Annotated in this window: 104 protein-coding genes, 7 tRNA genes and 1 riboswitch (2 of these 112 running past the window's edge); of the genes, 24 read left to right on the forward strand and 87 right to left on the reverse strand. The window is 72.3% G+C overall.

Annotation, left to right across the window (positions count from 1 at the left end):
• From ABZ565_RS14675 to ribD, 8 genes are all read right to left on the reverse strand, one after another.
• Positions 1 to 415, reverse strand: partial view of a PH domain-containing protein gene (locus tag ABZ565_RS14675; RefSeq protein ID WP_361025440.1) — the 5' portion only. Its footprint begins 50 nt before the window's first position; the window shows 415 of its 465 coding nt (coding positions 1-415); the start codon lies at positions 413 to 415; its stop codon lies beyond the left edge, outside the window.
• Positions 416 to 440: 25 nt separating this feature from the next.
• Entirely contained in the window at positions 441 to 1,289 is an 849-nt protein-coding gene (gene hisG / locus ABZ565_RS14680) for an ATP phosphoribosyltransferase (protein ID WP_361025443.1), read from the reverse strand.
• Positions 1,290 to 1,361: 72 nt separating this feature from the next.
• Complete coding sequence (locus tag ABZ565_RS14685; protein WP_018103937.1) at positions 1,362 to 1,634, reverse strand: phosphoribosyl-ATP diphosphatase; 273 nt, start codon at positions 1,632 to 1,634, stop codon at positions 1,362 to 1,364.
• Between the two features lie 34 nt (positions 1,635 to 1,668).
• Entirely contained in the window at positions 1,669 to 2,154 is a 486-nt protein-coding gene (ribH, locus tag ABZ565_RS14690; RefSeq protein ID WP_361025447.1) for a 6,7-dimethyl-8-ribityllumazine synthase, read from the reverse strand.
• A gap of 29 nt (positions 2,155 to 2,183) precedes the next feature.
• Positions 2,184 to 3,482 carry a bifunctional 3,4-dihydroxy-2-butanone-4-phosphate synthase/GTP cyclohydrolase II gene (locus ABZ565_RS14695; protein WP_361025450.1) on the reverse strand — a complete coding sequence of 433 codons (1,299 nt, stop codon included), beginning with the start codon at positions 3,480 to 3,482 and terminating at the stop codon, positions 2,184 to 2,186.
• The gene (locus ABZ565_RS14700; RefSeq protein WP_361025453.1) at positions 3,479 to 4,123 is read right to left on the reverse strand and encodes a nicotinamide mononucleotide transporter family protein; all 645 of its coding nucleotides are present in this window, start codon (positions 4,121 to 4,123) and stop codon (positions 3,479 to 3,481) included. Before ABZ565_RS14700 ends, ABZ565_RS14695 begins: the two co-directional genes overlap by 4 nt.
• Entirely contained in the window at positions 4,120 to 4,737 is a 618-nt protein-coding gene (locus ABZ565_RS14705) for a riboflavin synthase (RefSeq protein ID WP_361025456.1), read from the reverse strand. Before ABZ565_RS14705 ends, ABZ565_RS14700 begins: the two co-directional genes overlap by 4 nt.
• A complete protein-coding gene (ribD, locus tag ABZ565_RS14710; RefSeq protein ID WP_361025459.1) occupies positions 4,738 to 5,838 on the reverse strand; it encodes a bifunctional diaminohydroxyphosphoribosylaminopyrimidine deaminase/5-amino-6-(5-phosphoribosylamino)uracil reductase RibD in 1,101 nt (366 codons plus the stop codon).
• 155 nt (positions 5,839 to 5,993) lie between these two features.
• A riboswitch (FMN riboswitch) is annotated at positions 5,994 to 6,124 on the reverse strand.
• A gap of 277 nt (positions 6,125 to 6,401) precedes the next feature.
• On the opposite strand from ribD, the gene ABZ565_RS14715 reads away from it, so the two are divergent.
• Complete coding sequence (locus ABZ565_RS14715) at positions 6,402 to 8,747, forward strand: chitinase C-terminal domain-containing protein (protein ID WP_361025462.1); 2,346 nt, start codon at positions 6,402 to 6,404, stop codon at positions 8,745 to 8,747.
• Positions 8,748 to 8,788: 41 nt separating this feature from the next.
• Here ABZ565_RS14715 and ABZ565_RS14720 read toward each other — a convergent pair whose 3' ends face one another.
• Positions 8,789 to 9,979 (reverse strand): ROK family transcriptional regulator, encoded by a 1,191-nt coding sequence (locus ABZ565_RS14720; RefSeq protein WP_361025465.1) that lies wholly within the window; start codon positions 9,977 to 9,979, stop codon positions 8,789 to 8,791.
• 122 nt (positions 9,980 to 10,101) lie between these two features.
• On the opposite strand from ABZ565_RS14720, the gene ABZ565_RS14725 reads away from it, so the two are divergent.
• Together ABZ565_RS14725 and ABZ565_RS14730 are read left to right on the forward strand one after the other, a co-directional pair.
• The gene (locus tag ABZ565_RS14725) at positions 10,102 to 11,328 is read left to right on the forward strand and encodes an MFS transporter (RefSeq protein WP_361025468.1); all 1,227 of its coding nucleotides are present in this window, start codon (positions 10,102 to 10,104) and stop codon (positions 11,326 to 11,328) included.
• A 154-nt stretch (positions 11,329 to 11,482) separates the two neighbouring features.
• Complete coding sequence (locus ABZ565_RS14730) at positions 11,483 to 12,874, forward strand: solute carrier family 23 protein (RefSeq protein WP_361025471.1); 1,392 nt, start codon at positions 11,483 to 11,485, stop codon at positions 12,872 to 12,874.
• Positions 12,875 to 12,887: 13 nt separating this feature from the next.
• Here the strand turns inward: ABZ565_RS14730 and ABZ565_RS14735 are convergent, their stop codons facing one another.
• From ABZ565_RS14735 to ABZ565_RS14750, 4 genes are all read right to left on the reverse strand, one after another.
• On the reverse strand, positions 12,888 to 14,588 hold the full coding sequence (locus ABZ565_RS14735) for an NAD(P)/FAD-dependent oxidoreductase (protein WP_361025474.1): 1,701 nt from the start codon (positions 14,586 to 14,588) through the stop codon (positions 12,888 to 12,890).
• A gap of 52 nt (positions 14,589 to 14,640) precedes the next feature.
• Complete coding sequence (locus tag ABZ565_RS14740; RefSeq protein ID WP_361025477.1) at positions 14,641 to 15,438, reverse strand: carbon-nitrogen hydrolase family protein; 798 nt, start codon at positions 15,436 to 15,438, stop codon at positions 14,641 to 14,643.
• A gap of 221 nt (positions 15,439 to 15,659) precedes the next feature.
• A complete protein-coding gene (locus ABZ565_RS14745; protein ID WP_018103925.1) occupies positions 15,660 to 16,115 on the reverse strand; it encodes an Lrp/AsnC family transcriptional regulator in 456 nt (151 codons plus the stop codon).
• 129 nt (positions 16,116 to 16,244) lie between these two features.
• Positions 16,245 to 17,711, reverse strand: coding sequence for a GuaB1 family IMP dehydrogenase-related protein (locus ABZ565_RS14750; RefSeq protein WP_361025481.1), 1,467 nt, complete (start codon positions 17,709 to 17,711; stop codon positions 16,245 to 16,247).
• Between the two features lie 306 nt (positions 17,712 to 18,017).
• Between ABZ565_RS14750 and ABZ565_RS14755 the strand changes: the two genes are divergently transcribed.
• A complete protein-coding gene (locus ABZ565_RS14755) occupies positions 18,018 to 19,040 on the forward strand; it encodes a terpene cyclase (protein WP_361025484.1) in 1,023 nt (340 codons plus the stop codon).
• A 66-nt stretch (positions 19,041 to 19,106) separates the two neighbouring features.
• Here the strand turns inward: ABZ565_RS14755 and ABZ565_RS14760 are convergent, their stop codons facing one another.
• The 4 genes from ABZ565_RS14760 to fmt all read right to left on the reverse strand — a co-directional run bounded on the left by ABZ565_RS14760 (position 19,107) and on the right by fmt (position 23,515).
• Positions 19,107 to 20,123 carry a sugar-binding domain-containing protein gene (locus ABZ565_RS14760; protein ID WP_161208503.1) on the reverse strand — a complete coding sequence of 339 codons (1,017 nt, stop codon included), beginning with the start codon at positions 20,121 to 20,123 and terminating at the stop codon, positions 19,107 to 19,109.
• 138 nt (positions 20,124 to 20,261) lie between these two features.
• Entirely contained in the window at positions 20,262 to 20,945 is a 684-nt protein-coding gene (gene rpe / locus ABZ565_RS14765; RefSeq protein WP_361025487.1) for a ribulose-phosphate 3-epimerase, read from the reverse strand.
• Positions 20,946 to 21,058: 113 nt separating this feature from the next.
• Positions 21,059 to 22,492 carry a transcription antitermination factor NusB gene (locus ABZ565_RS14770; protein WP_361025490.1) on the reverse strand — a complete coding sequence of 478 codons (1,434 nt, stop codon included), beginning with the start codon at positions 22,490 to 22,492 and terminating at the stop codon, positions 21,059 to 21,061.
• Between the two features lie 90 nt (positions 22,493 to 22,582).
• A complete protein-coding gene (fmt, locus tag ABZ565_RS14775) occupies positions 22,583 to 23,515 on the reverse strand; it encodes a methionyl-tRNA formyltransferase (RefSeq protein WP_361025493.1) in 933 nt (310 codons plus the stop codon).
• 243 nt (positions 23,516 to 23,758) lie between these two features.
• Here fmt and ABZ565_RS14780 point away from each other — a divergent pair, with 243 nt between their 5' ends.
• Positions 23,759 to 24,235: a hypothetical protein gene (locus ABZ565_RS14780; RefSeq protein ID WP_361025496.1), complete on the forward strand. Its 477-nt coding sequence runs from the start codon at positions 23,759 to 23,761 to the stop codon at positions 24,233 to 24,235.
• Positions 24,236 to 24,547: 312 nt separating this feature from the next.
• On the opposite strand, the gene ABZ565_RS14785 is transcribed toward ABZ565_RS14780, so the two are convergent.
• From ABZ565_RS14785 to pyrR, 14 genes are all read right to left on the reverse strand, one after another.
• On the reverse strand, positions 24,548 to 26,686 hold the full coding sequence (locus tag ABZ565_RS14785; RefSeq protein WP_361025499.1) for a primosomal protein N': 2,139 nt from the start codon (positions 26,684 to 26,686) through the stop codon (positions 24,548 to 24,550).
• Positions 26,687 to 26,814: 128 nt separating this feature from the next.
• Entirely contained in the window at positions 26,815 to 28,023 is a 1,209-nt protein-coding gene (gene metK, locus ABZ565_RS14790) for a methionine adenosyltransferase (RefSeq protein WP_164640913.1), read from the reverse strand.
• A gap of 239 nt (positions 28,024 to 28,262) precedes the next feature.
• Positions 28,263 to 29,465, reverse strand: coding sequence for a bifunctional phosphopantothenoylcysteine decarboxylase/phosphopantothenate--cysteine ligase CoaBC (gene coaBC, locus ABZ565_RS14795; RefSeq protein ID WP_361025503.1), 1,203 nt, complete (start codon positions 29,463 to 29,465; stop codon positions 28,263 to 28,265).
• Positions 29,466 to 29,611: 146 nt separating this feature from the next.
• The gene (gene rpoZ / locus ABZ565_RS14800; protein ID WP_003970369.1) at positions 29,612 to 29,884 is read right to left on the reverse strand and encodes a DNA-directed RNA polymerase subunit omega; all 273 of its coding nucleotides are present in this window, start codon (positions 29,882 to 29,884) and stop codon (positions 29,612 to 29,614) included.
• An 82-nt stretch (positions 29,885 to 29,966) separates the two neighbouring features.
• Complete coding sequence (gene gmk, locus ABZ565_RS14805; protein ID WP_132904137.1) at positions 29,967 to 30,584, reverse strand: guanylate kinase; 618 nt, start codon at positions 30,582 to 30,584, stop codon at positions 29,967 to 29,969.
• Positions 30,585 to 30,622: 38 nt separating this feature from the next.
• Positions 30,623 to 30,946 (reverse strand): integration host factor, encoded by a 324-nt coding sequence (locus ABZ565_RS14810; RefSeq protein ID WP_018103912.1) that lies wholly within the window; start codon positions 30,944 to 30,946, stop codon positions 30,623 to 30,625.
• Positions 30,947 to 31,191: 245 nt separating this feature from the next.
• Positions 31,192 to 32,031, reverse strand: a complete 840-nt coding sequence (gene pyrF / locus ABZ565_RS14815) for an orotidine-5'-phosphate decarboxylase (protein WP_361025508.1) — start codon at positions 32,029 to 32,031, stop codon at positions 31,192 to 31,194.
• The gene (locus ABZ565_RS14820) at positions 32,028 to 33,137 is read right to left on the reverse strand and encodes a quinone-dependent dihydroorotate dehydrogenase (protein WP_361025511.1); all 1,110 of its coding nucleotides are present in this window, start codon (positions 33,135 to 33,137) and stop codon (positions 32,028 to 32,030) included. Before ABZ565_RS14820 ends, pyrF begins: the two co-directional genes overlap by 4 nt.
• 56 nt (positions 33,138 to 33,193) lie before the next feature.
• Positions 33,194 to 36,502, reverse strand: coding sequence for a carbamoyl-phosphate synthase large subunit (gene carB / locus ABZ565_RS14825; RefSeq protein ID WP_361025514.1), 3,309 nt, complete (start codon positions 36,500 to 36,502; stop codon positions 33,194 to 33,196).
• Entirely contained in the window at positions 36,495 to 37,634 is a 1,140-nt protein-coding gene (carA, locus tag ABZ565_RS14830) for a glutamine-hydrolyzing carbamoyl-phosphate synthase small subunit (protein WP_361025517.1), read from the reverse strand. The genes carB and carA overlap by 8 nt, the downstream gene beginning before the upstream one ends.
• Positions 37,631 to 38,206, reverse strand: a complete 576-nt coding sequence (locus ABZ565_RS14835; RefSeq protein WP_361025520.1) for a hypothetical protein — start codon at positions 38,204 to 38,206, stop codon at positions 37,631 to 37,633. The genes carA and ABZ565_RS14835 overlap by 4 nt, the downstream gene beginning before the upstream one ends.
• Positions 38,203 to 39,489, reverse strand: coding sequence for a dihydroorotase (locus ABZ565_RS14840; protein WP_361025523.1), 1,287 nt, complete (start codon positions 39,487 to 39,489; stop codon positions 38,203 to 38,205). Before ABZ565_RS14840 ends, ABZ565_RS14835 begins: the two co-directional genes overlap by 4 nt.
• A gap of 2 nt (positions 39,490 to 39,491) precedes the next feature.
• The gene (locus ABZ565_RS14845) at positions 39,492 to 40,475 is read right to left on the reverse strand and encodes an aspartate carbamoyltransferase catalytic subunit (protein WP_361025893.1); all 984 of its coding nucleotides are present in this window, start codon (positions 40,473 to 40,475) and stop codon (positions 39,492 to 39,494) included.
• A gap of 86 nt (positions 40,476 to 40,561) precedes the next feature.
• Positions 40,562 to 41,146, reverse strand: a complete 585-nt coding sequence (gene pyrR, locus ABZ565_RS14850) for a bifunctional pyr operon transcriptional regulator/uracil phosphoribosyltransferase PyrR (RefSeq protein ID WP_361025526.1) — start codon at positions 41,144 to 41,146, stop codon at positions 40,562 to 40,564.
• Between the two features lie 221 nt (positions 41,147 to 41,367).
• On the opposite strand from pyrR, the gene bldD reads away from it, so the two are divergent.
• Entirely contained in the window at positions 41,368 to 41,868 is a 501-nt protein-coding gene (gene bldD / locus ABZ565_RS14855; protein WP_018103903.1) for a transcriptional regulator BldD, read from the forward strand.
• 156 nt (positions 41,869 to 42,024) lie between these two features.
• Here the strand turns inward: bldD and nusB are convergent, their stop codons facing one another.
• From nusB to ABZ565_RS14925, 14 genes are all read right to left on the reverse strand, one after another.
• Positions 42,025 to 42,456 (reverse strand): transcription antitermination factor NusB, encoded by a 432-nt coding sequence (gene nusB / locus ABZ565_RS14860; RefSeq protein ID WP_147973393.1) that lies wholly within the window; start codon positions 42,454 to 42,456, stop codon positions 42,025 to 42,027.
• Between the two features lie 2 nt (positions 42,457 to 42,458).
• Complete coding sequence (gene efp, locus ABZ565_RS14865) at positions 42,459 to 43,025, reverse strand: elongation factor P (protein ID WP_018103901.1); 567 nt, start codon at positions 43,023 to 43,025, stop codon at positions 42,459 to 42,461.
• Positions 43,026 to 43,076: 51 nt separating this feature from the next.
• Positions 43,077 to 44,183, reverse strand: coding sequence for an aminopeptidase P family protein (locus ABZ565_RS14870; RefSeq protein ID WP_361025531.1), 1,107 nt, complete (start codon positions 44,181 to 44,183; stop codon positions 43,077 to 43,079).
• 90 nt (positions 44,184 to 44,273) lie between these two features.
• A complete protein-coding gene (locus ABZ565_RS14875; RefSeq protein ID WP_361025535.1) occupies positions 44,274 to 45,119 on the reverse strand; it encodes a Pro-rich N-terminal domain-containing protein in 846 nt (281 codons plus the stop codon).
• 125 nt (positions 45,120 to 45,244) lie between these two features.
• Positions 45,245 to 45,685, reverse strand: coding sequence for a type II 3-dehydroquinate dehydratase (gene aroQ, locus ABZ565_RS14880; protein WP_164404156.1), 441 nt, complete (start codon positions 45,683 to 45,685; stop codon positions 45,245 to 45,247).
• Positions 45,682 to 46,776: a 3-dehydroquinate synthase gene (aroB, locus tag ABZ565_RS14885; protein WP_361025539.1), complete on the reverse strand. Its 1,095-nt coding sequence runs from the start codon at positions 46,774 to 46,776 to the stop codon at positions 45,682 to 45,684. The genes aroQ and aroB overlap by 4 nt, the downstream gene beginning before the upstream one ends.
• Complete coding sequence (locus tag ABZ565_RS14890; protein WP_361025542.1) at positions 46,773 to 47,315, reverse strand: shikimate kinase; 543 nt, start codon at positions 47,313 to 47,315, stop codon at positions 46,773 to 46,775. The genes aroB and ABZ565_RS14890 overlap by 4 nt, the downstream gene beginning before the upstream one ends.
• A complete protein-coding gene (gene aroC, locus ABZ565_RS14895; protein WP_361025545.1) occupies positions 47,312 to 48,496 on the reverse strand; it encodes a chorismate synthase in 1,185 nt (394 codons plus the stop codon). Before aroC ends, ABZ565_RS14890 begins: the two co-directional genes overlap by 4 nt.
• 145 nt (positions 48,497 to 48,641) lie before the next feature.
• Positions 48,642 to 49,469, reverse strand: coding sequence for a shikimate dehydrogenase (locus ABZ565_RS14900; RefSeq protein ID WP_361025548.1), 828 nt, complete (start codon positions 49,467 to 49,469; stop codon positions 48,642 to 48,644).
• A complete protein-coding gene (mltG, locus tag ABZ565_RS14905; RefSeq protein WP_361025551.1) occupies positions 49,466 to 51,283 on the reverse strand; it encodes an endolytic transglycosylase MltG in 1,818 nt (605 codons plus the stop codon). Before mltG ends, ABZ565_RS14900 begins: the two co-directional genes overlap by 4 nt.
• A gap of 96 nt (positions 51,284 to 51,379) precedes the next feature.
• Positions 51,380 to 51,865 (reverse strand): Holliday junction resolvase RuvX, encoded by a 486-nt coding sequence (ruvX, locus tag ABZ565_RS14910; RefSeq protein WP_361025554.1) that lies wholly within the window; start codon positions 51,863 to 51,865, stop codon positions 51,380 to 51,382.
• Positions 51,862 to 54,531, reverse strand: a complete 2,670-nt coding sequence (gene alaS / locus ABZ565_RS14915; protein ID WP_361025557.1) for an alanine--tRNA ligase — start codon at positions 54,529 to 54,531, stop codon at positions 51,862 to 51,864. Before alaS ends, ruvX begins: the two co-directional genes overlap by 4 nt.
• A complete protein-coding gene (locus ABZ565_RS14920; RefSeq protein ID WP_361025560.1) occupies positions 54,531 to 54,884 on the reverse strand; it encodes a DUF6167 family protein in 354 nt (117 codons plus the stop codon). Before ABZ565_RS14920 ends, alaS begins: the two co-directional genes overlap by 1 nt.
• Positions 54,885 to 54,891: 7 nt before the next feature.
• Positions 54,892 to 55,332 (reverse strand): DUF948 domain-containing protein, encoded by a 441-nt coding sequence (locus tag ABZ565_RS14925; RefSeq protein ID WP_361025563.1) that lies wholly within the window; start codon positions 55,330 to 55,332, stop codon positions 54,892 to 54,894.
• 216 nt (positions 55,333 to 55,548) lie between these two features.
• Between ABZ565_RS14925 and ABZ565_RS14930 the strand changes: the two genes are divergently transcribed.
• Positions 55,549 to 57,753 (forward strand): AAA family ATPase, encoded by a 2,205-nt coding sequence (locus ABZ565_RS14930; protein ID WP_361025566.1) that lies wholly within the window; start codon positions 55,549 to 55,551, stop codon positions 57,751 to 57,753.
• On the opposite strand, the gene rpsD is transcribed toward ABZ565_RS14930, so the two are convergent.
• The gene (gene rpsD / locus ABZ565_RS14935) at positions 57,741 to 58,355 is read right to left on the reverse strand and encodes a 30S ribosomal protein S4 (protein ID WP_018524225.1); all 615 of its coding nucleotides are present in this window, start codon (positions 58,353 to 58,355) and stop codon (positions 57,741 to 57,743) included. The genes ABZ565_RS14930 and rpsD overlap by 13 nt on opposite strands.
• Before the next feature lie 188 nt (positions 58,356 to 58,543).
• Here rpsD and ABZ565_RS14940 point away from each other — a divergent pair, with 188 nt between their 5' ends.
• Positions 58,544 to 59,245: a DUF2470 domain-containing protein gene (locus ABZ565_RS14940; RefSeq protein WP_361025571.1), complete on the forward strand. Its 702-nt coding sequence runs from the start codon at positions 58,544 to 58,546 to the stop codon at positions 59,243 to 59,245.
• Between the two features lie 18 nt (positions 59,246 to 59,263).
• On the opposite strand, the gene ABZ565_RS14945 is transcribed toward ABZ565_RS14940, so the two are convergent.
• From ABZ565_RS14945 to ABZ565_RS14960, 4 genes are all read right to left on the reverse strand, one after another.
• Positions 59,264 to 60,643, reverse strand: coding sequence for a replication-associated recombination protein A (locus ABZ565_RS14945; RefSeq protein WP_361025574.1), 1,380 nt, complete (start codon positions 60,641 to 60,643; stop codon positions 59,264 to 59,266).
• Between the two features lie 76 nt (positions 60,644 to 60,719).
• Positions 60,720 to 61,355 (reverse strand): vitamin K epoxide reductase family protein, encoded by a 636-nt coding sequence (locus ABZ565_RS14950; RefSeq protein WP_361025577.1) that lies wholly within the window; start codon positions 61,353 to 61,355, stop codon positions 60,720 to 60,722.
• Positions 61,356 to 61,632: 277 nt separating this feature from the next.
• Positions 61,633 to 62,895, reverse strand: a complete 1,263-nt coding sequence (hisS, locus tag ABZ565_RS14955; protein WP_361025580.1) for a histidine--tRNA ligase — start codon at positions 62,893 to 62,895, stop codon at positions 61,633 to 61,635.
• Positions 62,896 to 62,908: 13 nt separating this feature from the next.
• Positions 62,909 to 63,604 (reverse strand): MBL fold metallo-hydrolase, encoded by a 696-nt coding sequence (locus ABZ565_RS14960; RefSeq protein ID WP_361025583.1) that lies wholly within the window; start codon positions 63,602 to 63,604, stop codon positions 62,909 to 62,911.
• A 149-nt stretch (positions 63,605 to 63,753) separates the two neighbouring features.
• Here ABZ565_RS14960 and ABZ565_RS14965 point away from each other — a divergent pair, with 149 nt between their 5' ends.
• Positions 63,754 to 64,554, forward strand: coding sequence for a peptidylprolyl isomerase (locus ABZ565_RS14965; RefSeq protein WP_361025586.1), 801 nt, complete (start codon positions 63,754 to 63,756; stop codon positions 64,552 to 64,554).
• Between the two features lie 173 nt (positions 64,555 to 64,727).
• The gene (locus tag ABZ565_RS14970) at positions 64,728 to 65,957 is read left to right on the forward strand and encodes a DUF349 domain-containing protein (RefSeq protein ID WP_361025589.1); all 1,230 of its coding nucleotides are present in this window, start codon (positions 64,728 to 64,730) and stop codon (positions 65,955 to 65,957) included.
• 69 nt (positions 65,958 to 66,026) lie between these two features.
• Here the strand turns inward: ABZ565_RS14970 and ABZ565_RS14975 are convergent, their stop codons facing one another.
• From ABZ565_RS14975 to pgsA, 15 genes are all read right to left on the reverse strand, one after another.
• On the reverse strand, positions 66,027 to 68,585 hold the full coding sequence (locus ABZ565_RS14975; protein ID WP_361025592.1) for a bifunctional (p)ppGpp synthetase/guanosine-3',5'-bis(diphosphate) 3'-pyrophosphohydrolase: 2,559 nt from the start codon (positions 68,583 to 68,585) through the stop codon (positions 66,027 to 66,029).
• Positions 68,586 to 68,735: 150 nt separating this feature from the next.
• Complete coding sequence (locus ABZ565_RS14980) at positions 68,736 to 69,287, reverse strand: adenine phosphoribosyltransferase (RefSeq protein ID WP_361025595.1); 552 nt, start codon at positions 69,285 to 69,287, stop codon at positions 68,736 to 68,738.
• Positions 69,287 to 70,399 carry a protein translocase subunit SecF gene (secF, locus tag ABZ565_RS14985; RefSeq protein ID WP_361025598.1) on the reverse strand — a complete coding sequence of 371 codons (1,113 nt, stop codon included), beginning with the start codon at positions 70,397 to 70,399 and terminating at the stop codon, positions 69,287 to 69,289. Before secF ends, ABZ565_RS14980 begins: the two co-directional genes overlap by 1 nt.
• A gap of 1 nt (position 70,400) precedes the next feature.
• Complete coding sequence (secD, locus tag ABZ565_RS14990; protein ID WP_361025601.1) at positions 70,401 to 72,155, reverse strand: protein translocase subunit SecD; 1,755 nt, start codon at positions 72,153 to 72,155, stop codon at positions 70,401 to 70,403.
• 147 nt (positions 72,156 to 72,302) lie between these two features.
• Positions 72,303 to 72,758 (reverse strand): preprotein translocase subunit YajC, encoded by a 456-nt coding sequence (gene yajC / locus ABZ565_RS14995; protein WP_361025604.1) that lies wholly within the window; start codon positions 72,756 to 72,758, stop codon positions 72,303 to 72,305.
• A gap of 165 nt (positions 72,759 to 72,923) precedes the next feature.
• Positions 72,924 to 73,997: a Holliday junction branch migration DNA helicase RuvB gene (gene ruvB, locus ABZ565_RS15000; RefSeq protein ID WP_361025607.1), complete on the reverse strand. Its 1,074-nt coding sequence runs from the start codon at positions 73,995 to 73,997 to the stop codon at positions 72,924 to 72,926.
• Between the two features lie 77 nt (positions 73,998 to 74,074).
• Positions 74,075 to 74,701, reverse strand: a complete 627-nt coding sequence (ruvA, locus tag ABZ565_RS15005; RefSeq protein ID WP_361025610.1) for a Holliday junction branch migration protein RuvA — start codon at positions 74,699 to 74,701, stop codon at positions 74,075 to 74,077.
• Positions 74,698 to 75,267: a crossover junction endodeoxyribonuclease RuvC gene (gene ruvC / locus ABZ565_RS15010; RefSeq protein ID WP_361025896.1), complete on the reverse strand. Its 570-nt coding sequence runs from the start codon at positions 75,265 to 75,267 to the stop codon at positions 74,698 to 74,700. Before ruvC ends, ruvA begins: the two co-directional genes overlap by 4 nt.
• 131 nt (positions 75,268 to 75,398) lie before the next feature.
• Entirely contained in the window at positions 75,399 to 76,151 is a 753-nt protein-coding gene (locus tag ABZ565_RS15015) for a YebC/PmpR family DNA-binding transcriptional regulator (protein WP_361025613.1), read from the reverse strand.
• A 61-nt stretch (positions 76,152 to 76,212) separates the two neighbouring features.
• Positions 76,213 to 76,806, reverse strand: coding sequence for a pyridoxal 5'-phosphate synthase glutaminase subunit PdxT (pdxT, locus tag ABZ565_RS15020; protein ID WP_361025616.1), 594 nt, complete (start codon positions 76,804 to 76,806; stop codon positions 76,213 to 76,215).
• 6 nt (positions 76,807 to 76,812) lie between these two features.
• A complete protein-coding gene (gene pdxS, locus ABZ565_RS15025; RefSeq protein ID WP_018103870.1) occupies positions 76,813 to 77,733 on the reverse strand; it encodes a pyridoxal 5'-phosphate synthase lyase subunit PdxS in 921 nt (306 codons plus the stop codon).
• A 149-nt stretch (positions 77,734 to 77,882) separates the two neighbouring features.
• A complete protein-coding gene (locus ABZ565_RS15030; RefSeq protein ID WP_361025620.1) occupies positions 77,883 to 78,431 on the reverse strand; it encodes a hypothetical protein in 549 nt (182 codons plus the stop codon).
• Positions 78,432 to 78,467: 36 nt separating this feature from the next.
• Complete coding sequence (locus tag ABZ565_RS15035) at positions 78,468 to 79,628, reverse strand: glycosyltransferase family 4 protein (RefSeq protein WP_361025623.1); 1,161 nt, start codon at positions 79,626 to 79,628, stop codon at positions 78,468 to 78,470.
• A complete protein-coding gene (locus ABZ565_RS15040) occupies positions 79,625 to 80,566 on the reverse strand; it encodes a phosphatidylinositol mannoside acyltransferase (RefSeq protein WP_361025625.1) in 942 nt (313 codons plus the stop codon). The genes ABZ565_RS15035 and ABZ565_RS15040 overlap by 4 nt, the downstream gene beginning before the upstream one ends.
• Positions 80,563 to 81,213 carry a phosphatidylinositol phosphate synthase gene (pgsA, locus tag ABZ565_RS15045; RefSeq protein WP_361025628.1) on the reverse strand — a complete coding sequence of 217 codons (651 nt, stop codon included), beginning with the start codon at positions 81,211 to 81,213 and terminating at the stop codon, positions 80,563 to 80,565. Before pgsA ends, ABZ565_RS15040 begins: the two co-directional genes overlap by 4 nt.
• A gap of 224 nt (positions 81,214 to 81,437) precedes the next feature.
• Between pgsA and ABZ565_RS15050 the strand changes: the two genes are divergently transcribed.
• Positions 81,438 to 83,648, forward strand: a complete 2,211-nt coding sequence (locus ABZ565_RS15050) for an elongation factor G-like protein EF-G2 (RefSeq protein WP_361025631.1) — start codon at positions 81,438 to 81,440, stop codon at positions 83,646 to 83,648.
• A gap of 154 nt (positions 83,649 to 83,802) precedes the next feature.
• Positions 83,803 to 85,473, forward strand: a complete 1,671-nt coding sequence (locus ABZ565_RS15055) for a hypothetical protein (protein WP_361025634.1) — start codon at positions 83,803 to 83,805, stop codon at positions 85,471 to 85,473.
• Positions 85,474 to 85,538: 65 nt separating this feature from the next.
• On the opposite strand, the gene ABZ565_RS15060 is transcribed toward ABZ565_RS15055, so the two are convergent.
• Positions 85,539 to 86,099, reverse strand: coding sequence for an HIT domain-containing protein (locus ABZ565_RS15060; RefSeq protein ID WP_361025637.1), 561 nt, complete (start codon positions 86,097 to 86,099; stop codon positions 85,539 to 85,541).
• 66 nt (positions 86,100 to 86,165) lie between these two features.
• Here ABZ565_RS15060 and ABZ565_RS15065 point away from each other — a divergent pair, with 66 nt between their 5' ends.
• Entirely contained in the window at positions 86,166 to 86,843 is a 678-nt protein-coding gene (locus tag ABZ565_RS15065) for a potassium channel family protein (protein WP_361025640.1), read from the forward strand.
• 100 nt (positions 86,844 to 86,943) lie between these two features.
• On the opposite strand, the gene thrS is transcribed toward ABZ565_RS15065, so the two are convergent.
• The 3 genes from thrS to ABZ565_RS15080 form a co-directional block, all read right to left on the reverse strand.
• Positions 86,944 to 88,920: a threonine--tRNA ligase gene (thrS, locus tag ABZ565_RS15070; protein WP_361025643.1), complete on the reverse strand. Its 1,977-nt coding sequence runs from the start codon at positions 88,918 to 88,920 to the stop codon at positions 86,944 to 86,946.
• Between the two features lie 90 nt (positions 88,921 to 89,010).
• Entirely contained in the window at positions 89,011 to 90,198 is a 1,188-nt protein-coding gene (locus ABZ565_RS15075; RefSeq protein WP_361025646.1) for a hypothetical protein, read from the reverse strand.
• Positions 90,198 to 90,764 (reverse strand): DUF4365 domain-containing protein, encoded by a 567-nt coding sequence (locus ABZ565_RS15080; RefSeq protein ID WP_361025649.1) that lies wholly within the window; start codon positions 90,762 to 90,764, stop codon positions 90,198 to 90,200. The genes ABZ565_RS15075 and ABZ565_RS15080 overlap by 1 nt, the downstream gene beginning before the upstream one ends.
• Positions 90,765 to 90,953: 189 nt before the next feature.
• Here ABZ565_RS15080 and ABZ565_RS15085 point away from each other — a divergent pair, with 189 nt between their 5' ends.
• A complete protein-coding gene (locus ABZ565_RS15085; RefSeq protein WP_361025652.1) occupies positions 90,954 to 91,679 on the forward strand; it encodes a 3'-5' exonuclease in 726 nt (241 codons plus the stop codon).
• Positions 91,680 to 91,746: 67 nt separating this feature from the next.
• Here ABZ565_RS15085 and ABZ565_RS15090 read toward each other — a convergent pair.
• Positions 91,747 to 91,818: transfer RNA gene (locus ABZ565_RS15090), tRNA-Val, on the reverse strand.
• A gap of 39 nt (positions 91,819 to 91,857) precedes the next feature.
• Positions 91,858 to 92,304, reverse strand: coding sequence for an SRPBCC family protein (locus ABZ565_RS15095; protein ID WP_361025655.1), 447 nt, complete (start codon positions 92,302 to 92,304; stop codon positions 91,858 to 91,860).
• Between the two features lie 95 nt (positions 92,305 to 92,399).
• On the opposite strand from ABZ565_RS15095, the gene ABZ565_RS15100 reads away from it, so the two are divergent.
• Positions 92,400 to 94,877: a hypothetical protein gene (locus tag ABZ565_RS15100; RefSeq protein ID WP_361025658.1), complete on the forward strand. Its 2,478-nt coding sequence runs from the start codon at positions 92,400 to 92,402 to the stop codon at positions 94,875 to 94,877.
• Positions 94,878 to 94,938: 61 nt separating this feature from the next.
• On the opposite strand, the gene ABZ565_RS15105 is transcribed toward ABZ565_RS15100, so the two are convergent.
• Both ABZ565_RS15105 and ABZ565_RS15110 read right to left on the reverse strand, forming a co-directional pair.
• Positions 94,939 to 95,010 (reverse strand) — tRNA-Val (locus tag ABZ565_RS15105).
• A 66-nt stretch (positions 95,011 to 95,076) separates the two neighbouring features.
• Positions 95,077 to 95,568: a TIGR02611 family protein gene (locus ABZ565_RS15110; RefSeq protein ID WP_361025661.1), complete on the reverse strand. Its 492-nt coding sequence runs from the start codon at positions 95,566 to 95,568 to the stop codon at positions 95,077 to 95,079.
• A 189-nt stretch (positions 95,569 to 95,757) separates the two neighbouring features.
• On the opposite strand from ABZ565_RS15110, the gene ABZ565_RS15115 reads away from it, so the two are divergent.
• Both ABZ565_RS15115 and ABZ565_RS15120 read left to right on the forward strand, forming a co-directional pair.
• Complete coding sequence (locus ABZ565_RS15115) at positions 95,758 to 96,171, forward strand: SsgA family sporulation/cell division regulator (protein ID WP_003959770.1); 414 nt, start codon at positions 95,758 to 95,760, stop codon at positions 96,169 to 96,171.
• A gap of 194 nt (positions 96,172 to 96,365) precedes the next feature.
• Positions 96,366 to 96,941, forward strand: a complete 576-nt coding sequence (locus ABZ565_RS15120) for a CGNR zinc finger domain-containing protein (RefSeq protein WP_361025664.1) — start codon at positions 96,366 to 96,368, stop codon at positions 96,939 to 96,941.
• Positions 96,942 to 96,945: 4 nt separating this feature from the next.
• Here ABZ565_RS15120 and ABZ565_RS15125 read toward each other — a convergent pair whose 3' ends face one another.
• The 3 genes from ABZ565_RS15125 to ABZ565_RS15135 all read right to left on the reverse strand — a co-directional run bounded on the left by ABZ565_RS15125 (position 96,946) and on the right by ABZ565_RS15135 (position 98,935).
• On the reverse strand, positions 96,946 to 97,101 hold the full coding sequence (locus ABZ565_RS15125) for a hypothetical protein (protein ID WP_018103853.1): 156 nt from the start codon (positions 97,099 to 97,101) through the stop codon (positions 96,946 to 96,948).
• A 163-nt stretch (positions 97,102 to 97,264) separates the two neighbouring features.
• Positions 97,265 to 98,236 (reverse strand): acetylxylan esterase, encoded by a 972-nt coding sequence (locus ABZ565_RS15130; protein WP_361025668.1) that lies wholly within the window; start codon positions 98,234 to 98,236, stop codon positions 97,265 to 97,267.
• A 228-nt stretch (positions 98,237 to 98,464) separates the two neighbouring features.
• Complete coding sequence (locus tag ABZ565_RS15135; RefSeq protein WP_361025899.1) at positions 98,465 to 98,935, reverse strand: hypothetical protein; 471 nt, start codon at positions 98,933 to 98,935, stop codon at positions 98,465 to 98,467.
• A 172-nt stretch (positions 98,936 to 99,107) separates the two neighbouring features.
• On the opposite strand from ABZ565_RS15135, the gene ABZ565_RS15140 reads away from it, so the two are divergent.
• A complete protein-coding gene (locus ABZ565_RS15140; protein ID WP_361025671.1) occupies positions 99,108 to 99,623 on the forward strand; it encodes a DsbA family protein in 516 nt (171 codons plus the stop codon).
• A 10-nt stretch (positions 99,624 to 99,633) separates the two neighbouring features.
• Here the strand turns inward: ABZ565_RS15140 and ABZ565_RS15145 are convergent, their stop codons facing one another.
• The 3 genes from ABZ565_RS15145 to ABZ565_RS15155 all read right to left on the reverse strand — a co-directional run bounded on the left by ABZ565_RS15145 (position 99,634) and on the right by ABZ565_RS15155 (position 102,390).
• Entirely contained in the window at positions 99,634 to 100,470 is an 837-nt protein-coding gene (locus ABZ565_RS15145) for a GNAT family N-acetyltransferase (protein ID WP_361025674.1), read from the reverse strand.
• A gap of 64 nt (positions 100,471 to 100,534) precedes the next feature.
• On the reverse strand, positions 100,535 to 101,356 hold the full coding sequence (locus tag ABZ565_RS15150) for an aminodeoxychorismate lyase (protein WP_361025677.1): 822 nt from the start codon (positions 101,354 to 101,356) through the stop codon (positions 100,535 to 100,537).
• Positions 101,353 to 102,390: a chorismate-binding protein gene (locus ABZ565_RS15155; protein WP_361025902.1), complete on the reverse strand. Its 1,038-nt coding sequence runs from the start codon at positions 102,388 to 102,390 to the stop codon at positions 101,353 to 101,355. The genes ABZ565_RS15150 and ABZ565_RS15155 overlap by 4 nt, the downstream gene beginning before the upstream one ends.
• A gap of 163 nt (positions 102,391 to 102,553) precedes the next feature.
• Here ABZ565_RS15155 and ABZ565_RS15160 point away from each other — a divergent pair.
• The 5 genes from ABZ565_RS15160 to ABZ565_RS15180 all read left to right on the forward strand — a co-directional run bounded on the left by ABZ565_RS15160 (position 102,554) and on the right by ABZ565_RS15180 (position 103,015).
• Positions 102,554 to 102,626, forward strand: a tRNA-Gly gene (locus tag ABZ565_RS15160).
• Positions 102,627 to 102,664: 38 nt separating this feature from the next.
• Positions 102,665 to 102,738 (forward strand) — tRNA-Cys (locus ABZ565_RS15165).
• 1 nt (position 102,739) lies between these two features.
• Positions 102,740 to 102,811 (forward strand) — tRNA-Val (locus ABZ565_RS15170).
• Between the two features lie 37 nt (positions 102,812 to 102,848).
• Positions 102,849 to 102,920, forward strand: a tRNA-Val gene (locus ABZ565_RS15175).
• A gap of 23 nt (positions 102,921 to 102,943) precedes the next feature.
• Positions 102,944 to 103,015 (forward strand) — tRNA-Val (locus ABZ565_RS15180).
• A 98-nt stretch (positions 103,016 to 103,113) separates the two neighbouring features.
• Here ABZ565_RS15180 and ABZ565_RS15185 read toward each other — a convergent pair.
• From ABZ565_RS15185 to ABZ565_RS15200, 4 genes are all read right to left on the reverse strand, one after another.
• A complete protein-coding gene (locus ABZ565_RS15185) occupies positions 103,114 to 103,392 on the reverse strand; it encodes a zf-TFIIB domain-containing protein (protein ID WP_361025680.1) in 279 nt (92 codons plus the stop codon).
• A 68-nt stretch (positions 103,393 to 103,460) separates the two neighbouring features.
• Positions 103,461 to 104,453, reverse strand: a complete 993-nt coding sequence (locus ABZ565_RS15190) for an aminoglycoside phosphotransferase family protein (RefSeq protein ID WP_361025683.1) — start codon at positions 104,451 to 104,453, stop codon at positions 103,461 to 103,463.
• Positions 104,454 to 104,801: 348 nt separating this feature from the next.
• Positions 104,802 to 104,993 carry a hypothetical protein gene (locus tag ABZ565_RS15195; protein WP_328899284.1) on the reverse strand — a complete coding sequence of 64 codons (192 nt, stop codon included), beginning with the start codon at positions 104,991 to 104,993 and terminating at the stop codon, positions 104,802 to 104,804.
• A 185-nt stretch (positions 104,994 to 105,178) separates the two neighbouring features.
• Positions 105,179 to 105,439: a hypothetical protein gene (locus ABZ565_RS15200; RefSeq protein ID WP_361025687.1), complete on the reverse strand. Its 261-nt coding sequence runs from the start codon at positions 105,437 to 105,439 to the stop codon at positions 105,179 to 105,181.
• Positions 105,440 to 105,644: 205 nt separating this feature from the next.
• On the opposite strand from ABZ565_RS15200, the gene ABZ565_RS15205 reads away from it, so the two are divergent.
• Positions 105,645 to 106,931 (forward strand): protein kinase, encoded by a 1,287-nt coding sequence (locus ABZ565_RS15205; RefSeq protein WP_361025690.1) that lies wholly within the window; start codon positions 105,645 to 105,647, stop codon positions 106,929 to 106,931.
• Here the strand turns inward: ABZ565_RS15205 and ABZ565_RS15210 are convergent, their stop codons facing one another.
• From ABZ565_RS15210 to cbiE, 4 genes are all read right to left on the reverse strand, one after another.
• On the reverse strand, positions 106,932 to 107,750 hold the full coding sequence (locus ABZ565_RS15210) for an RNA methyltransferase (protein ID WP_361025693.1): 819 nt from the start codon (positions 107,748 to 107,750) through the stop codon (positions 106,932 to 106,934).
• A gap of 64 nt (positions 107,751 to 107,814) precedes the next feature.
• On the reverse strand, positions 107,815 to 109,065 hold the full coding sequence (gene cobA, locus ABZ565_RS15215; RefSeq protein ID WP_361025696.1) for a uroporphyrinogen-III C-methyltransferase: 1,251 nt from the start codon (positions 109,063 to 109,065) through the stop codon (positions 107,815 to 107,817).
• Positions 109,066 to 109,334: 269 nt separating this feature from the next.
• Positions 109,335 to 112,712 carry a nicotinate-nucleotide--dimethylbenzimidazole phosphoribosyltransferase gene (cobT, locus tag ABZ565_RS15220; RefSeq protein WP_361025699.1) on the reverse strand — a complete coding sequence of 1,126 codons (3,378 nt, stop codon included), beginning with the start codon at positions 112,710 to 112,712 and terminating at the stop codon, positions 109,335 to 109,337.
• Between the two features lie 331 nt (positions 112,713 to 113,043).
• A protein-coding gene (gene cbiE, locus ABZ565_RS15225) for a precorrin-6y C5,15-methyltransferase (decarboxylating) subunit CbiE (protein WP_361025702.1) crosses the window boundary here: on the reverse strand, positions 113,044 to 113,056 show its end. It continues 1,226 nt past the right edge of the window; 13 of the gene's 1,239 nt are visible here — the last part of the coding sequence; its start codon lies off the right edge, out of view — the gene reads right to left on this strand; its stop codon occupies positions 113,044 to 113,046.

Below are 113,056 nucleotides of genomic sequence, written 5' to 3' on the forward strand. Positions count from 1 at the left end.
CCCGGGCGTCCTGGATGGCGCGCTGCTTGGCGATGCCGGGCTGGATGCCGAGGGCGGGCATGCTGGTGCCGTCGCTGAGGTCGAGGAAGACCCACGGGTCGCCCACCCGCAGGTTGACGCGGACGATCTGGGCCCAGGAGAGACGGCGGCTGCGCGTGAGGTTGACCACCGTCACGCCCTCCTCGTCCGCGACGACCTTGGGGCGGCTGAGCAGCGCCAGGACGCCGAAGAAGAGCAGCGCGGTGAAGACGAAGCTGACCCGCTCTCCCCCGCTGAGCTGTTCGAGGGTGAAGGCCACGACGGTGATGACGGCGAACATCACCGCGCCGACGGTCAGCAGGACCACCCGGGTGCGGGTCGGCCGGAAGGTGACCGGCAGGGCCGGCGGGCCGGGCTGGGGCGCGGGGGCTGACATCGTGCTCTTCTTCCGTCTCCCGCCGTCAGAGACGGCAGGCGTGGATCGCGGTGGTGAGGATGGCTCGGGCGCCGAGGTCGTACAGGTCGTCCATGATCCGCTGCGCCTCGGCGGCGGCGACCATCGAGCGGACGGCGACCCAGCCCTCGTGGTGCAGCGGGGAGATGGTCGGCGACTCCAGGCCCGGGGTGAGGGCGACGGCGCGCTCCAGGTGCTCGACGCGGCAGTCGTAGTCCATCATCACGTAGCTGCGGGCCACCAGGACGCCCTGGAGGCGGCGCAGGAACTGCTGGACCTTGGGCTCGTCGGCGGGGGCGCCGGTGCGCCGGATGACGACGGCCTCGGAGGTCATGATGGGCTCGCCGATGACGTCGAGGCCGGCGTTGCGCAGGCTGGTGCCGGTCTCCACGACGTCCGCGATGACCTGGGCGACGCCGAGTTCGATGGCGGTCTCGACGGCGCCGTCGAGGTGGACGACGGAGGCGTTGACGCCGGCCTCGGCGAGGTGCCTGGCGACGATGCCCTCGTAGGAGGTGGCGATCGTCAGGCCGTCGAAGTCCTCGGGTCCGGCGACGGTCCCGGGCTTGGTGGCGTAACGGAAGGTGGAGCGGGCGAAGCCGAGCTGGAGGATCTCCTCGGCATCGGCGCCGGAGTCCAGCAGCAGGTCGCGGCCGGTGATGCCGATGTCGAGACGGCCCGAGCTGACGTAGATCGCGATGTCGCGGGGGCGCAGGTAGAAGAACTCGACCTCGTTGGCGGGGTCCACCAGGACGAGTTCCTTGGACTCCTTGCGCTGCTTGTAGCCCGCCTCATGGAGCATCGCCATCGCAGGCCCGGAGATAGCACCCTTGTTGGGGACGGCGATGCGCAGCATGAGGTCGGGTTTCCTTTGCGAAGGGTGAGGCGGGATGACGTACGGAAGGGTGCGGGGCCTGCGGGGCCTGGCTCAGAGGTGGGCGTAGACGTCGTCCAGGGAGATCCCGCGCGCGACCATCATCACCTGGACGTGGTACAGCAGCTGCGAGATCTCCTCGGCGGCGGCGTCCTTGCTCTCGTGCTCGGCGGCCATCCAGACTTCGGCGGCCTCCTCGACGACCTTCTTGCCGATGGCATGGACCCCCTTCTCCACCAGTTCGGCGGTGCGGGAGGTGGAGGGGTCGCCGTTGGCGGCCTTGAGCTGCAGCTCGGCGAAGAGCTCTTCGAAGGTTTTGTTCGCCATGATGTGCTCAGAATACGGGGTGCCCGGCCCGCACTCAGCGCCAGGGTTCGCTGACCGAGCGCAGTGTGGCGGCGGTGGCGACCGCGGCGGTCACAGCTTCGTGCCCCTTGTCCTCGTTGGACCCGTCGAGGCCGGCCCGGTCGAGCGCCTGCTCCTCGTTGTCGCACGTGAGTACGCCGAAGCCGATCGGGACGCCGGTGTCGACGGCGACCTGGGTCAGGCCGTTGGTGACGCCGTGGGACACGTATTCGAAGTGCGGGGTGCCGCCGCGGATGATCACGCCGAGGGCGACGATCGCGTCGTACCCGCGCCCGGCCAGCACCTTCGCGACGACGGGGAGCTCGAAGCTGCCCGGGACCCGCAGCAGGGTCGGCTCGTCGATGCCCAGCTCGTGCAGGGCGCGCAGGGCGCCGTCGACGAGCCCGTCCATGACCTTCTCGTGCCACTGCGCGGCGACGACCGCCACACGGAGGTCACCGCAGTTGCGTACGGACAGTTCGGGTGCGCCCTTGCCGCTCATGTCTCTCCTGGGTTCTCTGTACGGGTGTGCTACTGGTTGCCGCAGGCCGAAGCGGGGACCGCGTCGAGCCAGGGCAGGTCATGTCCCATGCGGTCGCGCTTGGTGCGCAGGTACCGCAGGTTGTGCTCGCCGGCCTGGACGGGCATCGGCTCGCGCCCGGTGACGGTCAGGCCGTGCCGGGTGAGCGCGGCGGTCTTGTCCGGGTTGTTCGTCATCAGGCGCAGGCTGCGCACGCCGAGGTCCGTGAGGATCTGGGCGCCCGCCGCGTAGTCCCGGGCGTCGGCGGGCAGGCCGAGCTCCAGGTTGGCGTCGAGCGTGTCGACGCCGCGCTCCTGGAGTTCGTACGCGCGGAGCTTGGAGAGCAGACCGATGCCCCGGCCCTCGTGGCCGCGCAGATAGACGACGACGCCGCGGCCCTCGTCCGTGATGCGCTCCATGGAGGCGTGCAGCTGGGGCCCGCAGTCGCAGCGCTCGGAGGCGAAGATGTCGCCGGTCAGGCACTCGGAGTGGACCCGGACCAGGACGTCGTCGCCGTCCCCGAGGTCGCCGTGGACCAGCGCGACGTGTTCGACGCCGTCCACGGTGGAGCGGTAGCCGTACGCGGTGAACGCGCCGAAGCGGGTGGGGAGCCGGACCTCGGCCTCGCGGCGGACGGTCGGCTCGTTGCTGCGCCGGTACGCGATCAGGTCCTCGATGGAGATGATCGTGAGGCCGTGCTTGCGGGCGAAGGGCACCAGCTGGGGCAGCCGCAGCATGACGCCGTCCTCACCGGCGATCTCCACGATCGCCCCGGCGGGCCGGAGTCCGGCGAGCCGGGCGAGGTCGACGGCCGCCTCGGTGTGGCCGTTGCGCACCAGGACCCCGCCGGAGCGGGCGCGCAGCGGGAAGACGTGACCGGGGCGCACGAAGTCGGCGGGGCCCGCCGCGCCGCCCGCGAGCAGGCGGAGCGTGGTGGCGCGGTCGGCTGCGGAGATGCCGGTGGAGACGCCGTGGGCGGCCGTGGCGTCGACGGAGACGGTGAAGGCGGTCTTCATCGACTCGGTGTTGTGGTCCACCATCTGGGGCAGTTCGAGCCGTTCCAGCTCGTCGCTCTCCATGGGCGCGCAGATCAGTCCGCGGCACTCGCTCATCATGAACGCGACGATCTCGGGCGTGGCCTTCTCGGCGGCGATGACGAGGTCGCCCTCGTTCTCGCGGTCCTCGTCGTCGACGACCACGACGGGCCGTCCGGCGGCGATGTCGCGGATGGCCTGCTCGACGGGGTCGAGGGCGAGGTCCTCGACGGGCGCCTCGTGTTCCCGGTGCAACCAGGTGGGCTGGGCAGTCATGCCGTGGCTCCTTCCAGAGCGGGTGTCCGCGTACGCAGCCACCAGTCGCGCATGCCCCACAGGACGAGGGCGCCGTAGACGACGTAGATGAGACCGGAGAAGGCGAGCCCGCTGTGGAAGTTCAGCGGGACGCCGACGAGGTCGACCAGGAGCCAGGCGAACCAGAACTCGACCATGCCGCGCGCCTGGGCGAGCATCGCGACCAGCGTGCCGGCGAAGATGTAGGCGTCCGCCCACGGGCTCCAGGAGAGCGAGGGGAAGGCGGTGAACAGGCCGCCGACCGCGAGGGTGCCGAGGGCCGCCCCGCCGAGCAGGTAGCCGCGTTCGCGCCAGGTGGCGAAGCGGACCGCTATGGAGCCGTCCTGGGCCTGCTGCCTGCCCCGGGTCCACTGCTGCCAGCCCCAGACGGCGACCGCGATGACGATGACCTGCTTGCCGACGCTGCCCGCCTGCTGGACGGAGACGTTGGCGGCGACCAGCACGACGCCGGACAGGAGCTGGGCGGGCCAGGTCCAGATCGAGCGCAGCCAGCCGAGCGCGAGGGCGATCAGGCCGACGGTGTTGCCGATCATGTCGGACCAGATGATGTGCTGGTCGAGGACGGTGAACGCCTCGGAGTTCAGCCAGTGCAGGGCGCTCACTTCGCGTCCTCCCCGGCCTCCGGCGCGTCGTGGCCGAGCAGCCGCTCGACGTACTTCGCGATGACGTCCACTTCGAGGTTGACCGGGTCACCGGGTCCCTTGATGCCGAGCGTGGTCAGCGCGAGGGTGGTGGGGATGAGGCTGATGGTGAAGTAGTCGGACGCGGCGTCCACCACGGTGAGGCTGACGCCGTCGACGGTGATCGAGCCCTTCTCCACCACGTACCGGGTGAGGGCGGCGGGGAGCGAGATCTTGACGATCTCCCAGTTCTCGGAGGGGCGGCGCTCCAGGATGCGGCCGGTGCCGTCGACGTGGCCCTGGACGATGTGGCCGCCGAGGCGTCCGCCGAGAGCCATGGGGCGTTCGAGGTTGACGCGGGAACCGGTCGTCAGGGCGCCGAGGCTGGAGCGGTTCAGCGTCTCGGCCATCACATCGGCGGTGAACTCGTGCTCGCCGAGGTCCACCACGGTCAGGCAGACACCGTTCACGGCGATCGAGTCCCCGTGCTTGGCGCCCTCGGTGACGACGGGTCCGCGCAGGCGGAAGCGGGAGGCGTCGTCCAGTTGCTCGACGGCGGTGACCTCGCCCAGTTCTTCGACGATTCCGGTGAACATTCAGTTCTCCTTACGGGCGGGGCCGGGGACGGCGGTGACGCGCAGATCGGGGCCGATGCGGACGGTCTCCGTCACGTCGAGGCGCAACGCCTCGGTGATCGTGGAGATTCCGGCGTCGGCGAGGACGGCGGGGCCCGCGCCGATGAGGACGGGGGCGAGATAGCCGACGACCTTGTCGACGAGTCCCGCGGCGACGAAGGCGCCGGCCAGGACCGGGCCGCCTTCGAGGAGTACGGAGCGCACGCCGCGCTCGTGGAGGGCGGCGAGCAGGGCGGCCGGGTCGAGACCGGTGCCGCCGGCCGCGCGGGGCAGTCGCAGGACCGCCTCGTCGGGCAGGTGGCCGGTGTCCGCGTCCTCGGCGACCGCGATCAGGGTGGGCGCGGTGGTGTCGAGGACCCGGGCGCCGGGGCGTACGGCGGTGGCGCGGGTGTCCATGACGACGCGCAGGGGCTGGACGGCGCCGTCGATGCCGCGCACCCCGAGCTGGGGGTCGTCGGCGCGGGCGGTGCCGGAGCCGACGAGGACCGCGTCGGCCTCGGCGCGCAGCCGGTGCACGTCGGCGCGGGACTCGGCGGAGCTGATCCAGCGGCTGGTGCCGTCGGCGGCGGCGACCCGGCCGTCCAGGCTCGCCGCGTACTTCCAGGTGACGTGCGGGCGGCCCAGGCGGACGGAGGTGAGCCAGGCGGCGTTGCCCGCCTCGGCCTCGTCGGCGAGGAGGCCCGCCTCGGCCCGGACGCCGGCGGCGCGGAGCGTTTCGGCGCCGCCGGTGGCCTGCGGGTTCGGGTCGCCGACCGCGAAGACGACCCGGGCGACGCCGGCCTCGATGAGGGCCTGGGCGCAGGGGCCGGTGCGACCGGTGTGGTTGCACGGTTCGAGGGTGACGTAGGCGGTGCCGCCGCGGGCCCGGTCGCCGGCCGCGCGCAGGGCGTGGATCTCGGCGTGCGGGCCGCCGGCACGCTGGTGGAAGCCCTCGCCCGCGGTCTCGCCGGCGGCGTCGAGGACGACGCACCCGACGACCGGGTTGGGGCTGGTGGAGCCGAGGCCGCGGGCGGCGAGCGCGATGGCTCGGCGCATGGCGGCGGTGTCGGCTGCGGTGTCCACCGGGTCCTCCTGCCTCTTCGGGCACGGACTCCGGGGCCTGTCGATGACGACAGAAGAAGCGGAACGCACGACAGGGACGCCTGATGCCGGAAAACACGGAGGGGCCCGGTGATCCGGAACCTCCGCCGACGGCGGCGTACCCGCGAAACGGCCCGCCGCGCACTGCCTCCCATCCGGACTTTAACCGTCGGTCCAGGAATTTCACCTGGTCAACCGGCCGCTGGATGCGGACGGGTCGCGGACTGTAACCGCCGGTTCGGAATTGCACCGACCCCGGAGTGCGCTGCTACTGGTACACGATCAGTGTGCCACGACCCGGCGGAGGCCAACCGGGTGAACGCTGTGGAGTGGCTCACAGACAGCACGTGACAAGAACTCTTTCGGACATCCGTACAGGAATGAACCGCGATTGGTCCAGACCTATTGACGCACTGGTCTAGTCCTCTTAATCTCTGCGTCACCTCCGAGGAGCGGTTCCGCGGTGTGCGCACGCCCGGGACCAGGCACGGCCCACCCCCCTTTGTTCAGTTGTGTTCTGCCGACCTCCCCAGGAGGAACCGAACGTGCTGTCCCCCACCCGTGCGAGAGCCTCGCTCCTCGCCGCCGGCGCAGGCATCGCCGCGCTGCTGATCGGCTCGCTCGCCGCGACCCCCTCGCAAGCCGCCGACCAGGAGTCCTGTCGTCCCGACGGGCTCTACGAGACGCCGGGCGTCTCCGTCCCCTACTGCTCCGTGTACGACTCCGAGGGCCGCGAGAAGATGGGCGCCGACCACCCCCGGCGCGTCATCGGCTACTTCACCGACTGGCGGACCGGCAAGGACGGCAAGCCCGCCTACCTGGCCTCGGACATCCCCTGGGACAAGGTCACCCACCTCAACTACGCCTTCGCCCACGTCGACGGGGCCAACAAGCTCTCCGTCGGCGCGGATGGGCCGGAAAACGCCTCCACCGGCATGACCTGGCCGGGCGTCAAGGGCGCCGAGATGGACCCGGATCTCCCCTACAAGGGCCATTTCAACCTGCTCGGCAAGTTCAAGAAGCAGTACCCGGACGTGAAGACGATGGTCTCCGTCGGCGGCTGGGCCGAGACCGGCGGCTACTTCGGTGACGACGGCGAACGGGTCGGCTCGGGCGGCTTCTACTCGATGGCCACCAACGCCGACGGCTCGGTCAACCAGGCCGGGATCGACACCTTCGCCGACTCGGCGGTCGACTTCATCCGCACGTACGGCTTCAACGGCGTCGACATCGACTACGAGTACCCGACCACGATGAAGGACGCGGGAAACCCGCTGGACCGGACGCTGTCCAACGGCCGCCGCGCCGGTCTGGTCAAGGGCTACGCCGCGCTGATGAAGACCCTGCGCGAAAAGCTGGACCGGGCCTCCGCCGCCGACGGCCACCACTACCTGCTCAGCGTCGCCGCGCCTTCGTCGGGCTACCTGCTGCGCGGCATGGAGACGTTCCAGGTCCAGAAGTACCTGGACTACGTCAACATCATGTCGTACGACCTGCACGGCGCCTGGAACGAGTACGTCGGCCCCAACGCCGCGCTCCACGACGACGGCAAGGACGCGGAGCTCGCCCAGGCGAGCGTCTACTCGACCTCGCAGTACGGCGGCACCGGCTACCTCAACACGGACTGGGCCTACCACTACTTCCGCGGTTCGATGCCGTCGGGCCGCATCAACATCGGCCTGCCGTACTACACCCGCGGCTTCAAGAACGTGCAGGGCGGCACCAACGGCCTGTGGGGCAAAGCGGCTTCGACCGACTGCCCGGCCGGTGCGGGGCTGACCACGTGCGGTGACGGCGCCGTCGGCATCGACAACCTCTGGCACGACCTCGACACCAACGGCAAGGAGTCGCCGGCCGGGTCCAACCCGATGTGGCACGCCAAGAACCTGGAGAAGGGCATCGTCGGCGACTACGTCACGGACTACGGGTTCCCCGCGGACACCGAGCTGACCGGCACCTATGTCCGCAACTACGACGCGACGCTGGTCGCGCCGTGGCTGTGGAACGCCGAGAAGAAGGTCTTCCTGTCCACCGAGGACGAGCAGTCCGTGCGGGCCAAGGCGGACTACGTGGCCGACAAGGGCATCGGCGGCACGATGATCTGGGAGCTGGCCGGGGACTACGGCTGGAACGCGTCCGAGGGCCAGTACGAGCCCGGCTCCACGCTCACCTCGACGATGTACGACACCTTCAAGAACGCCGGGCCGTACGGGGCGAAGCGCTCCACCATCGACCTGCCGGCGCAGGCGCTCGACATCGACGTCTCCTTCGGCCAGTTCCCGCTGGGCGACTCCAATTACCCGATCAGCCCCAAGCTGACGATGACCAACCACACGAAGACGACGCTGCCCGGCGGCACGGAGTTCCAGTTCGACTACTCCACCTCGGCGCCCGCCAACGCCAAGGACCAGTCGGGCTTCGGCACGACGATCGTGCGCAGCGACCACACGGCCGCGAACAACGTCGGCGGCCTGAAGGGCGACTACAACCGCGTCTCCCTGAAGCTGCCGTCCTGGCAGAGCCTGGCGCCCGGAGCGTCGGTCCAGGTGGACTTCGTGTACTACCTGCCGACATCGACCCCGTCCAACTGGACCGTCACCTTCGGCGGCAAGTCCTACGCCCTGGCGGCGGACCTGGCCCGGGGCACGACGGTCGTCGAGCCGGGCACGGGCTCGACGCCGACGCCCGACCCGTCCGGCTCCACCGGCCCGAGCCCCGACCCGTCGGGCGGCACGTGCACGGCGGCGGCGTGGAGCGCGAGCGCGGAGTACGGCACCGGTACGACGGTGAGCCAGGACGGCCACCGGTGGAAGGCGAAGTGGTGGACGAAGGGCGAGAAGCCCGGCACCACCGGTGAGTGGGGCGTCTGGCAGGACCTGGGCGCCTGCTGAACCCCGCCCTTATGAGCCCGTCCGGCGCACCGGCTCCGTCCTCACACGCCGGACGGGCTCGACCGTGGCGCGAACAACGCCTCCTGGGCCGCGTCGAGCGCCGCGAGCAACGCCCCCCGGCGGACCGCCGTGCCGCCCAGCAGCCCCGCCCGCACCCCGGTGCGCAGCGGGGACATCGCGGCCAGCCGCTCCTCGACACGGGCGGCCAGCGCGTCGCCCCCCGCGTGGCCCACCTCGCCGGAGAGCAGGACGAGCCCGGGGTCGAGGACCGAGGCGACCGCGGCGGCGCCCAGCGCGATCCGGTCCGCCAGGGCGCCGAGGAAGCCCTCGCTGTCGCCCTCCCCCGCGAGCGCCGCCCGGACGGCCGCCGCCGCACCGGGCTCCTGGCCCTCCCCCGTCACGGCGATCCCGTACCGCGCGGCCAGTTCGCAGAGCGGCGCCGAGCCGACCAGTGAGTGGAAGCCCCCGTCGCAGTTGACGGCCGAGGGGGTGCCGGCCGTGCCGGGGACCGGCAGGAAGCCGATCTCGCCCGCGCCGCCCGAGGCCCCCCGGCGCACCTTCCCGTCGAGCATGACCGCCGCACCCACCCCGTGGCCCAGCCAGAGCAGGACGAACGTGTCGTGGTCGCGGGCCGCGCCGACGCGGTGCTCGGCGACGGCGGCGAGGTTCGTCTCGTTCTCGACCAGCACCGTCGCCGGCAGCCGCTCCTGGAGCGCCCGGACCAGGCTGCGGTGCCAGGACGGCAGCCCGGTGCTGTCCCGCAGCTCCCCCGTGACGGGGTCGATCAGCCCGGGCGCACCGATGCCGACGCTGTGCAGGGGGGTGCTCCCCGCGCTGCGGACGGTGGCCGCCAGCAGGGCGACGGCCTGCTCCACGGCGTCGTCCCCCTCCGCCTCGCCGATGGGCAGGACCGCCTCGGCCAGCGTCGCGCCCAGCAGATCGGCGACGACGACGGCGACGCTGTCGGTGCGCACGTCGAGCCCGGCCAGCAGCGCGCGGTCCGCGACGATGCCGTAGAGCCGGGCGTTGGGGCCGCGGCGGTCGGCGCCGGTCTCGCCGACGACATGGATCAGACCCGCGCCCTGGAGGCGTTCCACGAGGTCCGCGACGGTGGGCCGGGAGAGCCCGGTCAGGGTCTTCAACTGCGTGGCCGTCAGCGGGCCGTCCTGCTGGAGGTGCCGCAGGGCGAGCCGGTCGTTGATGGCCCGGGCGGTGCTCGGTGATGCGGGCATGCCGGAATCCTTCCAGATCACCGCCGAACCGGAGACGTGCGGGCGGTCTATTTATCAGGCAGGGTTCCTGATAGTTTATCGCCCGCATCGTGGAACATGACGTCAGGGGAGGGCACAGCGGTATGACAACCACATCCACGGCTCCGGTCTTCGGCATCAGTGAGGTGCGGCGGGCCAGGTACGCCATCGCGGCGGTCTTCACCGTGCACGGCTCGGTGACCGGCAGTTTCGCCACCCGGGTCCCCTGGATCCAGGACCACGCCGGCGTGAGCGCGGGCCAACTGGGCCTCGCGCTGGCCTTCCCCGCGATCGGCGCCTCGGTCGCGATGCCGCTGGCCGGCGCGGTGAGCCACCGCTTCGGCGCGCGGACCGCCCTGCGCGGCCTGCTGACCCTGTGGACGCTGGCGCTGATCCTGCCCGCCCTGGCGCCCAACCTGCTCACGCTGTGCGCGGCGCTGTTCGTGTACGGGGCGTCGGCCGGCATGTCCGATGTGGCGATGAACGCGCTCGGGGTGGAGGTGGAGAACCGCCTCGACAAGTCGATCATGTCCGGGCTGCACGGCATGTGGAGTGTGGGCGCCCTGCTGGGGTCGGCGGCGGGCACGGTGGCCGCCCACGCGGGCACGGACGCGCGGCTGCACCACGTGATAGCCGCCGTGGTGCTGACCCTGCTCGGCCTGACCGCCTGCCAGTGGGTGCTGAACCTGCGCAGCGAGCCGGACGAGGAGCCGCCGCCGCGCTTCGCGCTGCCGCCGAAGTCGGCCCTGGTCATCGGTGCCGTGGGCTTCTGCGCGGTCTTCGCCGAGGGGGCCAGCCTCGACTGGTCGGCGGTCTACCTCCGCGACACGCTGGACAGCTCGGCCGGTCTCGCGGCGGCGTCCACCACCGCGTTCGCGCTGACGATGGCGGTCGCCCGGATCGCCGGGGACCGGGTCGTCGACCGCTTCGGCGCGGTGCGCACCGTACGCGTCGGGGGCGTCCTGGCCACGGCCGGCGGGCTCCTGGTGGTCGCCGCCCCGCACGTGGCGCTCGCCCTGTGCGGGTTCGGGCTGATGGGGCTCGGCATCGCCGTGGTGGTCCCGCTCGCCTTCGCGGCGGCCGGGCGCAGCGGCCCCAAGCCCGCCCAGGCCATCGCGGGCGTCGCGACGATCACGTACACCTCCGGCCTCATCGCCCCGTCGGCGATCGGCTCGCTGGCCGAGGCGACCTCGCTGGTCGTGTCGTTCGGCCTGGTGTCGGTGCTGGCGTTCGGCCTGGTCCTGGGGGCCGGGGTGCTGCGGGCCGGTGACCGCAAGGCGACGGCCCAGGGCGTGGTGCGGGACGCGGCGGCGGCCGAGCCGCGCTCCTGACCCCGCCCCGGGCGCCGCACCGCCGGCAAACCGGAACGGGTGGGTCCGGCCGGAGGGGGCGGGCCGGGCGGCACTACCATGGCGCTGATCTTTTCCGCGATGAGCGCCATGTCCGGCGGGCACGGGCTCACGCACCTACACACAGGGAGCAACCATGGGCCTCGGCGTGCGCTGGACCTTGCACGGCGACGGGAAGACGCCCGCACCGGGAGCGGTGGTCCGCCCGGACGAGCGGCTCTCCTGGCCCCGCACCTTCGGGCTCGGCGCGCAGCACGTGGTCGCCATGTTCGGCGCGTCGTTCGTCTCGCCGGTCCTGATGGGGCTCGACCCGAACCTGGCGATCATGATGTCGGGTGTCGCGACGGCCATCTTCCTGCTGGCCACGCGCGGCCAGGTGCCGAGCTACCTGGGCTGCTCGCTCTCGTTCGTCGGGGTCGCCGCGACGATCCGGGCGAGCGGCGGCGACAGCGCGGTGGTGACCGGTGCGGTGTTCGTGGTCGGCGTGGTGCTCTTCCTGGCCGGTCTCGCGGTGCAGCGGTTCGGTGCGCGGATCATCCACGCGGCGATGCCGCCGGTGGTGACCGGCGCGGTGGTCATGCTCATCGGGTTCAACCTGGCGCCGGTGACCGCGTCGACGTACTGGCCGCAGGACCAGTGGACGGCCCTGCTCGTGATGCTGTTCACCGGGCTGGCCGTGGTGTGCCTGCGCGGCTTCTTCTCCCGGATCGCGATCTTCCTGGGGCTGGTCTTCGGTTACGTCCTGTCCTGGCTGCTCGACCGGGTCTTCGGCAAGATCCACTCCCCCGCCGGCGGCACCGAGTCGGTGGACCACTGGCGCCTGGACCTGTCGGGCGTCGGGAAGGCCGACTGGATCGGGCTCCCCTCGTTCCACGCGCCGAGTTTCGAGTGGTCGGCGATCCTGGTCGCCCTGCCCGTCGTCATCGCCCTGATCGCGGAGAACGCCGGGCATGTGAAGGCGGTCGGCGAGATGACCGGGCGCTCGCTGGACGGCAAGCTCGGTACGGCGATCGCGGCGGACGGCGCCGCCTCGATGCTGTCGACGGCGGTGGGCGGCCCGCCGAACACCACGTACTCCGAGAACATCGGCGTGATGGCCGCGACCCGCGTGTACTCCACCGCCGCCTACTGGGCGGCCGCCTGCTTCGCCCTGCTCTTCGGCCTCTGCCCGAAGTTCGGCGCGGTCGTGGCGGCGATCCCGGGCGGGGTGCTCGGCGGCATCACCGTCATCCTGTACGGCATGATCGGCCTGCTCGGCGCCCAGATCTGGCTGAACGCCAAGGTGGACCTGCGCAACCCGCTGAACCTGGTGCCGGCGGCGGCGGGCATCATCATCGGCGTCGGCGGGGTCAGCCTGAAGATCACGGACAACTTCGAGCTGAGCGGCATCGCCCTCGGCACCATCGTCGTGATCACCGGCTACCACGTGCTGCGCGCCTTCGCCCCGGCGCACCTCAAGACGCAGGAGCCGCTGCTCGACTCGGGCACGTCCGCCTACGACGAGGAACGCCCGGCCACGGATTCGTGACCGGGGCGCGCGCTCAGTCCTCGGGGAGTTCGACCGGGGCCAGCTCGTCGAAGCGGTCGCCGGGGCCGGGGTTGGTCGTGTCGGTCGCGCCGCCGAAGTGGGTCATCACACCCCACACGGCGTTCAGCGCGGTCTGCACGGCGCCCTCGGCCCAGCCGGCCGTCCAGGAGATGTCGTCACCGGCCAGGAACAGGCCCCGCTTGTCGGCGGGCAGCCGGTCCTGCATGAAGTGGGTGAACAGGCGCCGCTGGTAGCGGTAGTGCCCGGGCAGGTTGGCCTTGAACGCGCCCATGAACCACGGCTCGCTCTCCCAGGAGACGGTGACCGGGTTGCCGGTGATGTGGCTGCGGATGTCGACGTTCGGGTAGATCTCGCCGAGTGACTTCAGCATGACGTCCATCCGCTCGGCCGCCGAGAGCGGCAGCCACTTCAGACTGTCGTCGCACCAGGTGTACGAGAGGCAGATGCTCGCCGGCCGGTCCGGCCCGTCGTCCAGCAGGTACGTGCCCCGGGTCATCCGGTCGGTCAGCGTCATCGACATCGCGTCGCGGCCGGTGACCTCGTCCTTGTCCAGCCAGAACGGCCGGTCGACGGGCACGAACAGCTTAGACGACTCCATGTAGTGGGTGCGCTCCATCGCCGTCCAGTGGTCGATCGGGAAGAGCGCGTCGTCGCAGGCGATCTTGGAGAGCAGCAGCCAGGACTGCCCGGTGAAGACGGCCGCCCGGAAGGTGCGGATGTCGCCGGAGGCGTCGGTGACGGTGATCCGGTTGCCGGCCGTACGGTTCAGCCGGGTGACCGCGCCGCGCGGCTCGCCGCCGTGCAGCGAGGACAGCGAGGTGCCGAGCGGCCAGTGCGTGATCTTCTGCGGCTCGCGCTCCCACAGGCGCAGCGGGAGCTGCTGGCTGCCCCCGACGATGGAGCGGTGGTGGTCGTCCGCCTCGGTGTAGACGACGCGCAGGATCTCCAGGATGGAGTTGGGGAAGTCGGTGTCCCAGCCACCGGTGCCGAAGCCGACCTGGCCGAAGATCTCGCGGTGCCGGAAGGACTTGAAGGCGTCGGAGTCGCAGAGGAAGCCGTAGAAGGTCTGGTTGTCCAGCTTCTCGACCAGCCGGGACCAGATCTCCCTGATCCGGGGCACATCGCGCTCGCGCATCGCCCGGTTCATGTCGGAGAAGTCGGCGCCCTCCTCCAGGCAGCGGTTCCAGGCGTCCATCACATCGCGGTAGACCTGCGGGAGTTCGTCGATGGTCCTGGCGTAGTGGGACTCGCCCTTGAGGTCGACCACGGTCGAGGGGGTGGCCGGGCAGAGCGGGTTGGGGAACGGTTTCGTCTCCAGGCCCACGAGGTCGATGTAGTGCTGGAGTGCGGTCGAGGAGGGCGGGAAACGCATCGCGCCCATCTCGGCGGTGAGCGGTTCGCCGTCGGTGGCGCAGCCCTCGAACTCGACGGTGCGCAGCCGCCCCCCGATGCGGTCGGCCTCGTACACGACCGGCTTCAGGCCCATCTTCATCAGTTCGTACGCGGTGATGATGCCGGAGAGCCCGCCGCCGATGACGGCCACCTCCGTGCCGTGCTCGGTCGCCGGTATCTGGCCGAGGCCCGCCGGGTGGGCGAGGAAGTCGTCGTACGCGTACGGGAAGTCCGGCCCGAACATGGTGATCGGCGGTGCCGCTTCCTCGGTGTGCTGGACGGCGGGGGGCACGGCGGTCATGGTGTACGGGCTCCTTGCGGGACGGGCGAAGACGTGAGGGGGGCGGGCGGGCTCAGACGAGGGAGCCGTACAGGCCGGGGCGGCGGTCGCGGAGATACGGGTTGGCGGCCCGCGAGTCCACCAGCAGGGCGAGGTCGACGTCGGCGGTGACCAGTTCCTCGCCGCGGCCCGCACGGGCGCGGACCGTGCCGTCGGGACCGGCCAGGCAGCTCAGCCCGGTGAAGTCGAACGCGCCTTCCCGACCGGTCCGGTTGACGTACGCGATGTACAGCTGGCTCTCGAAGGCGCGGACCGGGACGAGGGCTTCGGCGACGAACGAGAAGGGGTGCATCAGCGCGGTCGGGACCAGCAGGAGGTCGGTGCCGGCCAGGGCGTGCGCCCGTACGTTCTCCGGGAACTCGACGTCGTAGCAGGTCAGCAGGCCGATCCGGACGCCGTCCAGCTCGGCCTGGACCACGGGCTGCCCACCGGGGGTGAACCAGTGCTGCTCGAAGTCCCCGAAGAGGTGGGTCTTGCGGTAGTTGGCGAGCGTGGTGCCGTCGGGGCCGATGAGCTGCGCGGAGTTGTACAGGGTGTCGCCCTCGCGCTCGGGATAGCCGTAGTGCACGGCGATCCCGTGCCGTACGGCGATCTCCGCCACGGCGCGGGCGGCGGACCCGTCGGCGGCCTCGGCCAGCCGGGGGACGTCGTCGCCGATGGCGTAGCCGGTGAGGTACAGCTCGGGGCAGACCAGGAGCCGGGCCCCGGTGCCGGCAGCGCGGCGCGCGGCGTCCGCCAGCAGCTCGACGGAGCCGGCGACCGAGCCGGGACGACCGGAGCTCTGGAGCAGGGCGGTGCGCAACGACGGCATGGCTGACCTCGGACGATACGGGCGGGGCGGGGACGTAGAAACGGTACGTTCCGCGATTCGGCCCGGACAAGGCGCGTCCGTTGCGCATCGACGGCCGATCCGTTGCGCGGATCGCGCGGGGCGCGGCGATTCGTTGCGCGGGCGCCGAGGCATTCTTCCAACCCGTCCGGCGTTTGAGGACGGAACCTCGCCGGCGACCCGGCCCGGCCAGCGGGCGGCCGCTACCCCGGGGATCCCGACGAGTACCGCCGCAACAGCGGCGAGAGGACCAGCACGGACTTCGTCCGTTCCACGTACGGCTCGCCGGCGATCCGCTCCAGGACCTGCTCGAAGTGCCGCATGTCCGCCGCGAAGACCTGGACCAGCGCGTCCGCGTCGCCGGTGACCGTGGACGCGGACGCGACCTCGGGGTAGCGGGCGAGGCCCTGCTTGATGGACTCCGGGGACGTGTTGCGGCTGCAGTAGATCTCGATGTAACCCTCGGTCTCCCAGCCGAGCGCGGCCGGGTCGACCCGCACGGTGAACCCGGTGATGGCCCCCTCGGCTCGCAGCCGGTCCACCCGGCGTTTCACGGCGGGCGCGGACAGGCCGATGATCGAGCCGATGTCGGCGTAGGAGCGGCGGGCGTCCTCGGCCAGGGCGTGGACGATGCGTTCGTCGAGGTCGTTCAGTCGCACGTCGTACGGGTCACTTCTCTGCGGGGCACGGACGGAGCCGGGCATGACTGAGCCGGGGGCGGCGCGTGCCGCCCCCGGCAGTAGACCACGGGTCAGGGCCTGTCCGGCGGATCAGGGCCCCGGCAGGCCCTAGCTCCAGCTGGCGTGCAGCGGCTTGCCCTCCGCGTAGCCGGCGGCGCTCTGGACGCCGACGACGGCCTTCTCGGCGAACTCCGCGAGGGAGGCCGCGCCCGCGTACGTGCAGGAGGAGCGGACGCCCGCGATGATCGAGTCGACCAGGTCCTCGACACCGGGGCGCGCCGGGTCCAGGAACATCCGCGAGGTGGAGATGCCCTCCTCGAAGAGCGCCTTGCGGGCGCGGTCGTACGCGGACTCGTCGGAGGTCCGGTTCTTCACGGCGCGCGCGGACGCCATGCCGAAGGACTCCTTGTAGAAGCGCCCGTCGGCGGCCTGCTGGAGGTCGCCCGGGGACTCGTACGTACCGGCGAACCAGGAGCCGATCATCACGTTGGACGCGCCGGCCGCGAGCGCCATGGCCACGTCGCGCGGGTGGCGGACCCCGCCGTCGGCCCAGACGTGCTTGCCGTACTTCTTCGCCTCGGCGGCGCACTCCAGCACGGCCGAGAACTGCGGGCGGCCCACGCCGGTCATCATGCGGGTGGTGCACATGGCCCCGGGCCCGACGCCGACCTTGATGATGTCCGCGCCCGCCTCGATCAGGTCGCGCACGCCCTCGGCGGCGACGATGTTGCCCGCCACGATGGGCACCCGCGGGTCCAGGGCCCGGACCGCGCGCACCGCGTTGATCATGGACTCCTGGTGGCCGTGTGCGGTGTCCACGACGAGGGTGTCCACCCCGGCGTCGAGGAGCTGCTTGGCCTTGCCGGCCACGTCGCCGTTGATGCCGACGGCGGCGGCGATCCGCAGCTTGCCGGCCGCGTCGGTGGCAGGGGTGTAGAGCGTGGCGCGCAGCGCGGCCTTGCGGGTGAGGATGCCGACGAGGCGGCCGTCCGCGTCGACCGCGGGGGCGAGCTTGCGGTTGGCGCCGTCCAGCTTGTTGAAGGCGTCGCGCGGGTCGATGTCCGCGTCCAGCAGGACCAGGTCCTTGGACATGACCTCGGAGAGCTGGGTGAAGCGGTCCACGCCGGAGAGGTCGTGGTCGGTGACCACGCCGACGGGCCGCCGGTCGGCGTCCACGACGACCCCGGCACCGTGTGCGCGCTTGTGCAGCAGGGACAGCGCGTCGGCGACGGTCTGGCCCGGCGACAGCTCGATGGGCGTGTCGAGCACCAGGTGGCGCGTCTTGACCCAGGAGATGACCTCGGTGACGACCTCGATCGGGATGTCCTGCGGGATGACGACGAGGCCGCCGCGGCGGGCGACGGTTTCGGCCATCCGGCGGCCCGCGATCGCGGTCATGTTCGCGACGACCAGGGGGATGGTGGTGCCGCTGCCGTCGGGCGAGGACAGGTCGACACCCTGGCGCGATCCGACCGCCGACCGGCCCGGGACCATGAAGACGTCGTCGTACGTGAGGTCGTACGGGACCGAGGGGGACTCTGTATAGCGACCGGTGCCGGGCTCAAGAAAACGCATAGCACTCATTTTTTCATACGAAATGGCGCAGGTCGCTTCCACGAAGACACAGCAAATGACTCCCGCGCTCGTATGTTCCTACGAACGCACCGCTGCGGGAGTCCCGGGCAGTGCCACCTGCCTTGCCCCGAGACCTTACCCGAACAGCTTTCAACCATTCCCGATCATCTGCCCTGGACCTGGTGACAGGGGGTCAGGTAGCTTCAAACCCGCAGGTCCCGTGGGTCACCACAACGCCCCGGAGGAACGGACGGATCATGCTCAACTTCCGTCACCCGTACGACCGGAGAGGATCACGACCCGCCCGTGGAGAACGAACTGCCGGACATCTACTGCCCGTTCCCCCAGCGGACGAACCCGCACGTCGCACACGTACGGGAGCATCTGGACACCTGGACCCGCAACACCGGTCTGGTGCACCGGGAATCGGCCAGGGAGCGCTTCGAGCAGGCGGACTTCGGCGCGTTCGTCGGCATGGTCTACCCGACCGCCGACCGTGAGGATCTGGACCTGGTCGCCGACTGGTTCGTCTGGCTCTTCCTCGTCGACGACCAGCTCGACGACGGCCACCTCGGCCGCAGTCCGGAGCGGGTGCGGGACGTCGTCGCCCTGATGCTCTCCGTGGTCGAGGGCACCCGCACCGGCGTGCTGGAGAACGAGGAGCTGCCCGCCGCCGTGGTGGCCCTCATCGACCTGTGGCACCGTACGACGCCGACCGCGGCGGTGCACTGGCGGCGCAGGTTCGCCTGGCACCTGAAGAAGTACCTCACCACCGCCACCACCTGGGAAGCCGGGAACCGGGCGGCGGGCGTGGTGCCGTCGGAGGAGCTGTACATAGAGAAGCGCCGTCACACCGGCGCGATCATCGTCTGCATGGACCTGATAGAGATCGTCGCGGGCATCGAGGCACCCTCCTCGATCCACAACGACCCCCGGTTCATCACCGCCCTGGAGGCGTCCTGCAACCACGTCTGCTGGGCCAATGACGTGTACTCGTACGAGAAGGAGCAGGTGCTCGGCGAGATCCACAATCTCGTCCACCTGGTCCGCCACCACCGCGGCTACGGCAAGCAGCGGGCGCTGGAGCACGTCTGCGCGGAGATCGCCGTCGAGACGGAGCGCTTCCTGACGGCGGAGCGCGAGCTGCTGGAGGCGTATCCGCAGCTGGCGCCGATGCTGGAGCCGTATCTCGACGGCATGCGCAGCTGGATGCGCGGCAATCTCGACTGGTCCCGGCAGACGCCCCGCTACAACCCGGCCGACGTCAGCCAGTACGAGCAGCCGGAGCAGTATCTGGAGGCCAGGGTCCTGGGCCTGCCGCAGGACTGAGCACCCGGGACCTACGAGGAGGGGCGGGCGGCCGCGGGCCGCCCGCCCCTCCTCGCGTACGACGCCTCAGTCGCCGTCCGGGTCGGCCCGCTCCAGGGCCGGGCGGCGCGGGGCGGCGGACTCGGTCAGCAGGTAGTCGGCGGCGGCGGTGTCCGTGACCAGGCTGGTGACCAGGCCTGACCGCAGCACCGCGCCGATCGCGGCGGCCTTGCGCTGCCCGCCCGCGATCGCCACCACCTCGGGGATCCGGCGCAGCCGGTCCGCCTCGACGGTGATGCACCGCTCGCCGAGGTCCCGGCCGACCCGGCGGCCCTCCGCGTCGAAGAGGTGGGCCGACATCTCGGCGGCGACCCCGAGCGAAGCGTAGTGCCGGCGCTCCTCGTCGGAGAGCATGTCGTGCACGGTCGAGATGCCGGGCTCCCAGGAACCGATGGAGACGGCTGCCACGGTCACCTTGTCGAAGTACTCGAAGGCGCGGGCGATCCCCGTCTGGTTGCGCAGCGCGGCGGCCGTCGCCGGGTCCGGCAGCAGCATCGGCGCGTAGATCGGATGGGCCTCCCCGCCGGAGACCTGGGCGGCGCGCCGCACCGCCTCCACCGAACCGCGCTCGGCGGTGCCCGCGTCGTACACCCCGGTGAGCTGCACGACCGTGCACGGGGGCAGCCGGTCGAGGGCGGCGGCCATGTGGATGGTGGAGCGGCCCCAGGCGAGCCCGAGCACATCGCCCTCGTTCACCAGTTCGCCGAGCAGGTCCGCCGCGACCTCGCCCAGGTTCTCCGGGTCGGCCGCGTCGTCCTGCTCCTCCGCCGGGGACTCCACGACAACCGCGTGACGCAGCCCGTAGCGGGCCCGGAGCGCGTCGGAGCGCTCGGCGTCCAGCTCCGCCGGGACCCGGATCTCGATGCGTACGAGATCGCGCTCCAGGGCGGTCTCCAGGACCCGCGCGACCTTGAAGCGGCTGACGCCGAACTCCTCGGCGATCTGGATCTTGGACTTGCCCTCGAGGTAGAAGCGGCGGGCCATGGCCGCCGCCTGCACCAGCTCCGCGGGCCCCATCCGCAGGGCGGACCGGCCCGCCGACATTGCAGACACCGCGTTCTCCTCACTGCTGTTCACGCTCTTGATACGCCGTTCATCCTGTCAGATACGGCGATCCCTGACCGGTCCCGTAGGAACCCGTTCATCTGCCCTTGGCCCGGGCGACGCCCGCCTCCCCCGGCCTCAGTGCGCGCAGGCCCAGCCGGCCGCGCCGATGGCCCCGTCGGCCTTGGCGCGCAGGGCCCGCACCGCGGCGGCCGGGTCCCCCGCGCCGTACACCGCCGAGCCGGCGACGAAGACGTCGGCGCCCGCCTCGGCGCACCGCTCGATGGTGGACTCGGAGACGCCGCCGTCGACCTGGAGCCACAGATCGAGGCCGTGCTTGGAGATCAGCTCACGGGTGCGGCGGATCTTCGGCAGCATGATGTCCAGGAACGACTGGCCGCCGAAACCCGGCTCCACGGTCATGATCAGCAGCATGTCGAGCTCGGGGAGGAGATCCTCGTACGGCTCGATGGGCGTCGCCGGCTTGAGCGCCATGGAGGCGCGGGCGCCCTTGGCGCGGATCTCGCGGGCCAGCCGCACGGGGGCGGCGGCGGCCTCGGCGTGGAAGGTGACGGACCCGGCCCCCGCCTCGACGTACTGCGGTGCCCAGCGGTCCGCGTCCTCGATCATCAGATGGCAGTCCAGCGGCGTGTCCGTGGCCCTGCTGAGCGATTCCACGATCGGAACGCCGAGGGTCAGATTGGGCACGAAGTGGTTGTCCATGACATCGACATGGAGCCAGTCGGCACCTTCGACGGCCTTGGCCTCGTCGGCGAGGCGCGCGAAATCGGCGGAGAGAATACTCGGGTTGATCTGGGCCATGGGCCAAGCCTGCCATGTTCTGCGTCACTTCCCGGCCTCGGTGCGCTCCAAAGGCTCACGGGATCATTACGGTTCGCGCATTCCCGGCGTTTCGCCCCGCGCCGGGCCCTTGATCAGCCGGTACGGCGGAGCAACGCGAGGTACATCGCGTCGGTGCCGTGCAGATGCGGCCAGAGCTGGACGTCGGGCCCGTCGCCCAGCGCGGGCACGCCCGGCAGCAGTGGACGGGCGTCGATCCACTCCGCCTCGACGGACGCCCCGCCGCGCCCCTTGAGCACGTCCTCGACGACGACCCGGGTCTCCGCGAGGTGCGGCGAGCAGGTCGCGTACCCGACGACGCCGCCGACGCGTACGGCCTTCAGCGCCTCGCGCAGCAGCCCGCGCTGAAGGGGCGCGAAGCCCTCCAGATCCTCCGGGCGGCGGCGCCAGCGGGCCTCGGGGCGGCGGCGGAGCGCGCCGAGGCCGGAGCAGGGCACGTCCATGAGGATGCGGTCGAAGGTCTCGGGCCCCCACGGCGGGCGGGTGCCGTCGGCGGTGATCACCTGGTACGGGCCGGGGTTGCCGGCCAGCGCGCGTTCCACGAGGCGGGCGCGGTGCGGCTGCTTCTCGGCGGCCAGCAGGGCGGCGCCGCGGTCCGCCGCGAGGGCGGCGAGCAGGGCGGCCTTGCCGCCGGGACCCGCGCAGCCGTCGAGCCAGCGGGCGTCGGACCCCTCCAGCGGGGCGTTGGCCAGGGCGGCGGCGACGAGCTGGCTGCCCTCGTCCTGGACCCCGGCCCGGCCCTCGCGCACGGCGGTCAGGGCGCCGGGCTCGCCGCCCTCGGCCATCCGTACGGCGTAGGGCGACCAGCGGCCGGGGAGGGAGCTGTCCTCGCCCAGCTCCTCGGTGAGTTCGGCGGTGGTGGAGCGGCCGGGGCGGGCGACGAGGGTGACCTCGGGCCGCTCGTTGTCCGCGTCGAGCAGGTCCTCGATCCCGGCGCGGCCGCCGCCGAGCGCGTCCCAGAGCGCGGAGACGACCCAGCGCGGGTGGGAGTGGACGACCGCGAGGTGGTCCTCGGCGTCGTCCTCGTAGGCCGGGGCCACCTTCGCGACCCAGCCGTCGAGGTCGTCGGCGGACACCTTGCGCAGGACGGCGTTGACGAACTTGGCGCGCCCCTCCCCCAGCACCACCCGGGCCAGCTCCACGCTGGCGGAGACCGCCGCGTGGGTCGGGATACGGGTGCCGAGGAGCTGGTGCACGCCCATGTTCAGCACGTCCAGGACCGGCGGGTCCACCTCGCGCAGCGGCCGGTCGATGCACGCGGCGACGATCGCGTCGTACGTCCCCTGGCGGCGCAGCGTGCCGTAGACCAGCTCGGTCGCCAGGGCGGCGTCGCGGTGGTCGAAGTCGCCCTGGGCCCGGGCCTTCTTCAGCAGCGGGGGCAGGACGAGGTTCGCGTACGCGTCGCGCTCGTCGACGGCCCGCAGGACCTCGAACGCGAGGAAGCGGACCGGGTCCTTCTGGGGGCGGCGGTGCGGCTTGGCGGGACGGCGACGCGGCTGGTCGTTCACGTGAAAGGTGCTCCGCTGAATATTGAGAGGACGAACCCTCCCAGCCTACGTCCCCTTCCTGGAGGGATCAGCCGTCCCGCCGCCGGGGCCTCAGCTCCCGGCCAGCTCACCGGGGACGATGCGCACCCCGCGCGCCCAGTCGGCGGCGCGCATCGGCTTCTTGCCCTGCGGCTGCACCCACAGCAGCTCGACCGCGTGCGACCCGGTGCCGACGAACACGTTGTTCTTGCCGGCCGACAGCTCACCGGGCGCCAGTTCGGACCGGTCGACGGCGGGGGTGGCCTGGACGAGCTTCAGCCGCTCGCCCCGGAACAGCGTCCAGGCGCCCGGGGCGGGGGTGCAGGCGCGGATGACCCGGTCGACGCGGAGGGCGGGCGCGGACCACTGGACCTGGGCGTCCTCGACGGTGATCTTCGGCGCGAGGGTGACCCCGTCGGCGGGCTGCGGTACGGCGTGCAGGGTGCCGTCCTCGATGCCGTCCATGGTCGCGGCGAGCAGCCCGGACCCGGCGAACGCCAGCCGGGTCAGCAGATCGCCGCTGGTGTCGGTCGGGCGGACCTCCTCGGTCAGCACGCCGTAGACGGGTCCGGAGTCGAGCCCCTCCTCGATGAGGAAGGTGGAGGCCCCCGTCACCTCGTCCCCTGACATCACCGCGTGCTGCACCGGGGCCGCGCCGCGCCAGGCGGGCAGCAGCGAGAAGTGCAGGTTGACCCAGCCCTTCGCCGGGATGTCGAGCGCCGCCTTGGGCAGCAGCGCTCCGTACGCGACGACCGGGCAGCAGTCCGGCGCGATCTCCCGCAGCCGCGCCAGGAAGTCCTCGTCCCGGGGCCTGGCGGGCTTCAGCACCTCGATCCCGGCCTCCTCGGCGCGCTCGGCGACCGGGCTGGCCACCAGCCGCCGGCCGCGCCCCGCGGGCGCGTCGGGCCGGGTCACGACTGCCGCCACCTCGTGACGGCCGGAGGCGATCAGGGCGTCGAGTGCGGGAACGGCTACCTCGGGGGTGCCTGCGAAGACGAGCTTCATGGGTGGCTGACTGCCTCTCAGGCCGGACTCTCAGGCCGAAACGTTACGGTGACGAGCAACGCACAAGTCTATGGGGCGGCGGGCCGGGGGGCGTACGCGCAATCGCGCGCCCCTCGCAGGTGCGCATACGCCCCCTGAGCGTGACCAGACCCCCGGGTGCGGCGTTGGTCAAGAGAGATTGACCGAAGCGAGCCGCCCTGGTGCGGCCCGATCCCTTTCAACGCCGGTTCGAGAGGCTTCTTCATGGCCGACCACGCAACCCACGACGCCCAAGCGCGGGCCAGCCTGCATCTCCTGGTGCGGGACATCGAGCGGGTCCGGCGGCAGGTGGACGCACTGCGCACGCTCACCGCTCAGCTGGGCAACGTCTACCGTCCGCGCCGCACCGGCCCGTCCGCGGGCTTCGTCGTCTACGGCAGGGCCCCGGCCCCGACGGTCAGACTGGCCCAGGAACTGCGGGACAGCGTCGAGACGCTGGTCACGGCTGCCGTGGACTTCGACCGCTCACTGGGCTTCTCCTGGGACGCGGTGGGCTCCGCCCTCGGGGTCACCAAGCAGGCCGTCCACCGCCGCTACGGATCACGGCGCACGGCCCCCCAGCCCTCGGCGCCCGAGGCCGCGGAGGTCGTCCCCCAACGCGCCCCCACGGTCCCCGCCGCCCGCGCCCCCCAACCCCCGACAGACCGCCCCAACCCCTTCCCGGGCCCCCGCAACGGCTGACCCACGGGCGAGCGAGCCGCCCCGTCGCACACGCGAGGGGGCGGCGAGCACCGCGGGTCCCCCACACGCACCCGCACACAATCCAGCCCGTCCGGCGCTTGAGGACAAAACCCCAACCGAGGCGTGCGCGCACCCACACGCCGCCCGCGCCCCATCCAGCCCGTCGGCGCGACCAAGCCCGTCGGCGCAATCCGACCCGTCGGCACAATCCAGCCCGTCCGGCGCTTGAGGACAAAACCCCAACCGAGGCGTGCGCGCACCCACACGCCGCCCGCGCCCCATCCAGCCCGTCCGGCGCTTGAGGACGAAACCTCAGCCGATGTCCACCGGATCCACCCGCACCCGCACCGCACCCCCACCCCCACCGCGCGCAACCCGCGCGGCCCGCAACGCCGTGGCCAGCGCCGCCCCGCTCCCGGGCGGCACCCGCACCAAGGCCCGCTCCCAGACCTCCCCCGCCGGCGCCTCGAACGCCCTGCGGGGCCGCCCCGGCTCCGCGGCCGGCACCGGCACGGGCCCCAGCACCTCCGCGTCCGAAGGCAACCGCGCCCCCGCGAGAAACGCGGCCAGCGCCTCCGGCGCCCCCGTCACCGACGCCATCCGGGACACGGGCGGGAAGCCCAGCTCGGCCCGCTCCGCCAGCTCCCGCCGGGCGTGCCCGACCGGGTCCCAGCGGACCAGCGCCTGCACGGGCCGCAGCGTCGGCTCGGCGACGACGACCACCGTGCCGCCCTCGGGCCGCCCCCGGACCAGCGCGGCGGCGGCCGTCCACCGGCGCAGCGCCTCCTCACCGGCGCGCAGGTCGGGCCGGCCGACCATCGCCCAGCCGTCGAGCAGGAGCGCCGCCGCGTAACCGCCCTCCGCGACCGGCTCGGCGCCCGGCGTGCTGACGACGAGCGCGGGCTGGTCCGGTACGGATTCGAGGACGTGGTCGCGCCCGGAGGTCCGCACCGGCACGGCCGGGAACGCCCGGCCCAGCTCCTCCGCCGTGCGCCGGGCCCCCACGATCTGGGCGCGCAGCCGCCGCCCCCCACAGGCCACGCAGTGCCAGGACGTCTCGGCCCGCCCGCACCACGCGCAGTTCAGGTCCTGCTGGTCGGGCGCCTCCAGCGGCCCCGCGCACTGCCGGCACCGGGCGGGCTCACGGCAGCGCTCGCAGGCGAGCCGGGGGGCGTAACCCCGGCGGGGCACCTGGACCAGCACCGGCCCGGTGCGCAGCCCGTCCCGGACCGTCTGCCAGGCGAGGCTGGGCAGCCGGGCGGCCCGGGCCGCCCCGTCCCGCGCGAGCTCGCCGTCGCCCACGGTGCGGATGACGGGCGCCGCCGCCCGCACCTGGTCCCGGTCGGCACGCAGCGGCAGCGCCCACCCGCTCTCCACCAATTGCGCGGCCTCCACCGTGCAGCTGACGGAGCCGAGCAGAAAGGCGCACCGGCCGTGCGTGGCCCGCAGCTCCAGGACCTCCCGGACATGCGGGAAGGGGGCCCGGTCGTCGCTGTGGCTGGAGTCCCCGTCGTCCCAGACGACGACGAGCCCGAGGTCGGCGACGGGCGCGAACATCGCCGCTCTGGTCCCCACCACCGCCCGGACGGAGCCGCGCCGCACGGCGAGCCATTCCCGGTAGCGCTTCCCGGGTCCGGAGCCGGCGGTGAGCAGCGCGTGCCGCCCCTCGCCGAGCAGGGCGGTGAGCGCCGCGTCGACCCGGGCGGCGGTCCGCCCGTCGGGGACGACGACGAGGGCCCCGCGTCCGGCGGACAGGGTCGCGGCGACGGCCGTGGCGATCTCGGCCGGCCAGTGCGGTCCGGGCAGCGCGGTCCACACGGCCCGGGGGGCGCCCCCGCCGGCCAGCGCGGAGAGGAACGCGGGCCCCTGGGCGTACCGCTCCCAGCTCCCGGGGGCGGGGCGCGCGGGGGCGGGCAGGGGCGCGGGCGACGGCTTGGATTCGGCCTGCGCGTTGCGCGGGGGGACGGCGAGCTGGAGGACGTCCGCGAGGCTGCCCGCGTACCGGTCGGCGACGGCGCGGGCGAGGGCGAGAAGGTCCGGGCCGAGGACCGGCTCCGGGGAGACGACGGAGGCGAGCGCGGCGAGCGCCCCGTTGTAGTCGGACTCGGCCAGCCGCTCGATGAGGAAGCCGTCGATGAGACCGCCGCCCTCGCGCCGGCCGCCGCGCACATGGCGGCCCCCGGCCCCGAAGCGGACCCGGACGCGCACCCCGGGCTGTGCGTCGGCGTCCAGCTCCTCGGGGACCGCGTAGTCGAAGTACTGGTCGAGGTGGAGCGCGCCCTTGTTGACGAGGACGCGGGCGACGGGCAGCTCCTCGGCGAGCGCGGCGCCGCGCCAGGTGCGCGGTTTGGCGCGCGGCACATCGGCCCGGCGGACGGCCTCCCGGATCAGCGCAAGCTGTTCCGGCGCCCCGGCCCCGGGCTCGTCGGTCCGCTCGTTCTCGCTGCTCACAGCTCCATCCCTACCAGACGCCTCGGACAACGGCGCCGGCCCGCCCCGTGACTCCCGGCCGTGAAACGCCGGAGCCCGGACACCGTGACGGCGTCCGGGCTCCGGCGAGGACCGGCTGTGTGCGGTGCCTACAGGCCGGCGGCGGCGCGCAGCGCGTCCACCCGGTCCGTGCGCTCCCACGTGAAGTCGGGCAGCTCGCGGCCGAAGTGGCCGTACGCGGCGGTCTGGGCGTAGATCGGGCGCAGCAGGTCGAGGTCGCGGATGATCGCGGCCGGGCGGAGGTCGAAGACCTCGCCGATGGCGTGCTCGATCTTCTCGGTCTCGATCGCGGCGGTGCCGAAGGTCTCCACGAAGAGGCCCACCGGCTCGGCCTTGCCGATCGCGTAGGCGACCTGGACCTCGCAGCGGGCCGCGAGGCCGGCGGCGACGACGTTCTTGGCGACCCAGCGCATGGCGTAGGCGGCCGAGCGGTCCACCTTCGACGGGTCCTTGCCGGAGAAGGCGCCGCCGCCGTGGCGGGCCATGCCCCCGTAGGTGTCGATGATGATCTTGCGGCCGGTCAGACCGGCGTCGCCCATCGGGCCGCCGATCTCGAAGCGCCCGGTCGGGTTGACCAGGAGGCGGTAGCCCTCGGTGTCGAGCTTGATGCCGTCCTCGATGAGCTGGTTCAGCACGTGCTCGACGACGAACTCGCGGATGTCGGGCGCGAGCAGCGAGTCGAGGTCGATGTCGCTGGCGTGCTGCGAGGAGACGACGACGGTGTCGAGGCGGACGGCCTTGTCGCCGTCGTACTCGATGGTGACCTGGGTCTTGCCGTCGGGGCGCAGGTACGGGATGGTCCCGTTCTTGCGGACCTCGGACAGGCGGCGGGAGAGCCGGTGCGCGAGGTAGATCGGCAGCGGCATGAGCTCGGGGGTCTCGTCGCAGGCGTAGCCGAACATCAGGCCCTGGTCGCCGGCCCCCTGCTTGTCGAGCTCGTCCTCGTCGCCCTCGACGCGCTTCTCGTAGGCGGTGTCGACGCCCTGCGCGATGTCCGGGGACTGCGCGCCGATGGACACCGAGACGCCGCAGGAGGCGCCGTCGAAGCCCTTCTTCGAGGAGTCGTAGCCGATCTCCAGGACCTTGTTGCGGACCAGCGTCGGAATGTCGGCGTAGGCCTTGGTCGTGACCTCACCCGCGACGTGCACGAGACCGGTGGTGATCAGGGTCTCGACGGCGACGCGGGAGGAGGGGTCCTCGCGCAGGAGCGCGTCGAGAATGGTGTCGCTGATCTGGTCGGCGATCTTGTCGGGGTGGCCCTCGGTCACGGACTCCGAGGTGAAGAGACGGCGGGACACATCGCTCCCTGGGGTTGCAGCGGCTGCTGGCTGATCATTGGCCGGACGGTCCGGGAGCTGCGCCCGGCACGGTCCAGGGAGCAGTTTATCGGTCGGCTCCGGCCGTCGGACAACGTGTCTCGCCCTTTGGCCGTCGTGTGACGTGTTCCACCGGGCCCGGAGGACCCCGGAAGCCTGCTGCCGCAAGGTCCGGGGCCGTGTCGCGGGGGTGCTGTGCGTCCCGGCGTGTCACTCGAAATTCATCCGAGGCGCGCCGCGACGAGATCCCACACCGTGTCGGCCAGGGCCTCCTTGGGCCCGTGGGGGACGGGGGTCTCGGTGCCGTCGGCGGCGAGCACCACGGCCTCGTTCTCCTCGGAGCCGAAGGTCTTGCGCTCCCCGACCTCGTTGACCACCAGCAGGTCGCAGCCCTTGCGGCGCAGTTTCTCGCGGCCGTTGGCCAGGACGTCGTCGGTCTCGGCGGCGAATCCGACGACGATCTGCCCGGGCGTGGCGCGCTCGGCGGAGACCTCGGCGAGGATGTCCGGATTGCGGACGAGGGTGATCGGGGCGGGCTCCTGGCCGTCCTTCTTCTTGATCTTCCCGGTGGCGTACTCGGCGGGCCGGAAGTCGGCGACCGCGGCCGCCATGACCACGACGTCGGCCTCCCGGGCCGCCTTCAGCACGGCCTCGCGCAGCTGCGTCGCGGTGCCGGCCCGGACCACATCGGCGCCGGACGGGTCGGGCAGCCCGGTGTTGGCCTCGACCAGGGTGACCCGGGCGCCGCGCGCGACGGCGGTGCGGGCGAGCGCGTAGCCCTGCTTGCCGGAGGAGCGGTTGCCGAGGTAGCGGACGGGGTCGAGGGGCTCCCTCGTACCGCCGGCGCTGATCACCACGTGCCGGCCCGCCAGGTCGGGGGCGGCAGCGCCCCGGGCGAGGACCCGGCGGCAGACCTCGTAGATCTCGCCCGGGTCGGGGAGCCGGCCCTTGCCGGTGTCGACGCCGGTGAGGCGGCCGACGGCGGGCTCGATGACGACGGCGCCCCGGCGTCGCAGCGTCGCGACGTTCTCCTGGGTGGCCGGGTGCTCCCACATCTCGGTGTGCATGGCCGGGGCGAAGACGACCGGGCAGCGGGCGGTGAGCAGGGTGTTGGTGAGCAGGTCGTCGGCGAGGCCGTGGGCGGCCTTGGCCAGCATGTCGGCGGTGGCGGGGGCGACGACGACGAGGTCGGCGTGCTGCCCGATCCGGACGTGGGGCACCTGGTGGACGTCGTTCCACACCTCGGTGGAGACGGGGTGGCCGGAGAGCGCCGACCAGGTCGCGGCGCCGACGAAGTTCAGGGCGGACGCGGTGGGGACGACCCGTACGTCGTGGCCGGACTCGGTCAGCCGGCGCAGCAGCTCGCACGCCTTGTACGCGGCGATGCCGCCGCTGACCCCCAGAACGACCTTCGGCTTGTCCACTGCGTCTCCCCGCACTCGGTTACGCACCCTGCGTACGTACGTCTCCATGCTGCCTCACGGGCGCGGGCGCCGGCCGGTCGGCCCGGACACACCCCGGGCCCGGCGGATGATCCGCCGGGCCCGGGATGAAGACGCGTCGTCGCTGCTTACTGCGCGGGGCCCTCGATGGCCTCGGACGTGAGCAGGCCCGCGTTGATCTCGCGGAGCGCGATCGAGAGCGGCTTCTCGTGCACGTGGGTGTCGACGAGCGGACCGACGTACTCGAGGAGGCCCTCACCGAGCTGCGAGTAGTACGCGTTGATCTGGCGCGCGCGCTTGGCGGCGTAGATCACGAGGCTGTACTTCGAGTCGGTTGCTTCGAGGAGCTCATCAATCGGCGGGTTGATGATGCCCTCGGGCGTGGTGATGGAAGAGGACACGCTCTGCCTTCCGAAGGGGATGAAGATCAAAGAATTCTTTGACAGTCAGGGGCCTTTGGTGCCGGGCCCCGCTGCCGGTGGTTCACTCGCCGGCGGCGCGGTGGCCGGAAGCCTCCAGCATCAAGGCTAGCAGCTCACGTGCCACGTCCTCGACGGAGGTGTTGACGAGCGTGGTGTCGAACTCCGATTCGGCGGCCAGCTCCACCTTGGCGGCGCCGAGGCGGCGTTCGATCACCTCGGGCGCCTCGGTCCCCCGGCCGGTGAGCCGGCGGACCAGCTCCTCCCAGCTCGGCGGGGCGAGGAAGACCAGCTGGGCGTCGGCCATGGACTGGCGGACCAGCCGGGCACCCTGGAGGTCGATCTCCAGGAGCACCGGCTCCCCCGCCTCCAGCCGCTCCTGCACGGCGCGGCGCGGCGTGCCGTAGCGGTTGCCGGCGAACTCGGCCCACTCCAGCAGCTCGCCGTTGGCGATCAGCTTGTCGAACTCCTCGTCGTCCACGAAGAAGTAGTGGACGCCGTTGCGTTCGCCGGGGCGGGGCTTGCGGGTCGTCGCCGACACCGAGAGCCACACCTCGGGGTGGACCTTGCGCATATGCGCGACGACCGTGCTCTTGCCGACCCCCGAGGGGCCGGAGAGCACGGTCAGCCGCGGACGTACGTCCGGGGGTACGGGGGACGTCCCCCGGGATGTTGCAGCCATGGAGCGATTATCCAGGTTCTCAGGGGTGCCTGAGAACGTCAGGCGGCGGTGCCGCCGAACTCACGCTCCAGGGATGCGATCTGGTTGGAGCCAAGACCCCGCACACGACGGCTCTCGGAGATGCCGAGCCGCTCCATGATCTGCTTGGCACGGACCTTGCCCACTCCGGGCAGGGACTCCAGCAGGGCGGAGACCTTCATCTTGCCGATGACGTCGTTCTCCTGGCCCGACTTGATGACCTCGTGGAGGGAGGCGCCGGAGTGCTTGAGTCGATTCTTGACCTCGGCCCGCTCCCGGCGAGCCGCGGCGGCCTTTTCGAGCGCGGCTGCGCGCTGTTCAGGGGTAAGGGGCGGAAGAGCCACGCCTACGTCACCTCGGATGTCGATCTGTCGGATACGGACCGGTGAGGCGGCGGGAACGCCCCTCACCTGCTGAGCCGCGAACACCCCGTGCGCGTCGGCTCTCGACGGAGACTAGCGGCCAAGGCCGCCGGAGTCAGCGAGAACAGACGAAAAGTCCTGGTCAGCCTCTGCCGACCAGGACTTTTCGGGCATAACCACCGAGTTTTTTTCTCAGGATTCCTTCAACACACGGTTACGTGGCAGGGTCAGCGGTCCGAGACGGCCGCGCGGACCTCGTCCGCGAACCGTTCGGCGGCCCCGCGCAGCCCCGCGACGTCCGGCCCGTGGCGCAGCACGCCCCGGCTGACGCTGGGCACCACGTTGCGCACCGCGTCGCCGAAGACGCCCGGCAGATCGGCCGGGGTCGCCCCCTGCGCGCCGATGCCCGGGGCGAGCAGCGGACCGTTGATCGCGAGGTCCGCACCCGCGTCGCCGAGCGTGGCGCCGACGACCGCGCCGACCGAGCCGAGCGGGGTGGCGCCCGCGTTCTCGGCGGCCATGTGGTCGAGCATCAGCTGGGCCAGCGGACGGCCGTCGGCGGCCGTGGCGCGCTGCACCTCGGCGCCCTCCGGGTTGGAGGTCAGCGCGAGGACGAAGACACCGGCGCCGGAGACCGCCGCCGCGTCGAGCGCGGGCCGCAACGAGCCGAAGCCGAGGTACGGCGAGACGGTGACCGCGTCCGAGAACAGCGGCGAGTCCTTGTCCAGGTAGGTCGCCGCGTAGGCGCCCATGGTCGAGCCGATGTCGCCGCGCTTGGCGTCCATCAGGACGAGCGCCCCGGCCGCACGCGCCTCCTCGACGGCCTTCTCCAGGACGGCGACGCCGCGCGAGCCGAAGCGTTCGAAGAACGCGGACTGCGGCTTGAGCACGGCCACCCGGTCGGCCAGTGCCTCGACGACCGTACGGGTGAACCGCTCCAGGCCCGCGATGTCGTCGCTGAGCCCCCAGGCGGTGAGCAGCGAGGCGTGCGGGTCGATGCCGACGCAGAGCGGTCCTCGGGTGTCCATGGCGTGGCGCAGCCGGGCGCCGAAGGGTTCCAGGGTCATTTCGCTGCCTTCCGGGTTTCCGCGCCGACGGCGTCGGCGAGCGTGGCGTACGGGGAGGCGGCCAGGCGCGCGGCCAGGCCCTTGTGGATCGCGCGGGCGTAGAACGGGCCCTCGTAGATGAAGGCGCTGTAGCCCTGGACGAGGGTGGCGCCGGCCAGGATGCGCTGCCAGGCGTCCTCGGCGTTCTCGACGCCTCCGACGCCGACCAGGGTGATCCGGTCCCCCACGCGCCGGTAGAGGCGGCTCAGGACCTCCAGGGAGCGTTCCTTGAGGGGTGCGCCGGACAGGCCGCCGGTCTCCTTCACCAGGGCCGCCGGGGACTTCAGCCCCAGCCCGTCCCGGGCGATGGTGGTGTTGGTGGCGATGATGCCGTCCAGGCCCAGCTCGACGGCCAGATCGGCGACCGCGTCGACGTCCTCGTCCGCGAGGTCCGGGGCGATCTTGACGAGCAGCGGGACGCGGCGGTGGGTGACGGTGCGGTCGGCCGCCTCGCGCACGGCGGTGAGCAGCGGGCGCAGCGACTCGGTGGCCTGGAGGTTGCGCAGGCCGGGGGTGTTGGGCGAGGAGACGTTGACGACGAGGTAGTCCGCGTGGGCGGCCAGGCGCTCGGTGGACTTCACGTAGTCGGCGGCGGCGTCGGCCTCGGGGACGACCTTGGTCTTGCCGATGTTGACGCCGACGGTCGTGCGGAAGACCGGGGTGCGGGCGGCGAGCCGGGCGGCGACGGCGGCGGAGCCCTCGTTGTTGAAGCCCATGCGGTTGATCAGCGCGCGGTCCGCGACCAGGCGGAACAGCCGCTTCTTCGGGTTGCCGGGCTGCGGCTCGCCGGTCACGGTGCCGATCTCGACGTGGTCGAAGCCGAGCATCGCCATGCCGTCGATCGCGACGGCGTTCTTGTCGAAGCCCGCGGCGAGCCCGAAGGGGCCGTGCATCCGCAGGCCCAGGGCCTCGGTGCGCAGCTCCTTGTGGCGGGGGGCGAGGGCGGCGGCCAGGAAGGTGCGCAGCACGGGGACGCGGGCGGCGAGGCGGATCCAGCGGAAGGCGAGGTGGTGAGCCTGCTCGGGGTCCATGCGCTTGAAGACCAGCTGGAAGAAGAACTTGTACATCACGGTGTCCTCATGAAGAGGGGGACACCGTTTCCGGTGTCCCCCTTGTGGGCTGCCTAGTCGCGGGCCGCGGTCAGATGTTCCGCGTGTTCCTGGAGGGAACGGACGCCGACGTCTCCGTTGTTGAGGGCGTCGATGCCCTGGACGGCCGCGGCGAGCGCCTGGACCGTGGTCAGGCAGGGCACGGAGCGGGCGACGGCCGCGGTGCGGATCTCGTAGCCGTCGAGCCGGCCGCCGGTCCCGTACGGGGTGTTGACGATGAGGTCGACACCGCCCTCGTGGATCAGCTGGACGATGGTCGGCTCGCCGTCGGGGCCCTCGCCCTCGGACTGCTTGCGCACGACCGTGGCGTTGATGCCGTTGCGCTTCAGGACCTCGGCGGTGCCGGAGGTGGCCAGCAGCTCGAAGCCGTGGGCGACCAGCTCACGGGCCGGGAAGATCATCGAGCGCTTGTCGCGGTTGGCGACCGAGATGAAGGCGCGGCCCTTGGTGGGCAGCGGCCCGTAGGCGCCGGCCTGCGACTTGGCGTACGCGGTGCCGAAGACCGAGTCGATACCCATGACCTCGCCGGTGGAGCGCATCTCCGGGCCCAGGATGGTGTCGACGCCCCGGCCGTGGATGTCGCGGAAGCGCGACCACGGCATGACGGCCTCCTTGACGGAGATCGGCGCGTCCAGCGGCAGTGTGCCGCCGTCGCCGCTCCTGGGCAGCAGGCCCTCCTCGCGGAGCTCGGCCACGGTCGCGCCCAGCGAGATCCGGGCGGCGGCCTTGGCGAGCGGGACCGCGGTCGCCTTCGAGGTGAAGGGCACGGTCCGGGAGGCGCGCGGGTTGGCCTCCAGGACGTAGAGGATGTCGCCGGAGAGCGCGAACTGGATGTTGATCAGGCCGCGGACGCCGACGCCCTTGGCGATGGCCTCCGTGGAGGCGCGCAGCCGCTTGACGTCGTGGCCGCCGAGGGTGATCGGGGGCAGGGCGCAGGCGGAGTCGCCGGAGTGGATGCCGGCCTCCTCGATGTGCTCCATGACGCCGCCGAGATAGAGCTCGGTGCCGTCGTAGAGGGCGTCGACGTCGATCTCGATGGCGTCGTCGAGGAAGCGGTCGACCAGGACCGGCCGGGTGGGGCTGATCTCGGTGGACTCGGCGATGTACGCGGAGAGCCGGGTCTCGTCGTACACGATCTCCATGCCGCGCCCGCCGAGCACGTACGACGGGCGTACGAGGACGGGGTAGCCGATCTCGTCGGCGATCTCCTTGGCCTCGGCGAAGGTGGTGGCGGTGCCGTGCTTGGGGGCGGGCAGGCCGGCCTCGGCCAGGACGCGGCCGAAGGCGCCGCGGTCCTCGGCGGCGTGGATCGCCTCCGGGGAGGTGCCGACGACGGGCACGCCGTTGTCCTTGAGCGCCTGCGAGAGGCCAAGCGGGGTCTGGCCGCCGAGCTGGACGACGACGCCCGCGATCGGGCCCGCCAGGGACTCGGCGTGCACGATCTCCAGCACGTCTTCCAGCGTCAGGGGCTCGAAGTACAGGCGGTCGGAGGTGTCGTAGTCGGTGGAGACAGTCTCCGGGTTGCAGTTGACCATCACGGTCTCGTAGCCGGCGTCGCTGAGCGCGAAGGAGGCGTGGACGCAGGAGTAGTCGAACTCGATGCCCTGGCCGATGCGGTTGGGGCCGGAGCCCAGGATGATCACCGCCGGCTTGGTGCGGGGCGCGACCTCGGTCTCCTCGTCGTAGGAGGAGTAGAAGTACGGGGTCTTCGCGGCGAACTCGGCGGCGCAGGTGTCGACCGTCTTGTAGACCGGGCGGATGCCGAGCGCGTGGCGCACCTCGCGGACGACGTCCTCGCGCAGGCCGCGGATCCCGGCGATCTGGACGTCGGAGAAGCCGTGCCGCTTGGCCTCGGCGAGCAGCTCGGGGCCGAGCTTGTCGGCGGCGGCCAGCTCGTCGGCGATCTCCTTGATCAGGAAGAGCTGGTCCACGAACCAGGGGTCGATCTTCGTGGCGTCGAAGACCTCCTCCTGGGTGGCACCGGCCCGGATCGCCTGCATGACGGTGTTGATGCGGCCGTCGGTCGGGCGGACCGCCTCGGCCAGCAGCTCGGCCTTGTCGCCGGGGTCGCCGGTGAAGGTGAACTGCGAGCCCTTCTTCTCCAGGGAGCGCAGGGCCTTCTGCAGGGCCTCGGTGAAGTTCCGGCCGATCGCCATGGCCTCGCCCACCGACTTCATGGTGGTGGTGAGGGTGGAGTCGGCGGAGGGGAACTTCTCGAAGGCGAAGCGCGGGGCCTTGACGACGACGTAGTCGAGGGTCGGCTCGAAGGAGGCCGGGGTCTTCTCGGTGATGTCGTTGGGGATCTCGTCCAGCGTGTAGCCGACGGCCAGCTTGGCGGCGATCTTGGCGATCGGGAAGCCGGTGGCCTTGGAGGCGAGCGCCGAGGAGCGGGAGACGCGCGGGTTCATCTCGATCACGATGACGCGCCCGTCGGACGGGTCGATCGCGAACTGGATGTTGCAGCCGCCGGTGTCGACGCCGACCTCGCGGATGATCGCGATGCCGATGTCGCGCAGCCGCTGGTACTCGCGGTCGGTGAGGGTCATCGCCGGGGCGACGGTGATCGAGTCACCGGTGTGGACGCCCATCGGGTCGAAGTTCTCGATGGAGCAGACGACCACGACGTTGTCGTTGCGGTCGCGCATCAGCTCCAGCTCGTACTCCTTCCAGCCGAGGATGGACTCTTCGAGCAGCACCTCGGTGGTCGGGGAGAGCGTGAGGCCCTGGCCCGCGATGCGGCGCAGCTCCTCCTCGTCGTGGGCGAAGCCGGAGCCGGCGCCGCCCATGGTGAAGGAGGGGCGGACGACGACGGGGTAGCCGCCGAGGGTGTCGACGCCGGCGAGGACGTCGTCCATGGAGTGGCAGATGACCGAGCGGGCGGACTCCCCGTAACCGATCTTCTCCTTGACGGCCTCCACGACGCCCTTGAAGAGGTCGCGGTCCTCGCCCTTGTTGATGGCCTCGACGTTGGCGCCGATGAGCTCGACGCCGTACTTCTCGAGGACACCGTTCTCGTGCATGGAGATCGCGGTGTTCAGCGCGGTCTGGCCGCCCAGGGTGGGCAGCAGCGCGTCGGGGCGCTCCTTGGCGATGATCTTCTCGACGAACTCCGGGGTGATCGGCTCGACGTACGTGGCGTCGGCGATCTCCGGGTCGGTCATGATCGTCGCCGGGTTGGAGTTCACCAGGATGACGCGCAGGCCCTCGGCCTTGAGCACGCGGCACGCCTGGGTGCCGGAGTAGTCGAACTCGGCGGCCTGCCCGATGACGATCGGACCGGAGCCGATGACCAGGACGGACTGGATATCGGAGCGCTTAGGCACGCTGGCCCTCCATCAGGGAAACGAAGCGGTCGAAGAGGTACGCGGCGTCGTGCGGGCCGGCGGCCGCCTCGGGGTGGTACTGGACGCTGAAGGCCGGCCGGTCGAGCAGCTGCAGGCCCTCGACCACCTGGTCGTTCAGGCATACGTGGGAGACCTCGGCGCGCCCGTAGGCGGTGTCGGAGACCTTGTCGAGGGGGGCGTCGACGGCGAAGCCGTGGTTGTGCGCGGTGACCTCGACCTTGCCGGTCGAGCGGTCCTGCACGGGCTGGTTGATGCCGCGGTGGCCGTACTTCAGCTTGTACGTGCCGAAGCCGAGCGCGCGGCCCAGGATCTGGTTGCCGAAGCAGATGCCGAAGAGCGGGGTCTTCCGCTCCAGGACGCCCTGCATCAGCGCGACGGGGTGGTCGGCGGTGGACGGGTCGCCGGGGCCGTTGGAGAAGAAGACGCCGTCCGGGGCGACCGCGTAGACCTCCTCCAGCGTCGCGGTGGCGGGCAGCACGTGGACCTCGATGCCGCGCTCGGCCATCCGGTGCGGGGTCATGCCCTTGATGCCGAGGTCGACCGCGGCGACGGTGAACTTCTTGGTGCCGATCGCGGGGACGACGTACGCCTCCTTGGTGGCGACCTCGGCGGACAGGTCGGCGCCCTTCATCTCGGGGGCCTCCTGGACGCGGGCCAGCATCGCCGCCTCGTCGGTGACCGCGTCGCCGGAGAAGATGCCGACGCGCATGGCGCCGCGCTCGCGCAGGTGGCGGGTGAGGGCGCGGGTGTCGACGCCGCTGATGCCGACGACGCCCTGGTTCGCCAGCTCCTCGTCGAGGGTGCGGCGGGAGCGCCAGTTGGAGGGGGTGCGGGCGGGGTCGCGGACGACGTAGCCGGAGACCCAGATCCGCTTGGACTCGGGGTCCTCGTCGTTGACGCCGGTGTTGCCGACGTGCGGGGCGGTCATCACGACGACCTGGCGGTGGTACGAGGGGTCGGTCAGCGTCTCCTGGTAGCCGGTCATGCCGGTGGAGAAGACCGCCTCGCCGAAGGTCTCCCCCACAGCCCCGTAGGCGCGGCCGCGGAAGGTGCGGCCGTCCTCCAGGACGAGTACGGCGGGAACCTGGGCTCCCCGGGTGGAGGTCGTCATCGTGCGATGCCTTCCGTAGTGCTGGTGAGGTGGTTGACGGCGTCGACCCACGCGGGGTGTTCGGCCGAGTGGTCGGAGCGGAATCCGGAGTCGATCAGCCGGTCGCCGAGCGCCCAGGTGATGACGAGGAGTCCGCCCTCGGGCAGGACCTTGCCCGCCAGTGCCCTTTCGGTGCGGGCGCCGCGCAGGTCGGCGGCCGGGACGAAGAAGTCCGCGGCTCCGGGCCGTACGACGTCGAGGCCCTGGGCGGTGAGGGTGAGCTCGACGCGGCTGCGGGTGCCGAGGCCGTGGGCGACGATCCGGTCGAGCCACTGCCCGGCCGTGGTCGACGCGTGGTAGCGGCCGGAGAGGGTGAGCAGCTGCTCGCCGTCCGCGATGCCCTCCGGCGCGGTGGCCGGAACGGGCAGGTCGGACTGGAGGTTTCCGCGCCACTTCCAGCCCTGGCGCATCAGCCAGTAGACGAACACGACGAGGACGACGAGTCCGATCACCCAGCTGATCCGTGCGGACCAGTCGGTCACTTCCGCCGACTTCTGCTCGGCGGCCAGGTGGTACAGGGTCTGTGTTGTCACGCGAGCTTCCCGTCGACGACCGTGGCACGGCCCCGCAGGAAGGTATGGGTCACTCGGCCCGGCAGCTCGCGCCCCTCGTAGGGGGTGTTGCGGCTGCGGGAGGCGAAGCCCGCGGGGTCCACCTCTCCACGGTATGCCGGATCGACCAGCGTGAGGTTGGCAGGCTCACCGGCCGAGACGGGGCGGCCGTGTCCTTCGAGCCGTCCGATGGCCGCGGGGCGCACCGACATGCGGTCGGCGACGCCGGCCCAGTCGAGCAGTCCGGTCTCGACCATCGTCTGCTGGACGACGGAGAGCGCGGTCTCCAGGCCCACCATGCCCATGGCCGCCGCGGCCCACTCGCAGTCCTTGTCCTCGTGCGGGTGCGGGGCGTGGTCGGTGGCGACGCAGTCGATCGTGCCGTCGGCGAGCGCCTCGCGCAGGGCCATGACGTCGGCCTCGGTGCGCAGCGGCGGGTTCACCTTGTAGACGGGGTTGTAGCTGCGGACGAGCTCGTCGGTGAGGAGCAGGTGGTGCGGGGTGACCTCGGCGGTGACGTTCCACCCCTTGGACTTGGCCCAGCGCACGATCTCCACGGAGCCCGCGGTCGACAGGTGGCAGATGTGGACCCGGGAGCCCACGTGCGCGGCGAGCAGGACGTCGCGGGCGATGATCGACTCCTCGGCGACGGCGGGCCAGCCGCCGAGGCCCAGCTCGGCCGAGACGACGCCCTCGTTCATCTGGGCGCCCTCGGTGAGGCGGGGCTCCTGGGCGTGCTGGGCGACGACGCCGTCGAACGCCTTCACGTACTCCAGGGCGCGGCGCATGATGACCGCGTCGTCCACGCACTTGCCGTCGTCGGAGAAGACCTTCACGCCGGCGGCGGAGTCGTGCATGGCGCCGAGCTCGGCGAGCTGCTTGCCCTCCAGGCCGACGGTGACGGCGCCGACGGGCTGGACGTCGCAGTAGCCGGACTCCTTGCCGAGGCGCCAGACCTGCTCGACCACACCGGCGGTGTCGGCGACCGGGAAGGTGTTGGCCATGGCGTGGACGGCGGTGAATCCTCCGGCCGCGGCGGCCCTGGTGCCGGTGAGGACGGTCTCGGAGTCCTCGCGGCCGGGCTCGCGCAGGTGGGTGTGGAGGTCCACCAGGCCGGGCAGCAGGACCTGTCCCGCCGCCTCGATCACGGTGGCGGCGCCGGCGTCGAGGCCGGTGCCGACCGCGGCGATGGTCTCGCCGTCGATGAGGACGTCCTGCGGGTCGCCGCCGAGTACCTTCGCACCGCGGATAAGGATCTTGCTCATAATTACTTGTTCTCCTCGGTACGGGCGGCGGTGGGGGTGGCGGACTCGTAGCCGCCGAGCAGCAGGTAGAGCACGGCCATGCGGATGGAGACGCCGTTGGCGACCTGCTCCACGACCGTGCAGCGGTCGGAGTCGGCGACCTCGGCGGTGATCTCCATGCCGCGGACCATGGGCCCGGGGTGCATGACGACGGCGTGCTCCGGCATCTTCGCCATCCGCTCGCCGTCCAGGCCGTAGCGGCGCGAGTACTCGCGCTCGGTCGGGAAGTAGGCGGCGTTCATCCGCTCGCGCTGCACACGGAGCATCATCACAGCGTCGGACCGGTGCAGCACCTCGTCGAGGCTGTAGCTGACGTCGCAGGGCCACTGCTCGACGCCGACCGGGACCAGGGTGGGCGGGGCGACCAGGGTGACGTGGGCGCCGAGTGTGTTCAGCAGGTGCACGTTGGAGCGGGCGACCCGGCTGTGCAGGATGTCGCCGACGATCGTGATCCGGCGTCCGTCGAGGTCCTTGCCGAGTCCGGCGTCGGCACCGACGAGCCGGCGGCGCATCGTGAAGGCGTCCAGCAGGGCCTGGGTGGGGTGCTCGTGGGTGCCGTCGCCCGCGTTGACGACGGCACCGTCGATCCAGCCGGAGGTGGCCAGCCGGTACGGGGCTCCGGAGGCGCCGTGGCGGATGACGACGGCGTCGGCGCCCATCGCCTCCAGAGTCAGGGCGGTGTCCTTGAGGGACTCGCCCTTGGAGACGGACGAGCCCTTCGCGGAGAAGTTGATGACGTCGGCGGACAGCCGTTTGGCCGCCGCCTCGAAGGAGATGCGGGTACGCGTCGAGTCCTCGAAGAAGAGGTTGACGACGGTCCGGCCGCGCAGGGTCGGGAGCTTCTTGATCGGCCGGTCCGCGACCCGGGCCATCTCCTCGGCGGTGTCGAGGATCAGGACGGCGTCGTCGCGGGTGAGGTCGGCGGCCGAGATGAGGTGACGCTTCATCTGGGTGTTCTCCGGGTGGCTGGAGGTTTCAGGCATGCGGGCGCGCGGAAGCCGCCGCACGGCGGGCGGGCCGTACGGACGGGAAGCTAACGCTCGACCGCGGGGGCGGCCTGCTCGACCCCGAGCAGCACGGCGTCGCGGCCGTCCTCCTCGGCGAGCTGGACCTTGACCGTCTCCCGCAGCGACGTGGGGAGGTTCTTGCCGACGTAGTCGGCACGGATCGGCAGTTCGCGGTGGCCGCGGTCGACGAGGACCGCGAGCTGCACCGCGCGGGGCCGGCCGATGTCGCCGAGCGCGTCGAGGGCGGCGCGGATCGTGCGGCCGGAGAAGAGGACGTCGTCCACCAGGACGACCAGGCGGCCCTCGATGCCCTCGCCGGGGATCTCGGTGCGGGCCAGGGCGCGCGCGGGGCGCAGTCTCAGGTCGTCGCGGTACATGGTGATGTCGAGGGAGCCGACCGGCATCGTGCGGCCGGTGATCTCTTCGAGCTTGTCGGCGAGCCGGCGGGCGAGGAAGACCCCGCGGGTCGGGATGCCGAGGAGCACCACGTCGTCGGCGCCCTTGGCGCGTTCGACGATCTCGTGGGCGATGCGGGTCAGGACCCGGGCGATGTCGGGAGCCTCCAGAACGGGGCGTGCCGCATTGCCGGTGGCGTCGTACTGTGCGTCCATAAGAAACGGACCTCCTTCTCCGCCTCACGGGACGGACCTTAAAGGACGTCGAAATTGCGTCATCCACGTTACCAGGGCCCCTGCCGGAGCTCGCCCCCACCCCCGGGGAGAGCCGGTACGGACCATCTCAGCTTGACGCGACCAAGTAACGCTGCGTAACCTCACAGTGAGTTACCAGCCACGCGGCCCAGCCGCGTACGTTCCAGCGTCCGGGGAGCCTTATGTCCAGCGAATACGCAAAACAGCTCGGGGCCAAGCTCCGTGCCATCCGCACCCAGCAGGGCCTCTCCCTCCACGGCGTGGAGGAGAAGTCCCAGGGCCGCTGGAAGGCCGTCGTGGTCGGTTCGTACGAGCGCGGCGACCGTGCCGTGACCGTGCAGCGCCTTGCCGAGCTGGCGGACTTCTACGGCGTCCCGGTCCAGGAGCTCCTGCCCGGCACGACGCCCGGCGGTGCCGCCGAGCCGCCGCCGAAGCTGGTCCTCCAGCTGGAGCGTCTGGCGCACGTGCCGCCGGAGAAGGCCGGCCCCCTCCAGCGTTACGCGGCGACGATCCAGAGCCAGCGCGGCGACTACAACGGCAAGGTGCTGTCGATCCGCCAGGACGACCTGCGCACGCTGGCCGTGATCTACGACCAGTCGCCCTCGGTGCTGACGGAGCAGCTGATCAGCTGGGGCGTGCTCGACGCGGACGCGCGCCGCGCCGTCGCCCACGACGAGGGCTGAGCGGCCCTTCGGAGAAACGTGCCGCCGGGTTCGGCGGGGCCCCTCACGGACGCCCCGCCGGGCCCGGCTTTTCTCGTAGCCCCCGAGGTGCGCGAGGACATGACGAAGGGCCCACGGCTTCAGCCATGGGCCCTTCGACGGCGGAACGCCGCCGGGTCACTGCTCCCGGCGGAGGTTCGGCTTGAGGTCCTTGAAACGGGCCAGCAGGCCGTTCACGAAGGACGGGGAGTCGTCGGTGGAGAACTCCTTGGCGATCTGCACCGCCTCGTCGATGACCACCGCGTCCGGGGTCGCGTCGACCCAGATCAGCTCGTAGGCACCGAGCCGCAGGATGTTCCGGTCGACGACCGGCATGCGGTCGAGCTCCCAGTCCACGGCGTAGGTGACGATGAGGTCGTCGATGCGGTCCGCGTACTGCGCGTACCCCTCGACGAGCTCCATCGTGTACTCGGTGACCGGCGGCTGGCGGGTGTCGGACCGCGAGTGCCGTACCCAGTCCGCGAGCACCGTCAGCACGGACTCGTCGCGCTGGTCGGCCTCGAAGAGGATCTGGAAGGCGCGCTTGCGCGCCGTGTTACGAGCAGCCACGACTACTTGTTCACCCGGCTGATGTATTCGCCGGAGCGGGTGTCGACCTTGATCGTCTCACCCGTGGTGATGAACAGCGGGACGCCGATCTCGTAACCGGTCTCCAGGGTGGCCGGCTTGGTGCCGCCGGTGGAGCGGTCGCCCTGGACGCCCGGGTCCGTGTGCTGGATCTTCAGCTCGACGGCGGCCGGCAGCTCGACGTAGAGCACCTCGCCGTCGTGCTGCGCGACGGAGGCGGTAAAGCCCTCGATCAGGAAGTTGGCGGTGTCACCGACGGCCTTGCGGTCGACCATCAGCTGGTCGTACGTGTCCATGTCCATGAAGACGAAGTAGTCGCCGTCCATGTACGAGAACTGCATGTCGCGCCGGTCGACCGTGGCCGTCTCGACCTTGATGCCTGCGTTGAAGGTCTTGTCGACGACCTTGCCGGAGAGCACGTTCTTGAGCTTCGTGCGTACGAAGGCCGGGCCCTTGCCGGGCTTGACGTGCTGGAACTCGACGACGGACCAGAGCTGGCCTCCGTCGAGCTTGAGCACCATGCCGTTCTTGAGGTCGTTCGTGGAAGCCACGGTTGCGGAATCTCCTGGGCTGAAGCTGGTGGAACGACCGAGAAACGCGCGCTAGAGCGCGAGCAGTTCCTTGGTCGTAATGGTGAGTAGCTCGGGTCCGCCGTCCGCCTCGGGGCGCACGACGAGCGTGTCATCGATCCGGACCCCGCCCCGGCCCGGGAGGTGGACCCCCGGTTCGACGGTGACCGGCACACAAGCGTCCAGTTTACCCATGGCGGCGGGTGCCAGCTGCGGGTCCTCATCGATTTCGAGCCCCACCCCGTGTCCTGTGAAGGGCGCCAGGCCCTCGCCGTGGCCCGCGGAGTCCAGGAGATGGCGGGCGGCCCGGTCCACGTCGCGGTACTCGGCGCCGGGCAGCAGGGCCTCGCGGCCGGCCCGCTGAGCGGCGAAAACCAGCTCGTACAGCTCGATCTGCCAGTCGGCGGGCGCCGTGCCGATGACGAAGGTACGGCCGATCTCGCAGCGGTAGCCCCGGTAGTTGGCGCCCAGGCAGACCGAGAGGAAATCTCCTTCCTCCACCCGTCGGTCCGAGGGCCGGTGGCGGCCCCGGCCGGAGTTGGGGCCGGTGGCGACGGAGGTCGCGAAGGCGGGTCCGTCGGCGCCGTGGTCCACCAGCCGGCGCTCCAGCTCCAGCGCCAGGTGACGTTCGGTGCGGCCGACGAGGATCGATTCGAGGAGTTCGCCCAGCGCCTGGTCGGTGATCTCGGCCGCGATCCGCAGGCAGCCGATCTCCTCCTCGTCCTTGACGATGCGCAGCTGCTCGACCGTCGCGCCCAGATCGGCCAGCCGCAGCTTCGGGGCGACCGAGGCCATGGCCCGGTGCCGGGCGACCGTCAGATCGTGCTCCTCGACGGCCAGCGACTCCGCGCCGGCCCCGGCGGCGAGGTCGGCGGCGGCGACCACGGGGTCCCCGCCGGCCACCGGCAGCAGGTCGACGCGCAGGTGCTCGTCGGTGCGGCCGTCGGCCGGGTCTCCGGTCGGCGGGCGGGGGCAGAGCAGAACGTCCTCGCCGGGGCCGAGCAGCAGCACGGCGCCCGGGGGCGCTCCCCCGGCCAGGTAGCGGACGTTGGCGGGGCGGGAGACCAGGGCGGCCGCGGATCCGACTGCGGCGCACCGGTCGCGGAGCAGCCCGCGTCGGACGGCGTACACCTCTGACATGCGTCGAGCGTACGAGCGCGGCGCCGGGCCCGCCCGGCGGGCGCATCCGACCGGGGGGCGGGCCGCTGTGGGCGGGACGGGCCCGCCGCCTCACCAGGAAGGGGGGCTGGCCAGGGAGCGGGCGAGTATGTCGTCCAGGACCCGGGCGGTGGTCTCCACGTCGTACGTCGAGTTGTCGATGATCGGGAGCCCGGAGCCGTACCAGCCGGCCATCCGGCCGTGGATGCGGGCGACCTCCTCGTCGGAGAGGCGGCGGTTGCCGCTGCGCTCCGCGTTGCGCTCCAGGACGATCTCCAGGCCGGGCAGCAGCACGACGGGCAGGAGCCCGGGGCCGACGTGCCGCTTCCAGCCGCCGAGGCCGACGACCGGCCGGTCGGGGAAGACCGCGTCGTCCAGGATGCAGGAGATCCCGTTGGCCAGAAAGTTGCGGGCGGCGAAGCCGCAGGTGCGGCGGGCCAGGCGGTACTGGGCCTCCGACTGGTCGTTCCACCCGGCCTGCGGGTCCGCGAAGCCGGAGCAGACCCACTCCCGGACGTCGTCCAGGCTGACGTGGGCGGTCGGCACCCGGCGGCGGGCCGCCCAGAGCCGGGCCACGGTGGTCTTCCCCGCGCCCGCCGGGCCGATGAGGAGCACCGCGAGCGTCGCGTTGCCCGTGCCCGGCTCGGCGGGCGGCGCGGGCAGCGGTACGGGCCTGCCGGGCGGCAGCTGGATGTGCCCGGTGGTCTCGCGGGTGGCCGGGGCCGGGGCCTGCTGCGGTGCCGGTCCGCTCCAGCCGTGGCCCTGCGGCGCGGGCGGGCCCGCGGGCGGCGGGCCCGGGTGCCCGCCGGGCGGGGGCTGGTGCGGCGGGCCGGGGTGCTGGGCCTGGTGCGGCCAGCCGACGGGGCCGTTTCCGGGACCCTGGGGCGGAGGCAGCGGGGCCCCCACTGCGTGCTGCATCCGGTGCAACTCCGTCTCGTACAGGCAACTGGCGCTGGTGCAACGGCAACCGTACCTTCCCCGGCCGCCACACGGACAACGGCCGGGGAGGGTCTGAGGTGCCCGCTGCCCGGAAACGCGCCTGCTCAGTCCGCGAGTTCGTCCGCCAGCGCGCGCAGGGCGAGACGGTAGGACCCGATGCCGAATCCGGCCACGGTCCCGGTGGCGACCGGGGCGATCACCGAGGTGTGGCGGAATTCCTCCCGTGCGTACGGGTTCGAGATGTGGACCTCGATCAGCGGGGCCGTGCGCTGGGCGGCCGCGTCCCGCATCCCGTACGAGTAGTGCGTGAAGGCGCCCGGGTTGATGACGACCGGAATCGAGCCGTCGGCGGCCTCGTGGAGCCAGCGGATCAGCTCGCCCTCGTCGTTGGTCTCGCGCACGTCGGCGTCGAGACCGAGCTCCTTGCCGAGGGTGCGGCACGCCTCCACGAGCCCCGCGTACGACGTGGAGCCGTAGACGTCGGGCTCGCGGGAGCCGAGCCGGCCGAGGTTGGGGCCGTTGAGCACGAGGACCCGGCGGGTCATGCCGAGACCTCCCCGTAGGCAGCGAGCAGCACGGCCGGGTCGGGGCCCTCCAGGACGGCGGGCTTGCCGAGGCCGTCCAGGACGATGAAGCGCAGCAGGTCGCCGCGCGACTTCTTGTCGACCCTCATGTTCTCGAGCAGCTTGGGCCACTGGTCGCCGCGGTAGGTGAGCGGCAGCCCGACGGACTCCAGGATCGCGCGGTGCCGGTCGGCGGTGGCGTCGTCCAGGCGGCCCGCCAGCCGGCCGAGTTCGGCGGCGAAGACCATGCCGACGGAGACGGCCGCGCCGTGGCGCCACTTGTAGCGCTCGTTCTTCTCGATCGCGTGGCCCAGGGTGTGGCCGTAGTTGAGGATCTCGCGGAGCCCGGACTCCTTGAGGTCGCTGGAGACGACGTCGGCCTTGACCCGGATGGAGCGCTCGATGAGCTCGGCGGTGTGCGGTCCGGTGGGCGTACGGGCGGCCTGCGGGTCCTCTTCGATCAGGTCGAGGATCACCGGATCGGCGATGAAGCCGGCCTTGATGATCTCGGCCATGCCGGAGACGTAGTCGTGGACGGGCAGCGAGTCCAGGGCGGCCAGGTCGCAGAGGACCCCGGCCGGCGGGTGGAAGGCGCCGACGAGGTTCTTGCCCTCGGCGGTGTTGATGCCGGTCTTGCCGCCGACCGCCGCGTCGACCATGCCGAGCACGGTCGTCGGTACGGCGATCCAGCGCACCCCGCGCAGCCAGGACGCGGCGACGAAGCCCGCCACGTCGGTGGTGGCGCCGCCGCCGACGCCGACGATGACGTCGGTGCGGGTGAAGCCGGTCTGGCCGAGCGCCTTCCAGCAGTAGGCGGCGACCTCGACGGTCTTGGCCTCCTCCGCGTTGGGCAGCTGGATCGCGATCGCCTCGTAGCCCTGGTCCGCGAGGTCCTGGCGGACCGCCTCGCCGGTCTCGGCGAGCGCCTCCGGGTGGAGGACCGCGACGCGCTTGGCCCGCTCACCGATGAGCCCGGGCAGCTCACCGAGGAGCTGCCGGCCGATCAGTACCTCGTACGGGTCGGTGCCCGCGCTGCCGGCGATGCGGACGCGGATGGGTGCCTGCTGGGTCATGGTGTGTTCTCCCGGCCGGACGGGGCTCCGTCCGGCAGCTCCAGTGCGTCGAGGACCGCCTGGGCGACCTCTTCGGGTGTGCGCTCGTCGGTGGCGACGACCGTGCGGGCGACCTCGGTGTAGAGGTGCCGGCGGGCCTCCATCAGCTCGCGCCACTGCCGGCGCGGGTTGACCGCGAGCAGCGGGCGGGCGGTGTTGAGCCCGACCCGCTTGACCGCCTCGTCCACGTCCATCGAGAGGTAGACGACCGGGTGGCCGGCGAGCAGCGCGCGGGTCGACTCGTCCAGGACGGCCCCGCCGCCGAGCGAGAGGACGCCGGTGTGCTCGGCGACGGCGGCGCGGACGGCCTCCCGCTCCAGCGCGCGGAAGTGGTCCTCGCCCTCGTCGTAGAAGATCTCCGCGATGGGCTTGCCCGCGGTCGCGACGACGTCCGCGTCGGTGTCCCGGTAGCCGGTGCCCAGCCGGCCGGCGAGCAGTTCGCCGACCGTGGACTTGCCGACGCCCATGGGGCCGACCAGGACGACCAGGGGACCGGTCATCGGATCTGGAGGTGGTCGAGGTACGACCGCACGTTGCGGCGGGTCTCGGTGACGCTGTCGCCGCCGAACTTCTCCGCCACGGCGTCGGCCAGGACCAGGGCGACCATCGCCTCGGCGACGATGCCGGCGGCCGGGACGGCACAGACGTCGGAGCGCTGGTGGTGGGCCTTGGCGGGCTCGCCGGTCACCACGTCGACGGTGGCCAGGGCGCGCGGCACGGTGGCGATCGGCTTCATGGCGGCGCGGACGCGCAGCAGCTCACCGGTGGTGAGTCCGCCCTCGGTGCCGCCTGCCCGGCCGGAGGCGCGCTTGATGCCGTCCTCGGTCACCAGGATCTCGTCGTGCGCCTGGGACCCGGGCACCCGGGCGAGGTCGAAGCCGTCGCCGACCTCGACGCCCTTGATGGCCTGGATGCCCATGAGCGCGCCGGCGAGGCGGGCGTCGAGCCGGCGGTCCCAGTGCACGTGCGAGCCGAGGCCGACGGGCACGCCGTACGCCAGCACCTCGACGACACCGCCTAGCGTGTCGCCGTCCTTGTGGGCCTGGTCGATCTCGGCGACCATCGCCTTGCTCGCGTCGGCGTCGAGGCAGCGCACCGGGTCGGCGTCGAGCCGCTCCACGTCGGAGGGGACCGGGTAGACCCCGTACGGCGCCTTGGCGGCGGCCAGCTCCACGACATGGCTGACGATCTCGATGCCCGCGGTCTCCTTGAGGTAGGACCGGGCGACGGCACCGAGGGCGACGCGGGCGGCGGTCTCCCGGGCGCTGGCGCGCTCCAGGACCGGGCGGGCCTCGTCGAAGCCGTACTTCTGCATGCCGGCGAGGTCGGCGTGGCCGGGGCGGGGCCGGGTCAGCGGGGCGTTACGGGCCTGCTCGGCCAGCACCTGGGGGTCGACCGGGTCGGCCGACATGACCTGCTCCCACTTGGGCCACTCGGTGTTGCCCACCATCACGGCGACCGGGGAGCCCATGGTGAGGCCGTGCCGGACACCGCCGAGGAAGGTGACCTCGTCCCGCTCGAACTTCATCCGCGCACCGCGGCCGTAACCGAGCCGCCGCCGGGCGAGCGCGTCCGCCACCATCTCCGTGGTGACCGGGATGCCGGCGGGAAGACCCTCCAGCGTCGCCACCAGTGCGGGGCCGTGCGACTCCCCCGCGGTCAGCCAGCGCAACCTGCTCAACGGTGCTCCTCATGCTCGCGCCTGAAATCCAGCGGCGCGACCGGGTGCGCGGCCCTGGCCCGCCGCCCCCGATCCTCCCACGGCCGGGGCCCCCGGCCCGCCGTCGGTCCAGCAGACGGACGGCGCGGGCGGAGCCGGGCGGGCGTCAGCGGGCGGCCAGCGCCTCTTCCCCGGCCTTGCGCATGGCGGCGAGCGGGGCGGGCGAGCGGCCCGTCATCTGCTCGACCTGGAGGACCGCCTGGTGCACGAGGAGGTCGAGACCTCCGACGACTGCACCGCCGCGTTGGGCCCAGGCGGAGGCGAGCCGGGTGGGCCAGGGCTCGTACAGCACGTCGAAGAGCGTGCCGGGCCGCTCCGGTACGGCCTCGGCCAGGGCGTCGGCCGCACCGGCGGGGGTGGTGGCGATGACGAGGGGCGCGGCGAGCGCCCGCTCGGCCTCGGCCCAGTCGGCGATGCGGACGTCGACGCCGAGCCGTTCGCCCCAGCCGCGCATCTCGTCGGCGCGGGCCGCGCTGCGGACGTACGCGGTGACGGGTCCGGCGCAGATGCCGGACAGCGCCGCCAGCGCGGAGGACGCGGTGGCGCCGGCGCCGAGGATCGCGGCGGACTCGACCTTCTCGACGCCGCGTTCGCGCAGGGCCGCGACCATGCCGGGGATGTCGGTGTTGTCGCCGGTGCGGCGGCCGTCCTCGCCGAACACCACGGTGTTCACCGCCTCGACGGAGGCGGCGGTGTCGGTGATCCCGTCGAGCAGCGGGATGACCGCCCGCTTCAGCGGCATGGTGAGTGAGAGCCCGGCCCAGCTCCCGTCCAGCCCCTCGATGAACCCGGGCAACGCCTGCTCGTCGACCTCGAACCGGTCGTACGACCAGTGGTCGAGGCCGAGTTCGGCGTACGCGGCCCGGTGGAGGACCGGGGAGAGCGAGTGGGCGATGGGGGCGCCGAGGACGGCCGCGCGGTGCTGGGTGCTCACTGACCCGACTGCTCCTTCTCGTACTTCGCCCGGTTCCGGTTGTGCTCCTCGTTGGTCACGGCGAAGACCGTCTTGTCCTCGGTCACCGAGACGAAGTAGTACCAGGGCCCGGGGGTGGGCTTGATCGCCGAATGCAGGGCGGCATCGCCCGGGTTGTTGATGGGCCCGGGGGGCAGACCGTGCACGTAGTACGTGTTGTACGGGTGCTTGAAGTTCCGCTGCTCCGACACCGGACCGATGTCGAGCGTGCTCGACTTCTTCGCGTAGTTCACGGTGGAGTCGAAGTCGAGCAGACCGTTGGTCTCGACGTTGTTGGGCTTGAGCCGGTTGTAGACGACCCGTGCGACCTTGTCGAAGTCGTGCTTGTACTTGCCCTCGGCCTGGACGAGGCTGGCGACGGTGATCAGCTGCCAGGGGCTCTCGAGCTTCAGCTTCTTGGCGTTCTCCGTCAGGTCCGCCTTCTCGTACTCCTCGTTGGCGCGGGACACCATCGACTTGAGGACGGTCTCCGGCTTCATGCCCTTGGTGACCGGGTACGCGGCCGGGTAGAGGAATCCCTCCAGGGGGTCGAGGACGTCCTTGTGATTCTTCGCCCAGTCCGGCAGGCCGAGGCTGCCCGACTCCTTCTTGGCCACCGTGGCGGTCGTCCCCTTGGTGACGCCCAGTTTCCTGTCGATCGAGGCGTACACCAGCCGGTTCGGCGTGCCCTCCGGGATGATCAGAAGATTCTGGCTCTTCGGGTCCACCATCATCTTCACGGCCTCGGCCGCCGACATCTCCGAGTGGAGGAGGTAGACCCCCGCCTGGATCCCCTTCCCCTTCGGGTTCTCGTTCTGCGCCGAGACGAAGGCGTCGACGCTCTTCACGACGCCGGCCTTCTTCAGGATGTTGCCGATGTCGTACCCGTACGCGCCCTTCGGGATCTCCACCTCGACCGAGCCGGAGCCGCTGCCCGAGTAGTCGGGGGCGGGGCCGAAGCGGTCCTGGTAGAAGGAGTAGCCGTAGTAGCCCGCGCCGCCGACGCCGGCGACCAGGACGAGGGAGACGGCCAGGCACGCGCAGCCGCTGCGGCCCTTCTTCTTCTTGCCCTTGCCCCGGCGCTCGCCGCCCCCGTCGCGGGCGTCGCGGTCGTCGTCATCGTCGTCGTAGTCGTCGTCCCGGGGCGCCTTGCGGCCGTCCTTCTCGTCCACGCCCGTGAAGAAGGGGTGGGTCTCCTCCGGCGGCTCCTCCGGGTCCCAGTCCGGTGCCGCCTCGGGCGCCTCGGCGGGAGCGGCCTCGCGGCGGCCGGGGGGCTGCGGCGGCGGATAGGCGTCAGGGGTGCCGTAGTAGTCGTTCGTCTCGCCGTAGCCGTACGTGGCGACGGGCTGGCCCTCGTACGGCGGCACCGCCTGCTGGCCCGCGTCCCAGCCGGTGTCGTAGCCGGGCTGCGGCTGCTGGGGCTGCTGCCCGTACGGGTCCTGCGGGTGCTGGTTCCCGTACGGGTCCTGCGGGTGCTGGTTCCCGTACGCCTGCTGCTGGTACTGCTGCTGGGCGTACGGGTCCTGCTGCTGATGCTGCTGCGCGTACGGATCGTGCTGCTGCCCGTACGGGTCCTGCTGGGCGTACGGGTCGTGCGGCTGCTGCTGGTACGGGTCGTACTGGCCCTGCGGGTACTGCTGCTGGGCGCCGTACTCGTTCGTGCCGTCGTACTGGTTCTGGTCGTCGTACTGGGCCTGGCCGTGGGCAGGCTGCTGGCCGCCCCACCCCTGGTCCCCGTACAAGGGGTCCTCGGGATGCCACGGTTCGGAGCCGGGGCCCCGGCCATACTCAGTCATCGATCCCCTTGAGCCGCGAGACGATGTTCCGTCTCTTTGCTGTGCGGTGTTTTTTTCGAACACCGCCGCATCGCGCGGAACGTTACCGTAACGCGATCACACCACCACTTCGACGGCCTCGCCCGGCGGACGGCCCGAAGCGCGCTCGAACTCCAGAGCGTTCTGAAGGATCACCACAGCGGCAGCCTGGTCGATGACGGATCGGCCTTTTCTGGACTTCACGCCTGAGGCGCGCAGCCCCTGCGTCGCCGTCACTGTGGTCATCCTCTCGTCCAGCAAGCGCACCGGAATGGGTGCGACCGCTCGGGCGAGCACATCCGCGAAAGCGCGGACCTTGGCGGCGGCCGGGCCCTCGCCGCCGCCCAGGGAGCGTGGCAGCCCGACGACGACCTCGATCGGCTCGTACTCCGCGACGATCTGTCCCAGCCGCCGGTGGGCGGCCGGGACATCGCGTCCCGGCACGGTCTCCACCGGCGTCGCGAGGATCCCGTCGGGGTCGCACGAGGCGACCCCGATCCGGGCGTCCCCGACGTCGATCGCCAGCCGGCGACCGCGGCGCATCTGCGTCATGCCCGGCGTCACGCCGTCTCGGTGACGAGGCGTTCGACGGCCGCGACGGCGTCGCCGATCGCCTCCGGGTTCTGGCCGCCGCCCTGCGCGACGTCCGGCTTGCCGCCGCCCCCGCCGCCGAGGGTCTTCGCGGCGGTACGGACGAGGTCGCCGGCCTTGAGGCCGCGCTCGCGGGCCGCCTCGTTGGTCGCGATGACGGTCAGCGGGCGCCCGTTGGCCGTGGTGAACAGCGCGACGACGGCCGGGCGGCCGCCCTGGATGCGGCCGCGCACGTCGAGGACGAGCTTGCGCAGGTCGTCGGCGGAGGTGCCGTCCGGCACCTGGCCGGTGACCAGGGCGACGCCCCGGACGTCCTTCGCGGAGTCCACGAGACCGGCGGCGGCCGCGAGGACCTTCTCCGCGCGGAACTTCTCGATCTCCTTCTCGGCGTCCTTCAGCTTGCCGAGCATGCCCGCGATCTTCTCCGGGAGCTCCTCGGAGCGGCCCTTGACCAGCTCCTGGAGCTGGGCGACGACCGTGTGCTCCTTGGCCAGGAAGTTGTACGCGTCCACGCCGACCAGGGCCTCGATGCGGCGCACGCCGGAACCGATGGAGGACTCACCGAGCAGCTTGACCAGACCGAGCTGGGCGGTGTTGTGGACGTGCGTACCGCCGCACAGCTCCTTGGAGAAGTCGCCGATGGTGACGACGCGGACCCGCTCGCCGTACTTCTCGCCGAACTCGGCGATGGCGCCCTGCTTCTTCGCCTCGTCGATCGACATCACCTCGGCCTGCACGTCCAGCTCGCGGGCCAGCACCTCGTTGATCTTCTGCTCGACGTCGGTGAGGACCGTGCCGGGAACGGCGGCCGGCGAACCGAAGTCGAAGCGGAAGCGGCCCGGGGAGTTCTCCGAACCGGCCTGGGCGGCCGTCGGGCCGAGCGCGTCGCGCAGCGCCTGGTGCGTGAGGTGCGTGGCGCTGTGCGCGCGGGCGATGGCGCGGCGGCGGGTGGAGTCGATGGCCGCGTACGCGGACGCGCCGACCGTGACCTCGCCGACCTGGACGGAGCCCTTGTGCACGGAGACGCCCGGGACCGGCTGCTGGACGTCGCGGACCACGATCACGGCGCCGCTGTCGAGCCGGATGCGACCCTGGTCGGCGAGCTGGCCGCCGCCCTCGGCGTAGAACGGGGTGCGGTCGAGCACGACCTCGACCTCGTCGCCCTCGGTGGCGGCGGGCGAGGGGACACCGTCCACGAGGAGGCCGACGATCGTCGACTCGCCCTCGGTCATCGTGTAGCCGGTGAACTCGGTGACGCCGGAGTTGTCGGCGACCTCGCGGTAGGCGGACAGGTCGGCGTGGCCGGTCTTCTTGGCCTTGGCGTCGGCCTTGGCCTTGGCCCGCTGCTCCTGCATGAGGCGGCGGAAGCCGTCCTCGTCCACGGAGAGCCCCTGCTCGGCGGCCATCTCCAGGGTGAGGTCGATCGGGAAACCCCAGGTGTCGTGGAGCAGGAACGCCTTGTCGCCGGCGAGGACCGTGCCGCCCGCGGCCTTGGTCTCGGTGACGGCGGTCTCCAGGATGTTGGTGCCGCCCTTGAGGGCCTTGAGGAAGGCGGCCTCCTCCGCGAGCGCGACGGTCTCGATGCGCTTGCGGTCGGTGATCAGCTCCGGGTACTGCTGCCCCATCGTGTTGACCACGACGTCGACCAGCTCGCGGACGACGGAACCGGTGGCGCCCATCAGGCGCATGTTGCGGATGGCACGGCGCATGATGCGGCGCAGCACATAGCCGCGGCCCTCGTTGCCGGGGGTGACGCCGTCGCCGATGAGCATGACGGAGGTGCGGATGTGGTCGGCGACCACGCGCAGCGAGACGTCGGTGGACTCGGCGGCGCCGTAACGCACACCGGTCAGCTCGGTCGCGCGGTCCATGACGACGCGCAGGGTGTCCGTCTCGTACATGTTCTGCACGCCCTGCAGGATCATCGCGAGGCGTTCGAGTCCGAGACCGGTATCGATGTTCTTGGAGGGCAGGTCGCCGAGGATCGGGAAGTCGTCCTTGCCCTCGCCCGCGCCGCGCTCGTACTGCATGAAGACCAGGTTCCAGATCTCCACGTACCGCTCGTCGTTGACGGCCGGGCCGCCCTCGACGCCGAATTCGGGGCCGCGGTCGTAGTTGATCTCGGAGCACGGGCCGCATGGGCCGGGGACGCCCATGGACCAGAAGTTGTCCTTCTTGCCCAGGCGCTGGATGCGCTCGGCCGGGACGCCGATCTTGTCGCGCCAGATGGCCTCGGCCTCGTCGTCGTCCAGGTAGACGGTGATCCACAGGCGCTCGGGGTCGAGCCCGAAACCGCCGTCCGCCACGGAGCTGGTCAGCAGCTCCCAGGCGTACGCGATGGCGCCTTCCTTGAAGTAGTCGCCGAACGAGAAGTTGCCGCACATCTGGAAGAAGGTGCCGTGCCGGGTGGTCTTGCCGACCTCCTCGATGTCCGGCGTACGCACGCACTTCTGCACGCTGGTGACGCGCGGCGCGGGCGGCTTGACCTCGCCGAGGAAGTAGGGCTTGAACGGCACCATGCCGGCGGGGACCAGCAGCAGAGTCGGGTCGTCCGCGATGAGCGACGCCGAAGGGACAACGGTGTGACCGCGCTCCTCGTAGAAGCTCAGCCAGCGGCGACGAATTTCTGCCGACTCCATCAGTGGTCCTCATTCCGGTTGTACGAGTGGTAGGGGAGCTTGCGGTAGGTGGCGGGGGCCGGGTGCGGGTCCGCGTGGGCCGCCTCGACGGCCGGGCGGCGCGCCGGGGGCAGTTCGCGGGGGTCCGCCGCTTCCAGGCCCAGCGCCTCGCCGAGTTCGGCCTCGCGCCTGACCATGCCCTCGCGGACGTCCAGCGCGAAGTCCTTGAGCTTGTGACCCGCCACGATCGCCTTGTCGGCGGCCTGCGCCGCGAGGCTCTCGGGGGTCAGCTGCTTGATCTTCCGGTTGACCTTGGTGGTGGCCCATACCCCGGCGGCTGCGCCGGCGGTGAACCAGAACGTACGGCGGAACATCGCTGCGTCAGTCCTTAGATCCGCGGGAATTTCGGCCGCCGCGCTTCCTGCCGCGTGCGGAGGGGACGGTCCGGCCGACGATCACCGAGCGCCGGGACTGCGCCTCCGGTCCGGGGGCGGACCGGCGGCCGATGGCCTGCCGGACCCCGTAGCCGAACGCGGCGACCTTGACCAGCGGCCCGCCGAAGGTGGAGGCGACCGTGGTGGAGAGCGCGGAGGCGTTGGAGGTGACTTCCTGCACGTCCGTCGCGATGGCGTCGACCTTGTCGAGCTGGGTCTGCGCGGAGCGTACGGTCGCCGAGGCGTCCGCGAGCAGGGGGACGGCCTGTTCGGTCACGTCCGCCACGAGTTTGGTGGTCGCCCTGAGCGTCTGGGCGAGCCTCACCAGCACGACGGCGAGGAACGAAACCAGGATCGCCCAGAAGACGGCCACCAGGATCCCGGCCACCTCACCACCGGACACAGTGCACCGCGCTCTCTGGCTTGTCGTCTGTCTCTGTCTTGTTCTCTTGCTCTGCGGCGAGGGCCGTCGGGGTGGCCGGTCACCTTCCCCCGAGCCTATCGCGCCGGGGCTCGCGCCCCGTACCGCATGACCGGGCAAGCGCCGGGGATCCGGGCGACGAGATTGTACGGAGCGCTTTCAAGCCAGTACTCTGCGTGTCTCATGCGACGCCCTCAGCGCCCTTCTCCGCCCGCCGACGACTCCGGTACCCCGGCCGCCGCCGACGACACCGCCGCGCACCCGCACCCGGGCAATCTGCCCGCCGAGCTGAACGACTTCGTGGGACGCGAGAGCGAGCTGGCCGCTCTCGCCCGCTCCCTCGACGAGTCCCGGCTCGTCACCGTGACCGGGGTGGGCGGCGTCGGCAAGACCCGCCTGGTCACCAGAGCGGCAGCGCTGATGGAGAAACGGTACTGCGACGGGGTATGGCTGGTGGAGCTGTCCGCCGTCCACGACGCCGACCTGCTGGAGCACGCCGTGGCCGAGGCGCTCGGGCTCACCGACCACACCACCCGGCCGCCCCGCGCCGCCATCGTCGAGCACTGCGCCGGCCGCGACCTCCTCCTGGTGGTTGACGGCTTCGAACACCTGGTGGACGACTGCGCCGCGCTGGTACGGGAGCTGCTGCGGCGCGCCCCGCGGCTGCGGGTCCTCGCGGCGGGCCGGCTTCCGCTGGAGCTGGCGGGCGAGGCCGTCCACCCGCTCGCGACCATGACCGACGAGGACGCGCTCCGACTGTTCGCCGAGCGGGCCGCCGGGGTGCGCCCGGACTTCCGGCTGACCGAGCACGACCGCGACCACGCCCGGGAGCTCTGCCGCCGGCTCGACGGCATCCCGCTGGCCCTGGAGCTGGCGGCGGGACGGCTGCGGGCCCTGTCGACCGAGCAGGTGCTGCAACGGCTGGACGACCGCTTCCGGCTGCTGACCGGGGGCACCCGGGGCGCGCTGGAGCGGCACCAGACGCTGCGGACGGCCATCGGCTGGAGCCATGAGCTGTGCGCCCCGCCGCAGCGGCTGCTGTGGGCCCGGCTCTCGGTCTTCGCCGGGCAGTTCGACCTGGAGGCCGTCGAGTACATCTGCAGCGGGCCCGACCTCCCCGCCGACTCGGTGCTCGATGTGCTGACCGGGCTGCTGGCCCAGTCCGTGGTGCTGCGTGAGGACTCCCCCGCCGGCACCCGCTACCGGATGCTGGACACCGTGCGCGAGTACGGCGCCGAGTGGCTGGCCGCCACCGGGGACACGGACCGGCTGCGCCGGCGGCACCGTGACTGGTTCCTGGGCCTTGCGACCTGGTGCGAGCTGGACTGGTTCAGCCCCCGGCAGGCGGAGGTCGCGGCCCGGGCCGAGAGCGAGCTGCCGAATCTGCGCCGGGCCATGGAGTGCTCGCTGGAGAGCCCGCAGGACGCGCATCTGGCGCAGTACCTGGCGGGCACGCTGTGGTTCCTGTGGGTCGGCTGCGGGCGCCTCTCGGAGGGCCGGCACTGGCTGGAGCACGTGCTGGAGGAGGAGACCCCGTACGACTCCTCGCGCCTGAAGGCCCTGTGGGTGCTGGGGTACGTCGCGGTCCTCCAGGGGGACCCGGTGGGGGCGATCTCCGCGCTGACGGAATGCCGGGAGGAGGCCGAGGCCGCGGGTGACGCCACCGCCGCCGCGTACGCCGTGCACCGCACCGGCTGCCTGGCCCTGGTCACCGACGACATGGAGCGCGCCCGGGGTCTCCTGGCCGACGCGCTCGGCCGCTACCGGGAGCTGGGGGAGCTGAACAGCAACGTCCTGATGGCCCAGGTCGAACTGGCCATGGCCACCGGCTTCCTGGGGGACGCGGAGCGGGCCGTCGCGATCTGCGAGGAGGTCCGGGACATCTGCGAGGACCACGGCGAGCGGTGGGCCCTGAGCTACGCGCTGTACGTCCTCGCCTACGCCGCCCTGGAGCGGGGCGACCCGGAGGGGGCCCGGCGGCTGCTCCTCGAATCACTGGCGATCAGCCACGGCTTCCACGACCTGCTCGGCACGGTCCTCGCCCTCGAACTGCTGGCCCTGGTCACGGTCACCGAGGGGGACGCGGCCGAGGCGGCACTGCTCCAGGGGGCCGCCGACCGGATCTGGCCCTCGGTGGGGCTGCCGCTGTTCGGCTCGGCGTACTACGGGGCGCCGAGGGCCCGCTGCGAGGAACTGGCCCTGCGGGAGCTGGGCGGGACGCGGTACGCGGCGGCGCTCGGCGCGGGCGGGGAGCTGGCACCGGACGCGGCGGTGGCCAGGGCGCTGCTGGCAGGAGAGAAAGCGAAAGCCCGCCGCCTCCCCGGGGAACGGGAAGGGGCGGGCCTGAGCGCCGGTGAAGAGCGGCTACGCCTGGATCAGCGGGCGTAGTACTCGACGACGAGCTGCTCGTCGCAGATCACGGGGATTTCCTTGCGGTTCGGGTCCCGGTCAAGGCGGAAGGCCAGGGCCTTCAGGTTCACCTGCAGGTAACGCGGGGTCTCGCCGTCGGTGTCGTAACCACCCTCGCGGGCCACCTGGAAGGGGACCTTGGAGCGGCTGCGCTCGCGGACCTGGACGACGTCGTCCGGGCGGACGCGGAACGACGGCTTGTCGACCTTGCCACCGTTGACCTCGATGTGACCGTGGACGACCATCTGGCGGGCCTGGTAGATGGTCCGGGCGATGCCCGAACGCAGGACCAGCGCGTCGAGACGGCGCTCGAGCTCGACGACCAGCGCCTCGCCCGTCTTGCCCTCGGCCTTCTTGGCGCGGTCGTAGGCACGCGCCATCTGGCGCTCGCTGATGTCGTACTGCGCGCGCAGACGCTGCTTCTCGAGCAGACGGACCTTGTAGTCCGAGTTCTGCTTGCGGCCGCGGCCGTGCTCGCCCGGCGGGTAGGGGCGGGCCTCGAAGTACTTGACCGCCTTCGGCGTCAGCGCGATGCCGAGCGCGCGGCTCTTCTTGACCTTGGGACGCGACTGATTAGGCACGTTCTCCAGACCTCCGTTGTAGGTTAGGTTAGGCTCACCTTACTCAAGGAGATCGCATGTCTCGCCCTGGGAACACCACACACGTCACGGACAGCACAGACAGCATCGACGCGCCTGAAGGCGTCGAGATGACGGAGGACCGATCAGATCGTGGTCAGCCGCGTCCCAGCGGGCTTGAAAACACACGGATGCCGTCAGCAGCCGAGCGCACACGAACTCTCGTACAGAGTACCTGCTCCGCGGTACTGCTCGTTCCCGGGCTCGAAGCGGCGGGATCGGACCAGCTGATGCCGCTGTCCCGGGGCGTGGGCCCGGACGGCGACCTGTTCCTGGAATTCCCCGCGGACTCCCCGGCCGTACGGGCCGCGGCGCACGCCCGGGACGACGGGCTGCCGGCCGTGCTGGAGATCACGGACGTCGCTCCGGTCTCGGTACCCCACCGTATCCGGGGCCGGGCCCGCGTCAGCGGCCGGCTGACCGCCGTCCCCGGGATGGCGGGCCCCGGGCGGACGATGCTGTGCCTGGAGACGGACGAGGCGCACATCGACGACCTGTGGGGCGTGGAGGGCGTGGACGCCGACAGCTTCCGCGACGCCGCCCCCGACCCGCTCGCCGCGCACGAGGCGGACCTGCTCCAGCATCTGTACGCGGCACACGGCGAGGAGCTGACGGTGCTGTGCGAGCTGCTCGGGGAGCGGGCGGTGTGCACCTGCGCCGGGCACCGGCCGGACGTGGTGCCCCTGGCCCTGGACCGGCTCGGGCTGCGGGTGCGCTTCCGCGAGCGGGGCGGCAACTGCTTCGACGCGCGCTTCGAGTTCCCCCGGCCGGTGCGGGACGTGGTGGAGCTCAGCCACGCCATGCACACGCTCTTCGCGGCCGCCGCCCGTTGAGGGGCACGCGCCCGGGACTCAGGCCGTGCCGCCCGTCCCGGCCTCGCCGTCCGTCCGGCCCAGCCGCTCCCTGACCCGGTCCACCACGTCCGCGTACCGCGCCTCGGCGCCGTAGCGGGTGGGGCGGTAGTACTGCTTGTCGCTCACCGCGTCCGGCGCGTACTGCTGGGCGGCGATACCGCCGGGGACGTCGTGCGGGTAGACGTAGCCCTGGGCGTGGCCCAGCTTGGCGGCGCCCTTGTAGTGGCCGTCGCGCAGATGGGCCGGGACCGGGCCGGCCAGCCCCTTGCGGATGTCCTCGCGGGCGGCGGAGATCGCCAGCGTCGCCGCGTTGGACTTGGGGGCGAGGGCCAGGGCGATGGTGGCGTGGCTGAGGGTGAGCGCCGCCTCGGGGAAGCCGATCAGGGCCACCGCCTGGGCGGCCGCGACCGCGGTGGGCAGCGCCGTCGGGTCGGCGAGGCCGATGTCCTCGCTGGCCGAGATCATCAGCCGCCGGGCGATGAACCTCGGGTCCTCCCCCGCCTCGATCATGCGGGCCAGGTAGTGGAGGGCCGCGTCCACGTCGGAGCCCCGGATGGACTTGATCAGGGCGCTGGCCACGTCGTAGTGCTGGTCGCCGTCCCGGTCGTACTTCACGGCCGCCCGGTCGACGGTCTCCTCCAGGGTGAGGAGGGTGATCTCCTCCTCCTGCTTGGACAGCGCGGCCCCGGCCGCGGCCTCCAGGGCGGTCAGCGCGCGGCGGGCGTCGCCCCCGGCGATGCGCAGCAGGTGCTCCTCGGCGTCCTCCGGGAGGGTCACCGCGCCGCCGAGGCCGCGTTCGTCGGTGAGGGCGCGGTGCAGCAGGCCGCGCAGGTCGTCGTCGGTCAGGGGCTCCAGCGTCAGCAGCAGCGAGCGCGAGAGGAGCGGGGAGATGACGGAGAAGTACGGGTTCTCCGTGGTCGCGGCGATCAGGGTGACCCAGCGGTTCTCGACGGCGGGGAGCAGGGAGTCCTGCTGGGCCTTGGAGAAGCGGTGGATCTCGTCCAGGAAGAGGACGGTCTCCTTGCCGTAGCCCCCGGTGGCGCGGCGGGCGCCCTCGATCACGGCACGCACTTCCTTGACGCCCGCGGTGATCGCGGAGAGCTCCACGAACCGCTTGTTCGTCGCCTTGCTGACCACGTACGCGAGGGTGGTCTTGCCGATGCCGGGCGGGCCCCAGAGGATGACCGACGAGGGCCCGGCCGGTCCGCCGCCGCTCTCGCCGACCAGGCGGCGCAGGGGCGAACCCGGCTTGAGCAGATGCTGCTGGCCGACGACCTCGTCGAGCGTACGCGGACGCATCCGGACGGCCAGCGGGCTGCTGGACGGATCCTTCTCCTGGCGGTCTTCGGCGGCGGCGGTGAAAAGGTCGGGCTCCACGTCTCGAAGCCTATGTCACCGCACTGACAACGCGGCCGGGCCGGTGGCCCGGCGGTGCGAGGGCGGGTGCGTGGGATCAGCTGGTCCAGAAGTCCCACCAGCGGGTCAGGATCAGCATGCCGATGATGCCGATCCAGAGCACCGGGGGCACCCAGTGGAACTCGGTCAGGCCGTTGCGCAGCCAGGAGGGCGCGGGGATGATCCCGTGCCGGATGTTGTGCGTGGTGACGTAGCAGAACATGAAGATGGTGGCGACCCAGGCCAGGCAGCACCACAGGCACAGCGAGTTGATGTTGTACAGCGACTGGTACTGGAGCCAGGTGCAGAAGCCGACGCCGAACAGCGTGCCCGCGTTCATGCCGAGCCAGTACCAGGAGCGGAAGCGGGCTCCGGCGAGCAGGGCCAGGCCGATACCGATGATCACCGGGTAGGTGACCATGCCGAGCCAGGGGTTGGGGAAGCCGAAGGCGGACGCCTGCTCGCTCTTCATGATGTTGCCGCAGGCGACCACGGGGTTGAGGCTGCAGCCGGGGACGAAGGAGGGGTCCTCCATCATCTTGAGCTTGTCGAGCGTGATGACCCATGCGGCGAGCGTTCCGGCGGCGCCCGTGATCACGAGCAGGATGGCCAGCGCGCGGCTGCCGCCGATGGTCCGCTTCCCGCCCCTCTCGTCCTGGTCGGAGGAGGGATGGTCAACCGCTGCAGTCGTCATATCGCCGTTTCCGTCACTGAGTAGCCTGCTGGGGCAGGGTCATTGTGCCGTACGACTCGGCCGCTCTTCCGTTCGATGCACATAAAAACGTACGCACCGTGGCGGGCCCGTCCGGAGGCGGATCCCGGGCCCCGCAGCCGCGACGAGGGCCGTCGCACTCAGCCGGTCCCTCCCCCGGGCGTCACATCCCGCACGGATGGAATCACCGTGCGGGATGAATCCACGCCCACCGGGTTGACGTGCCGGGGGTGGGCGCGGCCGCCCGCCCCCGCACGTCTCACGCCAGGCGCGCGCGGACCGTCTCGACCACGTCGGAGACGGGGACCGGCGTCTGCTCGCCGGACTCCATGTCCTTGAGCTGGACGTGGCCCTCGGCCAGATCGCGCTCGCCGGCCACGATCGTGAACCGGGCGCCCGAACGGTTGGCGCTCTTCATGGCGCCCTTCAGCCCCCGGCCGCCGAACGCGAAGTCCGCGGCCACGCCCTCCCGGCGCAGCCGGGTGACGACGCCGAACAGGACCCGGCGCGCCTCCTCGCCGAGCGGGACCGCGAAGACGCTGGTGGCGGAGGGCAGGTCCAGCTCGATGCCCTCGGCCTCCAGGGCGAGGACCGTGCGGTCCACGCCGAGCGCCCAGCCGACCGACGGGAGCGCCGGGCCGCCGATCATCTCGGAGAGCCCGTCGTAGCGCCCGCCGCCGCCCACAGCGGACTGCGAGCCGAGACCGTCGTGCACGAACTCGAAGGTGGTGCGCGTGTAGTAGTCGAGGCCACGGACCAGCTTCTCGTCGTCCTCGTAGATCACCCCGGCCTCGTTGAGCAGGTCGCGGACCTGCTCGTGGTACGCCTTGCACGCGTCGCAGAGGAAGTCGCGCAGCACCGGGGCGCCGGTCAGCTGCTTCTGGACCTCGGGGCGCTTGTCGTCGAGGACCCGCAGCGGGTTGATCTCGATGCGCCGGCGGGTCTCCTCGTCCAGGTCCAGCTCGCGCAGGAAGCCCTGGAGCGCGTCCCGGTAGACGGGACGGCACTCCTTGTCGCCCAGCGAGTTCAGCAGGATCCGGAACTCGCGCAGGCCCAGCGCGCGGTACGCCTGGTCGGCGAGGATGATCAGCTCGGCGTCCAGGGCCGGGTCCTCGGCGCCGATGGCCTCGGCCCCGACCTGCGAGAAGTGGCGGTAGCGGCCCTTCTGCGGACGCTCGTAGCGGTAGTACGAGCCGGAGTACCAGAGCTTGACCGGCAGGTTGCCCAGCTTGTGGAGGTTGGCCTCCAGGGCCGCGCGGAGCACCGATGCGGTGCCCTCGGGGCGCAGGGCGAGCTGGGAGCCGCCCTTGGTGGTGAGGGTGTACATCTCCTTGGTCACGATGTCGGTGGACTCGCCGACGCCGCGGGAGAAGAGGGCCACGTCCTCGAAACCGGGAGTCTCGATGTAGCCGTAGCCGGAGTTCTTCAGCGGGGCGGCGATCGCCTCGCGCACCGCCAGGTACGTCGCGGAGTCCGGCGGGGTCAGGTCGTACGTGCCCTTGGGGGCCTTGAAGGTGCTCACGATGTCGCTCTCGTCACATTCCTCGTCGGGGCGCGTCCACACCGGTCATCCCGGTCAGAAACGGGTTGGTGGCGCGCTCGCGGCCGATGGTCGTCTGGGGGCCGTGGCCGGACAGCACCACGGTCGAGTCGTCGAGCGGCAGGCACACACGGGCCAGCGACTCGAGGAGCTCGGCGTGGTCGCCGCCGGGCAGGTCGGTGCGTCCGACGGAGCCGGCGAAGAGCAGGTCGCCCGAGAAGAGGACCGGGGGGACCTCCGGGCTCTCGGGCATCCTGAACGTCACCGACCCCTTGGTATGGCCGGGCGCGTGCGAAACGCCGAACTCCATGCCCGCGAGGCTCAGGCGGGCGCCGTCCGTCAGCTCCTGGACGTCGTCCGGCTCCCCCACCGTCAGCTCGCCCATGAGCGGCATCCCGATGGAGCGGCCGAGCGCCTTCTCCGGGTCGCTCATCATGTAGCGGTCCTCGGGGTGGATCCAGGCGGGGACGTCGTGCGCCCCGCAGACCGGGACGACCGAAGCGACATGGTCGATGTGGCCGTGCGTGAGAACGACGGCGACGGGCTTGAGCCGATGCTTCTTCAGCGCTTCCTCGACTCCGGCGGCGGCCTGGTGGCCCGGGTCGATGATCACGCACTCCTCACCCGCGGCGGGGGCGACCAGGTAACAGTTGGTCCCCCAGGCCCCGGCGGGGAACCCGGCAATCAGCACGATCGTCCTCAATCGGTAGTCCTGCGCGGAAGAGCGACCGCGAAGTCACAGCAGTTCAGAGCCTACCGGCGCTCCTCATTCCACAGCTAACCCATATACCGTACGGGGCGACCCAGGCCCGAACACACGACGTACAAGGAGAACACCCGGTGGTCACCAGCGATCAGCGGCGGCGGCAGCTCGCCCGGGAGAAGTACGAGCGGCAGCAGCGGCGCCGGGAGGACGCCCGGCGCCGGACGAGGGTGCTGACGCTCGCCATCACCTCGGCCGTCGCCGTGGTGGCGATCATCGGCGGCGCGACGTACCTCGCCACCAGCGGGGACGACGACAAGGACAAGACGGACGCGGCGGCGAGCCAGAGCCCGTCGGCCGAGGCGTCGCCCTCGCCCTCCCCCACGGAGGAGGCGAAGCCCGAGCCGGCGATGAAGATCGACAAGAACGCGAAGTACACGATGTCGCTCAAGACGAGCCAGGGCGGCATCGCGTTCACCATGGACGCATCGAAGACCCCGCACACGACGAACTCCTTCAAGTCGCTGGCCGACAAGAAGTTCTTCGACGGCACCAAGTGCCACCGGCTGACCACGGAGAACATCTACGTCCTGCAGTGCGGCGACCCCAAGGGCGACGGCACGGGCGGTCCGGGCTACACCATCCCCGACGAGAACCTGACCGCGCTGGGCAAGGCGGGCGCGGACGGCTCGGTGACGTACCCGGCGGGCACGGTGGCGATGGCCAACACCGGCCAGGCGCACACCGGCGGCAGCCAGTTCTTCCTGGTCTACAAGGACAGCAAGCTGCCGCCCACGTACACGCCGTTCGGCACGATGGACGCGGAGTCGCTGAAGACCGTGGCGGCCGTCGGCAAGGCCGGGGTGGACGGCGGTGGCCCCGACGGTGCGCCGAAGAAGGCCGTGAACATCTCGAAGCTGACCGTCGACAAGGTGTGATCCCGGGGGCGGGCCCGCCGGGCAGCGAATAAATCCGGCCGTGCTGAGTGCGGACAGCCGGGCGGCCCGTCGCCTAGATTGGCGTGGTGCAGGGCGGGCGGTGCCCGCCCCAGGAAACTGTGGACGATGCCAGGGGGGTGACCCCCTCACGGGCATCAGGTGGAGGAGGCGCTGTGAGCAGCGACCCGTGGGGCCGTGTCGATGAGACGGGCACCGTGTACGTGCGTACAGCCGACGGCGAGCAGGTCGTCGGATCGTGGCAGGCCGGTTCACCGGCGGAGGCGCTGGCCTACTTCGAGCGCAAGTACGAGGGCATTGCGGTCGAGATCGGCCTCCTCGAACGGCGGGTGAAGACCACCGATCTGTCCGCGAAGGACGCGACGACCGCCATCGAGCACCTGCGCACCCAGGTCGACGAGCACCACGCCGTCGGCGACCTGGACGCGCTGCGCAAGCGGCTGGACGCGCTCGTCGCGACGGTCGAGTCGCGGCGCGAGGAGCGCAAGGCCCAGAAGGCGAAGCAGGCCGACGAGGCGAAGCACGCCAAGGAGGCCCTGGTCGCCGAGGCCGAGGAGCTGGCGCAGAGCGAGCAGTGGCGCTCCGCGGGCGAGCGGCTGCGCGCCCTCGTGGACACGTGGAAGGGCCTGCCCAGGCTCGACCGCAAGTCCGACGACGAGCTGTGGCACCGCTTCTCGCACGCCCGCTCGGCGTTCTCCAAGCGCCGCAAGGCCCACTTCGCCTCGCTGGACGCCCAGCGCGAGGAGGCCCGCAAGGTCAAGGAGAAGCTGGTCGTGGAGGCCGAGGCGCTCTCCGGGTCCACGGACTGGGGGACCACGGCCGCCCGCTACCGCGACCTGATGACCCAGTGGAAGGCGGCGGGCCGCGCCCAGCGCGAGGCCGAGGACGAACTGTGGAACCGTTTCCGCGGTGCCCAGGACGTCTTCTTCGCCGCCCGTGGCGAGGTCTTCGCGGAGCGCGACGCGGAGCAGGGCGAGAACCTCAAGGTGAAGGAGGAGCTCGCCGACGAGGCCGAGAAGCTGGTGCCGGTGAGGGACCTGAAGGCGGCCAGGGCCGCGTTCCGGGCCCTCAACGAGCGCTGGGAGGCCATCGGCCACGTACCGCGTGACGCCCGTCCGAAGGTCGAGGGGCGGATGCAGGCGGTGGAGCGGGCGCTCCAGGAGGCCGAGGAGGCCGAGTGGCGCCGGACGAACCCGGAGGCGCGGGCCCGCGCCGCGGGTCTGACCGGACAGCTCCAGGCGGCCGTGGACAAGCTGCGCGGCCAGATCGACGCCGCCCGCGCCTCGGGCAACAACGCCCGCGCGGACAAGCTGGCCCGTGAGCTGGAGGGCCGGCAGGCCCTGCTCGACCAGGCGCTCAAGGGCCTGGAGGAGTTCGGCGGCTGATCCGGCTCCCGTGCTTCATGAGAGGGGCCCCTCCGCACTCGTGCGGAGGGGCCCCTCTCATGTACGCGGCTACGGCCGGCGGGCCGAGGTCACCCGGTAGACGTCGTAGACGCCCTCCACACCCCGTACCGCCTTCAGGACGTGGCCGAGGTGCTTCGGGTCGCCCATCTCGAAGGTGAAGCGCGAGGTGGCGACCCGGTCGCGGGAGGTCTGCACGGCGGCGGACAGGATGTTGACGTGCTGGTCCGAGAGGACCCGGGTGACGTCCGACAGGAGCCGGGAGCGGTCCAGGGCCTCGACCTGGATGGCGACCAGGAAGACCGAGGACTGGGTGGGCGCCCACTCGACGTCCAGGATCCGTTCCGGCTGCTGGGAGAGCGAGTCGACGTTCACGCAGTCGGCGCGGTGTACGGAGACGCCGCTGCCCCGGGTGACGAAGCCGATGATGGGGTCGCCGGGCACGGGCGTACAACAGCGGGCCAGTTTGACCCACACGTCCTCGACGCCCTTGACGACGACCCCGGGGTCGGCGTTGGAGCGGCGCTTGGCGCGGCTGCGGGAGGGCGGGGTGCTCTCCTCCAGGTCCTCGTTGGCCGCGTCCTCGCCGCCGAGGGCCTGGACCAGCTTCTGCACGACGCCCGCGGCGGCGACATGGCCCTCGCCGATCGCGGCGTACAGGGACGAGATGTCGGGGTAGCGCATCTCGTGCGCCAGCGTGACCAGCGAGTCGCCGGTCAGGATGCGCTGGATCGGCAGGTTCTGCTTGCGCATGGCCCGCGCGATGGCGTCCTTGCCCTGCTCGATCGCCTCGTCGCGGCGCTCCTTGGAGAACCAGGCGCGGATCTTGTTGCGGGCCCGGGGCGACTTGACGAAGCCGAGCCAGTCGCGGGAGGGCCCGGCACCGGCCGCCTTTGAGGTGAAGACCTCCACGAGGTCGCCGTTGTCGAGCGTGGACTCCAGCGGCACGAGCCGTCCGTTGACCCGTGCTCCTATCGTGCGGTGGCCGACCTCCGTGTGGACGGCGTAGGCGAAGTCGACCGGGGTCGCCCCGGCCGGCAGCGCTATGACGTCGCCCTTGGGCGTGAAGACGAAGACCTCGTTGCGCGAGAGGTCGAAGCGCAGCGACTCCAGGAACTCGCTGGGGTCCTCGGTCTCCTTCTGCCAGTCCAGGAGCTGGCGGAGCCACGCCATGTCGTTGACGGTGTCCTGGCCGCGCCCGCTGTTCTTGGGGACGTCGGTGCGCACCTTGGAGGCGCCCGCGACGGCCTCCTGCTTGTACTTCCAGTGCGCGGCGATGCCGTACTCGGCGCGGCGGTGCATGTCGAAGGTACGGATCTGGAGCTCGACGGGCTTGCCGCTGGGGCCGATCACCGTGGTGTGCAGTGACTGGTACATGTTGAACTTGGGCATCGCGATGTAGTCCTTGAACCGGCCGGGGACCGGATTCCATCGCGCGTGCACGGTGCCGAGCGCCGCGTAGCAGTCGCGGACGGTGTCCACGAGGACCCGGATGCCCACCAGGTCGTAGATCTCGGCGAAGTCGCGGCCCCGCACGATCATCTTCTGGTAGACGCTGTAGTAGTGCTTGGGCCGTCCGGTGACGGTGGCCTTGATGCGGGCGGCGCGCAGGTCGGCCTGGACCTCGTCGGTGACGATGGCGAGGTATTCGTCGCGCTTGGGCGCGCGCTCGGCCACCAGCCGCACGATCTCGTCGTACATCTTGGGGTAGAGGATCGCGAAGGCGAGGTCCTCCAGCTCCCATTTGATGGTGTTCATGCCCAGGCGGTGGGCGAGCGGGGCGTAGATCTCCAGCGTCTCGCGGGCCTTCTTCTCCTGCTTCTCCCGCTTGAGATACCGCATGGTGCGCATGTTGTGCAGCCGGTCGGCGAGCTTGATGACCAGGACGCGCGGGTCCTTGGCCATGGCGACGACCATCTTGCGCACGGTCTCGGCCTGCGCGGCCTCGCCGAACTTGACCTTGTCCAGCTTGGTGACACCGTCGACCAGCAGGGCGACCTGGTCGCCGAAGTCGCGGCGCAGGGTGTCCAGGCCGTATTCGGTGTCCTCGACCGTGTCGTGCAGGAGCCCGGCCATCAGGGTGGCCGGATCCATGCCCAGCTCCGCGAGGATCGTGGTGACGGCGAGCGGGTGCGTGATGTACGGGTCGCCGCTCTTGCGCTTCTGGCCGCGGTGCCAGCGTTCGGCGACCTGGTAGGCCCGCTCGATCTGGCGCAGCGTGGCGGTCTCGGTCTTGGCGTCGTTGCCGCGGACGATCCGCAGCAGCGGTTCGAGGACCGGGTTGTACGGGCTGGAGCGCTGGACGCCGAGGCGGGCGAGGCGGGCCCGGACCCGGTTGGAGGAGCCGCCGGAGCGGGAGGCCGGGCCGGTGGGCGAGGTGGACCCGCCGGCGGGCTTCGCGGGGGGCTTGGGCGCGGTCGGGGCGGGCGCGGCCGGCTGGGCGGGCGAAGCGGGCGCGGGGCCGTTGGCCTCGGCGGGCGCCGGGCCCGTGCCGGGCTGGGGCGCCGGAGGCTTCGGCTTCTCCGCGGGCTGCTGCTTCGCGGGCGTGGCGGAGGCCGCCGCGGGCTTGTCGGGCTGCGGGGCGGCGACTGGCTGGGCCTCGTCTGGCAAGAGCGCTCCTCGTGCGGATCCGGACACACCCGGAAGGGCCATCGTAACGACCCGGCGGCCGGTCCTCCCCCGGGGACCGTGAGAGCCCTCACAACGCCGACGGGCACCCGGTTGTTCCCGGGTGCCCGTCGATGGTGGTGCGGCCGGTCCTCAGACCGTGATCAGGGCCTCCAGCGGGGCCCCGCGCAGGCTGTCGGCCAGGCGGGCCCGGCCGTCCAGGAAGCCCAGCTCCATGAGGACGGCGACCCCGGCGACCTGGGCGCCGGCCCGGCGGATGAGCTCCAGGGACGCGCCGGCGGTGCCGCCGGTGGCGAGCACGTCGTCGATGACCATGATCCGGTCGTCGGCGGACAGGTCCTCCGCGTGGATCTCGATCTCGGCGGTGCCGTACTCCAGCTCGTACGCCTGGCTGAGCGTGGCCCCCGGCAGCTTCCCGGCCTTGCGGACCGGTACGAAGCCGAGGCCGGCCCGGACCGCGACGGGGGCGGCCAGGATGAAGCCGCGGGCCTCCAGGCCGACGATCTTCGTGGCGCCGTGCCGCAGGCACAGCTCCGCGAGAGCGTCGGTGAGGGCCGTGAAGGCGACCGGGTCCGCGAGCAGCGGGGTGATGTCCTTGAACATCACGCCCGGCTTCGGGTAGTCCGGCACGTCCCGGATGCGGCTGAGCAGGAGCTCCCTGGTGCTGTCGGTGGTGCTGGTCATCAGTGCTTCCCGTGGGTGCGGCCGTGGCCCCTGGGCTCCCGGCGCTGACCGACGACCGCACCGGCGGGGGCGGCGTCCTCGTGGCCGGCCCCGTCCAGCTCGGCCTGCTCGGCCTGCTCGGCCTCGGTGGCCTCGCCCTTGGCTGCGGCGGCCGCGCGCTTGGCGAGGACCCGCTTCTTCAGGGCCTTCATCTGCGGCTCGCGTTCCTTGAGGTCGGCGACCAGCGGGGTGGCGATGAAGATCGAGGAGTACGCACCGGCCGCGAGGCCGACGAAGAGGGCCAGCGAGATGTCGTTCAGCATGCCGGCGCCTAGGACACCGCCACCGATGAACAGCAGACCGGCGACCGGCAGCAGGGCGACGACGGTGGTGTTGATCGAGCGGACCAGCGTGCTGTTGATCGAGCGGTTGGCGACGTCGCTGTACGTCCACCGGGTCTGCTTGGTGATCCCCTTCGTGCCCTCCTTGAGGCTGTCGAAGACGACGACCGTGTCGTAGAGGGAGTAACCGAGGATGGTCAGCAGACCGATCACGGTGCCCGGGGTGACCTCGAAGCCGACCAGGGCGTAGACACCGACCGTGATGGTGATGTCGTGGATCAGCGCGACGAGGGCCGCCAGCGCCATCCGCCACTCGAAGGCGATGGCCAGGTAGATCACGACCAGGACCATGAAGACGCCGAGGCCGGTCCACGCCTTGTTGGCGATCTGCTCGCCCCAGCTGGGACCGACGAGGTCGGCCGCGATCTTCTCGCGCGGGACGTCGAGGTCCTGGGCGAGCTTGTCCTGGATCTCGTCGGACTTCTGGGTGTCGACCTCGGTGATCTGGATGCGCAGACCGCCGTTGCCGAGCTTCTGGACGATGGCCTGGTGGCCGGAGGCGTCCGACGCCAGGTCCTCCGCCTCGGAGACGGACACGCTCGTCTTCGGGGTGGTGAAGACGGCACCGCCCTTGAACTCGATGCCCATGTTCAGGCCGCTGACCACCAGGCCGAGGATGGCGGTGATGGTGATCAGGACGGAGACGCCGTACCAGATCTTGCGCTTGCCGATGAAGTCGTAGCCGACCTCGCCTCGGTAGAGACGGGCGCCGAGATTCCCGAGTCGCGACATCTCACGCCTCCTTCGGTTCGGTGGGGGCGTTGACACGGCGGGAGCGGCGCAGCGGCGGCTTGGCGCCGAGGCGCTTCGGGTCCAGACCGGACCACGGGTGGCCCGAGGCGAAGAACTTCTTGCGGGCCATGATCGTCATGAGCGGCTTGGTGAAGAAGAACACCACGACGACGTCGAGCAGGGTGGTGAGACCCAGCGTGAACGCAAAGCCCTGGACCTTGCCGACCGTCACCACGAAGAGAACGGCGGCGGCGAGGAACGACACGAAGTCGGAGACCAGGATGGTGCGCCGGGCGCGCGGCCAGCCGCGTTCCACGGCGGGGCGCAGCGTACGGCCCTCGCGGATCTCGTCCCTCACGCGTTCGAAGTACACGATGAAGGAGTCGGCGGTGATACCGATGGCCACGATGGCACCGCAGACGGCGGGCAGGTTCAGCGCGAAGCCGATGGCCGGGCCGAGCAGCGACATGATCGTGTAGCTGAGGATGCCGGAGACCAGGAGGCTGAGCAGGGCGATGAACGCCAGACCGCGGTAGTAGGCCACCAGGTAGACGACGACGAGGGCGAGGCCGATGGCGCCGGCGATGAGCCCGGCCCGCAGCTGCTCGCCGCCGAGCGCGGCGGTGACGGTGGTGACGCTCTGCTCCTTGAAGGAGAGCGGGAGCGCACCGTAGGAGAGCTGGTTGGCCAGGGCCTCGGCGGAGTCCTGGTTGAAGCTGCCGGAGATCTCGGCGCTGCCGCTCAGCTGCTCGCTGACCCGGGGGGCGGAGACGACCTCGCCGTCCAGCGCGATGGCGAACTGGTTCTGCGGCTCCTGCTGCGTGGAGAGCTTCTTGGTGATCGTCTGGAACTGCTTGGAGCCCTTGCCGGAGAACTCCATCTGGACGATCCACATGCCGCGCTGCTGGTCGAAGGCGGCCTTGGCGCTGTCGACCTCGGTGCCGGACACCTCGGCCGGGCCGAGCACGTACTTCATGTCGCCCTCTTGGCTGCACGCCACGACCGTGTCACCGGCCTTGCTGCCCCGGGCGGCCTCGGCACGGGACGCCTTGCTGGAGCAGTCGAGCGACTCGAACTGCTTCTGGAGCTTGGCGGCGGCGGCCTGGTCCTCGGCGGACGCGGACTCACTGGCCTTCGGCGTGGCGCTGGCCTTCGGCGACGGCGAGGAGTCGGCCTTCAGGGCGCCGGTGACCGCGCGGCCCTGGGTGGTGGCGGACGCGGACGGCTTGGACGAGGGGCTGGCGGCCTTGTCGCCGTCCGTCGCCTTCTCGGAGGCGGACGCCTTGGGCGAGGGCGAGCTGCTGGCCTTGCCGGAGGGCGAGGCGCTGGGCTCCGGAGTGGGCGCGCCCGGGGCGACCGTCAGCACCGGCCGGAAGTACAGCTTGGCGGTGGTGCCGACCTGCGCCCTGGCCTCGGCGGAGTTCGTGCCCTTGGGGATGTTGACGATGATGTTGCGATTGCCCTGGGTCTGGACCTCGGCCTCGCTGACCCCAAGACCGTTGACACGGCGGTTCATGATGTCGACCGCGGTGTCCATGTTGGTCTTGTTGATCGCCTGCTCCTGGCCCGGCTCGGCCTTGGCCTCCAGCGTGATGGAGGTGCCGCCGGCCAGGTCGATGCCGAGTCTCGGCGTCGGCTGATGGGCCAGGAACATCCCGCCCGTGAGGGCGACCATGGCGATCAGGATCAGCGCCAGGGAACGTCCCGGCTTCCCCTGACCGCCGGCCGCGCCTCGGCCCTTCTTCGGTGCTGCCACCTTGTCGATTCTCCCTGTCCAACCGCCCCGCGCCGGGTATGCGCCCAAGCGGCCACGAAGTTAAGTGGGGACCCGCCCCCGCGAAGGCACGCACACACCGGGGTGCCGGACGCCTGTGGGCTCACGGCATCCCCGGGTCGCGGTGTGCTACTTCGCGTCGGCCTCGCCGTCGGCCTTGCCGTCGGACTTCTTGTCGTCCGCGGCCTCGGCGTCCTCGTCCGAGTCGGTCTTCTTGACCAGGTCGGGCTTGGCGTCGTCGGCCTCGGTCAGCGAGGAGGCGTCGTCGGGCACGACCGCGGCGTCGACGTCGAGCTCCGGGTCGTCGCCGTGGACGATGCGGTTGTACTCCGCGTCGTCCAGGACGGCACCGATCGCGTTCTTCGCGTACACGGCGTGGACGCCCGGGGCGACCTCGAGGAGGACCGTGTCGTCGTGAAGCTCCTTGACGGTGGCGTACATGCCCCCGATCGTGCGGACGCCGGTGCCGGGCTGCATGTCATTGCGCATGGCCGCAGCCGCCGCCTGCTTCTTCTTGGCGGACCGCGTCATCAGGAACATGGCCCCGATGAGCACGATGAAGGGGAGGAGAGTCACGGGATTCACGGGACGAATTTCCTTCGCACGACCGCACTGAAGAACGGCCTGGTCTACGGGGGTGGGTACACCGACCCGTTACGGGCGGCATCGGCGGAGTCTAAGCGAGTCCGCATCGATGGAACAACGCCCAGCATGGCACCGTGGTTCCGCTTCCCGTCAACCTGTGACCCATCACGCCCCGAACAGGCCCTGTTGTCCCGTTACGCCGTGCTGCGGTGGAACGAGCCCCAGGTGGGCCCAGGCGGCCGGGGTGGCGACCCGTCCGCGCGGCGTCCTGGCCAGCAGTCCTTCCCGTACGAGGAAGGGCTCGGCGACCTCCTCGACGGTCTCGCGCTCCTCCCCCACGGCGACCGCGAGCGTGGACAGGCCCACCGGGCCGCCGCCGAAGAGCCTGAGCAGCGCCCCGAGCACCGCCCGGTCCAGCCGGTCCAGACCCCGGGCGTCGACCTCGTACACCCCGAGGGCCGCCGAAGCGATCTCGCGGTCGATCCGGCCGTCGGCCTTGACCTGGGCGTAGTCCCGCACGCGGCGCAGCAGCCGGTTCGCGATACGGGGCGTGCCCCGGGAGCGCCCGGCGATCTCGGCGGCGCCCTCGGCGTCCAGCTCGACGTCGAGCAGGCGGGCGGAGCGGTGGATCACCCGTTCCAGCTCGGCGGGGGCGTAGAACTCCATGTGCCCGGTGAAGCCGAAGCGGTCGCGCAGCGGGGGCGGCAGCAGCCCGGCCCGGGTGGTGGCGCCGACCAGCGTGAAGGGGGGCAGCTCCAGCGGGATCGCGGTGGCGCCGGGGCCCTTGCCGACGATGACGTCGACCCGGAAGTCCTCCATGGCCATATACAGCATCTCCTCGGCGGGCCGGGACATGCGGTGGATCTCGTCCAGGAACAGCACCTCGCCCTCCTGGAGCGAGGAGAGGATCGCCGCGAGATCGCCGGCGTGCTGGATGGCCGGTCCCGAGGTGATCCGGATCGGGGCGTTCATCTCCGCCGCGATGATCATGGAGAGGGTGGTCTTGCCGAGGCCGGGCGCGCCGGAGAGCAGGACGTGGTCGGCGGTGGCGCCGCGGGCGCGGGCGGCCTTGAGGACCAGGTCGAGCTGTTCGCGGACCTTCTCCTGGCCGACGAACTCGTCCAGGTCCTTGGGGCGCAGCGCGGCCTCGACCGCGGTGTCGTCGCCGTCCGCGCCGGCGTCGACCAGCCGCTCGTCGAGCCGGTCGTCCATGCCGGCTCCGGTGTCGTCCCAGTTCATCTCGTCCTGTCCCGCCTCGGATGTCTCGTTGCCCCGCCGCAGCTGCCCGGCCGGGTGTGAAGGGTGGCCCGCGCCGCTCAGCGCGCCCGGTTGAGGGTCTGCAGGGCGGCGCGCAGCAGCTGCGGCACGGGCGCCCGGCCCCCGGCGGCGAGGGCTTCCTCGGCCTGGGGCGCGACGGCGGCGACCGCCTCGTCGGCCTCGCGGGTGGCGTAGCCGAGGCCGATCAGGGCGGCCTGGAGCTGGTCGCGCCAGGAGGCGGAGACGGCGGTGCCGATGCCCTGGCCGGGGGCGTGGGCGCCGATCGGTTCACCGAGCCGGTCCTTCAGTTCCAGCAGGAGCTTCTGGGCACCCTTCTTGCCGATGCCGGAGACCGCGGTGAGCGCCTTCTCGTCTCCGGTGGCCACGGCGAGCCGCAGGGCGTCCGGGGTGTGCGTGGCCAGCATGGCCTGGGCGAGCCGGGGGCCGACGCCGCTGGCGGTCTGGAGCAGCTCGAAGACCTGCCGCTCGTCGTCGTCGGCGAAACCGTAGAGGGTCAGCGAGTCCTCGCGGACGACGAGTGAGGTGGCGAGCCTGGCCTCCTGGCCGACGCGCAGGGCGGCCAGGGTGTTGGGCGCGCACTGGACGGCCATGCCGATGCCGCCGACCTCGATGACGGCCGTGGTCGGGGCGAGCGCGGCGACGGGGCCGGTGACGAAGGCGATCATCGGGGGACCTTCCGGACGGGTACGGCTGCGGTGCGCGGGACGCGCGGGGGGCGGGCGGCGGCCGCCGCGTGCGCCTGCTGGAGGCGGTTGAGGGCGGGGGCGCGCCAGATGTGGCAGATGGCGAGCGCCAGGGCGTCCGCGGCGTCGGCCGGCTTGGGCGGGGCGTCCAGCCGCAGGAGCCGGGTCACCATGGCTCCCACCTGCGCCTTGTCGGCGCGTCCGCTCCCGGAGACGGCGGCCTTGACCTCGCTCGGCGTGTGCAGGGCGACGGGGAGGCCGCGCCGGGCCGCGCAGAGCATGGCGATCGCGCTGGCCTGGGCGGTGCCCATCACCGTACGCACGTTGTGCTGGGCGAAGACCCGCTCGACGGCGACGCAGTCGGGGCGGTGCTCGTCCAGCCATTCCTCGATGCCGCGCTCGACGGCCACCAGGCGGTGGCCGAGCTCCGCGTCGGCCGGGGTACGCACGACGCCCACGCCGAGCATGGTGAGCGGGCGGCCCGCGACGCCCTCGACCACGCCGACCCCGCACCGGGTGAGTCCCGGGTCCACGCCGAGCACGCGCACGGTCGCCCCTCCCTGCCGATCGGTCAACTGTTCCAGTGTTTCAGCAGGCTATCGGTCGGCACCGACAATGCGGCGGGCCGACGGGGTGTGTCCCCCGCCGGCCCGTCCGAAACGGCTGTGTCACAGGCGACTCAGGCGTCCACCTTCGCCATGACCTCGTCGCTGACGTCGAAGTTGGCGAAGACGTTCTGCACGTCGTCGCTGTCCTCCAGCGCGTCGATCAGCTTGAAGATCTTGCGGGCGCCCTCTTCGTCCAGGTCGACCTGCATGGTGGGCAGGAAGTCGGCCTCGGCCGAGTCGTAGTCGATGCCCGCCTCCTGGAGCGCGGTGCGCACCCCGACCATGTCGGTGGCCTCACTGACGACCTGGTAGCTGTCGCCGAGGTCGTTGACCTCCTCGGCGCCCGCTTCGAGGACGGCACCGAGCACGTCGTCCTCGGTCAGTTCGCCCTTGGGGACGATGACGACGCCCTTGCGGTTGAAGAGGTACGAGACGGAACCCGGGTCGGCCATCGAGCCGCCGTTGCGGGTCATGGCGACCCGTACGTCGGACGCGGCACGGTTGCGGTTGTCGGTGAGGCACTCGATGAGCACCGCGACACCGTTGGGGCCGTAACCCTCGTACATGATCGTCTGGTAGTCGACGCCGCCCGCTTCGAGACCGCCACCGCGCTTGACCGCGGAGTCGATGTTCTTGTTCGGGACCGAACTCTTCTTCGCCTTCTGGATCGCGTCCACGAGGGTCGGGTTGCCCTCCAGGTCCACACCACCGGTGCGGGCCGCGACCTCGATGTTCTTGATCAGCTTCGCGAAGAGCTTGCCGCGCTTGGCGTCAATCACGGCCTTCTTGTGCTTCGTCGTAGCCCATTTAGAGTGGCCGGACATCTGCCTTCTCCTTCGCGTCACCAAATTCCGTACGAACCCGAGAGATCCTACCGGGATCGAGTCACCCGGCCGCGCGCACCATCTCGGTGAAGTACGCGTGGAGGCGGTGGTCTCCGGTCAGTTCCGGGTGGAATGACGTGGCGAGGGCGTTTTGCTGCCGGACGGCCACGATGTGACCGCCGTGCTCGGCGATGACCTTCGCCCCTGCGCCCACCGACTCGACCCAGGGGGCCCGGATGAAGACGCCCTCGACCGGCCCGCCGTCGATCCCGGCGACGTCGACGGCCGCCTCGAAGGACTCGTTCTGCCGCCCGAAAGCGTTACGGCGCACGATCATGTCGATGCCGCCCAGCGTCTCCTGGCCGGACCGGGGGTCGAGGATCTTGTCGGCGAGCAGGATCATCCCGGCGCAGGTGCCGTACACCGGCATCCCGGCCGCGATCCGCTCGCGCAGGGGTTCCAGCATGCCGAACAGGGCGGCCAGCTTGGACATGGTGGTGGACTCGCCGCCGGGCAGGACCAGGCCGTCCACCTCGGCCAGTTCCTCGGGGCGCCGGACCGGCCTGGCCAGGGCGTCCGCCGAGGCCAGGGCGATCAGGTGTTCCCGTACGTCGCCCTGGAGGGCCAGGACTCCGATGACAGGGGTGTCGTTCATCGGTGACTACCAGCCGCGGTTGGCGTAGCGCTCGGCCTCGGGCAGCGTGTCGCAGTTGATGCCGACCATGGCCTCGCCCAGGTTCCGGGAGGCGTCCGCGATGATCTTCGGGTCGTCGTAGAAGGTGGTGGCCTTGACGATGGCGGCGGCGCGCTTGGCCGGGTCGCCGGACTTGAAGATCCCGGAGCCGACGAAGACGCCCTCGGCGCCGAGCTGGCGCATCAGCGCCGCGTCGGCCGGGGTGGCGACGCCGCCCGCGGAGAACAGGACGACGGGCAGCTTGCCCAGCTCCGCGACCTCCTTGACCAGCTCGTAGGGGGCGCGCAGGTCCTTGGCGGCGGCGTACAGCTCGTTGTTGTCGTAGCCGCGCAGCCGGGCGATCTCGTTCTTGATCTGGCGCAGGTGGCGGACGGCCTCCACCACGTTGCCGGTGCCCGCCTCGCCCTTGGAGCGGATCATGGCCGCGCCCTCGGCGATACGGCGCAGCGCCTCGCCCAGGTTGGTGGCGCCGCAGACGAACGGGGTGGTGAAGGCGAACTTGTCGCTGTGGTTGACCTCGTCGGCCGGGGTCAGGACCTCGGACTCGTCGATGTAGTCGACGCCGAGGGACTGCAGGACCTGCGCCTCCACGAAGTGACCGATGCGGGACTTGGCCATCACCGGGATGGACACCGACTCGATGATCTCCTCGATCATGTTCGGGTCGGACATCCGGGCCACGCCGCCGTCCTTGCGGATGTCGGCCGGCACCCGCTCCAGGGCCATGACGGCCACGGCGCCCGCGTCCTCGGCGATCTTCGCCTGCTCGGCGTTGACGACGTCCATGATCACGCCGCCCTTGAGCTGCTCGGCCATGCCGCGCTTGACGCGGGCGGTGCCGGTGGCCGGGGCGTCGGCGGACTGCGGGGTGCTGGGAAGCGTGGACACGGATGACCTCACTGGGGGGAGCGGATGCGGACGCGCCGAATGACGCAGTCCCGAGCAAACGCCTCCGCACCAGTCCACAGCAAGGGCCAATATGAGGCCGGTGGATCGTTTTCGCCCACCCCCTGTATACGGGGAGGGGGCACGGCCCGTCAGCTGCCCGGCCGGTCCGCCAGGGCCACCGGCGGCTCGTCGTCCATCTCGAACGCCAGCGGGAAGGGCGCGTGCCCCGCCAGCCGGAACCACCGCACCGTACGGTGCCGGCGCAGCGCCCGCGCCGCCCGGACCGCGTCGTTGTGGAAGCGGCGCGCCATCGGCACCCGCCGCACCGCCGCCGCCAGCTCGGACGCCGCCTCCTGGCCCCCGGGAATCTCCCGTACCGCCTCCACCTGCGCGCTCTCGCCGAACACCGCGCGCAGGGCGGTGCTCAGCTCGCTCTCGGCGACCTCGCGGTGGTCCTCCGGCGACTGCCTCGCGGCGTGCGCGGCCTCGTACAGCACGATGGACGCGGCCGGGTCGAGGACGCCGGAGGTGGCGAGCTCCTGGGTGACCGAGGCCCGGCGCAGCAGTTGCGCGTCCAGGGCGGCCCGGGCCGCGTCGATGCGGGCGTGCAGCCGGTCCAGGCGGCCGGCGGTCCAACTGAGGTACAGGCCGATGGCGACGAGCACCACGACGGCCCAGATGATGAGGGTTACGGTCACGGGCGGCAAGGCTACCGGGGCGCGGGCCCCGGCCGGTCACTCCCGGGCCAGCCCGAACCGGCCGCGCAGCCCCGTGCGTTCGTCGGCCGCGACCGAGGCGGCGCCGTCCGTCACCGTCTCGTACACCGCGAGGATGTCCGCCCCCACCGTCGACCAGTCGAAGCGCCGCACATGGGCGCTCCCCCGCTCGCGCAGCCCGGCGCGCCGCTCGGGGTCGCCCAGCAGCCGGATCGCCGCCTCGGCCAGCGCGTCCGCGTTCTCGTTGGCGAACAGCTCGCCCGCCGCGCCCTGGTCCAGGACCTGCGCGAACGCGTCCAGATCGCTGGCGAGGACGGGCGCGCCCGCCGACATGGCCTCGACCAGGATGATCCCGAAGCTCTCGCCCCCGGTGTTGGGCGCCACGTACAGATCGACGCTGCGCAACAGCCGTGCCTTGTCCTCGTCGCTCACCATGCCCAGGAACTCCACGCGTGAGCGCATCTCCCTGGGCAGCGAGGCGACGGCCTCCTCCTCGTCGCCCCGGCCGGCCACCAGCAGCCGGGTCTCCGGGCGGGCCGCCAGGATCGCGGGCAGCGCGCGCATCAGCACGGGCAGGCCCTTGCGGGGCTCGTCGATGCGGCCGATGAAGCCGATCGTGCCCCCCTGCCACTCGGGGCGGGGCTCGGCCCGCGCGAAGAAGTCGACGTCCACCCCGTTCGGGATGACCACCGCGTCGCCGCCCAGGTGCTCGACCAGGGTCCGGCGGGCGTACTCGCTGACCGCGATCCGCGCGCTGATCTTCTCCAGCGCCGCCTGCAGGATCGCGTACGCGGCGATCATCGCCCGGGAACGCGGGTTGGACGTGTGGAACGTGGCGACGATCGGCCCCTGCGCCGCCCAGCAGGTCAGCAACCCCAGCGACGGCGAGGTCGGCTCGTGGATGTGGATGACGTCGAACGTGCCCTCGTGCAGCCAGCGCCGTACCCGCGCCGCCGACAGGAACCCGAAGTTCAGCCGCGCCACCGAGCCGTTGTACGGGACCGGCACGGCCCGGCCCGCGGAGACCACGTACGGCGGCAGCGGCGTCTCGTCGTCGGCCGGGGCCAGCACGGACACCTCGTGGCCGAGCCGGATCAGATGCTCGGCCAGGTCGCGGATGTGGAACTGCACACCGCCCGGGACGTCCCAGGAGTACGGGCAGACGATGCCGATCTTCACGTCGGGTCTCCGCTCCGGTCTCCACGGGGTTCGAGGTCGGCGAGCCAGAGCCGTTGCAGCATGTGCCAGTCCTCCGGGTGCTCGGCGATGCCCACGGCGAACGCGTCGGCCAGGGCCTGTGTCATCACAGACGTCTTCCCGGCCCGGTCGCCCGACTCCGGCACCTCGACCGGCGGATGGATGCGCGCCTTCATCACCGGCGTCTCGTCGTACGAGAGCGTCACCGGCAGCAGCAGCGCGCCGGTCTGCTGGGCCAGTAGCGCGGGCCCGGCCGGCATCCGGGCCGTATCGCCGAAGAACGACACCTCGATGCCCGACGAGGACAGATCGCGGTCGGCGACCAGGCAGACCAGACCGCCCGACCGCAGCCGCCGGGCCAGCGTCCCGAACGCGGCACCGCCGGTGTGCGGCAGCACCTCCATGCCCAGCCCCTCGCGGTAGGCGACGAACCGGTCGTACAGCGATTCCGGCTTCAGCCGCTCGGCGACCGTGGTGAACGGCACCTTCAGGTCCGTGGTGACCCACGCCCCGGCCAGGTCCCAGTTCCCCAGGTGCGGCAGGGCGAGGATCACCCCGCGCCCCGAGTCCAGCCCGTCCGTCAGCCGGTGCGCGTCCGTGACGTCGATCGACGCCTTGATCCGCTCCGGACTCCAGGTGGGCAGCCGGAACGACTCCATCCAGTAGCGCATGTACGAACGCATACCGGCCCGCGACAGGGCGGCCAGCCGGGCCGGATCGGCGTCCGGCACGACCCGCTTCAGGTTGGCCTCCAGCCGCAGCACGCTCTTGCCGCGCCGCTTCCACACCTGGTCGGCGAGGGTACGGAAGAGGGCCCGGGCGGCCGGCTCGGGCAGCTTCTTGACCGCCGCCCAGCCCAGCCCGTACAGCGCGTCGCTCAGCCGCTCCTTCGCGCCGGGCCGCGCGTCGGCGCCGCTCACTGCCCGCCCGCCTCCGCCGCGTCCGCCTCCGCCGCCTCGCGGCGCACGGTGACGACCCGCTGGACCAGCGTCACGAGGCTGCCCACGGCGACGATCCACAGCGCGATCGGCAACAGCACCTGGATGCCCGGCACCCCGAACTTGTGCAGACCCGCGAAACCGGCCGCCACCAGCGAGATCACCAGGCGCTCGGCACGCTCCACGAGCCCGTTGACCGCCACCGGCAGCCCGATCGACTCACCGCGCGCCTTGGTGTACGAGACCACCTGACCGCTCGCCAGGCAGAAGATCGCCACCGCGCACAGGATGTTGTCGTCGCCGCTGCCCGCGTACCAGAGGGCGAAGCCGCCGAAGATCGCACCGTCGGCGACCCGGTCGAGCGTGGAGTCCAGGAACGCGCCCCACCGGCTGGAGATGCCCGCCTGGCGCGCCATGTTCCCGTCGACGAGGTCGGAGAACACGAAGATCGTGATGACGATCGTGCCCCAGAAGAACTCGCCCATCGGGAAGAAGACCAGCGCACCGGCCATCACCCCGGCCGTACCGATCAGGGTGACCGCGTCCGGGCTGACGCCGAGACGGAGGAGCAGTGCGGCGAACGGCGTGAGGACACGCGTGAAAAAGGCACGCGCGTACTTGTTCAGCATGGCCTTCCCGAGGGGTAGCTGGGCCGCGTGACCCCGTCGGCCACCGGCTGACCCATGTTAGTCACGCCCCGCAGCGGTCACCCTCCGGGCACCCCGGCGCCCCGGGCGCGCGACGTATGGACGCGGCCCCGAGGCAGTGCCAAGCTCGAAATACCGCGGGCGTCGCCGCCGCCGCCGCGTCGGCCCCTGAGCGTGCCCGTGCGCCACCGACGGGAGGCATGACCATGGGCGACAAGGTTCACGCACGCACCGGAGCCGCCGGAGGGACACCGGCGGCCGGCCACCACCCCCGCGCCCTGCGCAACGTGGCGCTGGTCGGCCACAGCGGCTCCGGCAAGACCACGCTGGTCGAGGCGCTCGCGCAGACCGCGGGCGCCATCGGCCGGGCGGGCCGCGTCGAGGACGGCTCGACCGTCTCCGACCACGAGGAGATCGAGCACCGCCAGAACCGGTCCGTCCAGCTCTCCCTGGTCCCCGTGGACTGGGACGGCCACCGGATCAACCTGCTGGACACCCCCGGGTACGCCGACTTCGTCGGGGAGGTCAGGGCCGGACTGCGAGCGGCGGACGCGGCCCTCTTCGTCGTCTCGGCCGCCCAGGAGGCCGAAGCCGTGGCGGCGACCACCCGCGCGCTGTGGGAGGAGTGCGCCGCCGTCGCCATGCCCCGCGCCCTCGTGGTCACCCACCTCGACACCGCCCGCACCCCGTTCGACGCGCTGACCCGGATCTGCGGGGAGCTCTTCGGCGGCGACGACCCCGACGCCGTCCTCCCCCTGTACCTGCCCGTGCTCGGCCCCGAGGCCGCCGACGGGCACGCCCCGCTCACCGGCCTCACCGGCCTGCTCACCCAGCGCGTCTTCGACTACTCCGGCGGCGAGCGCACCGAACACCCGCCGTCCGGCGACGAACGGGCACCCCTGGCCGAGGCCCGGGCCCGGCTCATCGAGGGAATCATCGCGGAGAGCGAGGACGAGACCCTGATGGACCGCTACCTCGGCGGCGAGACCATCGACACCGGCACCCTCGTCACCGACCTCGAACGCGCCGTGGCCCGCGGCTCCTTCCACCCCGTCCTCGCCGCCGCACCCGCCGCCGAGGGCGCCCGCCAGGGCATCGGCACCGTCGAACTCCTCGACCTGATCACCGGCGGCTTCCCGAGCCCCCTCGAACACCCGCTGCCGGCCGTCACCACCCCGGACGGCTCCCCGCTCCCCGCCCTCGACGGCGACCCCGGGGGCCCCCTGGTCGCCGAGGTCGTCAAGACGTCCTCCGACCCCTACGTCGGCCGGCTCTCCCTCGTCCGCGTCTTCTCCGGTACCCTGCGCCCCGACGACACCGTGCACGTCTACGGCCACGGGCTCGACGGCCCCGCGCAGGAGGACCGCCCCTGCCACGAGGCCCGCACCCGCGTCGGCGCCCTCACCTCACCCTTCGGGAAGCAGCAGCGGCCCCTCGACGCGTGCGTCGCCGGTGACCTGGCCTGCGTCGCCCGGCTGGAGACCGCCGAGACCGGCGACACCCTCTCCGGCACCGGCCACCCCCTCCTCCTCGAACCCTGGACCACCCCCGACCCCCTGCTCCCGCTCGCCGTCCAGGCCCACAGCAAGGCCGACGAGGACAAGCTCTCCCACAGCCTGGCCCGCCTCGTCGCCGAGGACCCGGCCATGCGCCTCGAACAGAACCCGGACACCGGACAGCTCGTCCTGTGGTGCCTGGGCGAGGCCCACCTGGGCGTCGCCCTGGACCGGCTGCGCGACCACTACGGCGTCCAGGTCGACACCGTCCCGCACCGCGTCGCCCTCCGCGAGACCTTCGCCGGACCCGCCACCGGACGGGGCCGCCACGTCAAGCAGTCCGGCGGCCACGGCCAGTACGCGGTCTGCGAGATCGACGTCGAACCCCTGCCCGCCGGCTCCGGCGTCGAATTCGTGGACCGGGTCGTCGGCGGCGCCGTCCCCCGCCCGTTCATCGCCTCCGTCGAGAAGGGCGTCCGCGCCCAGGCAGCCCGGGGCGTCGCCGCGGGCCATCCCCTCGTGGACATCCGGGTGGTCCTGCGGGACGGCAAGGCGCACTCCGTGGACTCCTCCGACGCCGCCTTCCAGACCGCCGGGGCCCTGGCCCTGCGCGAGGCCGCCGCCGAGGCGCACGTCCAGTTCCTGGAACCCGTCGCGGAGGTCGGCGTCCTGGTGCCCGACGACTACGTCGGCCCGGTCATGAGCGACCTCTCGGGCCGCCGGGGCCGGGTCACCGGCACCGAACAGTCCGGCTCCGGACGCACCCTCGTACGCGCCGACGTGCCCGAACTGGAGATCGGCCGGTACGCGGTGGACCTGCGCGCCCTGACCCACGGCACCGGCCGCTTCGACCGCTCGTACGCCCGCCACGAGCCCATGCCCCCACAGCTCGCCGACCGCGTCCACGCCCGGCAGGGGTGACGCGAAGACGCCCCCTCCCCCGAACGTTGTCCACAGGGCCGGACGGCGGACGTATCCGGACGATACGCTGAGACCCCAGCTCAGAAAGTGTGCCGGGCACGGCAGTTGGGAAACAGCCGCAGGAGCGGTTCCTCGGTGGCGAGTGGGGGCGACAGTGGCCAGCAACGGATTCGATTTCTCACCCGGAGCGCAGATTCCGCTCCAGGGGTCGGCAGGCGCGGCGGTGGCGACCAACGCCCTCGCCTCCGCCGCGTACCGCGACAGCCCGGTGGAGGACATCCTCAAAGCCAACAGCGAGTGGCACAAGTCCGAGGTGAAGGCGGGCCGTTCCGGCTTCCTCAAGTCCGACTACTTCAAGCCCAACCTCGGCGAGGCGTTCGCCCGCGCCGTACAGGAGCGCATGCTCGGCGGCGCCCGCAAGGACCTCATCCAGTCCTTCGGCACCGACCCGCAGACCGTGGTCGAGCACTGCCTGTCCGCGAACAGCCTCCGCAAGGCACGCGACACCCGGCTCACCGCCGTCACCGTGCTGTTCGGCTTCCTGTTCCTGCCGGGCATGCTGCTGTGGGTCATCGTCTTCCGGCTCCGGGACGGCTTCGCCAAGACCAAGGACCGGCTCCTCACCACCCTCGGCAACAGCCTGCTGCCCCTCGTCGGCATCGGCATCGTCTTCCTGATGATCCGGCTCCCCCTGACCGGGCTCCTCGGCCTCTACCTGCGCGCGATGTTCGTCGCCCCGGTCATCGGCTGGTACTTCGCCAAGCGGATCGCCGAAAGGTCGGCCCAGGACCTGCGCGCCCGCTGGGAGGGCCTGCTCTCCGGCGGCGGCGTCACCGCCAAGATCCCCGAGTCGGTCCCGAAGAATCCCAACGAGACCGCCCGCGAGGCCCTGCGCCAGGGCCTGGAGAAGCTCTCCGCCGAACAGCAGTCCAACTCCGTCTTCTACGCGGGCCCCAAGGGCATCCTCGGCATGGGCACCCGCTGGGGCAGCTGGCAGCTCGCCGAGGACCTCGTCCCCAAGGAGCCGGGCAAGGAGATCCACCAGTTCCGCAGCTGGGACGTCATCCGCGTCATCCACGACCAGCTCAAACTGCTCGAACGCGGCCCGCTGAACACCGGCGGATTCCCCACCCCCTCCGTCAACCACTGGATCGTGACCCCCATCGGGGAGAACGCCGACAGCGTCACCCGCCCCCAGGGCGAGGACGTCGCCACCTACCAGATCAAGCCCCACGAGATACAGCGGATCTGCAACCACCAGCAGTTCGGCGGCGGCAACCGCCACTACCTCGGCGTCCAGTTCACCCTCTGGGACGGCCAGCTCGTCATCACCATGATGATCACCGTCACCGTCCTCTACGAGACCCTGCGCATCGAGGTCACCGGACACGCCCTCGGCCCCGTCCACTCCCTCTTCACCACCAAGCCCGCCGCGAAGACCCGGACCGTCAACAAGACCGTCCGCTTCTGGGAGACCCGCGACATCACCCTCGCCCTGGTCGACGCCCACGAGGTCACCCGCCTCGCCCTGCGCGCCCCCTTCACCTGGTATCCGCCGCTCCTGGACTACCTCGGCGGCAAGATCGCCCTGCCCGAGCCCTTCGGTCTCCGTCACGCCTGGGCGGAGAAGCCCTGGCGCCACCGCTTCATGGCCGACGACGCCATGCGCGCCGCCACCCCCGTCCTGCGCGTCGTCCACAACGCCGCGATCAAGGTCCTGGAGGAGCACGGCGTGGACACCGAACGCTTCGACAACCGCTCCTCGGTCCTGAGCGGCCTGGTCCAGGCCCCCACCCCCGGCAAGGCCGACCTCTACGACGCGTAGCACCCGCGTACGCGAACGGGGCGCCCCGGAAAAATCCGGAGCGCCCCGCACGGCGAGCGACGGGATCAGGCGGCCGGCCAGGCGTCCGCCAGCATCTTCCGGGTGTCCGCCAGCAGCTGCGGCAGCACCCGGGTGTGCCCCACGACCGGCATGAAGTTGGCGTCACCGCCCCACCGGGGCACCAGGTGCTGGTGCAGATGCGCGGCGATGCCCGCCCCCGCCACCGCACCCTGGTTCATCCCGATGTTGAAACCGTGCGCACCCGAGGCCGTCCGCAACGCGGTCATCGCCCGCTTCGTGAAATCGGCCAGCTCCGCCGTCTCCGGACCGTCCAGCTCCGTGTAGTCGGCGACATGCCGGTACGGCACCACCATCAGGTGGCCGCCGTTGTACGGGTACAGATTCAGCACGGCGTACACCTTCGCACCGCGCGCGACGACGAGCCCGTCCTCGTCCGACTTCTCCGGAATCCCGCAGAACGGACAGCCGTCCCCCGCCTCCGGGCCGGTCGGCTTGTTCTCGCCCTGGATGTACGCCATCCGGTGGGGCGTCCACAGGCGCTGGAACGCGTCGGGCGTCCCCACTCCGATCTGCTGCTCCGGCTCACTCGTCATGCCGGCCAGCATATTGCTTCACCTGTGCGGAGCGTGTCGCCGGGGCTGTTCCCGTACACGCACCGCGATGCTGGGCCGATGAGCGCGCGCACCCCGGCCCCGCCCCCTCCCGCCCTCACCCGCTGGGAGCGGCGCACCGAGGTCCCGCTTCTCGCCGCCGCCCTGGTATTCCTCGCCGGCTACGCGTTCCGCGTCCTCGCCCCGTACGACGCCGAGCCCTGGCACGACCTCTCCCTCGCCCTCGTCGGCGCGACCTGGCTGCTCTTCGTCCTCGACTACGCGGTACGCCTGAGGCTCAGCGGCCTCGGCCTCCGCTTCGTCCGCGTCCGCTGGCTCGACACCCTGGTCCTGGTACTGCCGCTGCTGCGCCCGCTGCGGATGGTGCAGGTCTACACGGCGGTGCAGGGGCGGCGGGACCGCCCGCGCCTCGGCCTGTACGCGCGGGTGATCTCGTACGCCGGGCTGACCGCCGTCCTCCTCGGCTTCTCGGCGGCCCTCAGCGTGTACCACTGGGAGCACGACGCCCCGGGCGCCTCGATCCGCACGTTCGGGGACGCGGTCTGGTGGGCGTGCGAGACGCTGACGACGGTGGGGTACGGCGATGCCGTGCCGGTGACGGCGATGGGCCGGATCATCGCGGCGGGCCTGATGGCGTGCGGCCTGGCGCTGCTGGGGGCGGTGACGGGCGCATTCTCGTCGTGGCTGATCCAGGTGTTCCGGCGGGAGGACGAGAAGGGGCCCCCGGCGAGCGGGTAGCTCGGCCGGGGGCCCAGCCCCGCTTGCGCGGGGAGCACGGCACCTTCGTCTTGTGCTGGTTCCTCATCTTCGGAACACCCCCGCTCGTGCGGGGACCGCCTCACACCTGCACGCGCCGCTCCACCACATCAACGAGCTTGGCGATGGCTTCGTCACGGGCGATGCCGTTCTCCTGCGACCCGTCGCGGTACCGGAACGACACCGTGCCCGCGTTCATGTCGTCGTCACCGACGATGATCATGAACGGCACCTTGGCCTTCTGGTGGTTACGGATTTTCTTCTGCATCCGGTCCGACGACGCGTCCACATCGACGCGCAGGCCCTTCTTCCGAGCCTCCGCCGCGAACTCCTGGAGGTACGGGATGTGGGTGTCGCCGATCGGGATGCCGACCGCCTGGACCGGGGCCAGCCACACCGGGAACGCACCCGCGTAGTGCTCAAGGAGCACCGCGAAGAAGCGCTCGATGGAGCCGAACAGCGCGCGGTGGATCATGACCGGGCGCTGCTTGGAGCCGTCCGGACCCGTGTACTCCAGGTCGAACCGCTCCGGCAGGTTGAAGTCGAGCTGAATGGTCGACATCTGCCAGGTCCGCCCGATGGCGTCGCGCGCCTGCACCGAGATCTTCGGGCCGTAGAACGCGGCCCCGCCCGGGTCCGGGACCAGGGGCAGACCCTGCTTCTCGGCGACCTGGCGCAGCGTCTCGGTGGCCTCTTCCCAGGTCTCGTCGCTGCCGACGAACTTCTCCGGGTCCTTGGTCGACAGCTCCAGGTAGAAGTCGGTGAGCCCGTAGTCGCGGAGCAGGTTCAGGACGAAGGTGAGCGTGCGGTCCAGCTCCTCCGCCATCTGCTCACGGGTGCAGTAGATGTGCGCGTCGTCCTGCGTGAAGCCGCGCGAGCGGGTCAGGCCGTGCACGACGCCCGACTTCTCGTACCGGTACACCGTGCCGAACTCGAAGAGACGCAGGGGCAGTTCACGGTACGAACGGCCGCGCGCGTCGAAGATCAGGTTGTGCATCGGGCAGTTCATCGGCTTGAGGTAGTAGTCCACCCCGTCGTCGAGCTGCATGGGCGGGTACATGCCGTCGGCGTACCAGTCCAGGTGGCCGGACTTCTCGAAGAGCTTGCCCTTGGTGGCGTGCGGCGAGTAGACGAACTCGTAGCCCTCCTCCTCGTGCCGGCGGCGCGAGTAGTCCTCCATGGCCCGGCGGATGACGCCGCCCTTGGGGTGGAAGACGGCGAGGCCGGGGCCGATCTCGTCGGGGAAGGAGAAGAGGTCCAGCTCGTTGCCGAGCTTGCGGTGGTCGCGCTTGGCGGCCTCCTCCAGGAACTCCAGGTGCGCCTTCAGCTCGTCCTTGGTCGGCCAGGCGGTGCCGTAGATGCGCTGGAGCATCGGGTTCTTCTCACTGCCCCGCCAGTACGCGGCGGCGTTCCGCATCAGCTTGAACGCCGGGATGAGCCGGGTGGTCGGCAGGTGCGGCCCCCGGCAGAGGTCCTTCCAGCACAGCTCGCCCGTCTTCGGGTCGAGGTTGTCGTAGATGGTCAGCTCGCCGCCGCCCACCTCGACGTCCGCGCCGTCGTCCGAGGAGGCGGCGCCCTTGATGCCGATGAGCTCCAGCTTGTACGGCTCGTCGGCCAGCTCCTCGCGGGCGGCCTCGTCCGTCACGACCCGACGGGAGAACTTCTGGCCCCGCTTCTGGATCTCCTGCATCTTCTTCTCGATGGCCTTGAGGTCCTCGGGCGTGAACGGCTTCTCGACGTCGAAGTCGTAGTAGAAGCCGTCCTTGACCGGCGGGCCGATGCCGAGCTTGGCCTCGGGGTGCAGCTCCTGTACGGCCTGGGCCATGACGTGCGCGGTGGAGTGGCGCAGGATGTTGAGGCCGTCCTCGGAGGAGATCTCGACGGGCTCGACGGTCTCGCCGTCCTTGAGCGCGTACGCGAGGTCCTTCAGCTCGCCGCCGACGCGGGCCGCGACGATGGTGCGCTCGCCGGGGAAGAGCTCGGCCGCCGTAGTGCCCGTCGTCACCACGCGCTCTTCCCGCTCGGAATCGCGTTGGATGGTCACACGGACGTCTGACACCGGTCTCTCCTGACTCAGGGGGCGCACCGCACTCCTCTGGCGCGTGCAGAAGGAATCGTACCGAGCCGAGGGTCCCCATTGCGAAAGGCCCTACTCCCCCGCGCACGCCTCCTCGAAGAAGTCCACGTTCTCCTGGAGCGACTTCATCAGCCGGTCCCGTTCCTCGTCGTCCACCTGGACCGGGACGACCTGCGAGGCCCCGGTCAGCCGCCGGAAGCCGCCCCGGCTCTCCAGCCGGCCCTCCACCCGGACCGGCAGCCCCACCAGATGGGCCTGGCCCGCGATCCGGTACGCCTCCTCGTCCAGCTCGATCCGGACGTGCGGCACCTCGGCCCCGGCCAGCACCCGCAGCCGTACGATCCCCGCCCCGCGCGGCCCGGACCGCCGCAGCCGGACGACCGCCCCGGTGATCCGCACGGTGACGGCGGGCTCGTCGCGGAGGTAGCGGGCGCCGGCCCGGCGCAGCGCGGGCAGGTCGCCCGGGGAGAACTCGACGGGCTCGGGGCGGGCGGGGCAGCCGGCGGGGGTTCCGGCGGCGGGTGCCCAGTCCAGCGCGATCGCGGCGCCCTCCGAGCCCCGGACCAGGGCGACGACCGCCTCGGTCAGCTCCCGGCTGACGCCCGCCGCGACGGCGTTGTCGAAGGCTTCCATGCCGCCGGTGGCCCGTTGGTAGTCCACCGCCTCGCGGGTGGCGTGCAGGGCGTGGTGGAGCCGCACGGCGACGGGGCGGCCGGGGTCCACGGGGACGAAGGCGGTGAGCGACCGGCCGCCGGGTCCGGGGCCGGTCAGCACGGGGCCGAGGGCGGCGAGGGCGCGCCTGCGGCGGCGGGCGCCGTGGTAGCCGGCCGGGCCCCGGACGGCGAGCGCCCCGGCCATCAGGATCTGGCGGGCGGCGCTGTGGAGCTGTTCCGCGCCGAGCCAGTCAACGGCCCCGGCGGCGGGTTCGGGGACCTCGCGGTGCCAGCGGATCTCGTCGCTGGGGACGGCGAGGGCGACCAGGATCTCGCGGGCGGAGGGGGCGGCGCTGCGGGCGAGCGCGGTCAGGGCCTCGCCGAGCAGGTCCTCGCTGTCGGGGAAGGTCCTGCTGCGGGGCACGAGGAGGCTGGTGGTGCCGCCGGGCGGGGTCCAGCGGCTGTAGGCGCCCCCGTCCGAGCCGCGCCGCTGCCAGCCGTGCCGGGCGAGCAGGGCGCCGAGGACGCCGGGGTCGACACGGGCAGGGTCGGGCAGGCCCCAGGAAGGCGGGGCGGCCTCACCGTGGAGGCGTACGGACTCGTGCATCAGGGTCTCCCTCCCGCCCCGACGCGGGTCATGATCTCGCAGAGCGCCCGGTCGTCGAAGACGCGCGAGGTCAGGAGCCGCACGGTGGTCCGGTGGCGGCCGGTCACGGGGTGGCCGGCCAGGTTGGTCCAGTAACAGCAGTGCCGCAGGTCGAGGCTGTCGGGGCTTGCCCGCAGCCAGTCGTCCTGGCTGCGGGGCACGAGCATCACGACCAGGATCTTGTGCACCGACACGGGCGTCCGGGCGAGCTTCACCAGGTGGGCGTTGTCCAGCGTGAAGGCGAAGGAGGGGCCGGGCGGCCGGGGCGGTATCTGGTAGGTGCACTTCAGCTGGACCTTGATGGTCACCTCGTCGTCCACGAGATGGCCGGGGGAACCGTGGCTGACGTGCCAGTCGATGCCGTTGTCGGGGAAGGGCTGCGACAGCGAGCAGCCCGCCGCCGCGGCGACGGCGTGGAGGTAGCCCACCTGGAGGGTCTCCATGCAGGCGGTGGTGGCGAGTCCGCCGCGCAGCGGTGCGGTCCGCTGGGGCAGCAGCCCGCTCGGTTCGGGCTGCGCGAGCGCCATGGCTCCGTAAGCCTTCCGGGCCGTACCGATGGGGATGAGAGCTGCCGGGCGGTCAACTTCCGCTGCCGGTACTTGTGTTGTCACCGCACGGGACCGCGTGCAAACGGCGTATCAGGCAAAGGGCGCGGGTATCACCGAACCGGGCAGAGGAATCCCGCCATCTGCCGTGCGTGCGCGAGGAGTTCGGGGATGACTCATTGGTACGAGGGGCCGCTGGCCGCTTTCGACACGGAGACGACGGGTGTGGACGTCGAGGAGGACCGGATCGTCTCGGCCGCCCTGGTGGTCCAGGACCGGGCGGACGGCCCGGTGCGTGTCACCCGCTGGCTGGTGAATCCGGGGGTGCCGGTGCCTCCGGGGGCGACGGAGATCCACGGGCTGACCGACGACCATCTCCAGCGCAACGGCCGCTGGCCGGCGCCGGCGGTGGAGGAGATGGCGCGGGCGCTGGCCGAGCAGTGCGCGGCGGGGCGGCCGCTCGTCGTGATGAACGCGCCGTTCGATCTGACGCTGCTGGACCGGGAGTTGAAGCGGCACCGGGCGTCGTCGCTGGGCGCGTACCTGGAGCGTTCGCCGCTGTGTGTGCTCGATCCCCGGGTGCTGGACAAGCACTTGGACCGCTACCGCAAGGGCCGGCGCACGCTCACGGACCTGTGCGAGCTGTACGGCGTACTGCTGGACGGGGCGCACGACGCGGCGGCGGACGCGGCGGCCTCGCTGGAGCTGGTCCGGGCGGTGGGGCGCCGTTTCTCGACCCGGCTCGAACGGCTGAGCCCGGCGGAGCTGCACACGCTCCAGGCGGTGTGGCACGCCGCGCAGGCGCGGGGGCTCCAGGCGTGGTTCGCGCGGAGCGGGACGCCGGAGACGGTGGACCCGGCCTGGCCGCTGCGCCCGGAGCTGCGCACGGCGGCGTGAGCGGTGGGGCATCCGGACACACGAAAGCCGGTCCGTCGGTGGTGCTGACGGACCGGCCTCTCCGGGGTGGGCGATACTGGGTTCGAACCAGTGACCTCTTCGGTGTGAACGAAGCGCTCTCCCACTGAGCTAATCGCCCGGGAACGGGTTGAACCATACAGGGCGGGGCGGCCGTGGTTCAAACCGCTTCCAGCCGGGCCGCGAGCCCGCGCCGCCCGGCCCGCATCATCAGGGCGTGGTTGGCGCGGAACACCGGCCGGCAGGGCAGCGCGAGGACCCGCATCAGCGTCCGGCGCACCTCGACCTCCTGCTCGTAGACGACGCGGGTGCCGGAGCCGTGGGGGGCGACCGTCCAGCGGATCCAGCCGTCGAGATCGCCGCCGAGCGCGGCTTCGAGGACGCCGCGCGCCGGGTCGTGACGCTGTTCGCGCACGGTCATGACGAGGTCGTACGGGAGGAAGGAGCGGATGCGGGTGGTGCCGGAGTCGCTGCCGGACCGGGTGGCCTCGCGGACCTGCGGCCACCACCGCGGATAGTCCTCGACGCGTTCGAGCGCGCCGTAGACCGCGTCGGGCGGCGCCTGAAGCTCCCATACGCTGACGAATCGGTAGTGGTTCCAGTTCACTTCCCCATGATGCGCCCCAGGATGCGCGTACTCAGGCGGGTATCTGAGTACGCGGACGCATGTCCGCCCGCGTGGCGCGCAGCACACTCGCGTCCATGGAACCTGTGCCGCCGCCCGCCGAGGAATTGGCGCTCCTCGATCGTGAACTGGCCCGGCTGGACGCCCGCCGGGCCCAGCTGCTGACCCGCCGCGCCTGGCTGCTGCGGGCGCTGGAAGCCGCCGGCTCCGCTCCCTGGGGGCCGTCCCGGGGGCCGGTGGCGCCCTGGGGACCGGGCGCCGGTGGGTTCGGCCCGGCGCGTCCGGCCTCGAAGCGCAGCGTGCAGAACGTGCTGCTGGCCCTCGGCGGGCTGCTGCTGGCGGTCGCCGCCCTCGCGTTCACCCTCGTCAGCTGGGGCGACCTGGGCATCGGCGGCCGCAGCGCGGTGCTGACAGCGGTGACGGCCGGGGCGCTGGCCGCTCCGGCGACGCTGCTGCGCCGGGGTCTGGGCGCGACGGCCGAGGCGCTGACGGCGGTGGCGTCGGTGCTGATGGTGCTCGACGCGTACGCGGTGTACGCGGTGGCGGTGCCGGACGCGGACGGTGCCGCGTACGCGGGGACTGCGGCGGCGGTGCTCGCGCTGCTGTGGGCGGCCTACGGGCTGCTCCTGGGCGGGTTGCGGCTGCCGCTTCCGCTGGCCGTCGTCCCGGCGCAGCTGCCGCTGGTGCTGTGGGTGTGGGCGGCGGACGGCGGGGCGCTGTGGTTCTCGGCGGCGCTGCTGGTGACGGCCGCGCTGGACGGCGCTGTGTCGTTGACGGCCGGGCGGGCTTCGGTACGGGTCGTGGCCTGCGTCGCTCTGTGCGCGACGGGCGGCGCGGGGCTGCTGGTGGGGCTGGTGGAGTCGCTGACGGCCGCCGGGCCCGCCGGTGCGGTGGCGCCGGGGGCGCTGCTGCTGGCGGGGGCGGTGCTCGCCCTGGCGGGGGCGCGCAAGGCTCCGGTGTCCTTCGCGACGGCCGGCGGCGTGGTGGCTGGTCTCGCGGCCGTCGCGGCGGTGGGCGGGGCACCGGCCGCCGGGGCGCCGGAGGGCTGGCGCGGGCTGGTGTACCTGCTGTGCGCCGGGGCGCTGGGGATCGCCGTACGGGCTCCGCTGGGCGTCGCGGCGGCCCGGGGGGCCGCGTGGGCGTCGGCGGTCGTGGCGGCCGGCGCGGTCCTGGTGTCGCTGGCTCCGGTGACGGTGGTCGCGGCGGGCCCGGTGACGCGGCTGGGCGCGGTGTGGTCCGGCGTTCCGCGCGGCGGGGCGCGGGGGGCGGTGGGTGCGGCGGACCTGCCGTGGGACGGGATGGCGGCCGCCCCGGCGGTGCTGCTGCTGGTGGCCGTGGCGCTCGGTGCCGCGTACCGCTGGTGGGACGGTCTGCTCGGGTGGGCCGGGCCGGTGCCGGCGCCCGGGCCCGCGTGGCGGGGTGCGGCGGGGTCGGCCGCCGTGGCGCTGGGCTGGGCGGGTCTGATGGTGCTGCCGGCCGCGCTGGACCTGTCCTTCGCGGCGGCTCTGGCGGGGCAGCTGGTTCTGGCCGTGGCGGCGTTCGGCCTGGCGGTGGCCGGGCTGCGGGCCGGGGCGCGGGGTGTGGCGGTGACGGCCGGTGCGGTCGGGGTGGCCGGCGCGGTGGGTGCGGGGCTGCTGTCGCCGGCGACGGAGGCGGCCACGTACACGGCGTTCGGTGTGCTCGTGGTGGTGTTCGTGGCGCTCGCGGTTGCCCTGGACCGGCAGGAGGGCGCCTCGCCGGTGGTGGTGCCCGCGGCGGCCTGTGCGGCCGTGGCGTGCGCCGTGGTGCCGATGGCCGCGCTGGGTTCCTCGCTGGGGCTCGCGGTGCACGAGGCGGCTGTGCCGGTGCTGGCGGTGCCGGCGGTGACGACGCTGCTGGGGGCCCGGCTGAAGGGACGTCCGGTGGCGGTGCCGGTCGAGGTGGCCGGTGCGGCGGCGGGTGTGGTGGCGGTCGCCATGGCGGTGGGGGACGCGCGGTTCCTGGCGCTGGTGCTGGCGCTGTGCGGGGTGCTCGCGGCGGGGGCGGCGCTGCGCCCGGAGCGGCGTCCGTTCGCGGGGTACCTGGCGACGGCGCTGTTCGTGCCGGCCGCGTGGGTGCGCCTCATGGTGTCGGGGGTGTCGGCCCCGGAGGCGTACACCCTGCCGGTGACCGCGGCGGCGCTGGTGGTCGGGGTGCTGCGGCGGCGCCGCGATCCGTCGGCCTCTTCGTGGACGGCGTACGGGGCGGGGCTCGCGGTGACGCTGGTGCCGTCGCTGGGCGCGGCCTGGACGGACCCGCACTGGGGGCGTCCGCTGCTGCTGGGGGCGGCGGCCCTGGGGGTCACGCTGGCGGGTGCGCGGCTGCGGCTCCAGGCGCTGCTGGTGCTGGGCGGCGCGGTGCTGGCACTGGACGCGCTGCACGAGCTCGCGCCGTACGTGGTGCAGGTGGCGGGGGTGCTGCCGCGATGGGTGGCGCCGGCGCCGGCCGGGGTGCTGCTGCTGGCGGTGGGGGCGACGTACGAGAGGCGGCTGCGGGACGCCCGGCGGCTGAAGGAGGCGCTGGGGCGGATGCGGTGAGGTGAGGGCGGGAACGCCGACGGCCCGGAAGCTCTTGGAGCTTCCGGGCCGTCGGTCCGGGTGGGCGATACTGGGTTCGAACCAGTGACCTCTTCGGTGTGAACGAAGCGCTCTCCCACTGAGCTAATCGCCCGGGCGCACCGCAAACATTACCGCATGTCAGTGGCGTCCCATGACCACCTCGGGGAGCGCCCCGGGGTCACTCGTGGATCTTCCAGGGCATGACGATCCCGAACTTCCACACGTAGATCCCGACGAGCACCGCGATGATCACGAGTCCGATCACCGTGAGGATGATGTTGCGCCGGCGGACTTTGGGGTCGAGCGCCCGCTGGGCCGCCTCGGTGACCTTGCGCCGGGTCCAGCGCAGCACCAGCTGGGCCCAGACGAACTCGGTCGCCCAGATCGCCATGCCGCCGAAGATCACCAGCCAGCCGGGGCCCGGCAGCGGCAGCATGATGATGCCGGCCACCACGACGGCCAGGCCGACGACGAAGACGCCGACCTGCCAGCTCAGATGCAGTGCCCGGGACGCCTTGATGAAGCCGGGCGCTCTGGAGCCGAGCGCCGGCTCCTCCTTGGTCACCCCCGGTATGACGTCCCCCGTCGCATCGCGAGGCGTTTCCCCCGCGGCGGGAGCCGGTGTCTTCGCCGCGGCGACACCGTCCCGCTCGTCACTCTCCGCATTCATGGATCCAACCTACCGGACCGTCTCGTGTCACTGGAATGGCCGCATGACGCAAAGTTACACACCGCTGTACGAGCTACCCGAAGCATCCCAAAACGGTCAGAGGGGTTTACAACGCCACCGTAGGTGGCATGTCGATTTCGCCGACGTGCGAATCCCCGAGCGCACACTGAGCGAAAGGCCCTGGCGCTTATGAACACCACGGTCAGCTGCGAGCTGCACCTGCGCCTCGTTGTGTCGAGCGAGTCCTCACTGCCTGTACCCGCGGGCCTGCGGTATGACACGGCCGATCCCTATGCCGTGCACGCCACCTTCCACACCGGAGCGGAGGAGACGGTCGAGTGGGTTTTCGCCCGCGACCTCCTTGCCGAGGGGCTGCACCGGCCCACCGGCACCGGAGACGTACGTGTCTGGCCATCCCGTAGTCACGGCCAGGGCGTCGTCTGCATCGCGCTGAGCTCCCCAGAGGGCGAAGCACTGCTCGAGGCCCCGGCACGGGCCCTGGAGTCGTTCCTGAAGCGGACCGACGCCGCGGTTCCACCGGGCACCGAACACCGTCACTTCGACCTCGATACGGAGCTCTCACACATCCTGGCCGAGAGCTGAGCCAGGCCGAGAGCTGCACGACGCCGTCCGACTCGGGGAGACGGCGTCGCGCGGACAACCTCATACGGCTGACACCGGCGCCGGTGACCGCGGATCCACCGCGGTGACCGGCGCCGGTCCGCGTCCCGTCCGAGCCCAGTAGAGTCGTCCGGCATCGGCGGGCGCCCGCCCGCCGGAGGCCAGGGAGCGAAAGCGTGCTGATCCCCCACGACACCCGGATCGCCCTCGACCTGGTGGTCGATCTGGTGAACACCGCGCCGGAGAGCGAGCCGGAGGGGGGCGCCGCGCCGGCCGACGGACTCGCCGACGTCGCGGCACTCCACGCGTTCGCCGTACGCCACCGGGTGAGCGGGATCGGCGTGCTCGATGAGCGGGACCTGCGGGCCGTGCACGACGTGCGCGCCCGGTTCGCCGAGGTCTTCGCCGCCAGGGACGCGCGCACCGCCGCCGGGCTGGTGAACGCCCTGGTGGCCGCGGCGGGCACCACACCGCAGCTCACCGCCCACGACGGCTACGACTGGCATGTGCACTACTTCTCGCCGGACGCCTCGATCGCCGACCACCTGGCGGCCGACTGCGGCATGGCCCTCGCCTTCATCATCGTGGCGGGCGAGACGGAGCGGCTGCGGCGGTGCGAGGCGCCGGACTGCCGGCACGCCTTCGTGGACCTCTCGCGCAACCGCTCCCGCCGCTACTGCTCCAGCCGCACCTGCGGTAACCGCCTGCACGTGGCCGCGTACCGGGCGCGCCGCCGGGAAGCGGCCGGCTGACCGCTCACAGCAGGAAGAGATCGTGCAACGCGGCCATCAGCAGCAGGCTGCCGACGACCGTGAGGAAGATCATCAGAGGGGGCTGGGAAAGCGCGAAGAGGCAGCCGCGCGGCTCTTCGCCAGGGGGTGCGGGGGCATCGCCCCGAGAGGTGTCCACCATTTCGGGACGATCATGACGCAGTCCCGGGAGTGCTCGTTACCAACATGGCCCCACCCGGCGGGAGTTCACCCGTCACGGGGGCATCCGTAATCGCTCCGGCGTCCGATATTCCCTTACGTTTTCGGGTCGCCGCCCCCGCGCCCCCGCCCCCGCACCCCTCGGCTCAGCGCAGCTCGCGCAGCATCCGGAGCTGCACCTGGCGGTGGACGCCGGTGCCGCCCTCGTGGCCGTTCCAGGGGTAGATCCCGATCTCCTTGGGCCCGGCCCAGCGGTTGTAGGCGGCGAAGACCGTGGAGGGCGGGCAGATCGCGTCCATCAGGGCGACCGAGTAGAGCGCGGGCACGGTCGCGCGGGCCGCGAAGCTGACGCCGTCGAAGTACGACAGGGTGCGGAACACCTGGGCGTCCGCGCCGTGCCGGGTGGCGAGGAACTGGACGATCTCCTGGTACGGGTCCTTGTCGGTGATCTCGACGGCCCGCCGGAAGTGCGTCAGGAACGGTACGTCCACGAACGCGGCCTTCACATGCGGGCTGAGGGCCGCCACGGCCTGGGTGATGCCGCCGCCCTGGCTGGCGCCGTTCACGACGATGCGGGCCGGGTCGACGGCCGGGTGGCTGCGGGCGACCTCGACGGCGCGCACCGCGTCCGTGAAGACCCGGCGGTAGTAGTACGTCTCCGGGTCGAGGATGCCGTTGGTCATGAACCCGGGCGCCTGCGGATTGGCGGCGCCGTGCGGGTCCGGGGTGGCGCCCGCCGAGTGGTGGTTCACCGCGCCCTGACCCCGGGTGTCCACGATCAGCGCGGCCCAGCCGGCCGAGGGCCACACCAGGTGGTCGTGCGGCAGGCCCCGGCCACCGCCGTAGCCGAGGTAGTGCACGACGGTCGGCAGCGGGCCCTCGGCCCCCGCGGGAACGTTCAGCCAGGCGCGTATCCGGTGCCCGCCCCAGCCGGCGAACGACACGTCGTACGAGTCGACCGCGGCCAGCGCGCCGTCGTAGGGCGCGAACTCGGCGTTCAGCGGGTGGGCGGCGGCCTCGTCCAGGGTGAGCTGCCAGAAGGCGTCGAAGTCCTCCGGCTCGTCGGGGTCGGGCCGGTAGCCCCGCAGCTGGTCCAGGGGCAGGTCGAACAGGGCCATCGCTTCTCCGTTTCGGGCACGCGGAAGGGGGCGGCGTCCGCCGCACGGTCCACGCGTCCCGCCCCCGGTGTCATGGGGCCTGAACGCAAGGGTTCACAGCCCAGCGGGACGCTATGCGGCCCCGCCGGGCAGGGTCAAGGAATCCCGGGAGAAACGATTCACCTGGTGAGACGGGGCGAGCCCCGCCGCATGATGCGGCGGGGCTCGCGGGTCCGACGGTTCGCGGTGTCAGATGCCGTGCTTCTTCAGGATGGCCTCGATGTCGCTGAAGTCCTCGCCGGCTCCGGCCGAGGCGGACTGCTTGCCCTGCTTCCCCGGCTTCGCGCGCGAGCCCGCGCCGCCCGCCGAGGAGCCCGCGCCGAGCGAGGGGGCCGACGCGGCCGGCTCGACGGCCTCACCCCGGGCGGCCCGGGCGGCCGCCCTGCGTTCCTTGCGGCTGCCGCCGCCCCGGCGTTCGACCGCGCGCGTGATCATGAAGAGCAGCCAGGCCACCGCCAGCAGACCGAAGCCCAGCCAGACGCTCGGCTTGAACGCGATGTCCGTCACCCACTTCACGACCCCCGTCAGCACCAGGCCGACCGGCACCAGCGCATAGGCGGCGATCCTCGTGGCGGTGAGGAACCGCTTGCGGTACGCGGTGACGGCCGCGATGCCCAGGCCCGCCGCGGACACCGCGGAACAAATGGTCTCGGCAAGCATCGGTGCCTCCTGGCGCAGGGGGATACGTCCCTTCCATCCTGCACCGGCCACCGGGCGGGCGGCCATGCCCCGGGCCCGTATCAGGGACATCTCAGGGGCCGGGCTCCTTCCCAGGTGCCGTACCGGCGGTGCCGGGACGAGACCGGGCCGCCCGCCCTGCGAGACTGGCCCCATGAGCGATTCCACCCCCGCAACGCCGGTCGTCCTCGACGTCTGGTGCGAGCTCCAGTGCCCCGACTGCCACCACGCCCTCACCGATGTGCACGCTCTGCGGGCCCGGTACGGGGACCGGCTGGAGATCCGGCTGCGCCACTTCCCCCTGGAGAAGCACAAGCACGCCTACGCCGCCGCACAGGCCGCCGAGGAGGCCGTGGCCCAGGGCAGTGGCTGGCCGTACGTCGAAGCGGTGCTCGCGCGCACCGGTGATCTCGGGGACCGGGGCGAGAAGCTGCTGGTCGAGGTGGCCGGGGAGCTGGGTCTGGACGCGGAGGAGTTCGACACCGCGCTCATCGACGGCCGGCACATGCTGATCGTGGACGCGGACCAGGCCGAGGGCAAGGCGATCGGGGTGACCGGCACACCGACGTACGTGATCGGCGGGGAGCGCCTGGACGGCGGCAAGAGCCAGGACGGGCTGCGCGAGCGGATCGAGGAGATCGCCGACCGGCTCCTGGCCGAGCAGGGCTGAGGGGCAGGACCTACAGCGGTTTGGCCAGGTTGTGCCGGGTCGGCTCGTAACCGAGCGATTCGTACAGCCGCAGGGCCGGGGTGTTGGCCGTGACGACGTGCAGGCCGATCCGCGTCTCGCCCGCCGCCAGGGCGATCCGCTCGGCCTGGAGCATCAGGGCCCGTCCGTAGCCCCGCCCCCGGTACCGCTCCGCCACCTCCACGTCGAACACGTAGCCGATGCGCATGCCGGGGTGCATCTCGAACGGCGCCTCCCAGACATGGCCGACCGTCTCGCCCCCGTGGCGCAGGTGGTCCAGCCGCACCCCCTCGGTGGCGAGGCCGTCCGGCAGGTGGCGGGCGTGGGAGGCGCGGGCCGCGGCAGGCGCCGCCTCTCGCGGGAGGCCCCGGCCCACCAGGCTCTCCGTGTACGCGGCGATCGCGTCGCGCTCCCAGGCCGCGAACTCCTCGGGCGTCATCGGGTGTGCGGTGAGCCCCTCGGGGAGGGCCGGGGGCTCCTCCGGCAGCGTCTTGACCATGTTGCGGCTCCGCTCGGTGTAGCCGAGCGCGGCGGCCAGCCGCTGTCCCGCGGTGTCCCCGGCGGCCACCTCCGTGCACACCTGGGCGCAGCCCCAGCCGCGCAAAATCTCCTCGGAGGCCAGCGCGGCGATGGTGCCCCGGCCGCGCCTGCGGACGGCCTCGTCGATCCGGAGATCTCTGATCAGGCCCGTCGCCCCGCCCGCTCCCGGCTCGACGGCGAGCGTGACGGAGCCGATGGGGCGCCCGTTGTCGCACACGTCGTACGCGCGCCGCTGTGCGCCGTCGGCGCCTGACTGGATCGGCCCGGCCGGCCGCAGTGTCGTCGTCATCAGGTGTTTTCTATCCCCTGCGCCGGTGCCCGTCACCCGTATTTACGCGGACGGGCCGGTTGCCTTACGGGTCGAGGTCGTCGGCCGCCCGCTCCTCGAAGATCCGCATCGCCTTGGCGGTCACCGGTCCCGGCGCCCCCGGCAGCTCCCGGCCGTCGATCCGGTGGACGGCCTGCACGTCACGGAGGGTGGAGGTCAGGAAGACCTCCTCGGCACGGTCCAGGACGTCGAACGGGAGGTCGGTCTCCTGCGCCCCGGTCCACTCCACCGCGAGCGCCCGGGTGATGCCGGCCAGGCAGCCGGAGGCGACGGGCGGGGTGTGGAGCTGCCCGTCCAGGACGACGAAGACGTTGGACCCGGTGCCCTCGCAGAGCCGCCCAACGGTGTTGGCGAACAGCGCCTCGGACGCACCCTGCTCGTGGGCGCGGGCGAGGGCGACGACGTTCTCCGCGTACGACGTGGTCTTGAGGCCGGTGAGCGCGCCGCGCTCGTTGCGGGTCCAGTCCACGGTGACGACGGCCGTGGTGTCGGGGCGGCGCGTCACCTCGCCGAGGGCGACGACGAGGCCGGGGCCCGCGTCGCCCCGGTCGGAGCCGAGGGGCGAGATGCCGCCGGTGTACGTGATCCGCAGACGGCCGAGCCCGACCGGGTTGGCCTCCACGACGGCGGCGCAGGCGCGGCGCACCTCGTCCAGGTCGGGGTCGGGCAGACCGAGGCCCCGGGCGGAGCGGGTCAGCCGGTCGAGGTGGCGGGTGAGGGCGAAGGGGCGGCCCTGGGAGACCCGGAGCGTCTCGAAGACGCCGTCGCCGACGGTGAGCCCGTGGTCGAGCACGGACACCCGGGCGTCGTCGGCGGGGCGCAGCTCGCCGTTGACCCAGATCCTCATGGTGCGGTCCTTCCGGTCGCTTCGTATGCGCCCGACGCTACAGCGAGCAGCCTGGACGCCTTCAGTTCGGTCTCGTCCCACTCGCGTTGCGGATCGGAGCCCCAGGTGATGCCGGCGCCGGTGCCGAAGCGGAGGAGGGGTGCGGGTCCTGTGCGGTCGGTCCAGAAGGTTCTGATGCCGACGGCGAGCGAGGCGGTCCCGCGGTCGGCGTCCACCCAGCCGATGCCGCCGCAGTACGGGCCGCGCGGGGCGGTCTCCAGTTCGCCGATGATCCGCAGCGCGCTGGACTTGGGGGCGCCGGTGACCGAGCCGGGCGGGAAGGCGGCGGCGAGGATCTCCGGCCAGCCGGCGCCGTCGGCGAGGCGGCCGCGCACGGTGGAGACGAGGTGGACGAGGCCGGGGTGCTTCTCGACGGCGCAGAGGCCGGGGACGGTGACCGATCCGGTGGCGCAGACCCGGCCCAGGTCGTTGCGGACCAGGTCCACGATCATGACGTTCTCGGCGTGGTCCTTCTCCAGCAGGTCGGCCTCGGTGCGGCCGGTCCCCTTGATGGGCCCGGACTCGATGGTGCGGCCGTCCCTGCGCAGGAACAGTTCGGGCGAGGCGGTGGCGATCTCGACGCCGTGCGCGGGGAGCCGAATCGTTCCTGCGTACGGGGCCGGGTTGCCGCGCGCCAGCAGCGCGGTGAGGGCGTCCACGTCGGCCGGGCCCGGCCCCGGCAGCGGCGCGGTCAGCACGCGGCAGAGGTTGGCCTGGTAGACCTCACCGGTCGCGATGTACGCGCGGATGCGCCGTACGCCCTCCGTGTACGCCTCGCGGTCGAGCGAGGAGGTCCAGTCGCCGGCGGCGGGGCCGTGCCAGGCACCGGGGACCGGGGCAGGCACCGGGGCGGGGCGCACGGTGTCGAAGCGGGCGCAGGTCAGGGAGGACTCGAAGCCCGCGCAGACGGCCCAGAAACCGGACGAGTCGAGGGCGGCGGGATCACTGGTCACATCCCGCAGACCGGAGGCGACGAGGCCGCCGAAGCGGGCCATGGGAGCGAGGTCGTGCACGTCCGCGAGTGTAGGACGGCGCACGGCGCCCCGCGCCGGGGCGAGCGCACCTCAGCACGCTGCACAAACGCGTTTTTGTGCTGGCCCCGGAATCCGCTAGAGTTCAACACGTCGCCGGGACGCGCAAGCGGACCGGGAAAGACAAGCGGACGTAGCTCAGTTGGTAGAGCGCAACCTTGCCAAGGTTGAGGTCGCCAGTTCGAACCTGGTCGTCCGCTCGCAGAAGGCGGGGGATTCTTCCCGGACTCCCGCCCCTGGTGGAGTGGCCGAGAGGCGAGGCAACGGCCTGCAAAGCCGTCTACACGGGTTCAAATCCCGTCTCCACCTCCAAGGACGATTAGCTCAGCGGGAGAGCGCTTCCCTGACACGGAAGAGGTCACTGGTTCAATCCCAGTATCGTCCACTGATCCGCAAGGATCACGGGTCCGCAAGGATCACCCGCGCGATTAGCTCAGCGGGAGAGCGCTTCCCTGACACGGAAGAGGTCACTGGTTCAATCCCAGTATCGCGCACGCAGTACACGCAGGTTCACCCCGCGCGATTAGCTCAGCGGGAGAGCGCTTCCCTGACACGGAAGAGGTCACTGGTTCAATCCCAGTATCGCGCACTGTCATGAAGCCCCGGTCGTCTCGGCGACCGGGGCTTCGTCGTGCCCGCGCGTGCGGGCGGGCCGCCGGCACGGATGCCGGGGCCCGCCGGACACGGTCAGGAGGAGAAGAGCATGCGGCCGAAGCTCTTCTGCCGGTAGTGGCCGTGGTGGCCGCCGTGGTGCGGGGCACCCCAGGCGGGCGCGGGGGCGGAGGGGTAGGCCTGCGGCGGGGCGGCCTGCGGCGGGGCCTGCTGCGCCCACTGGGACTCGATGCGGGTCAGCGTCTCCAGCTCGCCGTAGTCCAGGAATATCCCCCGGCAGCCGCTGCACTGCTCGATCTGGATGCCGTTGCGGTTGTACGTGTGCATCTGTGCGTGGCACTTGGGACACTGCATGTTCGGGCTCACTCCTCGCCGTCGGTTCGCCGTCGCCGGAATGCATGCCCGCCGACGGTCGGTTCACCCTACGACGTGTGTTCGGCCGCCAACTCGGGCGGGAGCGAGGCGATTCGGGCACATGCGTCGATCATGACCTGTTCCACCTCATCCGGAGCCCGCTCCTCCGCCGCCGATTTGGCCCAGGCGAGCGCGGCGGTCTGCACGGTCAGCGCGCGGGCCGGCACGTCCAGCGCGGGCCAGGGATCGCCGTCGCCGGGTACGGCGGGGCCCCCGCCCGCCCGGTAGGCGTCCAGGAAGCGGAGCCAGACGTCCGGCGGGAGCAGCCCGGCCGCGTACCAGGCGGCGGGACGCGCGAGGTCCCAGGCCGGATCGCCGAGGCCGGCGTCGTCCACGTCGATGAGCAGCCAGCGGCCGTGCGGGGCGGGGTGGCGCACGAGCTGGCCCAGGTGGAGGTCTCCGTGGCAGAGGTACGGTCCCCGGCCCCCCGGAGAGGCCGCCCGGGGCCCGTCCCCGGCCCCCTCCTCCCCCCGCGCCCAGCCCGGCAGCCCGCGCCAGGCCGCGAGCACCGGCTCCGCGGCCGGGTCTCCTGGACGGGCGGTACGCATCCGGGACACGGCGAGCGCGGCCTTCACGGGCCCGCGCATGGCGGGGAGCGGTCCCCGGACCTCGGTCCGGTGCAGCCGCGCCAGGAGCGCACCGGCCTCCTCCCAGGGCGCGGCGTCCGGGTCGCCGGGGTCGACGGGCTCGCCGTGGGGCCACAGGGTGACGGGGCGGCCGTGCAGTTCGGCGAGGTGGGCGCCGCGGTCCGGGTGCGGGAGGGGCGCCAGCAGGATGCCGGTCTGCCCCGGCCCGGCCGCCAGGCGCAGCCGTACGGCCAGCGCCGCCGTGTCCGTATCGGCGGCGTGCGCCTTGGCGACGACGGGGCCGCTGCGGACGACGGTCCCGTCGTCGCGTTCGGCGAGCACGGCGGGCGGCGGACAGGGACGGGAGCCGCAGCCGGCCGGGTGGGCCGCCCGGTGGGCGAGGTCCCCCAGCGCGCGGACGAGTGCGGTGGTCACGGTCTCCCCCGGGGGCGCGGAACGGGCTGGGGCGGTCACGCCCCCGGCAGAGCGTACGCGCAGGGAAGGCGCCGGGGGTCAGGGCCGCGGCGGCCGGCGCTCCGGGGGCCGGGCGCGCCCCGCAGGGCGTACGCGGACGGGTGGCGGCCGGCGCTCCGGGGGGCGGGCGCGCCCCGCAGGGCGTACACCCACGGGTGGCGGCCGGAGGCATTCCGCCCCGGACAGCGCGATGTCCGGTCAGCTCCCCAGCTGACCGGACAAACGCTGCCGTCCGCCGCACCCCCGTCCCCACGGGGTTGTTGGCCGGATGTCCCGGTCCGGACCGCTCTTCCGGACCCGGGGCGCCGCTCAGCGCCCCAGCATCACGCCCACGGACGACGCCTGTGTGACCACTGCTTCCCAGCCGCCGAAGACGACGACGAGCAGGGCCGCCAGGGGAAGGACCATGGCGGTCGCCACCAGCGGGTGGCGGCGGCCGGACGCGGCGTACGAGGTGCGTGTCCGCGTGCGGACCACCGTCCGAGCTGCCGTGTCAGCCATGGTTCCTCTCCTGACCTGATGTGGGGCGGCGGGCGTTTGACCTCGGGGGACGAGTGCGACGCCCGCCGCTTGGACTCAACATTAGGGATTCGGGTGACGGGCGGCGTCATGCCCGCGTACCGAATCCCGGGCCTCCCGGAGGATGAGCCGTGCCCGGTCGGCGTACTCCCCTGGGTGGAGACGGGCTACGCGGGGTTGGGGTCTTCCCGGAGGGGACGCTCGGAGGTGTCCTCCCTGGGTACCGGCTGTTCGACCAGGGCGAGGACCCTGGTCGCCATGAAGCGGGCCGTGCGCACCACGGACCCGTTCCTGGTGACTTCACTCACTTCGACCACGCCCCGGCGGACCGCGGTCTCCACCCGGCGGCCGGCCCGGGAGGCCACCACCTCGTAGGTCCGGGTGCTGTCCCCGGCGTCCACCACTATCTCGACTCGATCGCCCTTCACTGATCCAATCCCCCTTCTGCGACGGACCTTTGAGATCTCGCACGGGCCGGGGCGCCAGGATCCGCGGCTCCCTGACCACTCCTCAAGTCTCCCACCCGGCACTGACAATCGAATGCCGCGCGAGGGCGCGGCCTCTGAGCGCCCCGGGCGGCGGGTACGTAAGCTGTGCCTCGTCAGGCGTACCAGGCAGCGGGGATGGGCAGACATGGCGATGATGCGGCTCCGGCGCGAGGACCCGCGTGTCGTCGGCTCGTTCAGGCTGCACCGGCGGCTCGGGGCCGGCGGGATGGGGGTCGTCTACCTGGGTTCGGACCGGCGGGGCCAGCGCGTGGCGCTGAAGGTGATCCGCCCTGACCTGGCGGAGGATCAGGAGTTCCGGTCGCGGTTCGCGCGGGAGGTGTCCGCCGCCCGGCGGATCCGCGGCGGCTGCACGGCCCGGCTGGTCGCCGCCGACCTGGAGGCGGACCGCCCCTGGTTCGCCACGCAGTACGTCCCGGGGCCCTCGCTGCACGACAAGGTGGCCGAGGAGGGCCCGCTGTCGGCCGCCGAGGTCGCCTCGATCGGGGCGGCGCTCTCCGAGGGCCTGGTCGCGGTGCACGAGGCCGGGGTGGTCCACCGGGACCTGAAGCCGTCGAACATCCTCCTCTCCCCCAAGGGCCCCCGGATCATCGACTTCGGCATCGCCTGGTCGACGGGCGCGTCCACCCTGACGCACGTCGGCACGGCGGTGGGCTCGCCCGGCTTCCTCGCGCCCGAGCAGGTGCGCGGGGCCGCGGTGACGCCGGCGACGGACGTGTTCTCGCTCGGGGCGACGCTGGCGTACGCGGCGATGGCCGACTCGCCCTTCGGGCACGGCAGTTCCGAGGTGATGCTCTACCGCGTGGTGCACGAGGAGCCCCAGCTCTTCGATGTGCACGACGCGCTGGCGCCGCTGGTGAGCGCCTGCCTGGCGAAGGACCCCGAGGAGCGCCCGAGCACGCTCCAGCTGTCGATGCGGCTCAAGGAGATCGCGGCGCGCGAGGCGCAGGGGCTGCACGAGAGCCGGCCGCCCGTCCAGCGTTCGGCCCAGGAGGCGGACCGCCCGACCGGCCGGCTGGACGGCCCGTACACCGAGCAGCAGACCCGCCGGGCGGCCGGGCCGGCGCCGGGGTCGCGCCCGCAGAACCGGCCGTCGGCGGCGCGCCCCGCCCCCGCCCGCACGGGGGGCGGCCGGCCGGTGCAGCAGCCGCGCGGGGCGGCGCGGCCGGCCAGGCGTCCGCAGGGCACCAACGGGACGAACGGCAGGCCGGGCACCCGGCCCGGGACCCGGACGACCTCGACGGGGCGGCGCCCGGCCAACCCGAGGCTGCTGCGGCAGCGGCTCGTCGTCTTCGTGGTGGTGACGCTGCTGGTGGCGCTGGGAATCGCGGCGGCGCAGGGCTGCCAGGGCCCCGCCCGGGGGCTCGGCGTGGACCTCGGGCACGGCCGGAGCCAGGGGCAGAGCGGGCAGTAGTCAGCTCTCGGGGCGTCCCGTGGCCACCGCGTAGAAGGCGACCGCGGCCGCCGCGCCGACGTTGAGCGAGTCCACACCGTGGGCCATCGGGATGCGCACCCACCGGTCGGCGGCGGCGAGGGCCCGTGCGGAGAGGCCGTCGCCCTCGGCACCGAGCATCAGGGCGACCCGGTCCATCCGGTGCGGCGCCGCCTCCTCGATGCTGACGGCCTTCTCGGCGGGCGTCAGCGCGAGCACCGTGAACCCGGCCTCGCGTACGGTCCCGAGCCCCTGCGGCCAGGTGTCGAGGCGTGCGTACGGTACGGAGAACACCGCGCCCATCGAGACCTTGACGGAGCGCCGGTACAGCGGGTCGGCGCAGTCCGGGGAGAGCAGGACGGCGTCCATCCCGAGGGCGGCGGCGCTGCGGAAGATCGCGCCGATGTTCGTATGGTCGTTGACGGCCTCCATGACCGCCACGCGGCGGGCCGTGCGGAGGAGTTCACCGGCGTCCGGGAGGGGTGCGCGCTGCATGGAGGCGAGGGCGCCCCGGTGCACGTGGTAGCCGGTGACGCGTTCGGCGAGGTCCGGGGCGACCGTGTAGACGGGGGCGGGGCTCTCCTCGATGACGTCCCGCATCTGGTCGACCCACTTGGCCGAGAGCAGCATGGAGCGCATCCGGTACCCGGCCTGCCGGGCGCGGCGGATCACCTTCTCGCCCTCGGCGATGAAGAGGCCCTCCGCGGGCTCCTTCCTGCGCCGGAGCTCCACGTCGGTGAGACTGACGTAGTCGCTCAGGCGGGGGTCGTCGGGGGCGTCGATGGTGATGAGTTCAGCCACGGTTCTGCTGCTGCCTTGTCCGGTGGGGTGCCGAGTGTCTGGGTCTTGGGCCCGTCGCGGCTGATTACTCGCCGCTCGGCGCGAGGACCGCGCCGACCTCCACGACCGCGCCGATGACGATGACGGCGGGCGGGCGGACGTCCTCGGCGGCCACCCGCTCGGCCACCGTCGCGAGGGTGGCGTCGACGCGGCGCTGGGCGGCCGTCGTGCCCTCCTGGACGAGGGCGACCGGGGTCTCGGGCGACCGGCCGTGCTCCACGAGCGTACGGGCGATGGCGCCGATCTTGTCGACGGCCATCAGGAGTACCAGGGTGCCGCGCAGCCGGGCGAGGGCAGCCCAGTCGACCAGGGAGCGTTCGTCGTCGGGGGCGACGTGCCCGCTGACCACGGTGAACTCGTGGGCGACGCCCCGGTGGGTGACGGGGATGCCGGCGGCGCCGGGGACCGAGATGGAGCTGGAGATGCCGGGCACGACGGTGCACGGGATGCCCTCGGCGGCGAGCGCCTGTGCCTCCTCCATGCCCCGGCCGAAGACGAACGGGTCGCCGCCCTTGAGCCGGACGACCGCCTTACCGGCCTTGGCATGCTCGATCAGCGCGTTGTTGATGGCCTCCTGGGCCATGTAGCGGCCGTACGGGATCTTCGCGGCGTCGATCACCTCGACGTGCGGCGGGAGTTCGTCCAGGAGGTCGCGGGGGCCGAGGCGGTCGGCGATGACGACATCCGCCTCGGCGAGGAGGCGGCGGCCCCGGACGGTGATGAGGTCCGGGTCGCCGGGGCCGCCGCCGACGAGCGAGACGCCGGCGGTCCGGGTGCGGTGGTGCGGGGCGGCGATGCTGCCGTCGCGCAGGCCCTCCACGATCGCGTCGCGGACGGCGGCGGAGTGGCGCGGGTCGCGGCCGTGGGCGCCCGCGGTGAGCACGGCGACGGTGACGCCCTCGCTGCGGCCGGTGGCCGGCGTCCAGGCGGTGGCCGCTTCGGCGTCGTCGCTGCGGACGCACCAGGTGCGGGTGCGTTCCGCTTCGGCGGACGCGGCCTCGTTGGCCGCGTCGTCGTCGGTCGCGATGAGCGCGTACCAGGTGTCGGTGAGGTCGCCGTCGGCGTACCCGCGGCGCTCCCAGCGGATCTCGCCGGCGTCCGCCATGGCTTCGACGGAGGGGGTGGCGGACGGCGACACGAGGACGATGTCGGCACCGGCCGCGATGAGGGCGGGGAGGCGGCGCTGCGCGACTTGGCCGCCGCCGACAACGACTACGCGGCGCCCGTTGAGGCGCAGTCCGACGGGGTAGGCGGGGCGATCGGCGTGCTCGGCCATGGTGGTGCGGGCTCCTCGGGGCGGTGCGGAAGCGCGGGCCGCTGCGACGGTGGAGCGGCGAGGTGGTGTTCACGATACGGGGTGGCCCGGGGGCCGCGGTGGGCGGTGGGCGGGGGCGCCCGCGGCGGGCCCTGCCCCCTTCCCGGGGCGCTGCCCCGGGCCCCGCGCCTCAATCGCCGGCGGGGCTGAAAGTGGCCGCGCCACCCTCATGCCCCTCCGGCGATTGAGGAGTGGGGGTACGGGGGCGGAGCCCCCGCAACGGTGCCGCGCTACTTCTCCGTCACGCCCGCCGAGTCGAACGTCGCCACCTCGTGCATCGCGCGCGCGGCGCTCTGCACGATCGGCAGCGCCAGCAGCGCCCCCGTGCCCTCGCCGAGGCGGAGGTCCAGGTCGACCAGCGGGCGCAGGCCCAGCTTGTTGAGCGCGGCCACGTGGCCCGGCTCCGCGCTGCGGTGGCCGGCGATGCACGCGGCCAGGGCCTCCGGGGCGATCGCCCGGGCCACCAGGGCCGCCGCGCCCGCGCTCACGCCGTCCAGGATCACCGGCGTACGGAGCGACGCGCCGCCCAGCAGGAAGCCGGCCATCGCCGCGTGCTCCAGGCCGCCGACGGCCGCCAGGACGCCGATCGGGTCCGCCGGATCCGGCTGGTGGAGTTCCAGGGCGCGCCGCACCACGTCGATCTTGCGGGCGTGCATCTCGTCGTTGATGCCGGTCCCCCGGCCCGTCACCTCGGCCGGGTCCATCCCGGTGTACACGCAGATCAGCGCGGCCGAGGCCGTCGTGTTCGCGATGCCCATCTCGCCGGTCAGCAGGCCCTTGTTGCCCGCCGCCACCAGGTCGCGGGCGGTCTCGATGCCGACTTCGATCGCCGCGTGGACCTCCTCGCGGGTGAGCGCCGGTCCCGTGGTGAAGTCCGCCGTGCCCGCCCGTACCTTCCGGGGCAGCAGGCCCGGCATCGCGGGCAGTTCCGCGACCGCGCCCACGTCGACCACGCACACCTCCGCGCCCACCTGCGACGCGAACGCGTTGCACACCGCGCCGCCGCCGAGCATGTTGGCGATCATCTGGCCGGTGACCTCCTGGGGCCACGCCGTGACGCCCTGCGCGTGCACCCCGTGGTCGCCCGCGAACACCGCGACGGCCGCCGGCTCGGGGATCGGCGGCGGGCACATCCGGGACAGTCCGGCCAGCTGCGCCGAGATGATCTCCAGCATGCCGAGCGCGCCGGCCGGCTTCGTCATCCGCTTCTGGCGCTCCCACGCCTCGCCCAGCGCCTTGGCGTCCAGCGGGCGGATGTCGGAGATGGTCTCCTGGAGCAGATCGTGCGGCGCCTCGCCGGGCAGGGCGCGGCGGCCGTAGGTCTCCTCGTGGACGACCCAGGACAGCGGGCGCCGCTTCGACCAGCCCGCCTGCATCAGCTCCGGGTCCTCGGGGAACTCGTCCACGTACCCCACACAGAGGTACGCCACGATCTCCAGGTGCTCCGGAAGGCCCAGCGTACGTACCATCTCGCGCTCGTCGAAGAAGCTCACCCAGCCCACGCCCAGGCCCTCGGCCCGCGCCGCCAGCCACAGGTTCTCCACGGCGAGCGCCGACGAGTACGGGGCCATCTGCGGCTGCGTGTGGCGGCCGAGCGTGTGGCGGCCGCCCCGTGTCGGGTCGGCGGTCACCACGATGTTCACCGGGGTGTCGAGGATCGCCTCGATCTTCAGTTCCTTGAACTGCTTCGCCCGCGCCTTCGGCAGCGACTGCGCGTACGCCTCCCGCTGCTGCTGCGCCAGCTCGTGCATCGTGCGGCGCGTCTCGGCGGACCGGATGACCACGAAGTCCCAGGGCTGCGAGTGGCCCACGCTGGGCGCCGTGTGCGCGGCCTCCAGGACGCGCAGCAGCACCTCGTGCGGGATGGGGTCGCTGCGGAAGCCGTTGCGGATGTCCCGGCGCTCCCGCATCACCCGCAGGACCGCCTCCCGCTCGGCGTCGTCGTAGCCGGGCGCGGGGGGCGCCGCCTCCGCCTCTTCGGGTTCCTCCGCCTGTACGGGCTCCGGCTCGTCGCTCGGGTCCGGGGTCTCGATGACCTCGGGGCCGGGCTCGGGGGTGGGGACGGGTGCGGGTGCGGGTGCCTCCGGCTGTATCGGCTGTTCGGCGACCGGGGCCGCGTCCGCCTCCGGCTCGGGTGCGGGGGCCGGGACCGGCTCCGCGGGGGCGATGAGCTGCTGTTCGGCTGCCGGTACGGGCTCCGGCTCGGCGGCGGGCGCGGCTTCCGCCATGGCCACGGGCTGCGGGTCGGCGGCGGGTGCGGGCTCCGGCTCGGGGGCCGGGGCGGACTCCGCGGCCGCCACGGGCTGCGGGGCGGCAGCCGGTACGGGCTCGGCAGCGGCCTCGGGCTGCGGCTCGGTGACCTGCACCGGCTCGGGTGCCGGTGCGGGCTGGGGCTCCACGGGGGGTACGGGCGACGCCACGGCCACCGGCTCGGGCTCGGCGGCCGGTGCGGGCTGCGCCTCTGCGGCGGGCACGGGCTTCGCCACGGCCACCGGCTCCGGCTCCGGCTCGGCGGCCGGTGCGGGCTGCGCCTCTGCGGCGGGCACGGGCTCCGCCACGGCCACCGGCTCCGGCTCGGCGGCCGGTGCGGGCTGCGCCTCTGCGGCGGATACGGACTCCGCCACGGCCACCGGCTCCGGCTCGGCCACCGGCTCGGCCACCGGCGCGGGCTCCGCGACCACTGCCGGTGCGGCCTCGGCGACCGGTGCCGGCTCGGGCTCCACGACGGCCACGGGCTCCGGTGTCTCGGCCGGCTCCGGCTCCACCACAGCCACCGGCTCGGGCTCGGCTTCCAGCAAGGGCTCCGTGACCGGCTGCTCGGCGACCGGCGCCGGCGCCTCCGGCGCCACCACGTCCGCCACCTGCGCCTCGGCCGCCGGCGCGGGCTCCACGACGGGCTCGGGCTGCTCCGGGGCGACCGGGGCCTCCGGCGCCGCCCACTGGTGGGCGTTCTGCGGCGGGATCTCGCCGAGCTGCGGGCCCGGAAGGGGCTGGTCGGCCGGCTGCGGGTCGAAGTACTCGGGCTCGGCCGTCGCCGGGCCCGCGTGGCGGGCCGGGGGCGCTCCGGCCGGGCCGCGGTCGGCGAGGGAGCGGACGACGCCGACCCCCGACGTACCGCCGTAGGACGGCTCGGGCGAGGCGGGGCCCCGGTGCAGCGGGCGGCGCGCGGGAGGCTGCGCGGCGGGGGCGGGGATGCGGACGCCGCCGAGGTCGACGGAGCCGGAGTCGCGGCCTCCGGACTCGTGGGTGCCGGGGCCGGTCTCGGGCAGCGGCGCGGCGGCGGTCTGGTGCATCGCGTACGCGGGGGCCTGCTCCTGGAGCTGGACGGGGCCCTGGGCGTGCGCCGGGTCGGCCGGCTGGGGGTGGAAGTGCGGCTGGTACGCGCCCTGCGCGGCGGGGTCCGCGTAGTGATCCGTCGTCTGAGCCGCCGGCTGGGGTTCGCCCCAGGCACCCTGGGCGCTCGGCATCAGGAGGAGGTCGTCGTCCTCGGGGGTGTGCGCGGAGGGTTCGAGGTAGGTGTAGGAGTCAGGCGCGGGGACGCCCGGCTGCTCCACCGTGCCCGCGTTCTCCGGCAGTCCCTCGCCCGGGATCCGGCCGGTGTCACTCATGCGTTCCCCTCGCCCATCGTCAGTGCTTCTTCGGCCCTTCGCCCGGGACGCCCCGACACGGCACGCGGTGCTCGTCCGGTGGAACGAGCGGGCGCGCCGCGCGGCACGAATCGGTCGCGGACATCCTGCATTCTCGCGGTCGTTCGCCGCCGCGGCAGCTCATTTCGCCACGGCCCGCTGTGGACTGCGCCACGTTGCGCGTCCCAGGGTGCTGCCGTACCACAACGGGGACCAAAACGGTCCTCTTTTCCGGACATTGACGAACGAAGCGACGAACATCCGGGAGCGGTGCGACGATCGGCCAGCCTACCTCGCACCGCTTGCCGACGGGTCAGGGGGCAAGG

This window comes from Streptomyces sp. NPDC016469 (assembly GCF_040632905.1).
In the GTDB taxonomy this organism is placed as follows: Bacteria; Actinomycetota; Actinomycetes; order Streptomycetales; family Streptomycetaceae; genus Streptomyces.

Bases quoted from the DNA above. Each gene is read 5' to 3' on its own strand.
- hisG (WP_361025443.1), bottom strand. From the start codon at position 1,289: ATGCTGCGCATCGCCGTCCCCAACAAGGGTGCTATCTCCGGGCCTGCG.
- ABZ565_RS14685 (WP_018103937.1), bottom strand. From the start codon at position 1,634: ATGGCGAACAAAACCTTCGAAGAGCTCTTCGCCGAGCTGCAGCTCAAG.
- ribH (WP_361025447.1), bottom strand. From the start codon at position 2,154: ATGAGCGGCAAGGGCGCACCCGAACTGTCCGTACGCAACTGCGGTGAC.
- ABZ565_RS14695 (WP_361025450.1), bottom strand. From the start codon at position 3,482: ATGACTGCCCAGCCCACCTGGTTGCACCGGGAACACGAGGCGCCCGTC.
- ABZ565_RS14705 (WP_361025456.1), bottom strand. From the start codon at position 4,737: ATGTTCACCGGAATCGTCGAAGAACTGGGCGAGGTCACCGCCGTCGAG.
- ABZ565_RS14720 (WP_361025465.1), bottom strand. From the start codon at position 9,979: ATGCCCGCATCACCGAGCACCGCCCGGGCCATCAACGACCGGCTCGCC.
- ABZ565_RS14725 (WP_361025468.1), top strand. From the start codon at position 10,102: ATGACAACCACATCCACGGCTCCGGTCTTCGGCATCAGTGAGGTGCGG.
- ABZ565_RS14730 (WP_361025471.1), top strand. From the start codon at position 11,483: ATGGGCCTCGGCGTGCGCTGGACCTTGCACGGCGACGGGAAGACGCCC.
- ABZ565_RS14735 (WP_361025474.1), bottom strand. From the start codon at position 14,588: ATGACCGCCGTGCCCCCCGCCGTCCAGCACACCGAGGAAGCGGCACCG.
- ABZ565_RS14740 (WP_361025477.1), bottom strand. From the start codon at position 15,438: ATGCCGTCGTTGCGCACCGCCCTGCTCCAGAGCTCCGGTCGTCCCGGC.
- ABZ565_RS14750 (WP_361025481.1), bottom strand. From the start codon at position 17,711: ATGCGTTTTCTTGAGCCCGGCACCGGTCGCTATACAGAGTCCCCCTCG.
- ABZ565_RS14760 (WP_161208503.1), bottom strand. From the start codon at position 20,123: ATGTCGGCGGGCCGGTCCGCCCTGCGGATGGGGCCCGCGGAGCTGGTG.
- rpe (WP_361025487.1), bottom strand. From the start codon at position 20,945: ATGGCCCAGATCAACCCGAGTATTCTCTCCGCCGATTTCGCGCGCCTC.
- fmt (WP_361025493.1), bottom strand. From the start codon at position 23,515: ATGAAGCTCGTCTTCGCAGGCACCCCCGAGGTAGCCGTTCCCGCACTC.
- ABZ565_RS14780 (WP_361025496.1), top strand. From the start codon at position 23,759: ATGGCCGACCACGCAACCCACGACGCCCAAGCGCGGGCCAGCCTGCAT.
- gmk (WP_132904137.1), bottom strand. From the start codon at position 30,584: ATGGCTGCAACATCCCGGGGGACGTCCCCCGTACCCCCGGACGTACGT.
- pyrF (WP_361025508.1), bottom strand. From the start codon at position 32,031: ATGACCCTGGAACCCTTCGGCGCCCGGCTGCGCCACGCCATGGACACC.
- ABZ565_RS14820 (WP_361025511.1), bottom strand. From the start codon at position 33,137: ATGTACAAGTTCTTCTTCCAGCTGGTCTTCAAGCGCATGGACCCCGAG.
- carA (WP_361025517.1), bottom strand. From the start codon at position 37,634: ATGACGACCTCCACCCGGGGAGCCCAGGTTCCCGCCGTACTCGTCCTG.
- ABZ565_RS14840 (WP_361025523.1), bottom strand. From the start codon at position 39,489: ATGAGCAAGATCCTTATCCGCGGTGCGAAGGTACTCGGCGGCGACCCG.
- ABZ565_RS14845 (WP_361025893.1), bottom strand. From the start codon at position 40,475: ATGAAGCGTCACCTCATCTCGGCCGCCGACCTCACCCGCGACGACGCC.
- pyrR (WP_361025526.1), bottom strand. From the start codon at position 41,146: ATGGACGCACAGTACGACGCCACCGGCAATGCGGCACGCCCCGTTCTG.
- bldD (WP_018103903.1), top strand. From the start codon at position 41,368: ATGTCCAGCGAATACGCAAAACAGCTCGGGGCCAAGCTCCGTGCCATC.
- ABZ565_RS14870 (WP_361025531.1), bottom strand. From the start codon at position 44,183: ATGTCAGAGGTGTACGCCGTCCGACGCGGGCTGCTCCGCGACCGGTGC.
- ABZ565_RS14875 (WP_361025535.1), bottom strand. From the start codon at position 45,119: ATGCAGCACGCAGTGGGGGCCCCGCTGCCTCCGCCCCAGGGTCCCGGA.
- aroQ (WP_164404156.1), bottom strand. From the start codon at position 45,685: ATGACCCGCCGGGTCCTCGTGCTCAACGGCCCCAACCTCGGCCGGCTC.
- aroB (WP_361025539.1), bottom strand. From the start codon at position 46,776: ATGACCCAGCAGGCACCCATCCGCGTCCGCATCGCCGGCAGCGCGGGC.
- ABZ565_RS14890 (WP_361025542.1), bottom strand. From the start codon at position 47,315: ATGACCGGTCCCCTGGTCGTCCTGGTCGGCCCCATGGGCGTCGGCAAG.
- mltG (WP_361025551.1), bottom strand. From the start codon at position 51,283: ATGACTGAGTATGGCCGGGGCCCCGGCTCCGAACCGTGGCATCCCGAG.
- alaS (WP_361025557.1), bottom strand. From the start codon at position 54,531: ATGGAGTCGGCAGAAATTCGTCGCCGCTGGCTGAGCTTCTACGAGGAG.
- ABZ565_RS14920 (WP_361025560.1), bottom strand. From the start codon at position 54,884: ATGTTCCGCCGTACGTTCTGGTTCACCGCCGGCGCAGCCGCCGGGGTA.
- ABZ565_RS14930 (WP_361025566.1), top strand. From the start codon at position 55,549: ATGCGACGCCCTCAGCGCCCTTCTCCGCCCGCCGACGACTCCGGTACC.
- ABZ565_RS14940 (WP_361025571.1), top strand. From the start codon at position 58,544: ATGCCGTCAGCAGCCGAGCGCACACGAACTCTCGTACAGAGTACCTGC.
- ABZ565_RS14950 (WP_361025577.1), bottom strand. From the start codon at position 61,355: ATGACGACTGCAGCGGTTGACCATCCCTCCTCCGACCAGGACGAGAGG.
- ABZ565_RS14980 (WP_361025595.1), bottom strand. From the start codon at position 69,287: ATGACCAGCACCACCGACAGCACCAGGGAGCTCCTGCTCAGCCGCATC.
- secF (WP_361025598.1), bottom strand. From the start codon at position 70,399: ATGTCGCGACTCGGGAATCTCGGCGCCCGTCTCTACCGAGGCGAGGTC.
- ruvB (WP_361025607.1), bottom strand. From the start codon at position 73,997: ATGAACTGGGACGACACCGGAGCCGGCATGGACGACCGGCTCGACGAG.
- ruvA (WP_361025610.1), bottom strand. From the start codon at position 74,701: ATGATCGCCTTCGTCACCGGCCCCGTCGCCGCGCTCGCCCCGACCACG.
- ABZ565_RS15015 (WP_361025613.1), bottom strand. From the start codon at position 76,151: ATGTCCGGCCACTCTAAATGGGCTACGACGAAGCACAAGAAGGCCGTG.
- pdxT (WP_361025616.1), bottom strand. From the start codon at position 76,806: ATGAACGACACCCCTGTCATCGGAGTCCTGGCCCTCCAGGGCGACGTA.
- pgsA (WP_361025628.1), bottom strand. From the start codon at position 81,213: ATGCTGAACAAGTACGCGCGTGCCTTTTTCACGCGTGTCCTCACGCCG.
- ABZ565_RS15050 (WP_361025631.1), top strand. From the start codon at position 81,438: ATGGGCGACAAGGTTCACGCACGCACCGGAGCCGCCGGAGGGACACCG.
- ABZ565_RS15060 (WP_361025637.1), bottom strand. From the start codon at position 86,099: ATGCTGGCCGGCATGACGAGTGAGCCGGAGCAGCAGATCGGAGTGGGG.
- ABZ565_RS15065 (WP_361025640.1), top strand. From the start codon at position 86,166: ATGAGCGCGCGCACCCCGGCCCCGCCCCCTCCCGCCCTCACCCGCTGG.
- ABZ565_RS15075 (WP_361025646.1), bottom strand. From the start codon at position 90,198: ATGCACGAGTCCGTACGCCTCCACGGTGAGGCCGCCCCGCCTTCCTGG.
- ABZ565_RS15080 (WP_361025649.1), bottom strand. From the start codon at position 90,764: ATGGCGCTCGCGCAGCCCGAACCGAGCGGGCTGCTGCCCCAGCGGACC.
- ABZ565_RS15085 (WP_361025652.1), top strand. From the start codon at position 90,954: ATGACTCATTGGTACGAGGGGCCGCTGGCCGCTTTCGACACGGAGACG.
- ABZ565_RS15100 (WP_361025658.1), top strand. From the start codon at position 92,400: ATGGAACCTGTGCCGCCGCCCGCCGAGGAATTGGCGCTCCTCGATCGT.
- ABZ565_RS15110 (WP_361025661.1), bottom strand. From the start codon at position 95,568: ATGAATGCGGAGAGTGACGAGCGGGACGGTGTCGCCGCGGCGAAGACA.
- ABZ565_RS15115 (WP_003959770.1), top strand. From the start codon at position 95,758: ATGAACACCACGGTCAGCTGCGAGCTGCACCTGCGCCTCGTTGTGTCG.
- ABZ565_RS15125 (WP_018103853.1), bottom strand. From the start codon at position 97,101: ATGGTGGACACCTCTCGGGGCGATGCCCCCGCACCCCCTGGCGAAGAG.
- ABZ565_RS15130 (WP_361025668.1), bottom strand. From the start codon at position 98,236: ATGGCCCTGTTCGACCTGCCCCTGGACCAGCTGCGGGGCTACCGGCCC.
- ABZ565_RS15135 (WP_361025899.1), bottom strand. From the start codon at position 98,935: ATGCTTGCCGAGACCATTTGTTCCGCGGTGTCCGCGGCGGGCCTGGGC.
- ABZ565_RS15140 (WP_361025671.1), top strand. From the start codon at position 99,108: ATGAGCGATTCCACCCCCGCAACGCCGGTCGTCCTCGACGTCTGGTGC.
- ABZ565_RS15145 (WP_361025674.1), bottom strand. From the start codon at position 100,470: ATGACGACGACACTGCGGCCGGCCGGGCCGATCCAGTCAGGCGCCGAC.
- ABZ565_RS15150 (WP_361025677.1), bottom strand. From the start codon at position 101,356: ATGAGGATCTGGGTCAACGGCGAGCTGCGCCCCGCCGACGACGCCCGG.
- ABZ565_RS15155 (WP_361025902.1), bottom strand. From the start codon at position 102,390: ATGGCCCGCTTCGGCGGCCTCGTCGCCTCCGGTCTGCGGGATGTGACC.
- ABZ565_RS15185 (WP_361025680.1), bottom strand. From the start codon at position 103,392: ATGCAGTGTCCCAAGTGCCACGCACAGATGCACACGTACAACCGCAAC.
- ABZ565_RS15195 (WP_328899284.1), bottom strand. From the start codon at position 104,993: ATGGCTGACACGGCAGCTCGGACGGTGGTCCGCACGCGGACACGCACC.
- ABZ565_RS15205 (WP_361025690.1), top strand. From the start codon at position 105,645: ATGGCGATGATGCGGCTCCGGCGCGAGGACCCGCGTGTCGTCGGCTCG.
- cobA (WP_361025696.1), bottom strand. From the start codon at position 109,065: ATGGCCGAGCACGCCGATCGCCCCGCCTACCCCGTCGGACTGCGCCTC.
- cobT (WP_361025699.1), bottom strand. From the start codon at position 112,712: ATGAGTGACACCGGCCGGATCCCGGGCGAGGGACTGCCGGAGAACGCG.